Annotated in this window: 76 protein-coding genes and 6 pseudogenes; 44 read left to right on the forward strand and 38 right to left on the reverse strand. The window is 71.1% G+C overall.

What is annotated here, in order from left to right:
* Positions 1 to 2,766: DEAD/DEAH box helicase (locus tag OFY01_RS25165; RefSeq protein ID WP_266603560.1), on the forward strand; the 2,766-nt coding region annotated here is incomplete at its 5' end.
* On the forward strand, positions 2,763 to 4,082 hold the full coding sequence (locus tag OFY01_RS25170) for an SWIM zinc finger family protein (RefSeq protein WP_266603562.1): 1,320 nt from the start codon (positions 2,763 to 2,765) through the stop codon (positions 4,080 to 4,082). The genes OFY01_RS25165 and OFY01_RS25170, both read left to right, overlap by 4 nt.
* Before the next feature lie 54 nt (positions 4,083 to 4,136).
* On the opposite strand, the gene OFY01_RS25175 is transcribed toward OFY01_RS25170, so the two are convergent.
* From OFY01_RS25175 to OFY01_RS25185, 3 genes are read right to left on the reverse strand one after another with little or no spacing between them, the layout of a single operon-like run.
* Complete coding sequence (locus OFY01_RS25175; RefSeq protein ID WP_266603564.1) at positions 4,137 to 4,595, reverse strand: hypothetical protein; 459 nt, start codon at positions 4,593 to 4,595, stop codon at positions 4,137 to 4,139.
* A 3-nt stretch (positions 4,596 to 4,598) separates the two neighbouring features.
* Positions 4,599 to 5,225: a C39 family peptidase gene (locus tag OFY01_RS25180; protein WP_266603566.1), complete on the reverse strand. Its 627-nt coding sequence runs from the start codon at positions 5,223 to 5,225 to the stop codon at positions 4,599 to 4,601.
* Positions 5,226 to 5,243: 18 nt separating this feature from the next.
* Positions 5,244 to 6,452 (reverse strand): pyridoxal phosphate-dependent aminotransferase, encoded by a 1,209-nt coding sequence (locus OFY01_RS25185; RefSeq protein ID WP_266603568.1) that lies wholly within the window; start codon positions 6,450 to 6,452, stop codon positions 5,244 to 5,246.
* A 94-nt stretch (positions 6,453 to 6,546) separates the two neighbouring features.
* On the opposite strand from OFY01_RS25185, the gene OFY01_RS25190 reads away from it, so the two are divergent.
* Together OFY01_RS25190 and OFY01_RS25195 are read left to right on the forward strand one after the other, a co-directional pair.
* Positions 6,547 to 7,215 (forward strand): winged helix-turn-helix transcriptional regulator, encoded by a 669-nt coding sequence (locus OFY01_RS25190; protein WP_266603570.1) that lies wholly within the window; start codon positions 6,547 to 6,549, stop codon positions 7,213 to 7,215.
* A 4-nt stretch (positions 7,216 to 7,219) separates the two neighbouring features.
* A complete protein-coding gene (locus tag OFY01_RS25195) occupies positions 7,220 to 9,349 on the forward strand; it encodes a hypothetical protein (protein ID WP_266603572.1) in 2,130 nt (709 codons plus the stop codon).
* A gap of 24 nt (positions 9,350 to 9,373) precedes the next feature.
* Here OFY01_RS25195 and OFY01_RS25200 read toward each other — a convergent pair whose 3' ends face one another.
* Both OFY01_RS25200 and OFY01_RS25205 read right to left on the reverse strand, forming a co-directional pair.
* Positions 9,374 to 10,609 (reverse strand): FAD-dependent monooxygenase, encoded by a 1,236-nt coding sequence (locus tag OFY01_RS25200; RefSeq protein WP_266603574.1) that lies wholly within the window; start codon positions 10,607 to 10,609, stop codon positions 9,374 to 9,376.
* An 81-nt stretch (positions 10,610 to 10,690) separates the two neighbouring features.
* Entirely contained in the window at positions 10,691 to 12,286 is a 1,596-nt protein-coding gene (locus tag OFY01_RS25205; protein WP_266603576.1) for a translation initiation factor 2, read from the reverse strand.
* Positions 12,287 to 12,559: 273 nt separating this feature from the next.
* Between OFY01_RS25205 and OFY01_RS25210 the strand changes: the two genes are divergently transcribed.
* Positions 12,560 to 12,970, forward strand: a complete 411-nt coding sequence (locus tag OFY01_RS25210) for a hypothetical protein (protein ID WP_266603577.1) — start codon at positions 12,560 to 12,562, stop codon at positions 12,968 to 12,970.
* A gap of 75 nt (positions 12,971 to 13,045) precedes the next feature.
* Here OFY01_RS25210 and OFY01_RS25215 read toward each other — a convergent pair whose 3' ends face one another.
* From OFY01_RS25215 to OFY01_RS25225, 3 genes are all read right to left on the reverse strand, one after another.
* Positions 13,046 to 13,480: a DUF2267 domain-containing protein gene (locus OFY01_RS25215; protein WP_407700421.1), complete on the reverse strand. Its 435-nt coding sequence runs from the start codon at positions 13,478 to 13,480 to the stop codon at positions 13,046 to 13,048.
* Positions 13,481 to 13,561: 81 nt separating this feature from the next.
* The gene (locus tag OFY01_RS25220; protein ID WP_407700422.1) at positions 13,562 to 13,966 is read right to left on the reverse strand and encodes a DUF2267 domain-containing protein; all 405 of its coding nucleotides are present in this window, start codon (positions 13,964 to 13,966) and stop codon (positions 13,562 to 13,564) included.
* 100 nt (positions 13,967 to 14,066) lie between these two features.
* Positions 14,067 to 14,498 carry an Hsp20/alpha crystallin family protein gene (locus tag OFY01_RS25225; protein ID WP_266603581.1) on the reverse strand — a complete coding sequence of 144 codons (432 nt, stop codon included), beginning with the start codon at positions 14,496 to 14,498 and terminating at the stop codon, positions 14,067 to 14,069.
* 128 nt (positions 14,499 to 14,626) lie between these two features.
* On the opposite strand from OFY01_RS25225, the gene OFY01_RS25230 reads away from it, so the two are divergent.
* Positions 14,627 to 15,259: a type III effector protein gene (locus tag OFY01_RS25230; protein ID WP_266603583.1), complete on the forward strand. Its 633-nt coding sequence runs from the start codon at positions 14,627 to 14,629 to the stop codon at positions 15,257 to 15,259.
* Positions 15,260 to 15,465: 206 nt separating this feature from the next.
* Positions 15,466 to 16,398, forward strand: a complete 933-nt coding sequence (locus OFY01_RS25235; RefSeq protein WP_266603585.1) for a HipA family kinase — start codon at positions 15,466 to 15,468, stop codon at positions 16,396 to 16,398.
* A gap of 83 nt (positions 16,399 to 16,481) precedes the next feature.
* Here OFY01_RS25235 and aceB read toward each other — a convergent pair whose 3' ends face one another.
* Entirely contained in the window at positions 16,482 to 18,116 is a 1,635-nt protein-coding gene (gene aceB / locus OFY01_RS25240; protein ID WP_266603587.1) for a malate synthase A, read from the reverse strand.
* A 196-nt stretch (positions 18,117 to 18,312) separates the two neighbouring features.
* Positions 18,313 to 18,933, reverse strand: coding sequence for a nucleotidyltransferase family protein (locus tag OFY01_RS25245; RefSeq protein ID WP_266603589.1), 621 nt, complete (start codon positions 18,931 to 18,933; stop codon positions 18,313 to 18,315).
* A gap of 232 nt (positions 18,934 to 19,165) precedes the next feature.
* Between OFY01_RS25245 and OFY01_RS25250 the strand changes: the two genes are divergently transcribed.
* Positions 19,166 to 19,456, forward strand: a complete 291-nt coding sequence (locus tag OFY01_RS25250; protein ID WP_266603688.1) for a DUF5955 family protein — start codon at positions 19,166 to 19,168, stop codon at positions 19,454 to 19,456.
* A 190-nt stretch (positions 19,457 to 19,646) separates the two neighbouring features.
* Complete coding sequence (locus OFY01_RS25255) at positions 19,647 to 20,729, forward strand: ABC transporter permease (protein WP_266603591.1); 1,083 nt, start codon at positions 19,647 to 19,649, stop codon at positions 20,727 to 20,729.
* Between the two features lie 100 nt (positions 20,730 to 20,829).
* Here OFY01_RS25255 and OFY01_RS25260 read toward each other — a convergent pair whose 3' ends face one another.
* Positions 20,830 to 21,630: an IclR family transcriptional regulator gene (locus OFY01_RS25260; protein WP_266603593.1), complete on the reverse strand. Its 801-nt coding sequence runs from the start codon at positions 21,628 to 21,630 to the stop codon at positions 20,830 to 20,832.
* 321 nt (positions 21,631 to 21,951) lie between these two features.
* Here OFY01_RS25260 and allB point away from each other — a divergent pair, with 321 nt between their 5' ends.
* Together allB and alc are read left to right on the forward strand one after the other, a co-directional pair.
* Positions 21,952 to 23,292, forward strand: a complete 1,341-nt coding sequence (gene allB / locus OFY01_RS25265; RefSeq protein WP_266603690.1) for an allantoinase AllB — start codon at positions 21,952 to 21,954, stop codon at positions 23,290 to 23,292.
* Positions 23,293 to 23,294: 2 nt separating this feature from the next.
* The gene (gene alc / locus OFY01_RS25270) at positions 23,295 to 24,446 is read left to right on the forward strand and encodes an allantoicase (protein WP_266603595.1); all 1,152 of its coding nucleotides are present in this window, start codon (positions 23,295 to 23,297) and stop codon (positions 24,444 to 24,446) included.
* A gap of 80 nt (positions 24,447 to 24,526) precedes the next feature.
* Here the strand turns inward: alc and OFY01_RS25275 are convergent.
* A pseudogene (locus OFY01_RS25275) lies at positions 24,527 to 24,802 on the reverse strand (SDR family oxidoreductase); the annotation flags it as partial.
* A 40-nt stretch (positions 24,803 to 24,842) separates the two neighbouring features.
* Here OFY01_RS25275 and OFY01_RS25280 point away from each other — a divergent pair.
* From OFY01_RS25280 to OFY01_RS25290, 3 genes are all read left to right on the forward strand, one after another.
* Entirely contained in the window at positions 24,843 to 25,670 is an 828-nt protein-coding gene (locus OFY01_RS25280) for an AIM24 family protein (RefSeq protein WP_266603597.1), read from the forward strand.
* A gap of 139 nt (positions 25,671 to 25,809) precedes the next feature.
* Entirely contained in the window at positions 25,810 to 26,241 is a 432-nt protein-coding gene (locus tag OFY01_RS25285) for a ribonuclease (protein WP_266603599.1), read from the forward strand.
* A gap of 262 nt (positions 26,242 to 26,503) precedes the next feature.
* Positions 26,504 to 27,691 (forward strand): cytochrome P450 family protein, encoded by a 1,188-nt coding sequence (locus OFY01_RS25290; protein ID WP_266603601.1) that lies wholly within the window; start codon positions 26,504 to 26,506, stop codon positions 27,689 to 27,691.
* Between the two features lie 105 nt (positions 27,692 to 27,796).
* On the opposite strand, the gene OFY01_RS25295 is transcribed toward OFY01_RS25290, so the two are convergent.
* The 3 genes from OFY01_RS25295 to OFY01_RS25305 form a co-directional block, all read right to left on the reverse strand.
* On the reverse strand, positions 27,797 to 28,810 hold the full coding sequence (locus OFY01_RS25295; protein WP_266603603.1) for a Gfo/Idh/MocA family protein: 1,014 nt from the start codon (positions 28,808 to 28,810) through the stop codon (positions 27,797 to 27,799).
* A 76-nt stretch (positions 28,811 to 28,886) separates the two neighbouring features.
* Positions 28,887 to 30,842 (reverse strand): cellulase family glycosylhydrolase, encoded by a 1,956-nt coding sequence (locus OFY01_RS25300; protein WP_266603605.1) that lies wholly within the window; start codon positions 30,840 to 30,842, stop codon positions 28,887 to 28,889.
* Between the two features lie 177 nt (positions 30,843 to 31,019).
* Complete coding sequence (locus OFY01_RS25305; RefSeq protein WP_266603607.1) at positions 31,020 to 32,042, reverse strand: LacI family DNA-binding transcriptional regulator; 1,023 nt, start codon at positions 32,040 to 32,042, stop codon at positions 31,020 to 31,022.
* A 291-nt stretch (positions 32,043 to 32,333) separates the two neighbouring features.
* Here OFY01_RS25305 and OFY01_RS25310 point away from each other — a divergent pair, with 291 nt between their 5' ends.
* The 15 genes from OFY01_RS25310 to OFY01_RS25380 all read left to right on the forward strand — a co-directional run bounded on the left by OFY01_RS25310 (position 32,334) and on the right by OFY01_RS25380 (position 48,142).
* The gene (locus OFY01_RS25310; protein WP_266603609.1) at positions 32,334 to 34,082 is read left to right on the forward strand and encodes an ABC transporter substrate-binding protein; all 1,749 of its coding nucleotides are present in this window, start codon (positions 32,334 to 32,336) and stop codon (positions 34,080 to 34,082) included.
* 17 nt (positions 34,083 to 34,099) lie between these two features.
* The gene (locus OFY01_RS25315; protein WP_266603692.1) at positions 34,100 to 35,086 is read left to right on the forward strand and encodes an ABC transporter permease; all 987 of its coding nucleotides are present in this window, start codon (positions 34,100 to 34,102) and stop codon (positions 35,084 to 35,086) included.
* Positions 35,083 to 35,982 carry an ABC transporter permease gene (locus OFY01_RS25320; RefSeq protein ID WP_266603611.1) on the forward strand — a complete coding sequence of 300 codons (900 nt, stop codon included), beginning with the start codon at positions 35,083 to 35,085 and terminating at the stop codon, positions 35,980 to 35,982. Before OFY01_RS25315 ends, OFY01_RS25320 begins: the two co-directional genes overlap by 4 nt.
* Positions 35,979 to 37,019, forward strand: coding sequence for an ABC transporter ATP-binding protein (locus OFY01_RS25325; RefSeq protein ID WP_266603613.1), 1,041 nt, complete (start codon positions 35,979 to 35,981; stop codon positions 37,017 to 37,019). The genes OFY01_RS25320 and OFY01_RS25325 overlap by 4 nt, the downstream gene beginning before the upstream one ends.
* The gene (locus tag OFY01_RS25330; protein ID WP_266603615.1) at positions 37,016 to 38,038 is read left to right on the forward strand and encodes an ABC transporter ATP-binding protein; all 1,023 of its coding nucleotides are present in this window, start codon (positions 37,016 to 37,018) and stop codon (positions 38,036 to 38,038) included. Before OFY01_RS25325 ends, OFY01_RS25330 begins: the two co-directional genes overlap by 4 nt.
* Before the next feature lie 175 nt (positions 38,039 to 38,213).
* Positions 38,214 to 39,221: a sugar ABC transporter substrate-binding protein gene (locus OFY01_RS25335; RefSeq protein WP_266603617.1), complete on the forward strand. Its 1,008-nt coding sequence runs from the start codon at positions 38,214 to 38,216 to the stop codon at positions 39,219 to 39,221.
* A complete protein-coding gene (locus OFY01_RS25340) occupies positions 39,218 to 40,300 on the forward strand; it encodes an ABC transporter permease (RefSeq protein ID WP_266603619.1) in 1,083 nt (360 codons plus the stop codon). The genes OFY01_RS25335 and OFY01_RS25340 overlap by 4 nt, the downstream gene beginning before the upstream one ends.
* Complete coding sequence (locus OFY01_RS25345) at positions 40,297 to 41,127, forward strand: ATP-binding cassette domain-containing protein (RefSeq protein WP_266603621.1); 831 nt, start codon at positions 40,297 to 40,299, stop codon at positions 41,125 to 41,127. The genes OFY01_RS25340 and OFY01_RS25345 overlap by 4 nt, the downstream gene beginning before the upstream one ends.
* 204 nt (positions 41,128 to 41,331) lie before the next feature.
* Entirely contained in the window at positions 41,332 to 42,504 is a 1,173-nt protein-coding gene (locus tag OFY01_RS25350; protein WP_266603623.1) for an ROK family glucokinase, read from the forward strand.
* 29 nt (positions 42,505 to 42,533) lie between these two features.
* On the forward strand, positions 42,534 to 43,112 hold the full coding sequence (locus OFY01_RS25355; RefSeq protein ID WP_266603624.1) for a sugar kinase: 579 nt from the start codon (positions 42,534 to 42,536) through the stop codon (positions 43,110 to 43,112).
* A 124-nt stretch (positions 43,113 to 43,236) separates the two neighbouring features.
* On the forward strand, positions 43,237 to 43,416 hold the full coding sequence (locus tag OFY01_RS25360; RefSeq protein ID WP_266603626.1) for a hypothetical protein: 180 nt from the start codon (positions 43,237 to 43,239) through the stop codon (positions 43,414 to 43,416).
* 438 nt (positions 43,417 to 43,854) lie between these two features.
* On the forward strand, positions 43,855 to 45,924 hold the full coding sequence (locus OFY01_RS25365; RefSeq protein WP_266603628.1) for a putative Ig domain-containing protein: 2,070 nt from the start codon (positions 43,855 to 43,857) through the stop codon (positions 45,922 to 45,924).
* Positions 45,925 to 46,514: 590 nt separating this feature from the next.
* Entirely contained in the window at positions 46,515 to 46,808 is a 294-nt protein-coding gene (locus OFY01_RS25370; protein WP_266603630.1) for a DUF1330 domain-containing protein, read from the forward strand.
* A 201-nt stretch (positions 46,809 to 47,009) separates the two neighbouring features.
* Positions 47,010 to 47,834: a phytanoyl-CoA dioxygenase family protein gene (locus tag OFY01_RS25375; protein ID WP_266603632.1), complete on the forward strand. Its 825-nt coding sequence runs from the start codon at positions 47,010 to 47,012 to the stop codon at positions 47,832 to 47,834.
* Positions 47,831 to 48,142: a hypothetical protein gene (locus OFY01_RS25380; RefSeq protein WP_266603634.1), complete on the forward strand. Its 312-nt coding sequence runs from the start codon at positions 47,831 to 47,833 to the stop codon at positions 48,140 to 48,142. The genes OFY01_RS25375 and OFY01_RS25380 overlap by 4 nt, the downstream gene beginning before the upstream one ends.
* A 102-nt stretch (positions 48,143 to 48,244) precedes the next feature.
* On the opposite strand, the gene OFY01_RS25385 is transcribed toward OFY01_RS25380, so the two are convergent.
* Both OFY01_RS25385 and OFY01_RS25390 read right to left on the reverse strand, forming a co-directional pair.
* Positions 48,245 to 49,315, reverse strand: a complete 1,071-nt coding sequence (locus tag OFY01_RS25385) for a carbohydrate kinase family protein (protein WP_266603636.1) — start codon at positions 49,313 to 49,315, stop codon at positions 48,245 to 48,247.
* Positions 49,308 to 50,366, reverse strand: a complete 1,059-nt coding sequence (locus OFY01_RS25390; RefSeq protein ID WP_266603638.1) for a LacI family DNA-binding transcriptional regulator — start codon at positions 50,364 to 50,366, stop codon at positions 49,308 to 49,310. Before OFY01_RS25390 ends, OFY01_RS25385 begins: the two co-directional genes overlap by 8 nt.
* Before the next feature lie 149 nt (positions 50,367 to 50,515).
* On the opposite strand from OFY01_RS25390, the gene OFY01_RS25395 reads away from it, so the two are divergent.
* From OFY01_RS25395 to OFY01_RS25410, 4 genes are all read left to right on the forward strand, one after another.
* Positions 50,516 to 51,640, forward strand: a complete 1,125-nt coding sequence (locus tag OFY01_RS25395) for a substrate-binding domain-containing protein (RefSeq protein WP_266603640.1) — start codon at positions 50,516 to 50,518, stop codon at positions 51,638 to 51,640.
* A gap of 126 nt (positions 51,641 to 51,766) precedes the next feature.
* The gene (locus OFY01_RS25400) at positions 51,767 to 52,801 is read left to right on the forward strand and encodes an ABC transporter permease (RefSeq protein ID WP_266603642.1); all 1,035 of its coding nucleotides are present in this window, start codon (positions 51,767 to 51,769) and stop codon (positions 52,799 to 52,801) included.
* The gene (locus OFY01_RS25405; RefSeq protein ID WP_266603644.1) at positions 52,798 to 53,589 is read left to right on the forward strand and encodes an ATP-binding cassette domain-containing protein; all 792 of its coding nucleotides are present in this window, start codon (positions 52,798 to 52,800) and stop codon (positions 53,587 to 53,589) included. The genes OFY01_RS25400 and OFY01_RS25405 overlap by 4 nt, the downstream gene beginning before the upstream one ends.
* A gap of 145 nt (positions 53,590 to 53,734) precedes the next feature.
* The gene (locus OFY01_RS25410; protein ID WP_266603646.1) at positions 53,735 to 54,028 is read left to right on the forward strand and encodes a putative quinol monooxygenase; all 294 of its coding nucleotides are present in this window, start codon (positions 53,735 to 53,737) and stop codon (positions 54,026 to 54,028) included.
* A 131-nt stretch (positions 54,029 to 54,159) separates the two neighbouring features.
* On the opposite strand, the gene OFY01_RS25415 is transcribed toward OFY01_RS25410, so the two are convergent.
* The 3 genes from OFY01_RS25415 to OFY01_RS25425 form a co-directional block, all read right to left on the reverse strand.
* A complete protein-coding gene (locus OFY01_RS25415; RefSeq protein WP_266603648.1) occupies positions 54,160 to 54,498 on the reverse strand; it encodes a hypothetical protein in 339 nt (112 codons plus the stop codon).
* A gap of 188 nt (positions 54,499 to 54,686) precedes the next feature.
* A complete protein-coding gene (locus OFY01_RS25420) occupies positions 54,687 to 55,208 on the reverse strand; it encodes an HPP family protein (protein ID WP_266603649.1) in 522 nt (173 codons plus the stop codon).
* Between the two features lie 112 nt (positions 55,209 to 55,320).
* A complete protein-coding gene (locus tag OFY01_RS25425) occupies positions 55,321 to 56,784 on the reverse strand; it encodes an MFS transporter (protein WP_266603651.1) in 1,464 nt (487 codons plus the stop codon).
* Positions 56,785 to 57,158: 374 nt separating this feature from the next.
* Here OFY01_RS25425 and OFY01_RS25430 point away from each other — a divergent pair, with 374 nt between their 5' ends.
* Positions 57,159 to 58,961, forward strand: a complete 1,803-nt coding sequence (locus OFY01_RS25430) for a thiamine pyrophosphate-requiring protein (RefSeq protein ID WP_266603653.1) — start codon at positions 57,159 to 57,161, stop codon at positions 58,959 to 58,961.
* 106 nt (positions 58,962 to 59,067) lie between these two features.
* On the opposite strand, the gene OFY01_RS25435 is transcribed toward OFY01_RS25430, so the two are convergent.
* Together OFY01_RS25435 and OFY01_RS25440 are read right to left on the reverse strand one after the other, a co-directional pair.
* Positions 59,068 to 60,846, reverse strand: a complete 1,779-nt coding sequence (locus OFY01_RS25435) for a glycoside hydrolase family 15 protein (RefSeq protein WP_266603655.1) — start codon at positions 60,844 to 60,846, stop codon at positions 59,068 to 59,070.
* Positions 60,741 to 62,204, reverse strand: coding sequence for a sigma-70 family RNA polymerase sigma factor (locus tag OFY01_RS25440; RefSeq protein WP_266603657.1), 1,464 nt, complete (start codon positions 62,202 to 62,204; stop codon positions 60,741 to 60,743). The genes OFY01_RS25435 and OFY01_RS25440 overlap by 106 nt, the downstream gene beginning before the upstream one ends.
* Before the next feature lie 367 nt (positions 62,205 to 62,571).
* Here OFY01_RS25440 and OFY01_RS25445 point away from each other — a divergent pair, with 367 nt between their 5' ends.
* The 6 genes from OFY01_RS25445 (at position 62,572) to OFY01_RS25470 (ending at position 69,329) form a co-directional block, all read left to right on the forward strand.
* Positions 62,572 to 62,823 (forward strand): hypothetical protein, encoded by a 252-nt coding sequence (locus OFY01_RS25445; protein ID WP_266603659.1) that lies wholly within the window; start codon positions 62,572 to 62,574, stop codon positions 62,821 to 62,823.
* Complete coding sequence (locus OFY01_RS25450) at positions 62,820 to 63,974, forward strand: enolase C-terminal domain-like protein (RefSeq protein ID WP_266603661.1); 1,155 nt, start codon at positions 62,820 to 62,822, stop codon at positions 63,972 to 63,974. Before OFY01_RS25445 ends, OFY01_RS25450 begins: the two co-directional genes overlap by 4 nt.
* A gap of 28 nt (positions 63,975 to 64,002) precedes the next feature.
* Positions 64,003 to 67,161 (forward strand): FAD-binding and (Fe-S)-binding domain-containing protein, encoded by a 3,159-nt coding sequence (locus OFY01_RS25455; RefSeq protein WP_266603663.1) that lies wholly within the window; start codon positions 64,003 to 64,005, stop codon positions 67,159 to 67,161.
* A gap of 55 nt (positions 67,162 to 67,216) precedes the next feature.
* Positions 67,217 to 67,792: a hemerythrin domain-containing protein gene (locus tag OFY01_RS25460; RefSeq protein WP_266603665.1), complete on the forward strand. Its 576-nt coding sequence runs from the start codon at positions 67,217 to 67,219 to the stop codon at positions 67,790 to 67,792.
* A 206-nt stretch (positions 67,793 to 67,998) separates the two neighbouring features.
* Positions 67,999 to 68,583, forward strand: a complete 585-nt coding sequence (locus OFY01_RS25465) for a sigma-70 family RNA polymerase sigma factor (RefSeq protein ID WP_266603667.1) — start codon at positions 67,999 to 68,001, stop codon at positions 68,581 to 68,583.
* A complete protein-coding gene (locus tag OFY01_RS25470; RefSeq protein ID WP_266603669.1) occupies positions 68,580 to 69,329 on the forward strand; it encodes an anti-sigma factor in 750 nt (249 codons plus the stop codon). Before OFY01_RS25465 ends, OFY01_RS25470 begins: the two co-directional genes overlap by 4 nt.
* Positions 69,330 to 69,373: 44 nt before the next feature.
* Here OFY01_RS25470 and OFY01_RS25475 read toward each other — a convergent pair whose 3' ends face one another.
* The 7 genes from OFY01_RS25475 to OFY01_RS25505 form a co-directional block, all read right to left on the reverse strand.
* Complete coding sequence (locus OFY01_RS25475; protein ID WP_266603694.1) at positions 69,374 to 70,114, reverse strand: DUF1295 domain-containing protein; 741 nt, start codon at positions 70,112 to 70,114, stop codon at positions 69,374 to 69,376.
* Between the two features lie 65 nt (positions 70,115 to 70,179).
* On the reverse strand, positions 70,180 to 71,496 hold the full coding sequence (locus tag OFY01_RS25480) for an SAM-dependent methyltransferase (protein ID WP_266603671.1): 1,317 nt from the start codon (positions 71,494 to 71,496) through the stop codon (positions 70,180 to 70,182).
* The gene (locus OFY01_RS25485) at positions 71,493 to 72,779 is read right to left on the reverse strand and encodes a class I SAM-dependent methyltransferase (RefSeq protein WP_266603673.1); all 1,287 of its coding nucleotides are present in this window, start codon (positions 72,777 to 72,779) and stop codon (positions 71,493 to 71,495) included. Before OFY01_RS25485 ends, OFY01_RS25480 begins: the two co-directional genes overlap by 4 nt.
* Positions 72,776 to 73,534: a DUF1365 domain-containing protein gene (locus OFY01_RS25490; protein ID WP_266603675.1), complete on the reverse strand. Its 759-nt coding sequence runs from the start codon at positions 73,532 to 73,534 to the stop codon at positions 72,776 to 72,778. The genes OFY01_RS25485 and OFY01_RS25490 overlap by 4 nt, the downstream gene beginning before the upstream one ends.
* Positions 73,531 to 74,841, reverse strand: a complete 1,311-nt coding sequence (locus OFY01_RS25495; RefSeq protein ID WP_266603676.1) for an NAD(P)/FAD-dependent oxidoreductase — start codon at positions 74,839 to 74,841, stop codon at positions 73,531 to 73,533. The genes OFY01_RS25490 and OFY01_RS25495 overlap by 4 nt, the downstream gene beginning before the upstream one ends.
* Positions 74,842 to 74,988: 147 nt before the next feature.
* Positions 74,989 to 75,651, reverse strand: coding sequence for a fasciclin domain-containing protein (locus OFY01_RS25500; RefSeq protein WP_266603696.1), 663 nt, complete (start codon positions 75,649 to 75,651; stop codon positions 74,989 to 74,991).
* A 134-nt stretch (positions 75,652 to 75,785) separates the two neighbouring features.
* Positions 75,786 to 77,480, reverse strand: coding sequence for a sulfite oxidase (locus OFY01_RS25505; protein WP_407700423.1), 1,695 nt, complete (start codon positions 77,478 to 77,480; stop codon positions 75,786 to 75,788).
* Positions 77,481 to 78,536: 1,056 nt separating this feature from the next.
* Here OFY01_RS25505 and OFY01_RS25510 point away from each other — a divergent pair.
* Together OFY01_RS25510 and OFY01_RS25515 are read left to right on the forward strand one after the other, a co-directional pair.
* Positions 78,537 to 82,763 (forward strand): RICIN domain-containing protein, encoded by a 4,227-nt coding sequence (locus OFY01_RS25510; protein WP_266603678.1) that lies wholly within the window; start codon positions 78,537 to 78,539, stop codon positions 82,761 to 82,763.
* 99 nt (positions 82,764 to 82,862) lie between these two features.
* The gene (locus OFY01_RS25515) at positions 82,863 to 83,762 is read left to right on the forward strand and encodes a hypothetical protein (RefSeq protein ID WP_266603680.1); all 900 of its coding nucleotides are present in this window, start codon (positions 82,863 to 82,865) and stop codon (positions 83,760 to 83,762) included.
* 97 nt (positions 83,763 to 83,859) lie between these two features.
* Here the strand turns inward: OFY01_RS25515 and OFY01_RS25520 are convergent, their stop codons facing one another.
* The 8 genes and pseudogenes from OFY01_RS25520 to OFY01_RS25550 form a co-directional block, all read right to left on the reverse strand.
* Positions 83,860 to 84,165, reverse strand: a complete 306-nt coding sequence (locus tag OFY01_RS25520; RefSeq protein ID WP_266603681.1) for a hypothetical protein — start codon at positions 84,163 to 84,165, stop codon at positions 83,860 to 83,862.
* A 95-nt stretch (positions 84,166 to 84,260) separates the two neighbouring features.
* The gene (locus OFY01_RS25525) at positions 84,261 to 85,181 is read right to left on the reverse strand and encodes an IS3 family transposase (protein WP_266603682.1); all 921 of its coding nucleotides are present in this window, start codon (positions 85,179 to 85,181) and stop codon (positions 84,261 to 84,263) included.
* Positions 85,169 to 85,318 (reverse strand): hypothetical protein, encoded by a 150-nt coding sequence (locus tag OFY01_RS25530; protein WP_266603698.1) that lies wholly within the window; start codon positions 85,316 to 85,318, stop codon positions 85,169 to 85,171. The genes OFY01_RS25525 and OFY01_RS25530 overlap by 13 nt, the downstream gene beginning before the upstream one ends.
* A gap of 124 nt (positions 85,319 to 85,442) precedes the next feature.
* Positions 85,443 to 85,508, reverse strand: a pseudogene (locus OFY01_RS32455) (transposase); the annotation flags it as partial.
* A gap of 21 nt (positions 85,509 to 85,529) precedes the next feature.
* Positions 85,530 to 86,120 (reverse strand): annotated as a pseudogene (locus tag OFY01_RS25535) (IS3 family transposase); the annotation flags it as partial.
* A 44-nt stretch (positions 86,121 to 86,164) separates the two neighbouring features.
* The gene (locus OFY01_RS25540; protein WP_266603683.1) at positions 86,165 to 87,223 is read right to left on the reverse strand and encodes an IS110 family RNA-guided transposase; all 1,059 of its coding nucleotides are present in this window, start codon (positions 87,221 to 87,223) and stop codon (positions 86,165 to 86,167) included.
* Positions 87,224 to 87,432: 209 nt separating this feature from the next.
* Positions 87,433 to 87,753: pseudogene (locus OFY01_RS25545) on the reverse strand (transposase); the annotation flags it as partial.
* Positions 87,754 to 87,802: 49 nt separating this feature from the next.
* A pseudogene (locus tag OFY01_RS25550) lies at positions 87,803 to 88,954 on the reverse strand (IS256 family transposase); the annotation flags it as partial.
* Between the two features lie 83 nt (positions 88,955 to 89,037).
* Here OFY01_RS25550 and OFY01_RS25555 point away from each other — a divergent pair.
* A pseudogene (locus tag OFY01_RS25555) lies at positions 89,038 to 89,235 on the forward strand (hypothetical protein); the annotation flags it as partial.
* Here the strand turns inward: OFY01_RS25555 and OFY01_RS25560 are convergent.
* Positions 89,213 to 90,112, reverse strand: a complete 900-nt coding sequence (locus OFY01_RS25560; RefSeq protein ID WP_266603684.1) for a lipase family protein — start codon at positions 90,110 to 90,112, stop codon at positions 89,213 to 89,215. The pseudogene OFY01_RS25555 and the gene OFY01_RS25560 sit on opposite strands and share 23 nt — an antisense overlap.
* An 84-nt stretch (positions 90,113 to 90,196) precedes the next feature.
* On the opposite strand from OFY01_RS25560, the gene OFY01_RS25565 reads away from it, so the two are divergent.
* Complete coding sequence (locus tag OFY01_RS25565; RefSeq protein ID WP_266603685.1) at positions 90,197 to 94,543, forward strand: AAA family ATPase; 4,347 nt, start codon at positions 90,197 to 90,199, stop codon at positions 94,541 to 94,543.
* Positions 94,544 to 94,578 lie beyond the last annotated feature (35 nt).

The raw sequence follows: 94,578 nt of genomic DNA on the forward strand, positions 1-94,578 counted from the left end.
GTCGCCGACGCGCTCCCGCTGCTCGTGCGCGCCCGCCGCACACGCGGCACGCACCCCGCCGCGGCTGCCTGGGGCGGTGCCGCCGCCCACGCCCTGCACCTGGTCGCGCGCGGCCGGCTGTTGCCCGGACTCACCGCGTCCGACCACGACGCGTGGCGGGCGGGCCCGCTCGACGAGGACGACGTGGCACAGCTCAGGGGGATCGCCGCCGCGCTGCCCCCGGAGGGCTTCGCCACACCGGTTCCGGGCCGCAGGCCGCTGGCGCTGCCCGATCCGCAGGTCCTGGTGCGGGCCTTCGTCGACGCGGTGGCCGACGCGCTGCCCCGCACTCCGGCAGCCGCGCACGCGGCGGGCGCCCCGTTCGCCGCGGCCGCCGCCCAGCACATTCCGAGGGCCCGCCCCTGGGCAGTGGAGGCGGCGGCCGGGCTCGACGCGGGCGTTCAGGTCTCGCTCCGCCTCGACCTGTCGCACTACGCGCTGTTCGACACGGACGAGGCGCCGGAGGCGACAGCGGCGGCGGACGCCGCGGGGGACGGCGCGGACGGCCGGCCCGCCCCACGGCGGGCCGGGGCCGCCGTGGTCCAGGTGCACAGCCTCACCGACCCCACGCGCGTCGTCGACGCGGCCGGACTGTGGGCGGGGGAGGCCGACGGCGCCGAACACTTCGGACCGCGCGCCCGGATCGACGCCGTGCTCGCGGTGCGCCGCGCCGCCGCCGCGTGGCCACCGCTCGGCCGGCTCCTGGAGCAGGACGTGCCGGATGTGCTCGCGCTCTGCGAGGACGAGCTCACCGACCTCCTCGGGCCCGGCGCGGCCCGCCTCGCCGAGGTCGGGGTGCGCGTGCACTGGCCACGCGACCTGGCCCGCTCGCTCACCGCCACCGCGGTCGTACGCGCCCACGCCGCCCCCGGCTCGGCCACCGACGGCACCCCGTTCTTCGACAGCGACGAGCTGCTGAGGTTCGACTGGCAGGTCGCCCTCGACGGGGACCCGCTCACCGAGCGCGAGATGGACCGGCTCGCGGAGTCCCACCGCCCGGTCGTGCGGCTGCGCGACCAATGGGTGGTCGTGGACCCCGATGTCGTGCGCAAGGCCCGCAAGCGGGAGCTGGGGCTGCTGCAGCCGGTCGACGCGCTGGCCGTCGCGCTCACCGGCGAGGCCGAGGTGGACGGGGAGCGGGTGGCCGCCGTGCCCACCGGGCGCCTCGCCGAGGTGCGCGACCGGCTCACCCGGGGCATCGACACCGTCGAAGCGCCCCCCGGCCTGCGGGCGACCCTGCGTGACTACCAGCTGCGCGGCCTGGCCTGGCTCGACCTGATGACCTCGCTCGGCCTCGGCGGCTGCCTCGCCGACGACATGGGCCTCGGCAAGACGATCACCCTCATCGCCCTGCACCTGCGCCGTGACCATCCGAAACCCACGCTCGTCGTCTGCCCGGCCTCTCTGCTCGGCAACTGGCAGCGGGAGATCGAGAAGTTCGCTCCCGGCGTCCTCGTGCGACGCTTCCACGGCACGCAGCGCGACCTCGGCGGCTTCGGGGGCGGCTTCGTCCTCACCACGTACGGCACCCTGCGCAGCCGCGCCGCCGAACTCGCCGACCACGACTGGGGCATGGTCGTCGCCGACGAGGCACAGCACGTCAAGAACGCCAACTCGGCCACGGCGAAGGCCCTGCGCACGCTCGACGCGCCCGCGCGCGTGGCGCTCACCGGCACCCCGGTCGAGAACAACCTCTCCGAGCTGTGGGCCCTGCTCGACTGGACGACGCCCGGACTGCTCGGCCCGCTCAAGGCGTTCCGGGCCCGGCACGCGCGCGTGGTGGAGGGCGAGGTGCCCCTCCAGGGCAAGGGCGGCGTCGACCCGGAGGCCATCGAGCGGCTGTCCCGGCTCGTGCGCCCGTTCATCCTGCGCCGCAAGAAGTCCGACCCGGGCATCGTGCCCGAACTGCCACCCAAGACCGAGTCGGACCACCCGGCGCCCCTCACCCGCGAACAGGCGTCGCTGTACGAGGCCGTGGTCCGGGAGTCCATGGTTCAGATCGAGGAGGCGGAGGGCATCGGCCGCCGCGGGCTCGTCATGAAACTGCTCACCTCTCTCAAGCAGATCTGCAACCACCCGGCCCAGTACCTGAAGGAGGCCGAGACCACTCGCCCCCGCCTCGCCGGACGCTCCGGAAAGCTCGCGCTGCTGGACGAACTGCTGGACACGATCCTCGCCGAGTTCTACGAGGGAGCGGGAGCGGAGGGACTTCCTTGGAAGGGCGGTGGGCGAGGGGAGGGAGGATCGGGGGGATCGGTGCTGGTCTTCACCCAGTACGTCTCCATGGCCCGTCTGCTCGCCACCCACCTGGCCGCCCGCGCGGTCCCCACTCTTCTCCTTCACGGTGGTACCCCGGTCGCCGAGCGCGAGCGCATGGTGGAGCGGTTCCAGTCCGGAGAGGTGCCCGTCTTCCTGTTGTCCCTCAAGGCCGCGGGCACCGGGCTCAACCTCACACGCGCGGGACACGTCGTCCACTACGACCGCTGGTGGAACCCCGCGGTGGAGGAGCAGGCCACCGACCGCGCGTACCGGATCGGTCAGACCCAGCCGGTGCAGGTCCACCGCCTGGTCTCCGAGGGGACCGTCGAGGACCGGATCGCTGAACTCCTCGCCACCAAGAGGGCGTTGGCCGACGCCGTGCTCGGCTCCGGCGAGGCAGCCCTGAGCGAGCTCACCGACCGGGAGCTCGCCGATCTCGTGTCGCTGAGGAGGGGGTCGTCCTCATGACACCGCACCGTCCGAGGCGGCGGGCGCCGCACGTCCCGGGCCGAGCCCGCGCCCACGACCAGGCGCAGGCCCGGTACGCCGACACCCGCCGCACCTTCCCGCCGCTGCCGCCGCGTGAGACGTCCGGCGGCGCCCCCGCCCTGACCTGGTGGGGGAACGCATGGGTGGAGGCGCTGGAGGACACCGCGCTCGACCCGGCCCGCCTGGCGCGCGGCCGGGGCTATGCGGAGCGGGGGCACGTCGACGCGATCACCGTCACGCCCGGCCGGGCCGTCGCCTACGTGCACGGCTCACGCCCCCGCCCGTACCGGGCCGAGCTGCGTCTGCGCACGCTGTCCGACGACGCCTGGGAGCGGTTCGCGCAGACGGCCGCCGCCCGCGCCGACCACATGGCGTCGCTGCTCGACAAGGATGTGCCGCACGCGCTCGCCGCCGCCGTCGACCTGCTGCCCACCGTCGACGACCTGGTGCCCGAGTGCACCTGCCCCGACCGCGCCGAGCCGTGCAAACACGCGGCGGCGCTCTGCTACCAGGTGGCGCGCCTCGTCGACGAGGACCCGTTCGTCCTGTTCCTGCTGCGCGGGCGCGGCGAGCAGGAACTGCTCGCCGACCTGACGCGGCGCAACGCGACGCACACGGCGGCGGAACAGGCCACGGCCCACGCGCCCGCGCTCGACACGGTATCCGCGCGCGAGGCGCTGGCCGCCGATGCCCGCGCCGTCCGGCTGCCGCCGCTGCCCCCGGAGTTCCCGCCGCGCCCGGCCCCCGAGCGCCCGCCCTCCTACCCCGAGGCGCCGGACGCCCCGGACCCGCTCGCGCTGGACCTGCTGGCCACGCAGGCGGCGGCCCGCGCGCACACGCTGCTGACCACCGGCACGGACCCGCTGGCCGGTCTCACGCCGTGGCAGGACGCGGTGCGTCTGGCCGCCGCCCATCCGGGCTCGGGCCTCACGGCCGCCACACGCGCGCTGTACGCCTCGCTGGCCCGCGGCACCGGCCGCACCCCGGTCGACCTGGCGCGGGCGGTGGCGGCCTGGCGGCAGGGCGGGCTCCAGGGCCTGGCCGTCCTGGAGGAGGAGTGGGACCCGCCCGCCGGCCCCTTCGACCGTGCCCGCCCGGCCCTGATCGCCACGGGCCGCCCGGACTTCCGCCCGCACCGCAACCGCCTGACCGCGAGGTCGCTCCAACTCCGCCTGGGCCGCGACGGGTTGTGGTACGGCTACGAATCCGACGCCGACCGCGACGACTGGTGGCCCCGAGGCGACCCGGCGGCCGACCCGGTCACCGCGCTCGACTCCGTCCTGGGCGGCCCCTGACCCGGGCCGGCCGTTGCGGCCTCGGCCGGGCTGTCGCACGGTCGGCGCGCCGGCCTATTGGACGGTCGGCGCCGCCGCCTCGACGAAGGCGGCCAGGGCGTCCTTGGAGCGCTGGGCGCGGCGTTCGCGGTCCGCGGCGTCGGTGGCCTCGTGGAGACAGTTGGTCCACTCGAAGGCCCGTTCCGCCAGGCCGCGAAGGCGGGGATCGGCGCAGACCAGTTGCACGCGGACCAGCGCCTGCCGCGCGGCGATCCGCGCCTCGTAGGAGGCGAAGCGGGACGCCTCCGCCTCGGCCGAACCGGGGCTTTCCCGGGCGCGGAACCAACGGTCGTTCTGGCTGCGCCGGAAGTCGAAGAGCATGCCGCCGAACGCGCTGTACGCGGCGATGCGCTCCTGGCGCAGCTGCTCCGCGCGGGCCAGTTCGGCGGCCTGCACCGCGGCCCGCCCCTGGAACCAGTAGGTGACGACCGAGCCGAGCAGCGTGCCGAGGACGGCGATGAGCGTGGTGAGCACGTCTCACACACCCGGCGCCAGCGACATACCGCGCCCCGCGAAGAAGTCCGCGAACCGGCCCGTCGGCAGGTCCGCCGTGCGGGTCGCCGCGTCCGTTCCCGAGGGGTTGTGGAAGTGGAGCCCCGCCCCGTCCGGCGTCGACGTGCGCCCGGTGACGAGGACCAGATGCCCGCCGCGGCCCGGCGCGGGCTCCTCCGGCCGCCGGATCGAGCAGTGCACGGAAGCGACCACGAGGCGCCCCGCGTCGACCAGTTCGCCGATCTCCCGCACCGTCAGCTCCCGATGCACCGCGGCGTCGAGCCCGTACACCTCACGTACGTACTTCACTGCCGGGGCGTACACCATGCCGTGGATCTCACCCTCGGCGTCCACCGTGTAGGCGCCGAACCTCACTGCCTCGTCGCGGAGTTCGAACAGCGAAGGAGCCCGGTCGCCGAGCGCCATGCGCAGGCAGGTCGCCCCACACAGATGCCCGCACCAGCGGGCGTAGTCACCGAGGTTTGTCGCGCCCGACTCCCGCCACGCCGGATCGTGCGCCCGGTCGACCTCACCCGCGACGATCCCGGCGACCAGATCGGGTGAGGCGAACTGGGTGTGGCTCGGGTACGCACAGGCGGCGCAGGTGCCCACGTCCACTGGTCTCCCGTCTCACTGTCGATAGCCGCTCAGGAAGCGGCCGATGCGGCTGATCGCGGCGTCGAGATCGTCAGCGTACGGGAGGGTGAGGATACGGAAGTGGTCGGGGCGCGGCCAGTTGAAACCGGTGCCCTGCACCACCTGGATCTTCTCGCGCAGCAGCAGGTCGAGGACGAACTTCTCGTCGTCGACGAGCGGATGCACCTTCGGGTCGAGTCGCGGAAACGCGTACAGCGCGCCCTTGGGGCGTACACAGGACACGCCCGGGATCTCGTTGAGCTTCTCCCACGCTGTGTCGCGCTGCTCGCGCAGCCGCCCGCCGGGCGCGGTGAGTTCGCGGATCGACTGCCGTCCGCCGAGGGCCGCCTGGATGGCGTACTGGGCGGGCGCGTTGGGGCACAGCCGCATCGACGCCAGCATCGTCAGGCCCTCGAGATAGCTCCTCGCGTGCTGCCGAGGCCCGGTCACCACCATCCAGCCGGAACGGAAGCCCGCCACCCGGTACGTCTTCGACAGTCCGCAGAAGGTGAGGACGACGAGGTCGGGGGCGAGCGTGGCGGCGCAGTGGTGCACCGCGTCGTCGTAGAGGATCTGGTCGTAGATCTCGTCGGCGAACACCATCAGACCATGGCGGCGGGCGAGGCCGAGGATGCCCTCGACGATCTCCTTCGGGTAGACGGCGCCGGTCGGGTTGTTCGGGTTGATGATCACGACGGCCCTGGTCCGGTCGGTGATCTTCGACTCCATGTCGGCCAGGTCCGGGTACCAGTCGGCTTGTTCGTCGCAGAGGTAGTGCACGGCCTTGCCGCCCGCCAGTGTCGTGACCGCGGTCCACAGCGGGAAGTCCGGGGCGGGGATCAGCACCTCGTCCCCGTCCTCCAGCAGCGCCTGGACCGCCATCGAGACCAGCTCGGACACGCCGTTGCCGAGGAACACGTCGTCGACGCCGACCTCCAGGCCGAGCGCCTGGTAGCGCTGGGCGACGGCGCGGCGCGCGGAGAGGATGCCGCGCGAGTCCGTGTAGCCGTGCGCCCGCGGCAGCATCCGGATCATGTCCTGGACGATCTCCTCGGGCGCCTCGAAGCCGAAGAGCGCGGGGTTGCCCGTGTTGAGGCGCAGCACGCTGTGCCCGGCCTCCTCGAGCGCGTCGGCGTGCTCGATCACCGGGCCCCGGATCTCATAGCAGACGTCCTCGAGTTTGCTCGACTGCCGGAACTCCATGCGCGTGCCTCCCAGACGTACCCGCTGATTCATCCTGCTTGGTTTTACCAAGTGCGAGCTTGGAAAGTCCAACGACTTGAATAGACTGCGCGCCATGCCACGCCGAAGCTACGACCAGTTCTGTGCCGTCGCCCGCGCCCTCGACGCCGTGGGGGACCGCTGGACCCTCCTGATCGTGCGCGAGCTCCTCGCCGGCCCGCGCCGCTACACCGATCTGCACGCCGACCTGCCCGGCGTCAGCACGGACATGCTGGCCACCCGTCTCAAGGACATGGAACAGGGCGGTCTGGCCGAACGCCGCAGGCTCTCCATGCCCGCGTCGGCGTACGTCTACGAGCTGACGGCGCGCGGTCGCGGCCTGCTCCCGGTCCTCCAGGCGCTGGGCGAGTGGGGCGCCCCCGGCCTGGCCGAGCGTCGCCCCACCGACGCCGTCCGCGCGCACTGGCTGGCGTTGCCGCTGCTGCGCGACCTTGAACGGCTCGGCGAGCCCGGCATCGCCGAAGTGAGCGTGGACGAGGGCGTGTTCCACGTACGGGCGGCCGCCGCGGGCGGTGAACCGGTGTACGGGGACGGGCGGTACACGAACGGCGAGCCGGACGTGCGGCTGACCCTGGACGCCGAGGTGTGCCGTGAAGTCGCCCAGGGCGCCGTGAGTCTGACGGACGCCGCGCGGGCGGGCCGAGTGCGGGTCGAGGGCGCGGGCGCCCTGGCCAAGGGCCTGCTCGGAGCCGGTACCGGGCGGGCGGCCGGCCCCCTAGAGTGAGGGCGTGACCGAGGAACCGCACGGCGATGCGCACCACAACACCGTGAGCGGCCAGTCCCGGGTCGGCAGCCTCGTCCAGGCGGGCCGTATCGACACGGTCCATGTGCACGGGCCCGCGAGCGACGAACCGCCGCCACCACGCCAGTTACGCCCCGAAGTCCCCAACTTCGTGGACCGGAAAGGCGAACAGCAGCGGTTCGAGCGCTGCGTACGCGACCGGCGAGGCGACGGCGACCGGCCGCTCGTCGTCGTCCTGAGCGGGCTCAGCGGCGTCGGCAAGACCACTCTCGGTTTCCGGCTCGCCAGGCGGTTCGCCAAGGACGTGGACCGCGCCGGCGGCCGGTGCGGCGTCCTCTACGTGGACCTCGCCCCGCTACGCCGGGACGGCGTCGTCGAACCGTACGACGCCCTCGACGAGTTGCTGCGCTCCCTCGGCGTCGACCCGGAGTGGCTCGGCTCCACCGAGGAGGCCCGGCTACGGCAGTTCTGGCGGCACACCGCCGCCGCCCCGTTCGTCGTGGTCGCCGACAACGTCCGCTACGCCGGCGAGATCGAACCGCTCCTGCCCTCCTGCCCGGGCAGTGTCGTCATCGTGGCGAGCCACGGCCCGCTGTACGACCTGGAGGACGCCGACGCCGTCGAACTGCCGCTGGCCCCGCTGCCCCTGGAGCACGCGGTGGAGCTCCTGACGAAGGCCGTCGGTCGCGCGGGAGCGGCCCGCCTCGGCGAGGAACCCGAGGCGGTACGCGAACTCGCGGCGCTCTGCGAGGGGTTGCCCGCCGCACTGCGAGTGGTGGCTGCGCGGCTGCGCGGCGCCCGTCGCCGTCTTGTGGCGCACGTGGCCGAGGAGTTCAGGACACAGCTGCGCGAAGAGGGGGTGCCGCTCGTGGAGGCGGTGTGGACGGTGATGTACCTGGAGCTGTCCGAACCAGCCCGCCGTTGCTACGAGTTGCTGGGAACGGTGGGGTCTTCTCTGCCCTTGGAGGCCGTGGGCGCCGCGGTGGCACCCGGCGAAGCCGCCGCCGACGGCGCCACCGACGCGATCGTCGAGGAGCTGGAGGGCCTCGGACTCGTCGAGGTGCGGGACGGACGTCTGGTGATGCACGCGCTCGTCCGGGAGCACGCGGCACGCCGTGCCCGGGACGCCGACCGTGCCGCGGTGGCCCGCTCCGCCAGGGAGCGGCTGGTGCGGTGGTATCTGCGCCAGGCTCAGCGCGCCGACCTCGTGGCGGCCGGGAAGCGGCTCTCCGTGAGTACACCGGAACCCGCCGTCGCCGGCACCGCCGAGCCCGCTCTTTCTGAGGCCGCCACCGCGTACGGCTGGCTGGAGACGGAGCGGCACGCGCTGCGCCGCTGCCTGCGGATCGCCTACGACGACCGGCTCGACGCGCAGGCGTGGGCGCTGTGCGAGCCGCTGTGGACGCACCACCTGAACCACCCGCGGCACCGCGAGACGTCGGAGGCGTTCCGCATCGGCCTCGCGGCGGCCCGCCGTGCCGAGAATCTGGCGGCTCGCGTACGCATGGCCTGCCAACTGGCCCGTCTCCTGTGGGAACAGGGGGAGTACGACGAGGCCGAACGGGAACTGGACACGGCCGTGGCCGCCGCGGGCCTGCTGTCGGACACGGACGACGACCGCAAACTCGCCGCGTCCGCACTGGAGTTCCGGGGCCGCCTCAACGCCGAGCGGGGACGGTGGGCGGCGGCCCTTCCCGACTACGAAGCCGCACGCGCCGTGCACGAGCGGATCGAGAACCGCTACGGCGTCATGTTGCAGAACTACCAGTTGGGCAAGGCTCTGACCGCCCTCGGCCGGACCGCCCGGGCGCTCGACCTGCTGGAGACGGCCCACGCCCAGGCCCGCGACCTCGCCCGTGACCGGATGACGGGCCGCACGGCCCTCGCGCTCGGCCGGGTCCTGGAACTGCGTCGTCAAGAGAACGGCAGGGCGAGAGAGTTGTACGGCGTCGCACTCGCGTCGGCGCGGCGCAGGAATGCGCCCGCCGACCAGCTCGGCGCTCTCGACGCGCTGGCCCGGATCGCCGCCGAGGGGGGTGACGCGTCCGCGGCCGCGGAGTACCGGGAGGCAGCGGCACGCATCAGGACCCGCAGGGGAGAGACGGGGGAGGGCTGAAGGGGGGCGGGCCTGTGCAGGACCTCACCGGCGCAGCGTGCGACCGCCGAACACTCCCGCGCCGTCCGCCCGCCGCCACCAGTCGCTGATCGTGCGCTCGTCCATCGCGGCCCAGTCGGGTGTCTCCTGGACCAGCATGCGGCCGAGGCGGCGGCCCAGGTCGACCATGGCGCGGCCGGTGGGCGCCCGGTCGGCGTCGTAGGCGGCGAGGGCGTCGGGCAGGCGCTCCGCACCGGCGAGCGCCGATCGCAGGGCTGCCGCGTCCTGCAGCGCCTTCACCGCTCCCGCGCCGGTGTGCGGACGGGCGACCGTCGCGGCGTCCCCGACGAGCGCCATGCCCGGCGCCGTGTACCGGTCGGCCGTGAAGTCGTACAGCGGTTGCAAGAAGAGCTCTTCGGGCGTGGTGAGCAGGACGAGGTCACGCCAGTACGGCGGCAACAACTCCCGGGCGACCTGGGTGAGATGGCCGGTCAGCTCGGTAGGCAGCCGGCCTGGCGGCAGGCTCGTCGGCGTGTCGAGACGCTCGGTGGTGCCGGGCGGTGGGGCCGTGAAGACCACCCAGTTGATCCGCGGCGCGCCGCCGTCCGGGTCCGGGATGCGGTACGCGATGAGGTGCCCGCCGGGGAACAGGCCGTAGACCAGCTCGTCATCGGGCCACAGATCGGGGTCCGTGAGGCGGGTGGCGGGGAAGGCGCCGCGCCAGGCCGCGTAGCCGGTGTAGTGCGGCCGTACGTCGCCGCAGGCCGCCGCCCGCACGAGCGACCGGTACCCGTCCGCACCGATCACCAGGTCGTGACCGCTGCTGCCCGTCGCCGTGTGCACCTGCGCGCCGCCGCCCGGCCGGGCCGTCACCCGCGACACCTCGACCCCCGAGCGGAACGCGACATCACCGGGCACACGCCGCCTCAACTGACGCCACAGCGGGCCCCAGTTGTAGGTGCGGAACGGGAAGTTCGTCGTCCACACGCGTCGCCCGCGCGGATCCGTTCCGGGCCGGTCGTCGCGCACGTACCAGCCGCGCCGGGTCATCTGTATCCACGGCATGGCCGCGTCCGCGAACCCGGCCGCCTCCAGCTCCGCGTACCGGTCGTTGTGCATCGCGATCCCGGCGCCGCGCTCGCCCAGCGGCCCCGGCGCACGCTCGTACACCGTGACCCGCTCGGCCCCGGCCCGCCGTGCCGCCAGTGCGGCGGCGCACCCGGCGATGCTGCCGCCGACGACGGCCACGTCGATCCCGTTCCTGCCGCCGAGTCCGCGCATGCCGACCCGCCCCCCTGAGTGATGCGTCGGCGGGCTTCGCCGCCCGATGCTTCGGTCAACTGCTCCTGCGCAACGATCATTTCACGGAAGCGGGACCTCGCAGAGGCGTACGGTGCACACCGCGGGGCCCGCCCGGAAGGTGAAGGTGTCGCCGCGGCGGGCCGCCGGTAGCGCGTGCAGCGCGGAGACCGCCGTGGCCGGGTCCGGGACGCGGGCGGTGTCGTGCGGCGTGATCCGCAGCTCGGTCAGCCGGTCGGGCTCGGCGCGGCGGCGCACGAGACACAGGTACGGGGACGCCAGCGCGGCGGCCGTGCGGCACGAGGGGTAGCGGTCGAGGGCCTCGGCCGTCCAGCGGACCGCGTCGTCGGCCCGGCCGCGCCGGTACAGGACGGCGGCCCGCGCCGCGTAGCGCGTCTGCACCGCGTCCTCCTCGGCGGCGATGTGGTGCGCGGGCACGTCCGTGCGCACCGGCCGCCGCTCGACGCGGACGAGCCCCGCCCCGGGTGCTGCTCCCGCCGGATGCACTGTCACGGCATGCGCGGCAGGCGGTCGATGTTCGGGCGGCCGGGGAACCGGGAGCAGCCGGGGCACGGGCTCGTGGTGGGCGTACGGCTCCAGGCCGAGATGCGCATACAGGGCTGTGCGCAGCAGGGCGAGACTGTGACCTCGGGCCTCGTCGGCGAACGCGGCGCGGGCCGCCTCGCGCACCACGTCCGTCCGGTGGGCCGCCAGCAGCGCGTCGAGCAGTGCGCCCGGCCGGTCCGCGGCGCGCGGCAGACGGGGCACCGCGGCGAGCAGGCGGTCCATCGGCGTGCCAGGCAGCAGTTCGGGGCTCGGATCGTGCGCGGAGACGACGGCGCGGCCGAGCGCGGCGGCGTACAGGGCCGTCGAGCCGTGGTCGGTGACGACGGCGTCCGCGGCGACCGTGAGCGCCGCCCACTCCTCGTACGGCCGGGCGAGGAACACCTCCGGCGGCAGCCTCTGCGCCAGGTCGAACGTGCCGGCGGCGCTGTGTTCGTTGGGATGGACGATCGCCGCCACCTGGTAGTCGTCCAGTGGCAGTTCCGTCGCAAGCCGGTGGGGCAGGTCCGGGCGGCGGGCGAGCAGGGCGTCCCGGCCCCACGTGGAGGCGATCACGACGAGACGCCGCCCGCCCGTGCCGAGCGAGTCGCGGTAACGGCCGCGCAGCGTGCGGGAGTCGAGGATCCGGTCGAGCGTGGGGTCGCCGACCACCGTGGCGCGGTCGGCCGCGACCGGGCACTGCGCGGCGATCCGGGCCGCCTGGTCCGGGTGGGCCAGCGCGTGCAGTGCCGCCAGCGGCCGCCCGTCCGGGCGCAGCAGGTAGGCCGGATCGAGCCCCGAGGCCGAGTCGGCCGAACCCTCCCCGTGCAGCGACTTGTTGAACCCCGCACCGTGTGGAAGCAGCGCCAACGGTCCATGGAGCAGGTGCAGTTCACCCTTCGGACTGGCCGCGATCACCAGGTCGTACGACTCGGTGCGGGCGATGTCCCACGGCACGGTCCTGGCGTGTGCGCCGTCCAGCGCGGCGAGTGCGTCGATGCCGAACTCGGAGCCGGGGGCGAGGGTGAACAGACGGCGGACGCGCGGGTCGCCCTCGAAGACGGGAAGCGCGTCGAGGAGCCGGTGCAGCGCCGCCGCCGACCGTACGGCGAACAAGACCGTCCGCCCCGCCGAACCCGCTGCCCGCTGCCCGCTGCCCGCTGCCCGCTGCCCGCTGCCCGCTGCCCGCTGCGCCAGGGTTCATCCTAGTCTGCGACGGTACGTCCTGTAGGGCGTTTGCGCAGGTAGGTGCGGGTATCTCGGGGTCGGCCGACGGCATGCCGCGATGGTACCCAGGGGTCAAGGGACGCCGACGGCCACGGGCGGCCGGGCGCGCCCGCGCGACAGCTCGCGGCCTTTCGAGCGAGGATGGGAAGGAGGAGCCGAGCGATGGCACGGATGTTCGTTGACGGCGATGACGTGGTCGTGCACCTGTCGTGGTGGGAGAAGGCAGCCGCGCGCCGCGGCGATGTGCGCGTGCCGTTGTCCGCGGTGAACCGGGTGACCGTCGAACCCGACTGGTGGCGCGTTCTGCGCGGGGTTCCGCACCGTGGCCTCTGGATCCCCGGGGCGCGGTGCATCGGCACGCGCCGCCATCACGCCGGGAAGGACTTCGTGGCCATTCGGCCGAGCAGACCTGTCGTGTGCGTCGAGCTTCGGGCCTCTGCGCCTTTCCGCCTTCTCGCCGTCTCCGTCGCGAGGGAGGCCAGGGCCGCCGCGCGGTCGCTCGGCGCGAGCGCACCGGACATCGACACGTCCACGCCCTGGCGGCAGCCGCTTCCGGTACCCGAGGAGAACTGACCAGTCGATGTCCGTCCGTCCGTGCGGCCGGATCGGACCGGGCCACCGCTCGTCGGTGGCGGCGGCCCGGGCCTTCTACGCGGCGGGGGCGAGTTCGGCGCGACCGAACAACAGTGCGTAGCCGGAGGGGAGCTGCTGGAGGATGCGGGTCAGCAGTTCGGGGCCGGCGTAGGCCGCGACGGCGCAGAAGACGGATCCGGTGTCCCAGCGGGTCGTGGCCAGGGAGGCGCCGGTGCGGGCGGCGAGGTCCTTGACGAAGGCCCAGCCACGCAGCGGCTGGGTGTCCGGGATCTGGGCGGTGAGGATGCGTGCGGCTTCGAGGGGCAGGCGGGCGGCCAGGTCGACGCGTTCGTCGCCGGTGAGCTGGCGCCCCAGCCCCGCGAGGGCCTGGCGGACGGCTTCCTCGGCGCGCTCCCGGGTGGGGTAGGCGCCTTCGTAGCGGACCTTGTCCAGCATCTGCTCGTACTCCGCGGTGTACGGGTGCTGGAGCGGTGCGCTCTGGTCGGACATCACTGCGGTGGTTGCCTTTCTGTCACCAGGTCGTGGTGGCCGGTGGCCGGTGTCCGGTCACGGGCCACCGGGGGTGGGTGGTCAGGTGGGCTGGGGGCGGCCGAAGAGGAGGTCGTAGCCCGCGGGGAGCTGGAGCAGGATCTCCTTGAGGAGTTCGTCGCCGGCGGCGTCGGCCGCGGTGGACAGGACGGCGCTGACGTCCCAGGCCGCGGTCTGTTCGGTGGCCCCCTCGATCCAGGCCGCGGTCGCGCGCACGAACCGCTCCGGGGACAGCGGTTCGGCGCTCTGCAGCGGGTTGAGCAGGATCAGGGCGAAGCCTTCCGGCAGACGTGCCGCCAGCCGGGCACGTACCTGGCCGACCAGGTGTGCGCCCAGCAGGGCGAGCACCACGCGGGCCGCGCGTTCGGCTTCGTGCAGGGTGTCGTACTCGCCGCGTTCCTTCACCTGGTCGAGGAACGCGTCCCGTCGCACGGTCACGCCGACCATCACCCCTTCCTCGGTTCACGGGGCGCGGAGGACGGGCGAGCGGGAGATCGGAGATCGGACGCCCGTCCTCGGCCGCTGTTCGAGCCCTTGTCCGTCCGGCTCAGCCGGAGATCTCCTTGCGGTCGTCTCCGACGCCGATGGTGATCTTGCGGGGCTTGGCGCGCTCGGCGATGGGGATACGCAGGGTGAGCACGCCCGCGTCGTAGCCGGCCTGGATGTGCTCGGTGTCGAGGGTGTCGGCGAGCACGATCTGCCGGGAGAAGACGCCCAGGGGCCGCTCCGACAGTTCCATCTGCACGTCGTCGCTCTTGGCCACCGGCCGGCGCTCGGCCTTGACGGTCAGCATGTTCCGTTCGACGTCGATGTCGATCGCGTCCGCGCTCACGCCGGGGATGTCGAAGGCCACGACGTACACGTCGCCCTCGCGGTAGGCGTCCATGGGCATCGGGGACGGCCGGGACCAGGTGCCCGGGCCCATCAGCTGCTGAGCCAGCCGGTCGAGCTCACGGAAGGGGTCAGTGCGCATCAACATGGTGAAAACACCTCCAGTGGGTTCGGGCAGTTGCTGCCAATGCGCCTCACTGAAGCCGTTGTACCATGTCATCCATCAGATGACAAACGCGAGTGTCGTCCAATGGATGACATCCGAGGGAGGTGCCCATGACCCCGGCCGAACCGTCGGCCCGGCCCAGCGCCGACACGCGGAGCCCGGCGTCGTTCCTCGCCGCCGCGGCGGCCCTCCGAGCCATAGAGGACGCCCTGCACGCGGCCCGGCAGGAGGCCCCCGGCACTGCCGAGACGCACGACGTCGGTCCGGAGCAGGCCCTGGCCTCTCTTCTGCTGTTGCGGCAGGTGCGCGAGCAGCTCGCCGGATGGGAAACCGGCCTGATCGAGACGGCCCGGGACGCGGGTGCCAGCTGGGCCGAGCTCGCCCACCCTCTCGGCGTCGCCAGCCGCCAGGCCGCCGAACGCCGCTACCTGCGGGGTCGGCCCGGCCCCGCCGGAACCACCGGCGAGCAACGCGTCCAGGCCACCCGCGAGCACCGCGCCGCCGAACGCCACGCCGCCACCTGGGCCCGCCGCAACGCAGCCGACCTGCGCCGCATCGCCGGCCAGATCACCGCCCTCACCGACCTGCCCGCCGCCGCCCGCCTGCCGCTCAGTCAACTCCGGGCAGCCCTCGCCCACGACGACCCCGCCGACCTCATCCGCCCCCTCAACGCCACCCACCCCCACCTGACCGCCACCCACCCCGACCTCGCCGCACAGGTCAACGCCCTCACACCTCCCTGAACCCGCCGCCGCGCCGTCGCTCCGCGCCGTGGGCGTGAGACGCGACGGCGTCGGCACGGCGGCCCGGTCACTCCTCACCCGCGGTCACGCTCGGTCGCGACGCCCGATTCGTGCCGGAGACCGGAGGCAAAGGGCGTACGGTCAGTGACGGACGGCGGCCCTGTGAGGCCCGGCGCGCAACGCAAGGTATGTGATCTGTGGAGCCTTTGAAGACACTCAGAGAGGTCACCGCGACCAGGTATGTGCATCCGCTGCGCGCGGGCGGCTCCGTGCCCGGTGTCGTCGAGGCGGACGACCTGGGCACCTACGTCCTGAAGTTCACCGGCTCCGCGCAGGGCGTCAAGGCGCTGGTCGCCGAGATCGTCGTGGGGGAGCTGGCGCGGCGGCTCGGGCTGCGCTTTCCCGAGCTCGTCCTCGCCCGCTTCGACCCGGCGATCGCCACGGACGAGCCGCACCAGGAGGTCCAGGACCTGTTGCGCGCGAGTGCGGGGCTCAACCTGGGGATGGACTTCCTGCCGGGCGCGGTGGACTTCACCCCCGAGGTCGCCGAGACGTTCGCGCTCGACCCGCTGGAAGCGGGCCGCGTCGTCTGGCTCGACGCGCTCACCGTCAACGTCGACCGCACGGTGCACAGTTCGAACCTCATGGTCTGGCCGACCTTCGGCACGGCCCCGCCCAGGCTCTGGCTCATCGACCACGGCGCGGCGCTCGTCTTCCACCACCGGTGGGACGGCGCCCCTCCGGACAAGGGCCACGACAAGGCGTACGACTTCCGTCACCACGCGCTGGGCGGCTACGGCCCCGACACGCGCGCGGCCGACGCCGAGCTGGCGCCCAAGGTCACCGAGGACCTGCTGCGCGAGGTCCTGGACCTCGTTCCGGACGAGTGGCTCACGGATGAGCCGGGCTTCGCGACGCCGGGGGCCGTGCGGGCGGCGTACGTGAGGTATCTGCTGGCCAGGGCCGGTGCGTCGGCGGCGTGGCTGCCCACGGACTTTCCCTCGCGGGACGAGCTGGCCGCGGCGGACGCCCGGCGGGCCGCGGTCACCCGGCGGGGCCGTCCGGCGTGGCTCAAGCACGTGCCGGATCTGCACGGCAGGCCGGGGGCCGAGCAGGACTGGTCCGTGCACCTGGGGTGACACCTGGCAGGCGAAGGCCCCCCGGCGCTGTGCGGTGCCGAGGGGCCTTCTACGACGCGGACGTGCCGGACGTGCCGAACGTGTCAGCGGAGCTGCTCGTACGCGGGCAGGGTGAGGAAGTCCGCGTAGTCGGCGTCCAGGGAGACCTGGAGGAGCAGGTCGTGGGCCTGCTGCCACTTGCCGGCCGCGAAGGCATCCTCACCGATCTCGGCCTTGATGTTCGCCAGTTCCTCGGCGGCGACCTTGCGGGCGAGGTCGGCGGTGACCGTCTCGCCCGTGTGCTCGCCGGTCTCGAAGACGACACCGGCGTTGATCCACTGCCAGATCTGCGAGCGGGAGATCTCCGCCGTCGCCGCGTCCTCCATCAGGTTGAAGATCGCGACGGCGCCGAGACCGCGCAGCCACGCCTCGATGTAACGGATGCCGACCTGGACGGCGTTGACGAGACCCGCGTAGGTGGGCTTCGCGTCGAGCGAGTCGATGGCGATGAGGTCGCCGGGCGCCACGGAGACGTCCTCGCGCAGCCGGTCCTTCTGGTGGGGCTTGTCGCCGAGGACCTTGTCGAAGGACTCCATGGCGATCGGGACCAGGTCCGGGTGGGCGACCCAGGAGCCGTCGAAGCCGTCGCCCGCCTCGCGGTCCTTGTCGGCGCGGACCTTCTCGAAGGCGACCTTGTTGACCTCGGCGTCCCGGCGGGACGGGATGAAGGCCGCCATGCCGCCGATGGCGTGCGCGCCGCGCTTGTGGCAGGTGCGCACGAGCAGCTCCGTGTACGCGCGCATGAACGGCGCGGTCATCGTCACCAGGTTGCGGTCCGGCAGGACGAACTTGGCGCCGCCGTCACGGAAGTTCTTGACGATGGAGAAGAGGTAGTCCCAGCGCCCGGCGTTCAGCCCGCTCGCGTGGTCGCGCAGCTCGTAGAGGATCTCCTCCATCTCGTACGCGGCCGTGATCGTCTCGATGAGCACGGTGGCGCGGACGGTGCCCTGCGGGATGCCGACGTAGTCCTGGGCGAAGACGAAGATGTCGTTCCACAGGCGGGCCTCGAGGTGCGACTCGGTCTTCGGCAGGTAGAAGTACGGGCCCTTGCCGAGCTCGATGAGGCGCTTGGCGTTGTGGAAGAAGTAGAGGCCGAAGTCGACCAGGGCGCCGGGGACGGGCTTGCCGGCCTCGTCCACCAGATGGCGCTCGTCGAGGTGCCAGCCGCGCGGGCGCATGACGACCGTCGCCAGTTCGTCGGCCGGGCGCAGCGCGTACGACTTGCCGGTGCGCTCGTCGGTGAAGTCGATGGTGCGGGTGTACGCGGCGGTGAGGTTGAGCTGGCCGCCGATGACGTTCTCCCAGGTCGGCGCCGACGCGTCCTCGAAGTCGGCGAGCCAGACCTTCGCGCCGGAGTTCAGCGCGTTGATCGTCATCTTGCGGTCGGTGGGGCCGGTGATCTCGACGCGGCGGTCGTCGAGGGCGGCCGGGGCCTCGGCGACCTTCCAGGAGGCGTCCTCGCGGATCGCGGCGGTCTCGGGAAGGAAGTCGAGCGTGGAGGTGCGGGCGATCTCGGCGCGGCGCTCGCGGCGGCGGGCGAGGAGCTCGTCACGCCGGGGCGTGAACAGCCGGTGCAGCTCGGCCACGAAGGCGAGGGCCGCGTCGGTGAGGACCTCGTCCTGCCGTGGCAGGGACGGTGCGTCGACGATGGCCAGCGGGGACGGCGCTGGTGCGGACATGAGCTGTCACTTCCTTCAGCGAGCAGGCGCGGGCGGCACGGGGTGCCGGGTACGCCGAACGTACGTCTGCGGGTCCCTCACCAGGGACCGGCCCTTCTGAACAGTGGATAGTAGTTTCCTCATTGTGGAAGTTCAATGGTTTGTTGACGTCGAGATTCTCAGGATCGACAGAACGTGGCGCTCAGTGCCACCGCTCTTACTCAAGGTGGCCGAGATCGGCCGGGGTGTCGATGTCGTACGCCTGTGCCACGTCCCCGCACTCGACCAGTTCCACGGCCCCCGCGTGCTCCTTCAGATAGGCCCTGGCCCCCTGGTCACCTGCGGCGCTCGCCGCGATGCCCGCCCAGTGGGCGCGTCCGAACAGCACCGGATGGCCGCGCTCGCCGTCGTACGCGGCCGCCGCCAGCGAATCCGTCGAGTGAAACGCCTCACGTACCCGGCGCACGGCCGCCGGGCCGATCCCCGGCTGGTCCACGAGCAGCACGAGCGCGGCGGCCGAGCCGGTGCCGAGGAGCGAGCCGAGGCCCGCCCGCAGCGACGAGCCCATGCCCTGCCGCCACTGCGGGTTCTCGACCACCACGCATCCGTCGAGCGCGGCACGCGCGCGTACGTCGGCGGCCGCCGCCCCGACCACCACGTGCACCGGCCCGCAGCCGCCCTCCCGCAGCACCCGCACCCCGTGCTCCACCAGGGGCCGTCCCTGGTGAGGGAGCAGCGCCTTGGGGCGGCCCCCGAGCCGTCGCCCGCCGCCCGCGGCGAGCAACAGCCCCGCGACCGCACCGGCACCCGCAACCGCACCCGTCTCGTTCGTCGTCATGACCCCTGCATACCGCACCGCCCGCGCCGGTGCGCGCCGCGCCGGGCCCGCGTTCTCGGTTGCCTTGCGCAACGGACTGGCGCGGGCGGGTCATGTGGCGTTAACTGGTCGGCCACGTACCGGAGTTGGCCGCCCGAACAAGGTTCGGGGTGGGGTGGCGCCGGTGCGGAGACAGCGCACAACGACGTGCGAGGGGAGAGCTTCGTTGCGGATCGTGAAGCAGAGGCGGCGGGTGACGAGCGGCGATCAGGACCCTCGGGTGACGGCGCTGCGCGCCGCGGTGTCCAGGCTGCGCCGCGAACTCGCCGCTCACCCGGCCGAGTTCCCCGACCGTGCCGTCGCAGAGGACGAACTCGCGGCGCTCGACGCCATGGCGGTCGGCGGGTCGCCCGAGGCGGCGCGGCTGCGCCGCTCCCTGCTGCTGGTCGCGGGGGCGGTCGGCTCGGTCAGTGCCCTGGGCGAGGCGCTGGCCCAGGTGCGGGGCGCGGTGGAGCTGTTCGGCGGGCCGGCCGGACGCGGGTGAGGGCGCGTCGGTGCGGTGGAGCGGACGCCGAGGCAGCGGACGCCGACTGAGGCAGCGGACGCCGATGGGGGCGGGGACGGTCGGATGAGGCGGGGGTCGGCGCGGGCGTCGGCGGACAGGTGTCGCCGGTATCGGTGAACGCCGTTGTGGCGCGCCGCCCGCGTGGGCCCGGGGCCCCAGGGTGGACATCATGTTCGTCGCATGCAGAGATCTACGGTTCGCCAAGGGACGCTTCGCCCTGATGGGGGCCGTCATCGTACTGATCACGCTGCTGGTGGGCCTGCTGTCCGGGTTGACCGGGGGCCTCGCCCGGGACAACACGTCCGCGCTCACCGGGCTGCCCGCCGACCACATCGCGTTCGGGCGGCCCGCCGCGGGGCGGACGGTGTCGTTCACCGCCTCGACGGTGCGCGCGGCGCAGTGGCGGCGGCTGGCGGCGCGGCCCGGTGTGGTGCGCGCCGAACCGCTCGGCATCACGACGATCGAGGCGACCGCCGGGCGCGGTACCGCCGCGGTCTCCGTGTTCGGGGTGCGGCCGGACTCCGGCCTCGCCCCCGACGCGCCGGGGCCCGGCACCGTGGTGCTGTCCACGGGCGCGGCGGACGGCCTCGGGGCGCGCCCCGGCTCGCGGATCACGGCGGGCGGCCGCAACCTCACCGTGTCGGCGGTCTGCGGTGACGCGTCCTACAGCCACACGCCGGTCGTCTGGGCGGGCCTCGCCGACTGGCGGTCCCTGGCCCCGGCCGCGCACACCGGCGGCCACGGCGACCAGGCCACGGTGATCGCGCTGCGAACACGCCCCGGTGCGGACCTGACGGCGGCCGACGCAGCCGCGGGAACGCGTACGACAACGCTCGACGGCTCCTTGTCGGCCCTCGGCTCCTACCGGGCGGAGAACGGCTCCCTGCGGCTGATGCGCGCCTTCCTCTTCGTCATCTCGGCGCTGGTCGTCGGCGCGTTCTTCACCGTCTGGACGATCCAGCGCAGCGCGGACATCGCGGTCCTGAAGGCGCTCGGCTCCTCGACCGCGTATCTGCTGCGCGACGCGCTGGGACAGGCCGTGCTGCTGCTCGTGGCCGGGGCGGCCGTGGGAACCGGGCTCGCGGCCCTCGTCGGCAGGTTCGTGCCGAAGGACGTGCCGTTCGTCCTGGAGCCCGGTGCGGCGCTCGGCCCGGCTGCCGTGATGACCGTCCTCGCAGTGGCGGGCGCCGCGCTCTCCGTACGCCGCATCACGGCGGTGGACCCCTTGGCGGCCCTGGGGACCGCCCGGTGACCCCGCGCCGTGAGGACAGCGCCGCACACCGGCGACGCGGAGGACCGGCGCGGCCCGCGAGCCGCGCCGAGGGCCGCCGAAGGCGACCGCGACCGCACCGCTAGGACGCCGCCCCGGAGCTGGCGAGAGCCGCCGACAGCTCCCGCGCCACCTGCTGAAGCACGGGCACGATCTTGTCCGTCGCCGCCTCCGTGACCCGCCCGGCGGGGCCGGAGATGGAGATCGCCGCGGCGGTCGGCGAGTCCGGCACGGACACCGCGAGGCACCGCACTCCTATTTCCTGCTCGTTGTCGTCGACGGCGTACCCGGTGCGGCGTACCTCTTCGAGGGCGTCGAGGAACCCGTCCGGGGTGGTGATGGTCTTCTCCGTGGCCGCGGGCATCCCGGTGCGCGCGAGCAGCGACCGCACCTCGTCGGCGGGCGTGTGCGCGAGCAGCGCCTTGCCCACACCGGTCGAGTGCGGCAGCACACGCCGTCCGACCTCGGTGAACATCCGCATCGAGTGCTTGGACGGCACCTGAGCCACGTACACGATCTCGTCGCCGTCGAGCAGCGCCATGTTCGCCGTCTCGCCCGTCTCCTCGACCAGTCGCGCGAGATACGGGCGCGCCCACGTGCCGAGCAGCCGCGACGCCGACTCGCCGAGGCGGATCAGGCGCGGGCCGAGCGCATAGCGCCGGTTGGGCTGCTGGCGTACGTACCCGCAGGCGACCAGCGTGCGCATCAGCCGGTGGATGGTGGGCAGCGGCAGGCCGCTGCTGCCGGACAGCTCGCTCAGGCCGACCTCTCCACCGGCGTCGGCCATCCGCTCGAGCAGGTCGAAGGCGCGCTCGAGGGACTGCACACCGCCGGTGGGTGCGGGCTTGGCGGTCGCGGTCTCCGCAGAGCTTGCGCTGGACATCGACACGGCGCGGTTTCCTTTCGGGGCGCTGAATCACAGGGGCGGCCGACGGCCTCGTGTGGGGAGGCGGTGGGTGACGGGCGGGCGATGGTGCAGCCTACCCGGCGGTCTGCCGGCCAGTGCTCCCTTGACCTCCAAGTTCGTCGGTAGCTACGTTCTGCTCAACGGAATATTAATTCCACTTTGTGGAAACGTCCAGAGAGTGCCCGCGGCGCCCGCCGTGTGCCGTGGACCCTTGACGGACCGTGAACCAGGAGTGAAAACTCCTTCAACAGAACGTTGAAATTGGGAGGCCCCTTGAGGAGGACTGAGGTGGACGAGGTGTCCGACGCCGAACTGGTCCTGCGCTCGACCCGAGTCATCACCCCCGACGGTACGCGCCCGGCGTCGGTCGCCGTCGCCGCCGGGAAGATCGTCGGGGTGCTCGCGCACGACGCGGAGGTACCGGCCGGCGCCCGGCTGGAGGACTTCGGCGACGACGTGCTGCTGCCCGGCATCGTCGACACCCACGTGCACGTCAACGACCCGGGGCGCGCCGAGTGGGAGGGCTTTTGGACGGCCACCCGCGCCGCCGCGGCCGGCGGCATCACGACCCTCGTCGACATGCCGCTCAACTCCCTGCCGCCGACGACCACCGTCGACAACCTGCGTACGAAGAAGGACGTGGCCGCCGCCAAGGCCCACATCGACGTCGGCTTCTGGGGCGGCGCCCTGCCCGACAACGTCAAGGACCTGCGCCCCCTGCACGACGCCGGGGTCTTCGGCTTCAAGTGCTTCCTGTCGCCGTCCGGGGTCGACGAGTTCCCGCATCTGAACCACGACCAGCTCACCGCCTCCATGGCCGAGATCGCCGGGTTCGGCGGTCTGCTCATCGTGCACGCCGAGGACCCGCACGAGCTGGACGTCGCCCCGCACCACAGCGGGCCGAAGTACGACGACTACCTCGCCACCCGGCCGCGCGTCTCCGAGGACGCCGCGATCAAGGGGCTCATCGACACCGCCAAGCGGATCGGCGCCCGCATCCACATCCTGCACCTGTCGTCCTCCGACGCCCTTCCGCTGATCGCGGCCGCCAAGGCCGAGGGCGTCAAGGTCACCGTCGAGACCTGCCCGCACTACCTCACGCTCACCGCCGAGGAAGTCCCCGACGGGGCCAGCGAGTTCAAGTGCTGCCCGCCGATCCGCGAGGCCGCCAACCAGGACCTGCTCTGGCAGGCGCTCGCCGACGGCACCATCGACTGCGTCGTCACCGACCACTCGCCGTCCACCGCCGACCTGAAGACCGACGACTTCGCCACCGCGTGGGGCGGCATCTCCGGTCTCCAGCTGAGCCTGTCGGCGGTGTGGACCGCGGCCCGCGCCCGCGGGTACTCCCTCGAGGACGTGGTCCGCTGGATGTCGGAGCGCACGTCCGCGCTCGTCGGGCTCGACGACCGCAAGGGCGCCATCGCCGTCGGCCGCGACGCCGACTTCGCGGTGCTCGCGCCCGACGAGACCTTCACGGTCGACCCGGCCCACCTCCAGCACCGCAACCGCGTCACGGCCTACGCGGGCAAGACGCTGCACGGTGTCGTCAGGTCGACCTGGCTGCGCGGTCAGCGCATCGTCTCCGACGGTGAGTTCACCGCCCCCGCAGGCAAGCTGCTCGAAAGGAACAAGTGAACATGTCCGCGACCCCCGGCTCCGCCGGCACCCCCGAGATACCCGGCTTCACCGGTGACGCCAGCCCCTACGGCGGCGGCGACCCGTACGCGGACTACCGCACCGCCGACTTCCCGTTCACCCAGTACGCCGACCTCGCCGCCCGCCAGCTCGGCGCCGGTGTGATCGCCGCCAACGACGAGTTCTTCGCCCAGCGCGAGAACCTGCTCGTGCCCGAGCGCGCCGAGTTCGACCCGGAACACTTCGGCCACAAGGGCAAGGTCATGGACGGCTGGGAGACCCGCCGTCGCCGCGGTACCGGCCCCGAGCACCCGTGGCCCACCGCCGACGACCACGACTGGGCCCTCGTACGGCTCGGCGCCCCCGGCGTCGTACGCGGCATCGTCATCGACACCGCCCACTTCCGCGGCAACTACCCGCAGGCCGTGTCCGTCGAGGCGACCTCCGTGGCGGGCGCGCCCACGCCCGAGGAACTCCTCGCCGACGACGTGAAGTGGACGACCCTGGTGCCGCGCACCGCCATCGGCGGCCACGCGGCCAACGGCTTCGCGGTCGATGTCGAGCAGCGCTTCACCCACCTGCGCGTCAACCAGCACCCCGACGGCGGCATCGCCCGCCTGCGCGTTCACGGCGAGGTCGTGCCCGACCCCAAGTGGCTGGCCACGCTCGGCACGTTCGACGTCGTCGCCCTGGAGAACGGCGGCAGTGTCGAGGACGCCTCCAACCTCTTCTACTCGCCCGCCACCAACACCATCCAGCCGGGCCGCTCCCGCAAGATGGACGACGGCTGGGAGACCCGGCGCCGCCGCGACAACGGCAACGACTGGATCCGCTACCAGCTCGTCGCCCACTCCGAGATCCGCGCCCTGGAGATCGACACGGCGTACCTCAAGGGCAACAGCGCCGGCTGGGCGTCCGTCTCCGTCAAGGACGACTCCGAAGGCGGGTCCGGCGAGTGGGTCGAGGTGCTGCCGCGCACCCGCATGCAGCCCGACACCAACCACCGCTTCGTCCTCGACACCCCGGCGGTGGGCACCCACGCGCGCGTGGACATCTACCCCGACGGCGGCATCTCCCGCCTTCGCCTGTACGGCTCCCTGACCGGGCAGGGCGCCTCCCGTCTGGCCGCGCGCCACGCGGAGCTGGGCGAGTAGCCGGGGGCACACAGACATGCGGGGCGCACCGGCCTGGACAGCACTGGTGCGCCCCGCATCTTCCCGCGCCCGTCACGCCCTCACGCGGCGAACCCGCCGTCCACGACGAACTCGGCGCCGGTGACGTACGCGGCGTCCGGGCCCGCCAGATGGGCCACGGTCGCGGCGACCTCCTCCACCGTCCCGTACCGGCCGAGCGCCGTCATGGACGCCTGCCAGGACGCGGACGGCCCGTCCGACGGGTTCATGTCGGTGTCGGTCGGCCCGGGGTGGACGATGTTCGCGGTGATGCCGCGCCCGCCGAGTTCCCGGGCGAGTGCCTTGGTCAGCCCGGTCAGGGCCGCCTTGCTCATCGCGACGCGGAACCATTCGGCCCGCGCCGCGCGTTGTACCGCTGTGACCCTTCAGCAAGAGATCGTCGGCAATGCCATGCAGATGGCCGTGGTGAACCTCGCCCCCGGCCAGACCGTCTACTGCGAGGCCGGAAAGTTCCTGTTCAAGACGGCGAACGTGAGCATGGAGACGCGCCTGTCGGGCCCCTCCCAGGGCGGCCAGGCCCAGGGGCAGGGCCAGGGTGGTGGCGCGGGCGGCGGCATGGGCGGCATGCTGCGCCAGGCCATGGGCACGGCCATGCAGGTCGGCCAGCGCGCGCTCGCGGGCGAATCGCTCGCCTTCCAGTACTTCACGTCGCAGGGCGGCGAGGGCACGGTCGGCTTCGCGGGCGTGCTGCCGGGAGAGATGCGCGCCCTCGAACTCGACGGCACGCGCGCGTGGTTCGCCGAGAAGGACGCGTTCGTCGCCGCGGAGTCGAGCGTCGAGTTCGGCATCGCCTGGCAGGGCGGCAGGACCGGGCGGCGCGGCGGCGAGGGCTTCGTCCTGGAGAAGTTCACCGGCCGCGGCACCGTGATCATCGCGGGCTCGGGCAACTTCATCGACCTCAACCCGGCGGACTTCGGCGGTCGCATCGAGGTCGACACGGGCTGCATCGTCGCCTTCGAGGAAGGCATCCGGTACGGCGTCGAGCGCATCGGCGGCCTGAACCGGCAGGGCCTGATGAACGCGGTCTTCGGCGGCGAGGGGCTCTCGCTGGCGACACTGGAGGGCGACGGGCGCGTGATCCTTCAGTCCATGACCATCGAGGGCCTCGCCAACGCGCTGCGCAAGGCCCAGGGCGGCGACAAGGAAGGCATGACGGGCGGCCTTTTCTCCACGCACACCGGATAGCGCCGCCGTGGGCGCCGCGCGTGTCGGCCGCCCGGTGGCCGAAACACATCGGTGCCCACCGGGCGCCACGTGAACTCGTGGAGAACGAGCGGTAGTTGGTGTTGACGCGTACCCGTCTACGCGCGTCACACTTACGGGCATGAAGACACCCCCACGTTTTCTCAGTGTCGCGGCCCTCGCCGCAGCCCTCCTCGTCGGCGGCCCCACCGCGGTCGCCGCCCAGGCGGCCCCGGCTCCGGCCGCCTCCGCCCCCACGGTCTCCACCGCCACCCTCTCCGCCGATTCGGTCGGCAGCATCTGCTACTCCGACCTGCCGTCGCAGGCGTACGACACGCTGGACCTGATCGCCTCCGACGGCCCGTTCCCGTACTCCCAGGACGGCACGGTCTTCCAGAACCGTGAGGGCATCCTGCCGTCGGAGCCCACCGGCTACTACCACGAGTACACGGTCATCACGCCGGGCTCCCCGACCCGCGGCGCCCGCCGCATCGTCACCGGCGAGCGGAGCCAGGAGGACTACTACACCTCTGACCACTACGCGTCGTTCGACCTGATCGACTTCTCCTGCTGAACCCGGCTCTTCCCCAGGCCGGGGAAGTCGCCGGTCCTCGGACCTTCGGGCGCGGGGGAGGGGCTTCGCACCCGCGGTGTTGTCGTCGGTCGCCCCCTCCCCCGACCTCGAACGGGCTCCGCCCGGCCCGGCCGCCCGGGTCCCCGCTGACGGACGAGAGTGATCGTGCCTGTCACCGCACGCCCCGGAACTCAGGCACAGCACCGGTCGTTGGACAGGGTGAGGGGACGGACGAGCGTGGACGAGCCGGGGAGGGGCGAGCGTGACCGTCGATCTGGGGGAGTACGCGGGCGGTGACGACGAGTTCTTCGCGGATCCGTATCCCGTCTACGAGCGGCTCAGGGCCATCGGCCCGGTCCACCACGTGCGCGTGCCGGGCTCAGGGGGAGCCTACGAGGCATGGCTCGTCGTCGGGCACGAGGCGGCGCGGGCCGCGCTGACCGACTCGCGCCTGGTCAAGTCCCCGGCCGCACTCGGCTACGAGAACCTGGAATCATCACTGATCGGCCCCCACCTGCTGACGGCCGACGCACCCGAGCACGGCAGACTCCGCAAACTCGTCGCCCGCGAGTTCACCCCGCGTCGGATCGAGCGACTGCGCCCGCGTGTACAGAAGATCACCGACGAGCTGCTCGACGCGATGGTGCCGCGCGGCCGCGCCGACCTGATCGAGGCCCTGGCCTTCCCGCTGCCGTTCGTCGTCATCTGCGAGCTGCTCGGGGTGCCCGACATCGACCGGGTCATGTTCCGCCGCCTCTCGACCCAGGTCGTCGCGCCCACCGGCGGAGAGGAGGAGTACGCGGCCTTCGTCGAACTCGCCGGTTTTCTCACGGAACTGATCGCCGAGAAGAGCCGCTCCACGCCCGGCGACGACCTGCTGAGCGCGCTCATCCGGACCACCGCAGAGGACGGCGACCGCCTCTCACCCACCGAACTGCGCGGCATGGCCTTCCTGCTGCTCGTCGCGGGCCACGAGACGACGGTCAACCTGATCGGCAACGGCGTACGCGCGCTCCTGACCCACCCCGACCAGCTCGCCGCGCTGCGCGCCGACCCGAGTCTGCTCGACGGCGCGGTGGAGGAGATGCTCCGCTATGACGGCCCGGTGGAGAACTCGACGTACCGCTGGGCCGCGGAAGCGGTCGACATCGGCGGTACGACCGTCCCGGCGGGCGACGCCGTCCTTGTCGGCCTGGCCTCGGCGGGGCGCGACGGGCGGCGGCACGCGGCCCCCGACGACTTCGACATCCGCCGCGAGAGCCGCGGTCACCTGGCGTTCGGACACGGCCCCCACTTCTGCCTCGGTGCGCCGCTGGCCCGCCTGGAGGGCCGCACGGCCATCGCCGCCCTCCTGGAGCGCTGCCCGGACCTTGCCCTGGACGGCGAGCCGGACGCCTGGCTGCCCGGCCTCCTGATACGCGGCACGAGAAGGCTGCCCGTGCGCTGGTGAAGCCGTCACCGCCGCAGACGCGCGCGGGACCCCGCGACTGTGGCAAGATCCGTCCGGCTTCTCTCTCCGGTATCCGCGCCTCGGGCCCCGCGTGACGGTCTGAAGTCAGTCGTCCTCGCCGCCCGGGATCTCCGCGATCCGGACCACCCGGCGTTCCGCGCGTGACAGCTCGCACGCCTCCGCGATCCGCAGCGCCTTGAGCGCCTCCCAGCCGTCGCACGGGTTGGGGGCCGCGCCGCGGGCGACGTCCACGAAGGTCTTCAGCTCGGCCTCGTACGCGGGGGCGAAGCGCTCAAGGAAGCCGGGCCAGGGCTTGTCGGCGGCTCGTGGCCCCGCGGGCTCCGTGGAGGCGATCGGGGTGCGGTCGTCCAGGCCCACGACCACGGTGTCCCGGTCGCCGGAGAGCTCCATGCGGACGTCGTACCCGGCGCCGTTGCACCGCGTCGCCGTCGCCGTGGCCAGGGTGCCGTCGTCCAGGGTGAGGACCACCGCGGCCGTGTCCACGTCGCCCGCTTCCCGGAACATGGCGGGGCCCGTGTCCGACCCGGCCGCGTACACCTCCACGACCTCCCGCCCGGTCACCCACCGCAGCGCGTCGAAATCGTGCACCAGACAGTCCCGGTACAGGCCGCCCGACAGGGGCAGGTACGCCGCGGGCGGCGGCGCCGGGTCGGCGGTGACCGCGCGCACGGTGTGCAGCCGCCCGAGCCGTCCCTCCCGTACGGCCTGACGCGCCGCCGTGTACCCGGCGTCGAAGCGGCGCTGGAAGCCGAGCTGCAGCACCGTGCCCGCGGCCGCCACGTCGCGCAGCGCGGCCAGCGTGCCGGGCAGGTCGAGGGCGATCGGCTTCTCGCAGAACACCGGAAGCCCGGCCCGCGCCGCCCGCCCGATCAGCTCGGCGTGCGCGGCCGTCGCGGCGGTGATCACCAGCGCGTCCACGCCCCACTTGAAGACCTCGTCGACGCTCGGCGCCGCCGTCGCCCCGATGCGTGCGGCGAGCGCGGCGGCACGGACCGGATCGGCGTCGGTCACGACGAGCGACCCGGCCTCCCGGTATCGCGCCAGGACACCCGCGTGAAAAGTGCCGATACGGCCCGTTCCGATGAGTCCGATGCGCATGCACCCAACGTGCCGCCCCGCCCGTTTGCTGTCAATCAATTGTCCGGACAAACACCCGGTTGCCCCGGTCAGGGGCCTACGCCGCGTCGAGCCGCAGCACCACCACCCCGTACGGCGGCAGCGTCACCGCCCGCACCGGCGGCCCCGCCCCCTCACCGGCCCGTGCCGACAGCCGCCACCCCTCCGCCACGACGGGCTTCACCGGCAGCTCGGCCTCGCACTGGCTCACCAGCCACACCCACCGGTGCCCGTCCGCATGGTCGACGAGGTCGACCGCCACCCGTGGATCCGCCACGGTCACCGGCCTGCGCACCCCGGCCCGAACCGCCAGCGCGTCGTAGAGGTCGCAGGTGGCCTCCGGATTCACGCGAGGCGTCACCGCGGCCATGTGCTCCACCGGGTACGTGCACAGGATCAGGCGTCCGGCACCGACCGCCCGCTCAAGGAGCGCGGGACGCCCCCGGCCGTCCACGGCGACGACCTCCGTCCCGTCCTCGGGCTCGACCGGCAGGAAGCTCCGGCTGTCCGCCGTCCCCGCCGCCCGCAGGGTCAGCCGTGCCCTCGCGCCGAGGCTCCCGAAGTCCCGCCCGAACGTGAAGGTCACCTCGTCGTCCTCGACCGGGTTCACCAGGCCGTACGCCAGCCGGTGCCGCACACCGAAGAGCCGGTCGAGTCGCGCGTACCACGGTCCGCGCTGTTCGTCGTGCGCGCCCGCCGAGTACGACACGTACACCGTCGCCCCGCCCCGCGCGATCTCCTCCAGGCGGTACCAGGTGGGCGAGAGCAACTGCTTGGCCGACGGCACCAGATAGAGGCGGTAGCCCTCCGCCGGTTCCCCGTCGCTCTCCCGCAGCAACGTCGCCGGCGCGTCCGCGAGCCGTGCCGCCACCCACGCCTGCCGCCCCGTCTCCTGGACGTACGAGCGGTCCTCGGCCCGCGTGAACGGGTAGGGCGTGTCCAGGTACGAGGAGACGACGAGCGCCGTGTCCGTGGCGGACCGCGCGCACCGCTCCCACTCCACTTCCCTCAGCACCCGCCCGAAGTCGCGGAGCTCGCGCAGCTGGGGCTTGGGGCGGCCCGCGCTGTCGGTCAGCCCGAAGTACATCTCGAAGGCGTGGTGCCGGTACGGCCGCTGGTCGCGCAGCACCGGGGTGTCGTAGTCGCTGTTGTTCCAGGCGATCCACCCCGTCGCCCCGGCGAGCAGGCTGTTGTGCAGCGCCTGGCGGTAGTACGCCGCCGCGTTCTCGTCCGAGGCGAACGCCGACGTCAGGCCGAACTCCTCCAGTACGACGGGCCGTTCGAAGGTCGACGTCAGCTCGCACACCCAGGCCGCCGCGTAGTGCTGGCGCACCGGATCGTCCTCCATGCGGTACACGTGCGGGCCCAGCCAGTCGCACAGGCGGGCCGTGTCCCGCACCGAGAAGCCGTTGTCGTGACCGGAGTTCTCGATGCCCCACGCGCCGTCGCCGAGCGACACCGGCTGGGTGCCGCCCCCCGCGCGTACCGCGTCGACCATCAACTGCGCCCAGGAGGCGACCGTTTCGCGGTCCGTCTCCTCGGCCCCGTAGATCGGCATCTCGTTGGAGACCAGCCATCCCGACACCGCCGGGTGGTCCGTGAATCGGCGTGTCATCTCCCGTACGAACCACGCCTGCCGCGCCACCAGCCACACGTCGCCGTACAGGTCCCGTCCGGCACGCCAGGCCGGATCCCAGTTCTCGCCGGACATGTGGCCCACGAGGAACGTCGGAACGGTCGTCATGCCGAGCGCCCGGTGCCGGTCGAGGAAGTCCGCGTAGTGGCCGCACAACTCCTCGTCGATCCGCTCCGGTTCGGGGTGGAAGTCGGGCCAGTAGAAGAACGAGCGGGTCACGTTCAGGCCGTGATCGCGCAGGACCCGCAGCTCCTCGCTCACGAGCTGCGGGTCATAACTGCGCCACATCAGCGGGCCGCCTGAACGGGACCAGAAGTTGGCCCCGAGCCAGGTGACCGGGCGGCCGTCGGCGGAAATCCGGGCAGCGGAACGCGGCATCGGCGAAATCTCCCTGAGAATGGGTGAAAACGAGCGCATGGACGGGCGCACGGACGGGCGCGGCCCGGTGCGGACGGGCGTGCCGCGCACTGGTCAGGTGCTGGTGCGTCGAGTGAACCGCTTTACCGGTTCAGCGTCAATGACGCACGCCCCGAGGGCATGACTTCATAAACCGGTTTATGAGACCGGCGCCCCGGACGTGCTGCCGCGCACCGTCAACCGCGGCCCCGGATCCTGCAGGTCGCCGACCTCGCGCCCGCCCGCGGCCTCCCGCAGCCGACGCGCGGCATGCGCCCCGTACGCGGCGATGTCCCGGCTCAGCGCCGTCAGCGGCGGATGCACCAGTTCGCACAGCGCCGAGTCGTCCCAGGCCACCAGCGACAGGTCGTCCGGCACCCGCACGCCGAGCGCCTGCGCCGTCGTCAGGCCCGACACCGCCATCACGTCGTTGTCGTACAGGATCGCCGTGGGCCGCCGCCCCGGGCCCGCGGCCAGCAGTTCGCGGGTCGCCGCCGCGCCCCGCTCGCCGCTGTAGTCGGCCTCCACGATCCGGCCTTCGAGGCCCGACTCCCGCACGCACGCCGCGAAGGCGTCCGTGCGGGTGATGGTGTGCCGCAGCACCGCGGGCCCGCTGACCCGGGCGATCCGCCGGTGCCCGAGTTCCGCCAGGTACCGCACCACGGTGCGCACCGCCGCGCCGTCGTCGCTCCACACGGCGGGCAGGCGGCCCGTGCCGACCGGCGCGCCGATCACCACGCCCGGCATCCCGAGCTCCTCCAGGACCGGCACCCGCGCGTCGTCCGCCTTGAGGTCCACCAGGAACACCCCGTCGACGCGGCGCCGCGCCCACCACGACCGGTACAGCGCGACCTCCGCCGCCTGGTCCTCGGCCATCGTGAAGACCAACGGTGTGGCGTCCGTGATGAGTTCGGCCTGGATGCCGGAGACCAGCTGCATGAAGAACGGCTCAAGGCCGAGCGTGCGCGCGGGCCGGTCGATGACCAGGCCGAACGCCCCCGCCCTGCCGTCCGACAGGGCCCGCGCCGCACTGTTGGGCTGCCAGCCGAGCTCCTCGGCGATCGCCAGGATGCGTCGCCGCGTCGGTGCCGAGACGCCCGGCCGGTCGTTGAGCGCGAAGGACACGGCGGCCTTGGTCACGCCGGCCCGGCGCGCGATGTCCGCCATCGTGGGTCGCTTCACTCGGATTCCCTTCTCTTCCGGACGTCCCGGATGTGACCCGCTGGTGCACGGGATGTGGCCTGCGCCTTCGACGGTATTCGATGAACACACCTACTAATCCGGTTCAGTTGAATTCGCGCGAGAGCGCCGCAAGCGCATTGACAGCCACTTTCGCACGCGTCTACTTTCACGGCGCCGACGGTGCGCGGACCACCGTACGGCGAACACACCGTGACCGGACGACCTGAGCACGCGAGCAATCCCAGCACCAGCGTCAGCACCAGCCGAGCCGGACGAAGCGAGGGACCCGCGATGTCTTCCTCCACACCGCCACCGCCACCGCAGCAAGCGCACCCCACCCGCCGCACCGTTCTCGCCTCCGCCGCGGGCCTCGTCCTCGCGGGACCGCTCGCCGCGGCCTGCGGCGGTGCCGACAGCGGCGCCCCGGAGCCCGGAGGCACCCTCGTCGTCAACGCCACACAGGGCCAACTGGTGCGCAACTTCAACCCGTTCGCCCCGCAGCCCCTGCACCCCACCCACGGACTCCTCTACGAGCCGCTGTTCCACTTCAACGCGGCCAAGGCGGGCGAGGTCCACCACTGGCTCGGCACCGGCTACACGTGGGCCGACGGCGGCAGGAAGCTCACGGTCGCCCTGCGCCGGGGCGTGAAGTGGAGCGACGGCAAGCCGTTCACCGCCGAGGACGCCGCGTACACGTTCCAGATCGCCAAGGACAACAAGGAGCTGAACCAGTACGCCTACCCGCTCGACACGATCACGGCACCCGACGACCACACCCTCGTGCTGACCTTCACCGAGTCCGCGTACACCAAGGAGTACTTCCTGCTCGGCAAGTCCAAGATGCTGCCCAAGCACATCTGGGCGAAGATCCCGGACGCGAAGAAGAAGACCGAGACCAACCCGGACCCGGTCGCCACCGGGCCGTGGAAGGTCAAGTTCGTCAAGGGCACCACCATGGAGCTGACCGCCCGCGACGACTACTACGTGCCGGGGCTGCCGCACTTCAAAACGATCCGGTACGTCTCCTTCAGCGGGAACAACGCGTTCCTCGCCCAGGTCGCCAAGGGCCGGATCGACTGGGCGGGCGGCTTCATCCCCGACATCAAGAAGAACTACCTCGACAAGGACCCCGGGTTCGCCCTGGTCGACGTTCCGATGTCGGTGGCGTTCCTGGTGCCGTGCGCCGCCCGCGGTGTCACCGCCGACGTGAACGTCCGCAAGGCGATCAGCGCCGCGCTCGACCGCGCGTTCATGAGCAAGTCCGTCTACGGCGGATACGCCCCGCCCACCAACCCGATGGCCCTGCTGCTGCCCAACTTCCACAACGTGCTCGACCCGACCCTCAAGGACGCCACGTTCGAGACGGGCCGAGCGGCCGTCGCCAAGCATCTGCGGGCCGCCGGATACACGAGAAGCTCAGGCGGCTGGACCAAGGACGGCAGGAAGCTGAGCCTCTCCCTGACCCTGGTGTCCGGCTGGACCGACTACGTCAGCGTCGGGCAGATGGTCGAGCAGCAGCTGAAGAAGGCGGGCATCGGCCTGGAGATCAAGGCCGTCTCCGTCGCCCAGTTCACCGACGCCCAGGCCACCGGGCGCTTCGAACTCCTCCTGAGCAACTACGGGTACACGCCCGACCCGCGCGCGTACTACGACCAGCTCCTCAACAGCGCCATCGCCCCGGCCATCGGCAAGAGCACCAACGTCGGCAACTACGGCCGCTACCACAACCCGACCGTCGACAAGGCCCTCGCCGCGATCGCCGCCACCACCGACCTGGCGCGACAGAAGCCGCACTACGCCACGATCCAGCGGGAGTTCATCCGCGACATGCCGCTGATCCCGCTGTTCGAGCAGCAGAACGAGATCGAGTTCAACGGCAACCACGTCACCGGCTACCCCACCCGGCAGAACCTGTACGCGGGCCCCGCGATCTGGCTCGACCCGGACGGCGGCTGGGTCGCCGCACGGATCAGACCCGCGAAGCCGGCCGCACCCGCGAAGCCGGCCAAGTCCGCCCCGTCCGCCAAGCCCGCCGAGTAGGGGAGCGGTCCGTGCGTGTGAGACATCTGCTGCGCAAACTCGGCTTCTACGCGGTCGCCGCCTGGATCGCGGTCACCCTCAACTTCGTCCTGCCCCGGCTCATCCCCGGCGACCCGGTCCAGTTGATGATGTCCCGCATGGCGGCGTCCGGACCGGTCACCGAGGGGCAGGAGAAGGCCATGGCCGCCATGCTGGGCCTGGGCCACGGAAACCTCCTCCAGCAGTACGGCGACTACCTGTCCTCCCTGGCCCGCCTCGACTTCGGCCTGTCCACCACCTACTACCCGGCCAAGGTGAGCGACGTCGTCGCGCACGCCGTGCCCTGGACGATCGTCCTGGTCGGCCTCGCCACCCTGCTGAGCGTCGCCCTCGGCATCACGCTCGGCACCCTGGCGGGCTGGCGGCGCGGTGGGCGACTGGACGCGCTGGTCCCGTCCGCGACGTTCCTCGCCGCCGTCCCCTACTTCTGGGCCGCGCTGATCCTGCTCTACCTCTGCACCCAGGTGTGGGCCCTCGCCCCGTCCAGCGGCGGCTACGACGAGACGTACACCATCGGCCTCAACACCCGCTTCGTCGTCTCGGCCGTCCAGCACGGAGTACTCCCCGCCATCACCATCGTCGTCGCGTCGGTCGGCGGCTGGATGCTCGGCATGCGCAACATGATGGTGTCGACGCTCGCCGAGGACTACGTCATCGCCGCCGAGGCCAAGGGCCTGCGGCCGCGCACCGTCATGGTCCGCTACGCGGCCCGCAACGCCGTGCTGCCGTCGGTCGCCGGGTTCGCCATCACGCTCGGCTTCATCGTCTCCGGCTCCCTCGTCATGGAGATCGTCTTCTCCTACCCCGGCATGGGCTACACGCTGCTGCAAGCCGTCACCAACAACGACTACCCCCTCATGCAGGCCATCTTCCTGATGATCACCTTCGCGGTACTCGTGGCGAACTTCCTCGTCGACCTCCTCTACTCCTTCGTCGACCCGCGCACCCGGGAGGCCACCTCATGACGGCGACGGCCACCGCACTCGCCGCGCCGCCCGACGACACGGCGGCCGCGCGCGGCGGCAGGCTGCGCGCCGCGCTGCGGTCGGGGCGGCTGCGCGCCGGGCTCGGCATCGTCGCCGTCCTCGCCCTCACCGCGGCGCTCGGCCCGCTGTTCCTGGGCGATCCGGACGCCGTCAGCCAGGACCTGAGCCAGGCACCGTCCGCCGCCCACTGGCTGGGCACCACGCAGACCGGTCAGGACGTGTTCACCCAGTTCGTGGTGGCGGCACGCGGCACCCTGCTGATCGGCGCGACGTCCGCGCTGATCGCCACCGCCGTGTCGGCCGTCGTCGGGATCGGCGGCGGCTTCCTGGGCGGCCTCACGGACGAGGCACTGTCCCTGCTGAGCAACATCTTCCTCGTCATCCCCGGGCTTCCGCTCGTCATCGTCGTGGCGGCCTACGTCGGCGCGGGCACCGGCGCCACGATCCTCGTCATCGCCCTCACCACCTGGGCGGCGTCGGCCCGCGTGCTGCGCGCCCAGACGCTCTCCCTGCGGACCAGGGACTACGTGCTCGCCGCCCGCCTGTACGGGGAGTCGCGCCGCCGGATCGTCCTCGTGGAGATCCTGCCCAACGAACTCGCCATCATCGTCTCGCAGTTCATCTTCGCCGTGATCTTCGCGGTGCTCACCCAGGCCGCCCTGGCGTTCCTCGGCCTGGACGACCCGTCGAACCTCACCTGGGGCACGATGCTCTACTTCGCGCAGAACGCCGATGCCCTGACGGGCGGAGCCTGGTGGTGGTTCATCCCGCCCGGCCTCGCCATCGCCGTGCTCGGCGCCGCGCTCTCCCTGATCAGCTTCGGCCTCGACGAGGTCCTCGACCCCCGCCTGCGCGCGAGGAGGCGCCGACCATGACCGACGACATCCTGCTGGCCGCGCACCACGTCGACGTCGTCTACGACACGGGCGAGGGCACACCCACCCACGCCGTCCGGGACGTCGCTGTGGAGCTGCGCCGAGGCGAACTCCTCGGCATCGCGGGCGAGTCGGGCTGCGGAAAGTCCACCCTCGCGTACGCGCTGACGCGGCTGCTGCAACCGCCGGCGCGGCTGGCCGCCGGGACCGTCACCCTCGACGGCCAGGACCTGTACGCGCTGGACCGCGAAGCGCTGCGGGCGGTGCGCTGGACACGCCTGTCGATGGTGTTCCAGAGCGCCATGAACGCGCTCAACCCTGTCACGACGGTCGGCCGCCAGTTCGACGACATCTTCCGGGCGCACCGGCCCGCCATGACGGCGACCGAGCGCCGCGCCAAGGCGGGCGAACTGCTCGACATGGTCGGCATCGACCCGTCCCGCCTGCGCTCCCACCCGCACGAGCTGTCCGGCGGCATGCGCCAGCGCGTCGTCATCGCGATGGCGCTCGCCCTCGACCCCGACGTCGTCGTCATGGACGAACCGACGACCGCCCTCGACGTCGTCGTACAGCGCGAAATCCTCGACGAGATCGAAGAGTTGAGGGAGCGCCTCGGCTTCGCGGTCATCTTCATCACCCACGACCTGAACCTGCTGCTGGAGATCAGCGACCGGCTCGCCGTGATGTACGCGGGCCGGATCGTCGAGTACGCGGACACGGCACGGATCGCCGAGGGCGGCGCCCTGCACCCCTACACACGGGGTCTGCTGCGCTCCTTCCCCGCACTCACCGGGGACCGCCGCGACCTGCGCGGCATCCCGGGCCAGCCCCCGGACCTGCGGCTGGCGACGCCGGGCTGCGCCTTCGCGGACCGCTGCGAGGCGGTCGTGGAGCGCTGCCGTGCGCAGCGGCCGGAGCTGGAACGGGTGGGGGAGGGGCTGTCGTGGGCGGCGTGCCATGTGGCCCGCCATCATCCATCGGACCGCCAGGCCGTACCCACCGAGTCGGCCGGCCAGACACGAGGAGGCCCGGCATGACCACCGGCACGACCACCCCCGCCGCACTCGAAGTCGACCACCTCACGGTCGACTTCAAACGCCGAGGCGCCCCGTCGCTGCGCGCCGTCGACGACGTCACCTTCACCTTGCACCCCGGCCACACCCTGGCCCTGGTCGGCGAGAGCGGCAGCGGCAAGTCGACCGTCGTGCGCGCGCTGTCCCGCCTGGTCGCGCCGAGCGCGGGACACGTCAGGCTGGCCGGCGCCGACCGCACCCGCGACGCCGCCTACCGCCGGGCCGTGCAGATGGTCTTCCAGGACCCCTTCGCCTCCCTCAACCCCGCCCACACCGTCGGCCACCATCTGCGCCGCCCCCTCCTGGCCGGCGGCCGGGCGACCCGCTCCGACGTCGACGCGCGCGCCGCCCGGCTGCTGGACGCGGTCAACCTCACCCCGGCCGCCGACATCGCCCGCGCACGCCCCCACGAACTGTCCGGCGGGCAGCGCCAGCGCGTGGCCATCGCGAGGGCACTGGCGCCGGAACCGGCGGTCCTGCTGGCCGACGAGCCCGTCTCCATGCTCGACGTCTCCATCCGCCTGGAGATCCTCGGCCTGCTCGACCGGCTCAAGCGGGAACGCCGTCTCGCCCTCCTCTACGTCACCCACGATCTGGCCACCGCCCGGCACTTCGCGGCCGACGTGATGGTCATGTACCGGGGCCAGATCGTCGAGCGGGGCCCGAGCGACGACGTCATCCTGCGCCCCCGGCACCCGTACACCCAGCTCCTGGCCTCCGCGGCCCCCGGCGCCGCGGGCTCCCGCGAGCGGGCGCGCGAGGCGCGGGCGGCCCGGCTCGCCGCCCGGCGAGCCCGGCCCGCGCAGCCGCGGGAGACCTCACGGCACGCCCCGCCCGACGAGGGCTGCCGCTTCCGGCCCCGCTGCCCGCTGGCCACGGACCGCTGCGCCCGGCGTCCGCCCGTGGTGCCGCTCGGACCGACGGGGCACGAGGCGCGGTGCTGGCTGCACGTCGACGCGGCGCGGCAGGGGCCGGCGGCCTGAGAGCGCCGGAGAAGGACGCCGCGCGCGGCACCCGGTGAACGCGTGTGGCATCCCCGTGACCCATACTTGTGCGTTTGGGACCGCAAAGCGGTCCTCCCGGACCGGTGGACGGTCCCCGGGACCGGCCCCGCCGGACCCGGCGTACGACACAGCAGACCAAGAAGGGCACGGCCTCGTGGCACGGTTTCGGACCTGGGTGAGCATCGCGGTGGCGGGGGCGCTCGGCCTCACGCTGGCGGGGTGCAGCAGCACCGGCGGCAAGCGGGCTGAGGACGCCAGGAAGGCGGCCCGGTCCGCGAGCGGCGAGGCCGCGGTGAACACGCCGCGCTGGACCGTCGCGATGATCACCCACTCGGGTGATGGCGACACCTTCTGGGACATCGTCCAGAGCGGCGCCAAGCAGGCGGCCGTCAAGGACAACATCAACTTCCTGTACTCCCACAGCGACCAGGCCAACCAGCAGGCGCAGCTCGTGGACGCGGCCGTCGACAAGAAGGTCGACGGGATCATCGTCACGCTGGCCAAGCCGGACGCCATGAAGGCGGCCGTGGCCCGCGCCGAGAAGGCCGGCATCCCCGTCATCACCGTGAACTCGGGCTCGGAGGAGTCCAGGAAGTTCGGCGCGCTCACCCACATCGGCCAGGACGAGACGGTCGCGGGCGAGGCCGTCGGCGAGGAGCTGACCAAGCGCGGCAGGAAGAAGGCCCTGTGCGTCCTGCACGAGCAGGGCAACGTCGGCCACGAGCAGCGCTGCGCGGGCGCGAGGTCGAAGTTCGACGGGACGATGGAGAACCTGTACGTGCAGGGCACGAACATGCCCGACGTGCAGTCCGCCATCGAGGCCAAGCTCCAGTCCGACAAGTCCATCGACGCCGTGGTGACGCTGGGCGCCCCCTTCGCCGCCACCGCCGTGAAGGCGAAGAAGGACGCCGGCAGCAAGGCCGAGATCGACACGTTCGACCTGAACGAGCAGGTGGCCACCGGCCTTGAGGGCGGGGACCTCGGCTTCGCGGTCGATCAGCAGCCCTACCTTCAGGGCTACGAGGCCGTCGACCTGCTGTGGCTGTACAAGTACAACGCCGACATGCTGGGCGGCGGCAAGCCGGTCCTCACCGGCCCGCAGATCGTCACCAAGGACCAGGCGGCCAAGCTGGAGCAGTACACGAGGCGAGGGACGCGATGACCGCGACGGTTCCCGAGAGGCAGCCGGACAAGCAGCCCGGCGGGCGGCCCAGGCAGGCCGCCGCCGACGAGCGGCTGCTGAGCGCGTCCGTCTGGAAGAAGCTGCTCGGCCGCCCCGAGCTCGGTTCGGTCGTCGGCGCCATCGCCGTGTTCGCGTTCTTCGCGATCTTCGCGGACAGTTTCGTCAACGCATCCAGCCTCGCCACCGTCCTGTACGCGTCGTCGACCATCGGCATCATGGCCGTACCGATCGCGCTGCTGATGATCGGCGGAGAGTTCGACCTGTCGGCCGGTGTCCTGGTCACGTCGTCGGCGCTGATCTCGTCGATGTTCAGCTACCAGATGACGGCGAACACCTGGGTCGGCGCGGGCGTCTCGCTCCTGGTCACCGTCGCCATCAGCGCCTTCAACGGCTTCATGCTCACCCGCACCAGGCTCCCCAGCTTCATCATCACGCTCGGCACGTTCCTGATGCTGACCGGCCTGAACCTCGGCTTCACCAAGCTGATCAGCGGCACGGTGTCGACCAAGTCGATCTCCGACATGCAGGGCTTCGACTCGGCCAGGGTCGTCTTCGCGTCGACCCTCACGATCGGTGGCGTCGACTTCAAGATCACCATCTTGTGGTGGCTGGTCCTGGTCCTGATCGCCACCTGGATCCTGCTGCGCACCCGCCTCGGCAACTGGATCTTCGCGGTCGGCGGCGACGTCGACGCCGCCCGCGCGGTCGGCGTCCCGGTCGACAAGACCAAGATCGGCCTCTACACGGGCGTCGGTTTCGGTGCCTGGGTCTCGGGCCAGCACCTGCTCTTCTCGTACGACGTCGTGCAGTCGGGCGAGGGTGTCGGCAACGAGCTGATCTACATCATCGCGGCCGTCATCGGCGGCTGCCTCATCACCGGCGGCTACGGCTCCGCGGTCGGCGCGGCGATCGGCGCGCTGATCTTCGGCATGGCCAACAAGGGCATCGTCTTCGCCGAGTGGAACCCGGACTGGTACAAGTTCTTCCTCGGGGCGATGCTGCTCCTGGCCGCCCTGCTCAACGCGTGGGTGCGCAAGCGCGCGGAGGCGACGACATGACCGACGACCACACCCCTCTCGTCGAGCTGGACGGTGTCAGCAAGTACTACGGGAACATCCGCGCCCTCGAGGACGTCTCGCTCCTCGTCAACGCCGGGGAGATCACGTGTGTGCTCGGCGACAACGGCGCGGGCAAGTCGACCCTCATCAAGATCATCGCGGGCCTGCACCAGCACGACGCGGGCACGTTCCGGATCGAGGGCGAACAGACGAGACTCGCCAGTCCGCGCGAAGCCCTCGAGCGGGGCATCGCCACGGTCTTCCAGGACTTGGCCGTCGTCCCGCTGATGCCGGTGTGGCGCAACTTCTTCCTCGGCTCCGAGCCGACGAAGGGCGCGGGGCCGTTCAAGCGGTTGGACGTCGAGCTCATGCGCCGCACGACCCGTGAGGAGCTGCTCCGCATGGGTATCGACCTGCGCGACGTCGACCAACCCATCGGCACGCTCTCCGGCGGCGAGCGCCAGTCCGTGGCCATCGCCCGAGCCGTCTACTTCGGTGCGAAGGTCCTCGTCCTGGACGAGCCGACCGCGGCGCTCGGGGTGAAGCAGTCCGGCGTGGTCCTCAAGTACGTGGCGGCCGCGCGCGACGCGGGGCTCGGCGTGGTCCTGATCACGCACAATCCGCACCACGCCTACCTCGTCGGCAACCGGTTCGTGCTGCTCAAGCGCGGTGGCATGGTCGGCAGCCACACGCGCGAGGAGATCAGCCTCGACGAGCTGACCCGCCAGATGGCGGGCGGCAGTGAGCTGGACGACCTCCGTCATGAACTGGAGCGAGCCCCGGCCCCCACGCACCTGGGCGGGCACCCGCGGGGCGCGACCGAGTAGCCCGCCGCGGTCCGTGCGGCGGCTGCGGGTGGTCCGCGGCTGGTCGCGCGGTTCCGCGCGCCCCTGGGAGCGCGGGGCGCCGGCAACCACGACGCACCGGCACCGCGCACACGACCGCACCACCCCACCCGCGGCGCGGCCACGCCGCGCCACCCCGCAAACCCGGCATGCGGCGCGACCACCGAGTGAGGCAGAATCGCCGCAATGAGCACCTACCGTGACCTCGCGCACCGCGGCAGCGCTCGGGCCACCGTCCTGCGGACGGTCGGCACCCGGGAACGCCGCTCGCACCTGACCGCGCCCCGCGTGCCGACGGTCGGCATCGACATCGGCGGCACCAAGGTGATGGCGGGCGTCGTCGACGCGGACGGCGCCATCCTGGAGACGCTGCGCACGGAGACCCCGGACAAGTCGAAGAGCCCGAAGGTCGTCGAGGACACCATCGTGGAACTCGTGCTCGACCTCTCCGACCGGCACGACGTGCACGCGGTCGGTATCGGCGCGGCCGGCTGGGTCGACGCGGACCGCAACCGCGTCCTGTTCGCCCCGCACCTGTCCTGGCGCGACGAGCCGCTGCGCGACCGCCTCTCCGGCCGCCTCGCGGTCCCGGTCATGGTGGACAACGACGCCAACACCGCCGCCTGGGCCGAGTGGCGGTTCGGCGCGGGCCGCGGCGAGGACCACCTCGTCATGATCACCCTCGGTACCGGCATCGGCGGCGCCATCCTGGAGGACGGGCAGGTCAAGCGGGGCAAGTACGGGGTCGCGGGCGAGTTCGGGCATATGCAGGTCGTGCCGGGCGGCCACCGCTGCCCGTGCGGCAACCGAGGCTGCTGGGAGCAGTACAGCTCAGGAAACGCGCTGGTCAGGGAGGCCCGCGAGCTCGCCGCCGCGGACTCTCCGGTCGCGTACAACATCATCGACCGGGTGCACGGCAACATCCAGGACATCACGGGGCCGCTCATCACCGAGCTGGCCCGTGAGGGTGACGCCATGTGCGTCGAGCTGCTCCAGGACATCGGCCAGTGGCTCGGCGTCGGTATCGCCAACCTCGCCGCGGCTCTCGACCCGTCCTGCTTCGTCATCGGCGGCGGGGTCAGCGCAGCGGACGACCTGCTGATCGGCCCGGCCAGGGACGCGTTCAAGCGCCACCTCACCGGCCGCGGCTACCGCCCGGAGGCCCGTATCACCCGTGCCGAGCTGGGCCCGGAGGCCGGAATGGTCGGCGCCGCGGACCTGGCGCGTCTGGTCGCCCGCCGCTTCCGCCGCGCCAAGCGCCGCCGCGTGGAGCGCCATGAGCGGTACGAGCGCTACGCGGCCCAGGCGCGCGGCCTCAGCCGAACCGGCTCGACCGGCGGCGCGGCGGACCGCGACTGAGGCCGATGGAAGTGACAGGACGTACCACCATGACCGTGCCCAGCCAGCCGTTGCCCGCCGCGGGCGAGCAGCCGCCACAGCCGCCGTCGCGCCGCCACGTGATCCGCCGCCGCGCCCTCACACTCCTGACGATCGTGCTGCTCGTCGGCATTCCGGCCGGATATCTCGTCATCTCGGCCAACCAGAGCCGGGACAGCGGCAAGGACAAGGAGGCGAAGTACTCGGCGACCGGCCTCACCGTCGGCTGGCCGTCCAGGGTGCAGCGCCGCCTGTACGAGGTCCCGATTCCGGGCGGGACCCGGAACGTCGCGTACTACGAGACCAACAATTACAAGGTCAGCCGCCTGTACGCGCAGTTCCTCACGAGCAACGCGGGCCTTGAGAAGTATCTGGGCGCGATCGGCAGCAGCACCTTGGACCTCAAGCGCGACGACATCGCGATCGGGGAGCGGGACCGCCAGGTGGCCGGATGGGACTTCACGGGGCCGGGCCCCTGGTACGGCCTCACGCACCGTCAGAAGGACCCCGCACCCACCCAGACGATCGTCGTCAACCGCTCCAACCCGGACCATCCGATGATCTACGTGGTCTCGATCACGCACCCCTGACGCCCTGACGCCCTGACGCCCTGACGCTCTGACGCCAGGTGATGGCCGTGACGCCCGACGCGCCGACCGTCCGCCGCACGCCCGTGAACCCCTCCCGGGTGCCCCCTTCGCTTCGGCGTTCGCCGTGCCGTCCGCCGGGTTGCCGCCGCTGACCGCCGAGGTCCGGGCCCGAGCGACGTTCGAGGGCGCGGCCGCCGCCGTGCGGTGGTTCCTGGTGGCGCGATGGCGCGCCGGACTCACCCTGCGGCTCGGGCGTCCGCGGGCCTCACGCTCCACGTACTGGGCCGACCCGTCGCCCACTTGAGCGCCGAGAAGGTCACGCTGGAGGCGAGCCTCGCCCCCGCTCGTCGCGCGCGACACCGTGTCCCTGGACGGGGAGCGGCTCGTCCGGTCCACATACGTCGACTTCGTCCGCCCCGCGGCCCCGCGCCGTGTGGCCGCCGCCGTGCCCGCGCCCACCGCACCGTCCCGTCGCTGCCCGGACGGGCGGTCCGGGACGCCGTCACGGCAGGGCCTCGCGGCTTCTAATGAAGTGGCCAACCCCATCCTATGGAGGGGCAAAGAATTCGCCGGGGTACTGCCGGTCACACCTGCCGTCGCACTAGGTTCCTCTCACCTTTCATGTCGCGTTCTTCGGCATGTAGGTATGTCATGCTCATGACTGTGCTGACGGATCGTCAAGCACGTCACGGGCCTGCCCATCCAGTGCGAAACCCCACGTCAACCGGAGGCAGTACCCCCCATGCATGAGTCACGTTCGAGCGGGCACAGACGAAGCCTGCGAAGACTGGTCGGCATAGCGTTCCCCGCCCTCGCGCTCACGGTCGCCGGCCTCGTCGCCGCACCGACCGCAGGAGCCCAGACCCCGGCCGCCGCGCCGCACTCCACGAAGGCCGCGCACAACAGCCGAGCGCTGACAGCTCCTTCGCGGCAGACCTACCACTCGACCGGCAAGGCCGGTCAGAAGGTCCACACGAAGCACCTGTGCTCCACGGCCGAGCCGGGCCACGCGTCCTGCTTCGCCCAGCGCCGCACCGACATCGAGCAGCGGCTCGCCTCGGCGGTCGCCGCCGCGGCCCCCTCCGGTCTCTCCCCGGCCAACCTGCACAGCGCCTACAACCTGCCCACGACGGGCGGCTCGGGCATGACGGTCGCCATCGTCGACGCGTACAACGACCCCAACGCCGAGTCAGACCTGGGTACTTACCGCGCCCAGTACGGCCTGTCGTCGTGCACCAAGGCCAACGGCTGCTTCAAGCAGGTCAGCCAGACCGGCTCCACCACCTCGCTGCCGACCAACGACAGCGGCTGGGCCGGCGAGGAGATGCTCGACGTCGACATGGTCAGCGCGGTCTGCCCGAACTGCAACATCATCCTCGTCGAGGCGAACTCCGCCAGCATGGCCGACCTCGGCGCCGCCGAGAACGAAGCCGTCGCGCTCGGCGCCAAGTTCATCTCCAACAGCTGGGGCGGCGGCGAGTCCTCCTCGCAGACCAGCCAGGACGCGCAGTACTTCGACCACCCGGGCGTCGCGATCACCGTCTCCGCCGGTGACTCCGCCTACGGTGCCGAGTACCCCGCGACCTCCCAGTACGTGACCGCCGTCGGCGGCACCGCCCTCACCACCTCCTCCAACTCCCGTGGCTGGAGCGAGTCGGTGTGGCACACCAGCTCCACCGAGGGCACCGGCTCCGGCTGCTCCTCCTACGACCCCAAGCCGAGCTGGCAGACCGACAGCGGCTGCTCCAGGCGCATGGAGGCCGACGTCTCCGCCGTCGCCGACCCGGCCACCGGCGTCGCGGTCTACGACACCTACGGCGGCTCCGGCTGGGCGGTCTACGGCGGCACCAGCGCCTCCTCGCCGATCGTCGCCGGCGTCTACGCCCTCGCGGGCACCCCGGGCTCGAACGACTACCCGGCGAAGTACCCGTACCAGCACACCGGCAACCTGAACGACGTGACGAGCGGCAGCAACGGCTCCTGCTCCACCGCGTACTTCTGCAACGCCGAGACCGGCTACGACGGCCCGACCGGCTGGGGCACGCCGAACGGCACCGCCGCCTTCACCTCCGGTGGCAGCACCGGCGGGAACACGGTGACCGTCACCAACCCGGGCAGCCAGTCGACCACCACGGGCAGCTCGGTCAGCCTGCAGATCAAGGCGAGCGACAGCGCGGGCGCCGCCCTGACCTACAGCGCCTCCGGCCTGCCGGCCGGCCTGTCCATCAACAGCTCCACCGGACTGATCTCCGGCACGGCGTCCACCGCGGGCACCTACCAGGTGACCGTCACCGCGAAGGACTCCACCGGCGCCACGGGCTCGACGTCCTTCACCTGGACCGTCGGTACCAGCGGCGGGTGCAGCTCGTCGCAGCTGCTGGCCAACTCCGGCTTCGAGTCGGGCAACACCGGCTGGAACGCCACCAGCGGTGTCATCACCAACTCCAGCGGTGAGTCCCCGCGCAGCGGCTCGTACTACGCGTGGCTCGACGGCTACGGCTCCTCGCACACCGACACGCTCTCCCAGTCGGTGACGATCCCCGCGGGCTGCACGGCCACGCTCGGGTTCTACCTGCACATCGACACCTCGGAGACCACCAGCAGCGTCGCGTACGACAAGCTGACGGTCACCGCCGGTTCGAAGACCCTGGCGAGCTACTCGAACCTCGACGCCGCCTCCGGTTACGTGCACAAGACCTTCGACCTGTCCTCGCTGGCGGGCCAGACGGTCACCCTGAAGTTCAACGGCGTGGAGGACTCCTCCCTCCAGACCAGCTTCGTCGTGGACGACACGTCCCTGACGACCAGCTGACCCGCCCCGCACCGATCGCCCGGTCTCTCCCTGCGGGGGAGGCCGGGCGATCGGCCGTTGACGGGAGCGGCCGACCTCATGGCTACCGTCGGCACGCTGCTCCCGTTGCGCCGACGCTCGCCACTTCGGCAACGCCCACCACGTCGGCAACGCCGACCGTCTCGGCAACTCCACCACCACACAGTGGAGTTCAGTAGCGTAGAAGGATGAGAACACATGGGGGAGGCTCGCCGGTGTCGTGAGCCTGGCCGGCGTGACCCTGGTGCTGGGTGGCTGCGGCAAGATCAGAGCCGGCGACACCGGTGTGGGAGCACTCGGGATGCCTGAGGGCGCGTTTCTCGACGAACCCGAACTGGCACCGGGACACACTTCGGCCGGTCCAGTGCTTCCCTGGCGGGTGTTCGACGGCGCCCGGCGCCCCCGGAAGAGCAGCCCCTCTGGCTGCCGTGGGGGCGCTGAAACCGGCGTCCGTCAGTCAGCCCCCATCACCTGCCCGCTCTCGACGCCGAGGAAGCCTCGCCCCCACCCGCCGACGCTCGTCCGAGACCAACCCGTAAGCCGGATACACACGTCCCGACACTGGAGGTTCCATGCCCAAGGGCTACTGGGTCAGCGCCTACCGCACCGTTTCAGACCCTGAGAAGCTGGCCGCCTACAACAAGCTGGCCGGCCCGGCCGTCAAGGCCGGGGGCGGTCGGGTCCTCACCCGCGGCCTTCGAGTCGTGGCGCACGACGCCGGAATCGCCGAGCGCACCGTCCTCGTCGAGTTCGACAGCTTCCAGCAGGCCGTCGCGGCGCACGAGAGCGCGGCCTACCAGGAGGTGCTGGCCGCCCTCTCCGACGGCGTCGAGCGCGACTTCCGCATCGTCGAAGGCATCGACTGACCGAGGCCCAGCCGCTTCCTCACCGAAGCTCGCTCCCCCGCCGCGTTCGGCTACGGCCTGTTCAGCCTGCCGCGGCCCGGCACGCTGTCCGTTCCCGCTGCCGCCGTCGTGAGAGCCTGTGCCGCCTCGCGGTGAAAATCGACCAGTGGACGGTGAGCCTGGCCCACGCGGTTCTCGGCGGGCGCTCCTAGCGTGTTGCGCATGAAGACAAAGGACATGGGCGAGGTGCTGCTCACCTCGGCACAGATGGCCCGCTTCGTGGCCCGCGGCTCGCTGCGCCTCGACGCGGTGGTCCCGCCCGAGATGAACGCCGAGGCGCTGCACGTGCTCGCCGAGGGAGTGCCGCCGGTGCCGTACGGCACTGCGGTCTCACGGGCCTTCCCGCAGGGGACGTTCGTCCACCGCTTGCTCGAACTCCCCCAGGTGGCAGGCGCGTTGCGCAGCCTGGTGGGTCCGGAGCCGAACGTGGACCACCATGCCGTGCACCTTCGCGAGCCGCACGGGGGTGAGGCCCAGCCGCTGCACGCCGACGCCGTCATCGACGTACGGCCCGATGCCTTCGACGTCCAGCTCATGTACTACCCGCACCAGGTGACCCTGGAGATGGGCGGCACGCTCAGCGTGCCCGGCAGCCATCTGCGGCGCACCAACGAGTCCGACACCGGCCGCTACCAGAACCTGCGCGGCCAGGACCGCCTGGTCTGCCCGGCGGGCACCGTGGTGTTCCTGCACCACGGGCTCTGGCACGGAGGCCGCCGCAACGACAGCGACACCCTGCGGTACATGTTCAAGATCCGCTTCAACCCGGTGGTCCGGCAGCGGCTCCTGTGGGACACGGCGGACCTGGACGATCCGCAGGTCCTTCGCGAACTCGACGCGCATTTCCCTTGGTACGAGCAGGCGACCGGCCGCCTGGAGCGGTATCAGCGCATCCTGCTGTGGCGCGAACTCACCGGCGACGCCACCTTCGACCTCGACCACTGGGTGACCAGGGTCGCCAACCGCCCTCAGGAGGACGCCGCATGACCGTGCCCGCGACCCCGCCCGCCGCGGCCCCGCGACAGCAGGTGCTGGTGCTGTACCTGTCCACCTCCGCCCTTGACGCCCCGGTCGTCGGCTGGTCGAGGTACGACGGGACCGGCCGCACCACCCCGACCGCGGGAGACAGCGACGAACCGCCGTACGAGACGGGCGTCGAGGCCCTCCTCGACGGTTGGCGCCTGTTCCAGGCGGCCCAGTTGATCCCGCCGTATCCGGGGCACGAGTACGACGTGTCCTTCCTCAAGCACGAGTTCCTCTTCGAGCGGATCGTCAGCTCGGTCGCAGGGGAGTGAGGCGAAAGTGAAGTGAGCCGTGGGCGTGCGGTGCGGACCGGCCGCGTGACCGCACGTCTTGGCCCTGGGCCCTGGGCCCTGGGCCATCGGGCCTCGGTGCGGTCAGGTCCGGGCCGCCTGCTTCGGCTCCTGCTCCGGCTCCTGTTCACGCTCGACAGCGCCACCGGTGAGGGCGAAGTCCGCCACCGTCAGGGGCGCGTCCGCGAGCCGGCCGGGTCGCGGCAGGGCGGTGGGCGGGTCGGCGCCCATGCGCTCGCACGTGAGGGCGGAGACGAGGACCGCGTCGTCCACCGCGGCCGCGAGCACCGCCGCCGGAGCGTCGGCAAGAGCCCGCGCGGTGTGCCGCCCGCGACGGAGCAGAGCGCTGAGGAGCCCGCTGGTGAACGCGTCGCCCGCACCCACCGTGTCCACCACCGTGACGGTCCTGCCGGGCCGGCTCACACGCCCCGCGCCGGTGTGGAACGCGTGCGCGCCGTCGGGGCCGTCGGTGATCACGACGAGGAGCGGGCCGAGTTCCAGCCAGCGGGTGGCGACCTCCTCGATCGGCGTGCCGGGGTAGAGCCACTCGACGTCCTCGCGGCTGGCCTTGACGATGTGAGCCACGCCGACGCTGCGTTCGACCGCGTACCGTCCGCGTTCCGGGTCGCCCAGCAGAGCGGGCCGGACGTTGGGGTCGTAGCTGATCAACGCTGTGCCGCGGGCGCCCAGCCGCTCGGCGGCGCGGTGGATGTGCTCGCTGCCCGGCCGTGTCCAGGACGCGACGGAGCCGAAGTGCAGGACGGCGGTGTCGTCAGGGACGCGGGCGGTCTCGGTCCCGGTCCACTGCCAGTCCGAGGTGCCGTCCTGGTAGAAGTCGTAACTGGCCCTTCCCTGAGCGTCCATGGAGACGACGGCCAGGGTGGTCGGTTCGGTGGCCCGCGGGGAACAGGCCAGGTCGACGCGCTCGGCGGCGGCGTGATCGCGCAGCAGGCGGCCGAAGGCGTTGTCGGCCAGTCGCGCCATGAGCCGGGTGCGGTGGTCCAGCCGGGCCAGGCCGACGGCGACGTTGAACGGGCTGCCGCCGGGACGCGCGCGGTAGTCACCGGGCGCATCGAGCTGGACCAGGTCGATGAGGGCTTCGCCGATCACGGTCACGGCGGGCCGCTGCTTCGGTGCGGGCGTCGGTTCAGTCATGGCGGGGGCCTTTGGCCGGGATCTCGCCGGAGCCCCGCTCGATCAGCCGGGTCGGCACGGTGATGGTCCGGGCGGGCGACTCGTCGCCGTCCAACCGGCGAAAGAGCATCTCGGCGGCCGTCTTGCCCACCTGCTCGATGTCCTGGGCGATGACGGAGACGCCCGGGTTGAGGATGTCGGCCAGGGGGAAGTCGTCGAAGCCGACCTGGGCGACGGTGTCCTGCAGACCCAGGGCGCGCAGGGCCCGCAGGGCGCCGATGGTCACGAGGTTCTGACTGGTGAACAGCGCCGTCGGCGGATCCGGCAGTGACATGACCTGCTCGGTCGCGGCGATGGCGGCCTCCTCGCTCGACCCGACGTGGCGGATGATCCGGTCATCGCACTCGACGTGCGCCACTTCGAGGGCGTGCCGGTAGCCGTCGAAGCGCTGCGCGGCGGTGGGGATGGACGCCCGGTCGCCGAGATAGGCGATGCGGCGGTGGCCGGCTCCGAGCAGGTGGTTGACGGCGGTGACGGCGCCCTGCCGGTTGTCGGAGACGACGGCGTCAGCGTCGAGCAGGCCGGCCTCACGGTCGACGAACACCATGCGCGTGCCGGAACGCTGCTCACTGATCAGATAGCTCTGGTCGCGTCCGGCCGGGACGATCACCAGGCCGTCGACCCGCCGGTCGATGAGAGCTTGGGCCAACTCCCGTTCGCGGGCCGGGTTCTCGTCGAGGCTGCCGACGAGCACCAGTACGCCGCGTTCTCGCGCCACGTTCTCCACGGTGCGGGTCAGGGCGGCCGAGAACGGGTTCGCCGCGTCCTCGACGAGCATGCCGATGGTGGCGGTCCGGCCGTCTCCGCGGCGCAGGCTGCTGGCGGTCAGGTTGGGCCGGTAGCCCAGTTTGTCGGCCGCCTCGCGGACCCGGGCGACGATGGCCGGATCGACGGTGGGGACCCCGTTGAACACGCGCGAGACGGTCTTGATGGCTACGCCGGCCAGCGCCGCGACCTCACGCATGGTGGGGCGGCTGCGGGTGGACCGGAGCCCGGCCTCGCCCTGAGTCATCGTTGTCTCCAACCGGTTCGGCGTTACCTACTCGTTGCCCGCGCATTTCTATCAGCGCCTTGACGGGCTCGTCCATACGGGCCCAGTATCTCGCCGAGTCAACGTTGTCTCAACGTTGGCCAAGGGACGGCTCCGAAAGGGATCAAGCCATGAACATCTCCTCCAGCCGGGTGTCGAGCCTGCGCAGCCGGTGCACCCGGGCGGCAGCGATCGGAGTCACGGTGTGCCTCGGCGCCACGCTGGCAGCCTGCGGTTCCTCCGGTTCGGACTCCTCCTCGTCCGCCTCGGGCGGCGGCAAGGTGGGTGTGTCGCTGATCCTGAAGACGCTCACCAACCCGTACTTCGTGAGCATGAAGAAGGACGCCAAGGCCCAGGCCGCCAAGGACAACGTGAGCCTCACGGTGGCGGCGGGCACCACCGACGGCGACACCCAGACCCAGATCACGGCCATCGACAACGCCATATCCCGCGGCGACAAGGGCATCCTCATCACCACCAACGGCGACGCCGTGAACGCCGCCCTCAACCGCGCCAAGCAGGCCGGCCTCTTCGTGATCGCCCTGGACACCGCACCCAACCCGCCGAGCGTCGCCGACATCACGTACGCCACCGACAACGAGCAGGCCGGCAAGCTCGACGGCCGGTACGCGGCCGCCGCCCTCAACGGCAAGCCCGCGGTCATCGCGATGCTCGACCTGTTCAACAACCAGGTCGTCTCCGTAGACGTCAACCGCGACCACGGCTTCCTGGAAGGCATGGGCATCGACCCCGGCAGCAAGACCCAGAACGGCAAGGAAGCCAAGTCCGGCAAGTACACCGGCGGCAAGGGCGGCACCTACACCATCGCCTGCCATCAGCCCACTCAGGGCGCCATCGACGGCGGACGCACCGCCATGGAGAACTGCCTGTCCTCCAACCCCGACATCAACGTCGTCTACGCGATCAACGAGCCCGCCGGTGAAGGCGCGTACAACGCCCTGAAGGCGGCCGGCAAGGAGAAGAACGTCGCGATCTACGCGATCGACGGCAGCTGCTCAGGACTGAAGAACGTCACCAGCGGTGAGTTCGCCGCCGACGCCGTGCAGTACCCGGGCAAGATGGCGGCCCTGGGTGTCAGCTCCATCGCCAAGCTCGCCCGCGGCGGCAGCAAGCCCAGCGTCACCAACGGCAAGTCCTTCTACGACACCGGCACCGCCCTGGCCGCCGCCAAGCCCCTCGGCGGCATCACCGTCCAGTCACCGTCGCAGGCCGCCTCCGCCTGCTGGGGCAGCTGACCCGGCGGCGCACTCGCACCACAGAGCCGACAAGTGCCCGTACCGAGGCCCCCACGACGACCCACCAAGGTCCGCACGACGGCCCGTGCGAAGGCCCGTACGAGGGAAAGAACCGGAAGGACCCCTGTGACCACCCACGTGGACAGCGAAGCCACACCGGCCCCGGTGGAGGAACTCCTCAACCGGCCCGCCACCCCGACCCAGCGCATCCACTCCGTACTGCACCGCCAGCCGGCCCTCAGCCCGGCGATCGTCCTGGCCCTCGCCGCGATCGTCTTCTCCCTGGTCAACGACCGCTTCTACGCGCTGCAGAACCTGTCGCTCGTCGCCCAGCAGACGGCCGTCATCGGCTCGCTCGCCGCAGGCCAGACCGTCATCATCCTCACCGCGGGCATCGACCTGTCCATCGGCGCGGTCATGGTGCTCGCCTCGCTCCTGATGTCGAAGCTCGTCGCCGACAGCCACGTGCCCGGCGTGGCGGCGCTGCTCGCCGGGGCGGTCGTCGCCATCGCCGCGCAGGCGGTCAACGGGCTGCTGGTCACCAGGATCAAGCTGCCGCCCTTCATCGTCACCCTCGGCACCCTCAGCATTTTCACCGCGGTCACCCTCATCTACGCCAAGGGCCAGACCATCTCCCTGCGTCCCGGCAACGTTCTCATGTGGAGCGGCGAGACGGTCTCCCTCGGGCAACTGAACCTGACCAACGGCGTCCTGCTGATGATCGCCCTGTACGCGGTGCTCGGCTACGCGCTGCGCTACACCGCCTGGGGCCGGCACCTGTACGCCGTCGGCGACGACATCGAGGCCGCCCGCCTGGCCGGTATCTCCGTCAACCGGGTGCTGATGAGCGCCTACCTGGTGGGCGGTTTCGCCATCGCCGTCGGCGCCTGGATCCTGGTCGGCAGGGTCGGCGGCGGCGACCCCAACAGCGGCCTCAACGCCAACCTTCAGTCCATCACCGCCGTCGTCATCGGCGGCACGAGCCTGTTCGGCGGGCGTGGCGTGGTGATCGGCTCGCTGATCGGCGCGCTCATCGTCCAGGTCTTCGTCAACGGCCTCGCGCTGGCCGGGATCGACCCCAACTACCAAGTCCTCGCAGTCGGCATCCTGGTGATCGCGGCTGTCTCCGTCGACCAGTGGATCCGGAGTGTGAAGTCGTGACGACCGCCACCGCCACCACCGCGCCCGTCCTCCGAGCCAAGGGCCTGGTCAAGGTCTTCGGCAAGGTCGTCGGCCTCAACGACGTCGACCTGACCCTCTACCCCGGCGAGGTCCTCGCCGTCATCGGCGACAACGGCGCCGGCAAGTCCACGCTGATCAAGTGCCTGTCCGGTGCCCTCGTCCCCGACCAGGGCAGCATCCTCGTCGACGGCGATGAGGTCAGCTTCAAGCGGCCTCAGGACGCCAGGGACGCCGGCATCGAGACCGTGTACCAGACCCTCGCCGTCGCCCCCGCGCTGGACATCGCCAGCAACCTCTTCCTCGCCCGCGAGATCCGCCGCAAGGGCGTACTCGGCTCGGTGTTCCGCATGCTCGACACCGGTGAGATGAAGAGGCAGGCGTCCGATCACATCAAGCGACTGGGCATCAGCACCCTGCAGAACATCAACCAGGCCGTCGAGACCCTCTCCGGGGGGCAGCGCCAGTCGGTCGCGGTGGCCCGGGCAGGGGCGTTCGGCGGCCGGGTGGTGATCCTCGACGAGCCGACGGCCGCCCTCGGCGTCCGCGAGACCGGCCAGGTCCTCAAACTCGTCCGCGACCTGCGCGACCAGGGCCTCGGCGTCATCCTCATCAGCCACAACATGCCCAACGTCTTCGACGTCGCCGACCGTATCCACATCCAGCGCCTCGGCGGCTGCGCGGGGGTCGTCACCCCGCAGTCCCACACCATGGAGGACGCGGTCGCCATCATGACCGGAGCCAAGAAGCTCGTCCCGGAAGCCGGCTGACGGCAGAGGGCGGAGGCGGCGGGCGGCCTCGGCGACGCGGGGCAGCCGACGACGGTTCGACGACCGCTGCGCCCCTCTCCCGGCCCTTGCCCCTCCGCGACCGCCGAGACGACGAGACCTCCCCACCGAGCGAGGACACGACATCGTGAAGAAGACCCTGTTCGCCGAGTTCACCGCCCGCGAGGGGGCACGGGACGAAGTCGCGCGCCTGCTGCGGGACTATGCCCGGAAGGTGCGCGAGGAAGAAGGCAACCTCGCCTTTGACGTCTACACCAGGGCCGGTGACCCCCGCGCCTTCTGGATCTTCGAGGTGTACCAGGACGAGGACTCCTTCACCAGGCACCTGGAGGCCCCCTACGGCGGTCCCTTCAACGCTGCCCTCGCCCCGCTGATCGAGGAGGACGCGTCGGTGCTGACCTTCCTCGATCAGTTGACGTGACTTTGCTGACGACGAGATCGCCATCCGAAGGGTGAACTCGGCGGTTCCCGGCGAGAGTCGGCCTGGTTCGACCGAGCGGTCACGGTCTTCCGGGCATCGGCGTGACCACCTCCTGTGCGTCCGGTCTGGCGTCAGCCCGCGCGGGGCCTGCGGTTGGTGCGCCGCGTGCTCACCGCGAAGCCTGACGCGATCAGCATGTCCGCGACGGCCGGGGTGCGCCAGCGGCCGCTCTTCAGGGCCAGGCCCGCCATGCCGGCGGCGTGCAGGGCATCCGGCACGGCGGCCCAGGCGGCCGGGACGGCGCCGCAGGCGTCGACGGCTCCCTGGAGCACGTGCCGGATGCCCAGCACACGCACCACGGCGCGACCTGTCGGCGTCGACGGCGTCCGGGGCAGGAACCCCAGGACGTCGCTCGGGATCGCGGTGAGCAGGGCTCCCCAGACGATGCGGACGACGGAGGTGGATCGCATGGTCGGATCTTCCGGTCGGGAGGTTGGTGGATCCACCGAGCCGCTGGACACGGCCTCGGAGGTGATCGTGTCGGATCCGTACGTGCGCGTCCTGCCGTTCGGACGTCGCGCGCCTGCGTACGTCCGGAGTACACCGCCGGGGGAGCCCTGAAACAGACGAGTCGGCGAGGCCCCCACCCCATGACCCGTCAGCCGCCGCCCTTGTCGGAACGGCTCGGGAAAGCGGCGGTGAGCACCGGGGCCACCGCGATGACCAGAGCGAGGCCCGTGAGCATGCCGTACAGCGCAGGCCCGGGACGTGCCAGGCCCGAGGTGATCAGCAACGCGGTGGCCGCGGCCGGAGGGTGGTGTGCGTCGACCAAGTGCAGGAAAAAGAGGGTCAACCCGACGGCGACGGCCTGGGCACCGAGTTGGCGGGCGGACTCGTGGCGCAAGGACGAGGTCGACGCATGGGTCCACAGGCCGAAGGCGGCCAGACAGGCGAGGCCGACGACCACCGCACAGCCGTGGCCCAGCACGGCGCCGCGCAGACGCGCGGGCAGGGTGTCGGGGTGCGCCAGAAGCAGGTAGGCGGTCGGACCGACCGTGGTGGTCAGCAGCACCCAGTCGATGAGCAGGCCCAACGCTCCCACCGCGGCCAGCAGCGGGGCGGCCAGCAGGAACAGGCGCGCACCGGCGACAGCCCGGGCCCGCAGTGGCTCTCTCGCCACGTGATTCTCCTTCCTTGAGTGAGGCTCGTCGGACGAGTCCCGAGCAGTTCGATGTGGATCGATGTGGATCGATGCGGATCGAGGTGGATCGAGGTCAAGGACGGTCCGGCGTTCACGGCTCTCGGGCCGGCCCCTCACGCCGGTCTGCAGGGGAGGCGCGGCTGGACGCGCGCGCCGTCGCGACGTCACGGGGATACGTGCGCAGCGCCACCAGCGTGAGCAGCCCCGCGGCCGCCAGAGGCACCAGACACACGAGGAACGCCGCCTCCAGACCGCCGGTCCTCCCGAGCCCGCCGAAGACCTGGGAGGCGAGCAAGCCGAACAGCAGCGGGGAGCTTGACTCCACACCGGCCCGTACGAGGGTGCGTGCCGCCTCCGACCTGCCCCACAGCCCCGGCGGGACGACGTCGAGACGGGCGGCGTCGAGCGGAGGGTTCGGAACCGCCAGCAGACCTGCCCCGACCGTGAGGAAGGGAAGGGCGAGCAGCGGGGAGGACACCAGGAGACCCGGCACGAAGACGGGCCCCACCACGAGCAGCGCCACCGCGGGTACCAGGATCCGTCCGCCCGCGTGGCCGCGGCGCAGCGCCAGGTCCGGCAGGCGGGAACCCGCCATGAGGCCCGCCAGCACGCCGACGCCGATCAGAGTGACGAATGCGCTGGCTGTCGACTTGCTCAGCCCGTAGCGGTGGGTGATGTAGAACAAGCCGAAGGAGCGGACACCCGCGAAGAAGAAGTAACCGAGTGCGGAGGCGGTGATCACCAGGACGACGGTCCGGATGCCCAGCACATACCGAAACGCCCGCCAGGCCGGCATGCGCCGTAGGTCCTCGTGGAGTACACGGTCCGGCCGAGGCTCGCTCCGGGAGGCGTCCACAACCTCCTGGACGGAGGGCTGGTGCTCGTCCGCGGCGGGTTCCTCCGCGTTTTCCCCGGTACCGGTCGACCGCGCCACCCCTTGCCCGCCGGACGCCGGCAGGCCGGGGCCGCCCCGGGGCGGTTCGGGCAGCCGGTTCAGCAGCCACACCAGGAGGATTCCGGGCAGGGCCAGCCAGGCGAAGGACACACGCCAGGACAGGAGCTGAGACAGATTGGCCGACACCACGTAGCCGATCCCTGTTCCGAACAGTTCACCGGCAAGGATGTAGCCGTACAGGTGGGCCCGTTCCCGCGCGGGAAAGAAGTCGCCCACCAGGGAGGCCACGGTCGGTCCCGCCGTGGCGGTGACGACGCCGAGGGCGGCCCGGGAGGCGAGCAGGAACCCGTAGGTGGTGGCGGCGGACGCGGCGATCATCGCCGCGCTCCACAGGATCATGCTGAAGGCGAGCAACCGGGTCCGGGTGACCCGGTCGGTGAGGACGCCCGCCGGCAGCGTGGCGGCGGCACCGGCCAGGGAGGTGACCGACACGAGCAGGCCGATCCGGGTGTGTCCGATGCCGAAGAGCTGTTCCAGGCTGCCCGCGTTCACCGAGACCGTCGCTTTGTCGGCGCCGTCCAGGGCGATCACCAGGGAGAGCAGCAGGACCACCCGGAGCCTGTCGCGCCCGCCGACCGCGCGCTCGGCACGACGGGTCACCGCGGCGGCGGCGCGGGCGAACGGCCGCTTCGCCGCGTCGAGCGGCGCACGTCCGGCGGCATGCTGGTTCCCGCGCAGCGCGCGTCACCTCCTCGGTGCGGCGGACGTGGACCGTACGGACGGCGGTCTCGCCGGACGTGCGCCCGGCGTCGGCGGCCGTGGCAAGGTTCAGGCGCCACCGGCCGTTTCCACCCTGAGGGCACCGGCGCGCGCCTGCAACGGCCACCCGCGGCGGCGTCTCAGGGGCCGTCGACCCCCGAACCGTCCCGTTGGCCGACATGCGGCCACGCGAGCACCGTCCTGTTTGCGCGCTGCGCGCCGGGGCTACCCAAGAGCGGTCCATCGGCAGTCACCTCATGTTCCGGGAGAAGACCATGACTCAAGTCGCCGACTACGTGTTGCAGCGCCTGTCCGAGTGGGGTGTGGGGCGGGTGTACGGCTATCCGGGTGACGGCATCAACGGGATGCTGGGCGCCTTCGACCGCGCGCAGGGCAGTCCGGAGTTCATTCAGGTACGGCACGAGGAGATGGCCGCCTTCATGGCGTGCGCTCACGCCAAGTTCACCGGCGAGGTGGGCTGCTGCACGGCGACGTCGGGTCCGGGAGCGGTGCACCTGCTCAACGGGCTCTACGACGCGAAGCTGGATCACCAGCCGGTGGTGGCGGTGGTGGGTCAGCAGAAACGGCTCTGTCTCGGCGCGCACTACCAGCAGGAAATCCCGCTGGACCGGCTGTTCGCCGACGTCTCGGAGTTCTGCCAGATGATCGTGCATCCGGGGCAGGCACGGCACGTGATCGACCGGGCGTTCAAGACGGCGCTGACCACGCGCGGTGTGGCCACGATCGTCATTCCGGAGGACGTGCAGGAGGAAGAGGCCCAGCCGTCGCCGCCGAAGTCGCACGGGTCGGTGTTCTCCAGCGTCGGGTGGAGCCGCCCCCGGGTGCTGCCCGACCCGGACGAGCTGCGCAAGGCCGCCGACGTCCTCAACGAGGGTGAGAAGGTCGCCGTCCTCGTCGGGCAGGGAGCGGCCGAGGCGGCGGCGGAGGTGGTGGAAGTCGCCGAGCTGCTGGGCGCGGGGGTGGCCAAGGCGCTGCTCGGGCGGGAGGTGCTGCCCGACGACCTGCCGTTCGTCACCGGCCCCATCGGCCTGCTGGGCAGCAAGGCCAGCGACAAGATGATGCGGGACTGCGACACCCTGTTCATGATCGGCAGTAGTTTCCCGTACTCGGAGTGGCTGCCCGACGAGGGGCAGGCCCGAGGTGTGGAGATCGACATCGACGGGCGCATGATCGGCATCCGCTACCCGATGGACGCCCACCTCGTCGGGGACTCCAAGGAGACCCTGCGCGCACTGCTCCCCCTGCTGCGCCGCAAGGAGGACCGCTCGTGGCGCCAGAAGATCGAGCAGGACGTCGTCGAGTGGAACGACGTGTGCGAGCGATGGGCCGGCCAGCATTTCGGCAAGACCATCAACCCTCAGGCGGTGGCCTCGGAGCTGTCGTCGAGGCTGCCGGACCAGTCCATCCTCACGGCCGACTCGGGGTCCGGCACGAACTGGTGGGCGCGCAACCTGAAGCTTCGCGACGGCATGCGCGCGTCGTTGTCGGGGACGCTGGCGACGATGGGCCCGGGCACCCCGTACGCGATCGCGGCGCGGTTCGCCTATCCGGACCGGCCGGTGATCGCCTTCGTCGGGGACGGCGCGTTCCAGATGAACGGCATGAACGAGATGATCACGGTCAAGCGGTATCTGGACCGGCTGTCCGGACCGGCGCCGTTCGTCTTCTGCGTCTTCAACAACGAGGACCTCAACCAGGTCACCTGGGAACAGCGCGCCATGTCCGGCGACCCCAAGTACCCGGGTTCCCAGGCCATCCCCGACGTTCCCTACGCCGCCTACGCGGAGATGCTCGGGCTGAAGGGCATCGTGTGCTCCCACCCGAAGAAGATCGGCGCCGCCTGGGAGGAGGCACTGGCCAGTGACCGGCCGGTCGTACTGGAGTTCAAGGTCGACAACGAGATCGCGCCGATTCCGCCGCACATCATGAAGACGCAGGGAAAGAAGGCCGCCAAGGCTGCCCTGCACGACCCGGAGAAGGCCGGCATCGCGGCGAAGGGCATGCGGCAGAAGCTCACCGAGTACGCCGAGCACCTGCCCGGCCGGGGTCAGAAGTGACGGGCACACGGGCCCGCCACGGAGCGGGGCGAGCGCGGCGGGGCGGACGCCCGGCGCGCTCCCGGCGCCCGCGGGGCGACTGCGCACGGCGCGTGCGCCGACCGTCTCAGAACGGCAGGGCGGAAGCGTCGTCGAGTCGGACCGCGCATTCCAGCAGGGCGGCGTGGACGAATGCCTGGGGCAGGTTGCCGCGCAGCTGGTGCTGACGGACGTCGTACTCCTCGGCCAACAACCCGGGCGGCCCGCACGCCGCCCGCGTCCGCTCGAACCAGCGAAGCGCCCGGCCCCGGTCTCCGAGCCGGTCGGTGGCCAGCGCCATCATGAACCCGCACAGCAGGAAGGCGCCCTCGGCCTCGCCGAGGGCGGCGCCGGAGTGCTCGAAGCGGTAGACGTACCTGTCGTCGGTCAGCCCGTTCTCGATGAAGGCCCGGGTGATCGCGGCGCTCGGACCGTCGACGGAGGGCAGGCCGCGGGCGATCGGGACCAGGAGGGCCGCCTCGGCCCCGTCGTTGGCGGCGGCCCGGCGCCACCGGCCGTCGGAGCGCAGACAACGCCGCCGGGTCTCGCTGAGCACGGCGTCGGCGATCTCCGTGTACCGGCGGGCGCCGGTACGGGGCACGACCTGCGCGGCGCGGCGCAGGCCGCCCACGACGCTCAGCCGTGAGTGGGTCCACCACCGGTCCTCCAGTTCCCACAGTCCCGCGTCGAGCCGTCGCCAGTTGCGCCGCACCGCGTCCGCGGCGACGTGCATCGCCCGTTCCGCGTCCGGGGTGAGCCGGTCGTGGTGGGCGGCGGCCGCGAAGAGCTGGAGCGCCTCGCCGAAGGTGTCGAGCTGGAACTGGGTGGCCGCCTCGTTGCCGATCCGGTCGCTGCCGCCGGGATAGCCGGACAGCGCAAGCGGGCGCTGCTCCGGGACGGTGCCGCCGTTGACGGTGTAGGCGGGCCGGACGTGTTCACCGTCCTCCAGGATGCGTTCCGCGGTGAACCGGACGGCGCTGTCGAGCAGGTCGTGGGGGCCGTGCGCGGCGATGGCGAGGCCGGCGTAGCACTGGTCACGCAGCCAGGTGAACCGGTAGTCGTAGCTGCGTCCGGTGTTCGCCCGCTCGGGCAGAGACGTGGTGGCGGCGACCATACCGCCCGCGGCGCTGGTGAGGCCGCGCAGGACCGCGTAGGCGTGCCGTGCGTCGCGTGGCGCGGCAAGCGCCGAACAGTCCGGGACGGCGTGTGCCCATTCCCGCTCCGTCGCGTCCCACAGTTCACAGGGATCGAGCCGGTCGGCGGCATGCCCTCGGGCGAGTTCCAGCACGAGATCGTGCTCTTCTCCCCGGCGCAGCCGGATTTCGCCACTGAGACCGGTCTCCGGCCGCCAGACCGCGTGGCGCGCGCCGAGCAGGCGCAGTCGCAGACCCGGCGCCTGCGCCGTCCACACGTCCCCCTCCAGACGGGGGTCGCGCATGCGGTGCGCGCCGAACCCGGGGCGCGGGTCGAGACTCATCCGGAACCGACCCTCACCCTGCTGGACGCGCATCCGCCGCAACAGCAGCAGGCGGTCGGCGGACGAGGGCATCGCGAGCGCGTCCCGGCACTCGATCACGGAATCGGCGCTCACCCACCGGTTCACCCGGATGAGGGTGCCGTCCTCGTAGTAACCGCCCCAGACGTGCCAGTCGTCCGCCGGCTCCACCGCGAAGTGTCCCGGACCCCCGATCAGGGAGGAGAACACGGCGTCGCTGTGCCAGCGTGGAGCACACAGCCACACGATCCGCCCCTGCGGGTCCATCACGGCGCCACGCTCGCCGTCGGCCAGGACCGCGTACTCCCGCAGGGCCCACGGAGGGCATGCGCCGTCGCGAGCCGCCTTCGGCATCTCGGGTGTGTCCTCCATGGCACTCCGGCTTTCCTGGTCGCGGGTGAGGACACCACCCTTGACCGGACGCCGCACCTTCGCATCCGCATCAGCAGTGCGGGCGGGGTCTGCCCGTCGTGCGGGCGATCTCGGAGCTCGTGGGTCAGGGCGGCACGTGAACGGTCGTGCCACGTCCGACGGGCGGCGGGGAACGCCGGCGGGGGACGGGGAAGTACGGTCGAGTCTCCCCTCTGCCGTGGCGAGGCAGCGCGACGAGCGCCACGCCGACCGCCCCGGTCGGCCGGACGACACGACGGCTGCCCGTCTCGGAAACGGTCAGGGATCCGGCCGCCCGGCGCCCGGCTTCCCGCGCGGCGGGAGCGCCGCGCCTTCGCGCTCGGCCGGGCGGCGCGGAGGGCGCCCGCGCGGCGCGGCAGTGAGAACCGGTGGCATCGAAGGACGTCGCCCGTGCTCGCGCGTTCGCATGGTGCCGACGCGGCGGGCAGACGCACCCGGTCGGCCCCCGAGGAGCAGGGCGTCGGACCGGTGGACCGTAGCGGCCGCGTTCGCCGCGGGCACATGCGGGCCGGCCGGTCCTCGGCCGGCACAGGTTCGCTCGCCAGGGCCACTCGGAGTCGTTGGAGGCAGCGCGTCAGGATACGCGAGACCTGCATCTGCGAGACGCCGACGACATCGGCGATCTGCTGCTGAGTCCGTTCACGGTAGAACCGCAGGTACAAAACGTGCCGGTCCTGTTCCGGCAGCTGCTTGACGGCGCTGGTCAGGGCGACGGAGTCGACGACGCGGCTCAGCTCCCGGTCCTCGGCACCGAGCCGGGAGATGATGGCGCAGTCCTCGCCGTCCGTGGCCTGCGCGTCCAGATACCGCGGGTTGCACTCCCGGACGGCTCGCAGCGTGGCGGTGACACGGCCGGGTTCCAGGCCGGTGTTCTCGGAGATCTGCGCGGGGCTGGGGGACCGGCCGCCGTCGCGCTGCTGAAGCTCCGCCACGGCCTGGAAGATCAGGGCGCGCGCCTCCTGAACGGGCCGGGGCAGACGCACGGGGGTGGTGTGGTCCCTGATGTGCCGCTTGATCTCGCCGACGATCGTGGGCAGCGCGTAGGAGAGAAACGCGTGCCCGAGCGTCGGGTCGTATCCGTCGACGGCTTTGACGAGCCCGAGGGACGCGACCTGGACCAGGTCGTCGTAGTCCTCGCTCTGAGCACGGAACCGGCGCGCCACACGGCGTGCCAGCGGTACGAGAAGACTGATGGTCCGCTCCCGGGCGGCGGTGCGCCCCTGGCCCGGGGGGCGCGCCGCGAGATCGCGCATCAGCGCGTCGATGCGCTCCGAGGACAACTCGGCTGTCGGGGAACCGTCGTACCGTTGAGAAGGCATGGCCTCGGGTGTTGTCGGCGAAACGGTGGGCGGGACGGCACGCCCCGCGCCTCGGGGAAGGTTCTCGGCCTGCGCACCGTCGAGGACGGTACGGGCCCGGGGGCGCTCCTGGCGCGCGGCGACCGAGAACCTTGTCGGCCGTACGCATCGTCCGCCCGTACACGGTCTGTCCGTCCGTACACGGTCACCTCGACTGATGCCACTCTCGCGGCCGTCCTGAAACCCGCTGGGCCCCCGTCCACTCCTATGGCGGCGTCCCGCCTCCCGATCACGGACGTGTGGGCACGTACGAAAGGGGCCGTTTAGGCACCCCCGTCACGGGTCACCCCGTGGGGAAGAAAGTGACGCGTGCGGGAGGGAGTACGTCATGACGCAGGTGCCCGACCACGTGCGGCAGTACCTGCCCGAGCGGGGTGCGCGACGCACGCGCGCGTGTCCGGGCGGGGTCATCGGCGGGGCCTGGCACCCCAAGCTCCGCTCCGGGACGAGTCCGTCGCGGTCCGGGACGCCGACGCCGACGCCGACACCGTTCCGCGGCGGCACCCCCGCCGTACCGGGGTCCGAGGTGCGGCACCAGCTCACCGCGGTGGCCGGGCACCTGCCGGGACGGCACTCATGACCGGCCGCGCGACCGCCGGCGCGGCGGGACCGGACGAGTGCCGTATCGACGCGGTCGATGTGCATGCTTTCGAGGTGCCCACCGACGGTCCCGACGGCAAGGAGGAGGACGGGACGCTCGAGTGGGGCTCCACGACCATGATCGTGGTCCGCGTGCACGCCGACGGCCGCAGCGGCCTCGGGTACACCTACGGAGACGTGTCGGTCGCCTCGTTCGTGATGTCCAAGCTCGCGCCGCTGCTGCACGGGCAGGACGTCACCGCGCCGCCGGCCCTGTGGCGCCGTATGGGCGCGCACATCCGCAACGCCGGCCGCCCCGGCGTCGGAGCCATGGCTGTCTCCGCGGTCGACGTGGCGCTGTGGGATCTCAAGGCGCGGGTGCTGGACCTTCCGCTGGTCCGCCTCCTGCCCGCCTACCACGACCGGGTGCCGGTGTACGGCAGCGGCGGCTTCACGAACTACTCCCTCGACCGGCTCACCGAGCAAGTCGCCGGATGGGTCGCCCAGGACATCCCCCTAGTGAAGATCAAGACCTCGCGCCAGCCCGAACGGGATCCGCGGCGGCTGACGGCCGTCCGCGAAGCGGTCGGCGACGGGACGGAGATCTTCACCGATGCCAACGGCGCCCTCACCCGCAAGGACGCCCTGTACTGGGCGCGCAGATTCCACGACGAGTGGGACGTGCGGTGGTTCGAAGAGCCCGTCAGCTCGGGCGACCTGGAAGGGCTGCGCATGCTCCGCGCCCGGGCCCCCGAACGCCTGGAGATCGCCGCGGGTGAGTACGCCTTCACCCCCCGGGACTTCGTCAACCTGGTGGAGCCCCCCGCCGTGGACTGCCTCCAGGCCGACGTCACCCGCTGCGGCGGCATCACCGGCGTGCTGGAGGTGGCCGGCCTGTCAGCGGTTCGGCACCTCGACCTGTCCGCCCACTGCGCCCCGGCCGTCTCCGCGCACGTCTTCTGCGCCGTGCGCCGACTGCGGCACCTGGAGTACTTCCACGACCACGTGCGCGTGGAGCGCCTGCTGCTCGACGGCACCCTGTCCCCCGAGGGCGGAGCCTTGCGGCCCGACCCCGGCCGCCCGGGGCTCGGCCTGGAGGTCAGGTGGGCCGACGCCGAGCCTCACCGCGTGTACGGAACGCGACCAGCCTGACCAGACCGCACAGGAGAGCTGAGACCCGATGGCGAAGCCAACACGGCGCACGACGCGCGACATCCCCGCCAAGACCCGGCCGGAGATCGCGGGGCCCCCGCGGGCCCGCGAGACCCTCGACGTCGGCAGACTGGAGCGGGCGCTGCGCAAGGCCGTCGACGGCGAAGTCCGCTTCGACACCGGCTCGCTGGGACTGTACGCCCAGGACGCGTCCAACTTCCGGCAGGTGCCCATCGGGGTGGTCGTCCCCCGCACGCTGGACGACGTCGTGGCCGTGCACAAGATCTGCCACCGCTTCGGCGCCCCTGTCCTCAGCCGCGGCGGCGGAACGAGCCTGTCCGGCGAAACGGTCAACGAAGCCGTGGTGATCGACCACTCGAAGTACCTCACCGGCATCCGGGACGTCGATCCCGACCGCCGCCTGGTCACGTGCGAAACCGGCGTCATCAACGAGGAACTCAACCGCCACACCGGCCGCCACAACCTGGTCTTCGGCCCCGACCCTTCCTCCCACTCCCGGTGCGTGATCGGGGGGAACATCGGCAACAACTCCTGCGGCATCCACTCCGTGCAGTCCCAGCTGTACGGGCCCGGCCCGCGCACCAGCGACAACGTCCACGCCCTGGAGATCGTCACCTACGACGGCGAACGGTTCTGGGTCGGCGTGGACGAGGAGAAGGACCTCGACCGCATCATCGCCGAGGGGGGCCGCAAGGGCGAGATCTACGCCGCGCTGCGCGACCTGCGTGACACGTACGCCGACGCGATCCGGGCGGGTTTCCGCTCGGAAAAAGAGGTGCCGCGCCGGGTGTCCGGCTACAACCTCGACGAACTCCTGCCCGAACGCGGCTTCAACGTCGCCCGCGCCCTGGTCGGCACCGAGAGCACCTGCGCCACCGTTCTGCGGGCCCGGCTCATGCTCACCCCCGCCATGCTCCAGCGCACCACCGTGGTGGTCGAGTACGACGACCTCGCCGACGCCGCCGAGCACTGCACGGAGCTCATCGAGCGGTGGAAGCCGATCGGCCTCGAAGCGCTCGACGACCAGCTCATCCGCAACCAGCAGCTGAGCAACATGAACGCCGAGGACATCCAGGAACTTCCGCGGGTGAACGGCGGAGGTGCCTGGCTCGTCGTCCAGTTCGGCGCCGACAGCACCGAGGAGTCCCTCTCCCGGGCACAAGGCTTCGTCCATTGGCTCACCGACGACAAGGGTTACGCACGCGACCGCATCCGCATCGCCAAGAGCAAGCAGGAGGGCGGCACCAGCGAACACCTGTGGGCGATCCGGGAGAGCGGCCTCGGATCGACCGCGTTCCCGCCCGGCGGCAAGGACCACTGGCCCGGCTGGGAGGACTCGGCCGTCCCGCCCGACCGGATCGGCGAGTACGTGCGCAAGCTGCGCCAGGTCATGGACAAGCACGGCATCACGGGCGCCATGTACGGCCACTTCGGCCAGGGCTGCATCCACTGCCGGCTCAGCTTCGACCTGCGCACCGCCGACGGCCTCGCCACCTATCGGGCCTTCATGGAGGAAGCCGCCGACCTGTGCGTCTCCATGGGCGGTTCGGTCTCCGGGGAGCACGGTGACGGACAGCAGCGCGGCGAACTCCTGGAACGGCAGTACGGACCGGAACTCGTCCGGGCCATGCGGGAGTTCAAGGCGATCTGGGACCCGCAGTGGAAGATGAGCCCGGGCAAGGTCGTCGACGCCTACCGCATGGACGAGAACCTCAAGCTGGGCACCGACTACAACCCGCCCCGCGTCCCGCTCAAGTTCGCCTACGAGGAGGACGGCGGCGACTTCGCGCACGCCACGCTGAGGTGCGTCGGCGTCGGCAAGTGCCGGGTGCCGCGCGCCGAGACGACGATGTGCCCCAGCTATCAGGTGACCCGCGAGGAGAAGCACACCACGCGCGGCCGGGCCAGGCTCCTGTACGAGATGCTCAAGGGCGATGTGATCACCGACGGCTGGCAGTCCAAGGAGGTCTACGACGCTCTCGACCTCTGCCTGGCCTGCAAGGGCTGCACCAACGACTGCCCCGTCAGCGTCGACATGCCCACGTACAAGGCGGAGTTCCTCCACCACCACTTCAAGTCGCCCGGACGCCGACGCCCACGCCACGCCTACGCCTTCGGCTTCATCGACCAGGCCGCCCGGATCGCCTCCCGCGCCCCGGAACTCGCCAACCTCGCCACGCACACACCGGGCCTGGCCCGCCTCGCCAAACTGGTCGCGGGCATCGACCGCCACCGTCCGCTGCCCCGCTTCGCGCCCATGACGCTCCAGGAGTGGTTCGCCCGGCGCGGCGGCACGGCCAACCCCTCCGGCCGGCCCGTCGTCCTCTTCCCCGACACCTTCAACAACTACTTCCACACCGGCGTCGGCGTGGCGTGCGTCGAGGCGATCGAGGCCGCGGGCTGGCGGGTGATCATGCCCGAGCAGCACGTCTGCTGCGGGCGGCCCCTGTACGACTACGGGTTCCTGGACGCCGCCGAACGCTACCTCCACCGCGTGCTGGACGTCCTCCGGCCGCATCTGCGCGCCGGCACACCCGTCGTGGGCATGGAACCGAGCTGCCTCGCCGTCTTCAAGGACGAACTGCGCAAGCTGCTGCCCCACGACGACGACGCGAAACGGCTGACGCGCAACGCCTACCACTTCCCGGAGTTCTTCCAGACCTTCGGCATCCGACCCCCTCGCCTCGACGGCACCGCTCTGCTGTGGGGTCACTGCCACCAACGCGCCACCGGCGGTACGGACCCCGAACAGCAACTGCTGGAGAAGATGGGGCTGGAGGTACAGAACCTGCAGGGGGGCTGCTGCGGGCTCGCCGGCTCGTGGGGTTTCGAATCCGGCAAGTACGGGATCTCCCTGGACTGCGGCGAACAGGCCCTGCTGCCCGCGGTCCGTGACGCCGACGAAGACCGCGTGGTGGTGGCCGACGGGTTCTCCTGCAAGACACAGATCAAGGACGCCGGCACCGGCCGCAAGGCCCTGCACATCGCCGAGCTGATGAAGATCGCCCGGGAGAAGGGCGCCGACCGCCGACTGCCCGCGCTTCCCGAGCGCGACGCCGACACGCCTCCGGCGCCGCCGCTCGGCCGACGCGCGCTTCGCGTCTCCACATACGCCGCCCTGGCCGCGGCGGCCACCGCGCTCGGCGTCCGCGCGTTGCGGCGCTGAGTCGACCGGCCGACCGGCCGGCGCAAGGTGATACCGACGAGGAACGGAGAGCATCATGGCTGAGGGACTCAGCGACCGGGACAAGGCCGCACGACTGCCCGACGGCGACGTGGTGGCGATCCTGCTGGAACAGCACGCCCGGATCAAGGAACTCTTCGCCACGGTGAAGGGAGCCGGGGGCGACGCCAAGAAGGAAGCGTTCGACGAGCTGCGGGCCCTGCTCGCGGTCCACGAGACCGCCGAGGAGATGATCGTACGGCCGGTCGCCAAGGACACCGCCGGCAAGGACGAAGCCGACGCCCGCAACGAGGAAGAGTCACAGGCCAACAAGGTTCTCGCCGAGCTGGAGAAGCTGGACGTCACCAGCCCCGAGTTCGATGCCCAACTCGCCGAGTTCGAGCGGTCCGTCGTCGAGCACGCCGAGCAGGAGGAGCAGGAGGAGTTTCCGGCCGTGCGGGCCGGCTGCACCGAGGAGCAGCTGCAGAAGATGGGCAGGCGCCTGCAATCGGCCGAGAAGATGGCACCGACGCACCCGCACCCCGCGGCGGCCGGGTCCCCCGCGGCGCAGTGGATGACAGGGCCGTTCGTCTCCATGGTCGACCGTGCCAAGGACGCCCTCAGCAGGACCTGAACCTTCCCTGACGCCGACTGCCCCACCCGCCCGGCCCGCGGTCTGTCCGACCCGGCCCGCGCGTCGTGGGGCAGCGGGCTCTTCTTGGTCGGGCGCAGGCGCCGGAAGGCCGTCTGCGTCGCGCGTAGGGTGACCAATCCCCACCTCGCGCGGCGTCGGATTACCCAGGGCTGTTCCGCCCCTGCCGCCTCCATGGGAGAGCCATTGTGAATGAACCCGTATACATCGGCAGCGATCCCGCCGCCAAACCTGACCTTCAACAGCTGGTCCACGAGGTGGCCCTGGGCGATCAGGAGGCGTTCGCCTCGCTCTACGACGCCGTGGCCGGCTCCGTTCTCGGGGTCGCCCGAGCTGTCCTGCGTGATCAGGCGCAGTCGGAAGAGGTGGCACAGGAGGTGCTGACGGAGGTGTGGCGAACCGCCCCGCGCTACCGGCCCGAGCGAGGCACGGCCATCAACTGGATCCTCACCCTCGCCCACCGACGAGCCGTGGACCGGGTCCGCTCCGTGGAGGCCGCGGCGGCCCGTGACACCAAGGCCGCGCTGCTGGAGCACCACCCCGCCTACGACGAGGTGACCGAGCAGGTCGAGACCCGGCTGGAGCGGGAGCAGGTGAGGCGCTGCCTGCGCACTCTGACCGAGTTGCAGCGTCAGTCGGTCACTCTTGCCTACTACCGCGGCCTGACCTACCGGGAGGTCGCCGAAGTGCTGTCGCTGCCGCTCGGCACCGTCAAGACCCGGTTGCGGGACGGGCTCATCCGACTCCGCGACTGCCTGGGGGTGACCGCATGACCACGACCGATCTGCACGCTCTGACCGGTGTCTACGCCGTGCACGCGCTGCACGGCGATGAACGTGCCGCGTTCGAGCGTCACCTGGCCGAGTGCGACACCTGCCGCCAGGAGGTGGCCGAGTTCACAGCCACGACCGGCCGGCTGGCCCTCGCCGCCACGGTGACCACGCGCCCCGCCATGCGGGAGCAGGTCCTGGAGCGCATCACCACCGTGCGGCAGGTTCCGCCCGGTGCCGCGCCGCTGGAGCGAGTACGCCGCGGCACCCGGCGAGGACGGGGCCTGGCCCGGTGGGCGCTGGCCGTCAGTGTGGCCGCCGCGGCCTCCTTCGGCGGCGCCGCCGTGTGGCAGTACGAGCGCGCTCAGAGCGCGCGGCACGAGGCCGCACAGGCGCAGCGGCACGCCGAGGACCTGGCGGGCGTGCTGGCCGCGCCCGACGCCACGTCGCGTTCGGTGAAGATGGCGGGCGGCGCGGGAACGCTTGTGGTCTCCGCCGACCGTGACCAAGCCGTGTTCGTGGCCTCGGGGATGACCGCGCCTCCGCGGGGCAAGGTGTACCAGCTGTGGTTCGCCGACGGCGGGAAAATGCGTTCGGCCGGTCTGCTCGACCCTGACCGCGGCAGCCAGGCGGTCCTCATGCAGGGCGCGGTCGACGGGGCCTCGGGCGTCGGCATCACGGTGGAGCCGGCCGGGGGATCGAAGCAGCCGACCTCGGCGCCCCTCGCCCTGCTCGGCATGCCGACGTGAGGCCACGCGTGGGGAGCCGGCCGACGGGCGGGCTCCCCACGCGGCTATCCGCGTCGGCGCGGCGGCCGGGGAAAGAAGCCGCTGGTGCGGGCGGCGTACGCGTCCCAGCCGCTACGCCCGGCCATGTGCCTCTCCAGCAGCCGTTTGCCACTTCCGTTGATCAGCAGCGTGCTCATCACCAGCGGCGAGACGACGCACAGGAGCGCCGCCTGCCATCCGCCGTCGCAGGCGACGAGGAAGAGCCCCCACCACACCAGGAAGTCCCCGAAGTAGTTGGGGTGCCGGGTCAGCCGCCACAGCCCCTGGTCCATGACGCGGCCCCGATTGGCCGCGTCCGCCTTGAAGCGGGCGAGCTGGGCATCGCCCACGGCCTCGAAGAAGAGCCCGACGCACCAGACGGCCGTGCCGACGAAGGCCAGGACGGACAGCGGCCGGGACGTGTACTGGGCTGCCTGGACCGGCAGGGACACCAGCCACACCAGAGCCCCCTGCAACAGGTAGATCATCCGCAGGGCGTACAGGTTCCGGTCGCCCCGCGCGCGGGACAGCATCGCCTCGTAGCGCGGGTCCTCGCCGTGGCCGCCGCCCCGGCGCGCGATGTGGAACGCGAGTCGCGACCCCCACCCGACCGTCAAGGCCGTGACCAGCAGCCGCCTGCCGGGATCGCCCTGCCCCGCCGAGACACCGAAGGTGACCAGGGCCACCGCGGCAAAGGCCGGCCCCCAGGCGATGTCGACGACACGGTGCACGCCCAGGCGGAGGGCGATGGCGAATGTGCCGAGCATGACGATCACAGCGGTCACCGCCGCCCATCCGAGGTTGGCGGCCAACCCACCCCAGGTCACCGCGTTCACCGGCCGTCCAGATGCCGGTACCAGCCCTGTGCTTCCACCCCGGTCAGGCCGCTGTCGCCCGTCGCGCTCGGACGTACGGCGAGGAACTGGTCCACCCCCATGCGCCGCTCCTCGAAGGCCAGGGCGCCGCCGACCAGGTACAGCCGCCACACACGGGCCACCTCCTCGCCGACCAGCCGGACGAACTGCGGCCACCGTTCCTCCAACGTGCGGTGCCAGGCGCCGATGGTGCGCACGTAGTGCTCGCGCAGCGACTCCACCGACCGGACGTCCAGACCGGCGGCCTCCAGCAGGCAGACCGTCTCTCCCATCGGGCGCATGTGCATGTCCGGCGCGATGTACGCCTCGATGAACGCGCCGCCGCCCGGTGCGCGGGTGCCCCGGGACATCTGCTGGACCAGCACCCGCCCGTGCGGGCGGACCAGCCGGTGCAGGGCGGCGGCGAAGGCGGGATATGCGTCGTCCCCGACGTGTTCCCCCATCTCGATGGTCGCGACGGCGTCGTAGGCCGAGCCGGTGATGTCCCGGTAGTCCTGGCACACCACCTCCACCCGGTGCTCAAGCCGTCGCTCGCGCACCTGTTCCCGCACGTGAGCGGCCTGCTCCCGGGACAGTGTGACGGCGGTGACCCGCGCCTCGTGCACCTCGGCCGCGTACAGGGCGAGCGCCCCCCAGCCGCAGCCGACGTCCAGCAGGCGCGCACCGGGCACCAGGCCGAGCTTGCGGCAGACGAGTTCCAGTTTGGCGCGCTGCGCCTCGGCCGGGCTCACCTCGGGCTCGGCTCCGGTCCAGTAGCCGCAGGAGTAGGCCATGGTGTCGTCGAGCAGGAGGCGGTAGAAGGCGTTGGACAGGTCGTAGTGGTGACTGACGGCCGCGCGGTCGCGGGCCTTGCTGTGCGGGCGGCCCCGCAGCCTGGCCTGGGCCGCCGGTGCGGGCGGGCGCGGCCCGAGACCACCGAGCCGTGTGGCCTCGGTGACGGCGCGGGCCCAGTCCGCCGGGGAGAGCCGCGGCGCGCGAAGGCCCCGTTCCCTCGCGGCGGCCCACAGGGCACGCAACCCCTGGGCCAGGTCGCCCTCCACGTCGAGCTCGCCCGTGATGTACGCCTGGGCGAGGCCGAGTTCGCCGGGCTGCCACAGCAGCCGACGCAGCGCGCGCCTTGAGCGCACGACGACCACGGGGGCGTCGGCGGGACCGGCCTCGCTGCCGTCCCAGGCGCGCAGCCGCACCGGCAGGGGGCCGTCGAGCGCCGCCTCGGCGAGGGCGGCGAGCCGCCGCGCGGCACCGGCGCGGACTGGGGTGCGGGCGATCGTCATCGGACCGGGTTCTCCTTGGTGAGCAGGTACTGCTGGACGTCGAGGTACCCCGAACGGAACCCCGCCTCGGAGTACGCCAGGTAGAAGGTCCACAACCGGCGGAAGATCTCGTCGAAGCCCAGGGCGGCGACATCGTCGGCGCGGTCCGCGAACCGCTCGCGCCACAGGCGCAGTGTCTCGGCGTAGTGATCGCCGAAACCGTGACGGGCGGTGATCGCGAGTCCCGTGTGGGTGCGAACCGTCTCTTCGACGGCCGTCGTGGAGGGGATCAGCCCGCCGGGAAAGACGTACTTCTGGATCCAGGTGTGGGTGTCGCGGGCGGCCAGCATCCGCTCGTGGGGCATGGTGATGGCCTGGAGGGCGGCCCGGCCGCCCGGTGCGAGGCGCTGGTCGAGAGTCTGGAAGTAGACCGGCCAGAACTCGGCGCCGACGGCTTCGATCATCTCCACGCTGACGACGGCGTCGTAGGTACCGCGGGCTTCGCGGTAGTCGCACAGCTCGATCGAGACGCGGTCGGCGTGACCGGCCTCGCCGACGCGGTCCAGAGCCAGCGCGCGCTGTTCCCGGGAGAGGGTGAGCGAGGTGACCTGCGCGCCGCGGGCGGCGGCCCGCAGCGCGAGTTCGCCCCAGCCGGTGCCGATCTCCAGCAGGCGGGTGCCCTCGCGGACGCCGGCCAGGTCGAGCAGACGGTCGATCTTGCGCCGCTGGGCCTGGGCCAGCAGTGACCAGTCGGCGGGGAAACTGCGGAAGACGGCCGACGAGTAGCTGAGTGTCTCGTCGAGGAACAGCGCGAACAGGTCGTTGGACAGGTCGTAGTGACGGCTGATGTTGGTGCGCGAACCATCCGGCGTGTTGCGCTGAGTGTCGGGCTGTCGCTGCGCCCACAGCCCTCGCAGCCGCTGCAATCGGGGCGGGACGAGGTCGGCCGCGTGCGCGGCCAGCACGGTGAGCGCGCCGACCAGATCCGGTGCGTCCCACTCGCCGGCCATGTACGACTCGCCGAACCCGATGAGCCCACGGGTGCCGACGCGGGCATGGAACGCCTTCGGGTCGCGTACTTCTATCAGCGGGCCGCCCAGGCCCGACACGGCACCTCCGGCGAACCGCACACGCAAAGGCAGGCGGCGCAGCGCGCGTTCCAGTACGGACGCGGTGACGGCTCTCACCGGCCAGGACGCCCTCGGTACGGCGACCACGTCGGGCCAGCGGCCGGTGTCGGCGGGTGAGGTTGCGTGGCGGCCGGAACGGTGACGGTCGGCGGGACGGGGCTGGACGTGGGTCATGATGCTCTCTTCGGGGTGCGGCGGCCCGGGCGCGGCTGCACCGGCAGACCCCGCAGAATCAGGCGGATACCGTGGAAGCGGATGGCGGCCGACACCCTCAGGGTCGACCAGGGACGGAGCAGGGCCAGGCGCAGCAGTGCCGGGGCCGTCGCTTCACAGCGCCTGCCGTGAACAGCCGCTGTGAAGGGCGGGCATCCGGGCCGCCGCAGTCGTACGGACATACGCAACCGCTCATCGGGCGGCGGGATGCGCATCTCGTAGTGGCCGTCCACCGGGTTGAAGGGCGACACGTAGAAATCCTTGGCGGCCGTGGCGTTGCCCGTCGTGTCGGGGTGCAGCAGGTAGGCGTGGCGCTCGCCGTAGGTGTTGTGGACCTCCGCCACCGCACAGCGCAGGTCCCCGTCGGGGCCGTAACACCAGTACACGGTGAGCGGGTTGAAGACGTGACCGAGGGTCCGGGCGTGGCCGAGCATCAGCACCCGGCCGCCGTGCAGATCGACGCCGTGCTCGGCCAGGAACGCGTCGAGCGCGGCCCGGATCGACGGGGCCCGCCCCGTGAAGTGGTCGCGCGCACGGAACCGGGCGAGCGGCCGCAGCGGACGCGACAGTACGGGCAACCGGTCGACGTCGACCAGCCACACGTAGGTGCGGTGCCGCAGGGCGTAGCGCCGTGGCGCCCGGCGTAGGTGGGTGATCGTGCACGGATACAGTGCCGGCGTCCCCGGCGGTGCCGGCTTGTGGTCGGACGCGGTCACCACGTCACTCCCAGAGCGGCCGCGGCCGCCACGCCGCTGCGGCAGCCGTCCTCGTGGAAGCCCCAGCCGTGGTAGGCCCCCGCGAACGCGGTCACGGCCGTGTTCAGCGTGGGGAGCCGGCGCTGCGCGGCGACCGACTCGGACGTGAAGACGGGATGTTCGTAGGTCATACGGGCGAGCACCAGGTCGGGGTCGACACGGTCCTGGCCGCCCAGGGTGACGACATAGGTCTGGGGGGCGTTCAGGCGTTGCAGCCGGTTCATGTCGTAGCTCACCCGCACTCGGTCGGCGCCGACCCGGCAGCCGGGCATGAGGTAGTTCCAGGAGGCGCGGGCCCCGCTCGCCCGTGGGAGCAGGCTGGTGTCGGTGTGCAGCAGGGTGGCGTTGCGCGAGTAGCGGTGGGCGCCCAGGATCTCCTTCTCGTCCGGGGTCGCGTCGGCGAGGAGACGCAGCGCCTGGTCGGGATGGGTGGCGACGACGACGTGGTCGTAGAAGGCGGTGGTCCCGTCGTCGGCGGTCACGTCCACGCCGTCGGCGCGTCGGAGCACGGAGCGTACGGGGGTGCCCGCGCGCACCGCGTGAAGACCGGCCGCGATCCGCTCGACGTACGTTCCCGAGCCGCCGGTGACGGTCCGCCACACCGGCGACCCGCTCACCGAGAGCATGCCGTGGTGGGCGAGGAACCGGAAGAGATGGGCGGCCGGATACCGCAGGGCCGTCTGCCCGTCACAGGACCACACCGCGGACACCATCGGCGTCATGAAGTGGGCGAGGAAGTAGGACGAGAATCCGGCGCGGTCCAGGAACGCGCCGAGCGACAGCGTGTCGTCGGCCCCGGTCTCCAGGAGGTGGCGGGCGGCGCGGTGGAAGCGGGGCACCTCCGCCAGCATGCGCAGGTACGGCGGGCGCAGGGCGTTGCGGGGTTGGGCGAGCAGCCCGCGAAGACCGCGGGCACCGGCGTATTCCAGTCCGCAGCCCTCGCACCGGACCGACATGCTCATCTCCGACTCCTGTGTGGCGACGCCCAGTTCGCGCAAGAGACGCAGGAGGTTCGGGTAGGTGCGGCGGTTGTGGACGATGAAACCGGAGTCGACGCGGTGGGTGCGTCCGTCGGACGAGGTCAGTTCGTGGGTGTGGGCGTGGCCGCCGAGCCGGTCGTCGGCCTCGTACAGCGTCACGGCATGGGCTTTGCCCAGGATGTGCGCGGCGGTCAGTCCCGCCACTCCGCTGCCGATGACGGCCGTACGGCGCAGGCCCCGCACACCGGCGGCCCGCCCGCCCGGCGTCGCGTCGGACGGTCTGTCCATGATGGTGTCTCCCTCCCCGGACGGGTGAACGGCGAGCTCGGAGGGCTGGTCCGCGGGCCCTGAACCACACGGACCAGCCCTCCGACGAGGGGCACCCGCCAAGCCCTGTGTCTCGGGCGGGGCGCGCGTCCCTGACTCGCGGTGCGGTCAGCTCTTGGGCATCAGGACGGTGTCGATGATGTAGACGTTGGCGTTGGAGGTCTTGACGTTGCCGCAGACGACCTTCGCGGAGTCGTTGACGGTGTACGACTCGCCCGAGCCGGAGGTCGTGACCTTCGACTTCTCCAGCGTGTCGAAGGAGCCGTTCTGGAGGTCCTTCGGCGCGAGCTTCTGGCCCACGACGTGGTAGGTCAGGATCTTCGTCAGCATCGCCTTGTCGTTCAGGACCTTGTCCAGGGTCGCCTTCGGGATCTTCTTGAAGGCGTCGTTGGTCGGCGCGAACACGGTGATGTTCTGCGCGTTGTTGAGGGTGTCGACCAAGCCGGCCTTCTTCACCGCCGAGACCAGCGTGGACAACGCCGGGTTGTTGGATGCGGCTGTGGCGACCGGGTCCTTCGCCATGCCGTCGAAGGAGCCGGCGCCGTTCTTGGGCACGGCGGAACAGGCCGGGCCGAACGGCTGGTCCATGGTGCTCGCGGCCGCTGTCGAGCTGCCCGTGCCGTCGCCGCTCTTCGTGGCCGGGGCCGACGCCTTCGCCGAGGAGTCGGCCTTGCCGGAGTCACTGCTGCCGTTCGAACAGGCGGTCAGCGCCAGAGGGAGTACGGCGGCCGCGGCGAAGAGACCGGCGGTACGGCGGATACGGGTGTTCATCATGTTCTCCTGTGGGAAGGCGCGGCACGGTGCGGCCGCGCTTGTGGTGTCGTGATGCGGTGGTTCGGGAAGAGCACGGGGCTCTTGCGGTGGGACGGGTGATCACAAGACGCGGTGTTCGCTCGACGGGGTGATCACTCGACGGTCACGACGACGGAGTGCTGTCCGCTGGCGCCGTCGGGGATGGTGCGAGTGCGCTTGTCGGTCTGCACCGCGCCGGTGCGGTCGGTGGCGCGGACGGTGAGGGTGTGGCCGCCCTTGGTGGCCCGCCAGGGCAGCGACCACTGACGCCAGGTGTCGCGGGTGTCCTCGGCGGCCAAGTCGGCTTCCTGCCAGGGGCCGTCGTCGATGCGGACCTCGACCTTGTCGACACCCCGGTGCTGGGCCCAGGCGACCCCCGCCACCATCACCGTGCCGGACTTGGGCCGGGCGAACGGCTTGGGGGTGTCGATCCGCGACTCGGTCTTGACCGGGGCCCGTCGGGCCCAGCCGCGCTTCACCCAGTACGGGTCATAGGAATCGAACGTGGTGAGCTCGATGTCATCGATCCACTTGCACGCGGAGACGAATCCGTACAGGCCCGGGACCACCATCCTGACCGGGAAGCCGTGTTCGAAGGGCAGCGGCCGACCGTTCATGCCGAAGGCCAGCATGGCGTCGCGGCCGTCCATGACGTCCTCGACCGGAGTGCCGATCGTCATGCCGTCCACCGACCGGGACACCAGCTGATCCGCGGGGCCTCCACGGGACGGAGGCGCGACCCCGCACTCGGCGAGCAGGTCGGCCAGCCGTACACCGATCCAGCGGGCGTTGCCCACGTACGGGCCGCCGACTTCGTTGGAGACACACGTCAGGGTGATGTCCCGCTCGATCAACTCCCTGCGCAGCAGGTCGTCGAAGGAGTAGGTGGCCGGGCGGCGTACCCCCTTTCCGTGGATCCGCAGCCGCCAGGTGGTGGCGTCCACCTTGGGCACCACCAAGGCGGTGTCCACGCGGTAGAAGTCCGAGTCGGGGGTGACGAAGGGGCTGATTCCTGGGACACGGAGTCGGGCCCTCTTGGGGATCGGTCGCGCCGGTGAAGTGGGGGAGGGCAACACGAGCTTGTCACGGGAGGCGATCGCGCCCCGGCCGCGCGAGGCGTCCAGGGATCGGCCCACCGCGCCCACCACGGCGGAGGCCGCCGCCGCTGATGCGGCCGTGAGGACGAATCCCCGCCGGTCCCAGCCTGTGGATACCGGCCGGCCCTGGCCCGCTTGCCCGGTCGCGGACCCGGGCGTCGACACCGGCGACGGCCTCACCGTGGTCAGGCGGCCCACCAGCACGTACAGAAGCACCGCCCCGGCAACGGCCCCCACAACGGATGGGAGTGTGTCCGCGAAGCCGGTCGAGTCAGGTCGGCCCACGGCGGCCGCCGCGCCGACGGCCCCGAAGAGAAGGACCCCGGCGGCTCCGATCCGCCGGAACCGCACCGCCAGCACGCCCAGGGCCACGGCCAGCACCGTCAACGCGGCGAGGATGCCGAGTTGCAGTACGAGCTTGTCGTCGGTGCCGAAGTGGCGGATCGCCCAGTCCTTGACCGCGGCGGGCGTCGCGTCGATGGACGCGGCGCCCACGGCGATGACCGGACTGGACTGCGGACGCACCGCCGCGGCCACCAGTTCGGCCACCGCCAGCGCGGCGAAGCCGGACAGCAGCCCGCTGAGCGCGCCCAGCGCCACACGGAGCCGGCCCGGCCGTTCTCGCTGATCCTTCTCTTCGTTCCTCACGGGGGGAATCCGGTTCTGCCCGCCGGGCGGATTGGTCCCGGACCTGATCAGGTGAAAACGCATCCCGACCCCATCCACCCGGCATTCAGCCACGTATTACCTGGTTGGGTTGACGCCCACCCCGGTCGGGCACGTGAGGTGAGGCGCCTGCCGGACGACGCTGTGGGACGGGCGTTCACCGGGTTCACCGGCGGCGCATGTTCCCTGAACGGAGGCAGGCCGACGCACAAGGCTCCCCGGCGAGCGGGCGGTTCGACCGGAGGACCACGCGGAGGGCGGCGTACGGGCGCGCCCTGCGCAAGGCGGTGCCGGGAGCGCCGTCCCGGTGACCCGTCGAAGTCGTCCGTCGCCTCAAGCGCTACGCGGCCCGGCAGGTCTTCCACCTGGTCAAACGGATGAAGCCGGGCCCCCGCTCATAGGGGCCGCGGTGACAGATGAGAGGGTCGGGCGGGTGAGTGAGACATCACCGAACACCCTGCAATACCGCTTCGACGGGCCAGAAGACGCTCCCGTCCTGGTCCTGGGGCCCTCACTGGGTACCACATGGCACAGGTAGGCGGAACCGTCTTCTGGCGTCCATGTGGTCCAGGTCGGGCGCGTTGTGCCTGGTCAGGTCCTTGTGGTGCAACTGCGTCGACCCTGTTGGTGACACGCCTGTGACTGCTGTGACAGATGTGGACCCCTGCTGGCTCGTTCCGGCGGGGGTCTCTGTGTTCCTGTCACCGCATCGTTACCGTGTGTTTATTTTGTGACTGTTGCGTGTAAGTGATCTCTACTGATCTGATGATGCGCAGTCAATTTCGCTGACCGGGGGAACGTGTCCGACCATGGAGCCCGGCACTGACCAGCCGTTCCCCATGGCCTTCGAGGGCTGCCCTCCGGCGGGAGGGGATCCCTTTGTCTTTGAGACCAGGCATTGCCATACCAAGACCAGGTAGAACCGGGTCTACCGCGCGTCTGCTCGTTCTCCTGCTGGCTGTCGCCGTTCTGGCGGCGCTCGCGATTCGGCCAGGTGCGGCCCGCGACGTCGTGGGACGCGGTGGAACGGAGGCGGTCGCTGATTCCTACGACGGCTTCGATGCGGATGCCGCCGAGCAGTACCGCAGGGACCAGTGCCTGATGAACGAGGCGGTCCGTATGGGCGGTGAGTCCATGTACACCACCGCCCAGGATGCACTGGACAAGTCGGCGCAGGACTTGCACCCGCTGGCTGACCGGGAGTACTGGAAGGACACCCCGCTCAGCCGCGCTTTCGGCAAGGACAAGGCGGCCGCTGACGCGGAACTCACGCGTCTGGGTGGTCTGACCGGCGTGTGGCAGAAGCCGCTGAACGGGCTCAATACGCCGGCCGGGTTCACGGACGCTGGTTTCCACTGGGTGCCCGGCGGTTCGGGCGGTGGCGAGAACTTCTTCGACCAGACCGGCATCACTAAGTGGATCAGTGAGCGGTACTGGACCGACGAGGGCGGCTTCTACGCCGATCCGTCGGTCAAGGCGGATGCAGCGACGGTCAAGAAGTTCACCGATCTCGGCAACAGCCTGTACGGAGAGGGTTCGGCCGCCTCCTCCGCCGAACAGCAGGCGTGGGCGAACTACACCACCTTCAACGCTCCGGTCTGGGACGACGACGCCCGGATCTTCTTCGCCTCTGGTGGCTTCCCGCGCACCGCGCCGAAGGAGGGCACTGCGGAGTTCCGGATCGCGGTGGAGGACCTGAAGCGTCGTTTCGCCTCGTGTAACTGGCACAACCCCGTGGACCCGAACCGTGTGCTCGGCAAGGAGGTTGCCGCAGCGACCGCCGAGTGGCAGCAGGAGATCGCCTCGCAGGCCACGCAGCGCAATCAGGTCTTCGACGCCAACAAGAAGGCCACGGCGGCGTTGCAGGCCGGCGCGAAGGCGTTGGGTGACCTGCTGGGCGAGTCCTGGGTCGCCGACCGCGCGACGCGTTGGGAGGACTACTGGTCGGCGGGCGGCCCTGGTTGGATCGGAGACAAGCCGCTCACGGTCGCCTTCCATGCCGCCGGTGGTAAGTGCCTGGATGTCGAGGGCGGAAAGACCGGCAATGGCACCCCCGTGCAGATCTACACCTGCAACGGGAGTGGAGCGCAGCAGTGGACGGTCTACGGAGACGACAGTGGCCTCCACCTGGAGAACACCAAGTCCCAGCGGTGTCTTGACATCCAGCATGACAACGCGGTCGACGGGACGAAGATCCAGATCTGGGACTGCAACAGCAGCCCGGCTCAGACCTGGGACTTCCGCACCAACACCACTACGGCCCTGAAGAACGCCGGCACCAGCATGTGCCTGGACCTGCACAAGTACACCAACGGCTACAACGCGTGGCTGTGGGGTTGCAACGGGTCGGGTCCCCAGCAGTTCGACATCAAGCCGTCCGGTCATGACGGCGACGTTCCGCCCTCGTCCCAGTTCCACCAGGCGGCCCAGGCCGTCAGTGACGCGAAGGCGCAGGCGAAGACGCAGCTGGGCATCCTCAAGATGCAGGCTACGACGGCCGCGGACGCTGCGGCCGCCTCGGACACCGCGGAGAAGACTGCCTACGGCATCGCGGACCGCAACGGCGCCCCGCGAGGCCGAGGGCTGCTGGTCGGTGAGCAGAAGGCGCAGGTCACCCAGGGGGCCGCGGCGGCACTTCAGGCCATGGTGAAGGCCGGTGAGACCGCTGAGGCGGCCACCCGGGCCTCCGCCGGGGACAGCCGGACCATCGCGCAGCGGGCGCTGGCGCAGGCCGCGCAGGTCAAGGCCGAGTTCCGGAAGAAGGCGGCCGAGAAGGCCGAGGCGCAGGCCAAGGCGGCCGCCGACGCGGCGAAGACACACCGCGACAATGCCAAGGCGGACGCGGCCGCCGCCAAGTCCAAGCTCGGCGACGCGGTGAAGGCCGAGGCCGATGCCAAGAGCGCCGCCGCCACCGCGCACGCCAAGCGCCTTCATGCCGAGGCCGAAGAGGCCACCGCGAAGGCCCAGAAGGAGACCGCCAAGCAGAAGGAAGCCGAAGCCGCCCAGCACAAGTCTGCTGCCGACGGCTACGCGACCAAGGCCAAGACCGCCGACGCTGCGGCCAAGAAGTCCGAGGCCACGGCACAGTCCAAGCGGACCGAGGCCGAGACAGCGTCCAAGAAGGCCAAGGACCTGCGCGACGACGCGTGGAACGCCGAGCAGAAGGCCGACGCCGACCGGGCCAAGGCCGACGCGAAGGACGCCTACGCATCCTCCCTGGACGCCGGAGACGCTGCCGACGCCGCACGTGCAGCAGCCAACTCGGCAGACAAGCAAGCCACCGCTTCCGAAGCGGCGGCGAAGTCGGCACGCAGCGAAGCGGACGCCGCCACCAAGGCAGCGGCCGATGCCGACGCGGCAGCCACCAAGGCGGAGGCAGCGGCCAAACGAGCCCGCTCCGACGCCGACGCCGCTGATGCCGCCAAGCTGAAGGCCGACGCCGACGTGAAGACCGCCACCAGCGCGGCCGCCGACGCGATCCAGGCGTCCCAAGACGCGGCAGGCGAGGCAAAACAGGCGGTCAAGGACGCTGACGAGGCCGAATCTCAGGCCAAGTCCGCCAAGACGGACGCGGACACGGCGAAGACCGAAGCGGGCAAGGCCCGCACGGCGTCGGCCAAGGCCGCCGGGTACGCCTACATCACCGCGCAAGCAGCTGTCGACGCGAGTACGGCAGCCCAGCAGGTCGCCAAGCCCGCAAACGACGCCATCCAGATCGGCTCCCCCTACATCCAGACCGACAGCGCGGCCGGACTCGTCGTCCTGACCGGGCAGGCGTCCAAGACCATCGCCCAACAGCAGCAGGCCGTCGCCGAGGCCCACGCCACCAGCGCGGCCGACGCGGCATCCGCCGCCCAGAGGCTCGCCGACCAGGCGGACGCGGACACCAAGGCCACATACCAGCACGCCGCGAACGCCGCCGGATACGCGGCCGACGCACGCGCCTACGCCAAACAAGCACTCGACTACGCCGCCGACGCGGCAACCTCCGCAGCCGCGGCAACCGCATCAGTGGCCCGCACCGTCACCTACGACAAGCAGGCAGCCGACGAGGCCAAGGCCGCAGACACCGCGGCAACCGGCGCCGAAGGCTACGCCAAGCAGGCGCGGGACGCCGCCGACCAGGCGGAACTCGACGCCCAAGCCGCCCGCGACGCGGCATCCGCAGCAGAACAGGCGGCCAAGGACGCACGAGCTGCCGCCGACCGCGCCGACCAGGCGGCGGCCGATGCGGAGCAGTACGCCAAGGATGCTCAGAAGTACGCGGAAGATGCCCAGGCAGCCGCAGAGTCCGCTGAGCGTCAGCAGGCCAACAAGCAGGTTTCCACAGGCGCCGGCACAGGGGTCGGCGGCGTGTTCTTCGTCGTGGACAAGATAGAGCCGATCGGGGACCCGCAGCCTGAGAACGACTGTGTCATCGAGCCGGGGTTCAGCGGCTGCACGGTGAAGTTCACCCTGCACTTCAATGCCACAGTCAGCTTCTACCTGTGCGTCAATCCGAACGTGCCGGCCACTGCGGCAGGTTGTCCCAAGACGGACACCGTGTACCTGGACACTAAGCCCTTCAAGAACCTCAAACGCGAGATCACCCGCTACTTCAGCAAGCTGGAGATCATCGAGGGCATCAGCAAGGTCATCGCCAAGGTCGCCTGGGGCATCCTCACCCACGACATCGTGGACTGTTGGCACGGCAGTGCCAGCGGCTGCGCATGGGCGGCAGCCACGTTCATCCCCGGCAAGAAGATCGAGGACGCGGTAAAGGCGGCCAGAGCTTTCCAGGAGGCGCTGAGCACCGGTGTCAGTGTCGAGGAAGCGATGGACCGCCTCAAGGTGGCGGATGCGGCGACCATGGCTGCGCTGGAAGCCGGCATGGCGGAGCATCTCGCAGCCGTCGAAGGGGTCAAGGTTGCCCGCAGCACGCTTGAAGCCCGACTGGTCGAGTACATGCGCAGGTTCTCGCTCGGCGTCGACCCGGCGAAGGGGATGAAGTTCAACTCGGGTGAGATGCAGTCTGCGATACGAGTGGAGACCGAGCGCGGTGTTACTCTCGAGCGGGATCCGAGCGGAGACCTGGAGTGGTACGACCAGAAGGGCCGAGGTTACGACGCGGTCGGCAATTCGCCCTCAAAGTACCTGAAGGTCCCGCAGCTCATGAATGCGATCAAGGGTCATCTGCTGAAAACGGAGAAGAGTGGCAGATTCGTCTCGTTCGTGCCGGTAGACGTCTTCACGTACACGGCTGAACAGATCAGCGAGATCAAGACAGCAGTCAAGGGACTGCCCCAAGCTGATCAGGCTCGCATATTCTACGTAGGCGACCACACCTGACCGGTCGAAGGCTTGGTGCGGCAGGCGTCCGCCATGGCGCCTGCCGCACCAAGCCGCTCCATCCGATCCTCTCGCTCTCTGTCACCCTGAAGGGTTTCCATGTCCAAGATCGTGTCACTGCCGGGTTGGGGAGTCGCGGAAGACCTCAACTGGTTCGCGACCAGCGGTCTTTTCGATGATGTCGTCACCTTTATTCTTGCGCGGGTCCCCGACAAAAACGCAGCGCAGTGGCTGACCGAGGACGCCCTCTCCGGATATCTATTTCTGGGTGACCTTCAGGAACCGGCCCTGTCCAACGTCCTTTTGGCCTTGCGTGACCAGTTTCCAGGGTATGTCGATTCGGTGATCTATCCGGCTGACGTGACGTTTACGATGGATTACCCGGAGATCTTCGTGGCGCGCGCCAAGTCCCTCGCTCGCATGGCGGGCCTGAGCATCGCCCTGCGAGCGAACGCGGAACACGGGACGGAACCGAAGGCAGCCGCGCATGGGGTCACACACTTGACTGCCCGGGCCGAACAGCATGGAGAGCCGCTGAGGGGGCGCGTTCTGTTCACTGATTCTGGGCACATCGAGTTCCTCTGTGAAGCGGGCGACCGAGCTGAAAAGATGACGCGGGCCGGCGCTGACGGATCCACGAGTGTGCGGATCGGCGACCTGCAGCTCGAGGTGGGCATCACGACAGAGCAGTTGCTCTACGTCCGAGGCACTGCTGCTTGGGGCGAGTGGCAGACTGGACAGTTCACCCCGCCGGATCTGGTCCCGGGCAGAGTGTTCCTTACGCCCGATGAACCCTTTGCCCCTGGCGTTCCCGTCGAGTTCGACGGGGGAGAGAGATGGCGGACCGAATTCGATCCCGTGTCCGGCTGGGTGCGAGCCGTCGCGCCGAACCGTCGGCCTGGGGCCGTGACCCTGATCGCGACTGACACGGGCGTGGGCGTGGCCGACGGCCGGCTGGTCTCTGTGTGGCTGAGGAATCGGGCGAGGCGCGAGTCCTGACTCACGTGGGTTGGTCGACCTTTCAGTCGACAATCGGCATAATACTCCAGCTGTAGATCGTGATCTTGCAGACCAGGCCACGTTCACGCTGGCTGTCTCAGGCGGACTGATCAGTGGAGGGGCTGCCGTAGAAGCGGCCCTGTTCGCACAGGGCGTCGATCTCGGCGTTGTCTGCCTCGCTCAGCTGCGCATCCAGCGCGACGCTGATGACGTGGCAGGCGTGGGCCAACCGCCGGGCGACATCCGAGTCATCGATGAACGTGCCGACGGTGTGCTCGTCGGCGCTTCCGTCTGCCTGACGAGATCCGAGTCGATCAAGGGAGACCACGAACTCGTTCAAATCCTGCAGGACGGCAACGACCTCGTTGACAGGCAGGCGGATCTCTCGGGACGACATGTTCATCGGCCGATTCAACTCCAGAGCCGGCGCTCAGGCCAGAACCCGGCATCTTGCCGGTCGGGGCGGGTATGTCAATCCCCTCGAATCGTGGAGACGATCTATGCGGCCAGTCCCTCGGTCAGAGTGGCTCGGTAGTCACGTTCGTAGTCGATCGGGCTCTTGAACCCGCACACGCTGTGTAGCCGCCTAGCGTTGTAGAAGTCCGTGATCCAGGCGGCGATCCTGATCCGGGCCTCGGCGCGGGTGCGGAAGGTGTGCCGGTGGACGTACTCGACCTTGAGGACGCTGTTGAACGCCTCGCTCACGGCGTTGTCGAAACAAGATCCAACTCGGCCCATGGACTGCACGATGCCGAGCCGGCGGCAGGCCCGCTTGAAGCGCCGGGAGGTGTACTCGCTGCCCCTGTCCGTGTGCATGATCACGCCGCGGACGTCACCGCCGCGGGTGGCCGCGGCCATGTTGAGCGAGGCCACCACGAGTTCCGCGTCGTGCCGGTCGGCCATCGCGTAGCCGAGCAGGCGACGGGAGAACAGATCGATGACGGTGGCCAGGTAGAGCTTGCCCTCGCCCGTGTCGATCTCCGTCATATCGCCCGCCCAGACGAGGTCCGGCTCCTCGGCGGTGAAGTCCCGGCGCACGAAGTCCGGGGCCGCGGGCCGCTTGCCCGGCTTCGTCAGCGACCGGCGACGACGGATCTCGCGTCCGGCCAGACCCAGTTCGGCCATCAACTTCGCGACCGTGTTCACCGAGACCCGCCAGCCGCGCCGGATCAGCTCGATGAACACCTTCGGCGAGCCGTAGGTGCCCCCGGACCGGTGGAAGACCTCCTCGATCTCCTCCGCCAGGCGCTGCCGGCGCTCCTCCCGGGCGGTCGGTGCGCGGTCGCGCCATTTGTAGAACCACGACTCGGACACGCCCAAAGCCCGGCACGCGACGCGGTGCGGAATCTTCTGCTCGGCCTTGCAGCTGCTGATCACCCCGACCGCCACGGCCGGGTCCGCGTCAGCTACTTCACCCACAAGGCCACGAATCGCTTGCACACATCACGCTCCATCTCCAGCTCACGGATGCGCTTGTCCTTCTCCCGCGCCTCGGCCCGCAGCCGCTCCAGCTCCGCCCGCTCGCCCTCCCGCAACCGGCCACCCGAGCCCGCCACCGCCGATTGGACAGGCGTGTCTGACGACGGCGAGCCGTTGCGCTTGGCCCGCGACACCCAGCTGTGCAGCGTCCCCCGGATGCACGCCGAGCTCCTCGGCCACCTCCGGGATCGGCTTCCCCGTCTCCGTCACGATCCGTACCGCCCCCTCGCGGAACTCCGCGTTATAGATGCGCTTCCTGGATCCCACGACCCTGAACTATCCCTCCGGTCACGGTCTCCACGTTACGAGGGGAGGCTCACGCTGCCAGATCCCCATCTCCAGGGCGTCCAGCACGAAGACCGTCTCCTTCACGGTGGCTGCGGACCAGCCGACGATCCGGCGGGAGAAGGTGTCCACGACGAAAGCGACGTAGACGACGCCGGCCCAGGTCTTCACATGGGTGAAGTCCGCGACCCAGCATCGGTTCGGGGCGCCGGCGACGAAGTCGCGGTCCAGCAGGTCCGGGGCACGGTCGGTCTGCCCGCCGGGAAGCGTGGTGATCACGCGTCTGCCGCGGACCGCCCCGGTGATGCCGAGCTCGCGCATTAGGCGCTCGACGGTGCAGCGGGCCACGGCCTGGCCCTGCCGATTCAGCTCCCGCCAGATCTTCCTCGCCCCGTAGACCCGGTAGTTGGTGTCGTAGACGTGCTGGATCAGTTCCTTCAGCTCACTGTCTCGCACGGTCCTGGCGGACGGCGCGGCCTGGCGTTTGTGGTGGGCGTAGTAGGTGGAGGGGGCGATCTTGCAGTCGTGCATCGTCAGCAGGCGGCAGATCGGTTCGACGCCGCCGAAGCGGCCCTTGTGCTCGTCGATGAACGCTACGAGCGTGTGTGTGGCCGGTCGAGCTCGGCGATGCTCCTATGTCAAGCCGCAAGAAGAACCGGCAGGTCAGGCGGGGTCGCAGTCGGCTGAGCAGCGCTCTCGTCGGCGAGCAGAGCCCGGAAGACGCGGTCGGAGATGCGCCGCAGCAGGCGCACCGCCTCCTTGGGGGTCTTTCCGCGGGCCAGCTGCTTGGCGAAGTAGTCGGCCCCTTCGCCGCCGCGTCGGACCTGCGTGACCGCGATCATGTGAAGGGCGTGGTTGATGGACCGGTTCCCGCCTCGGTTGAGGCGGACTCGGACCTTGTTCGAGGACCAGACCGGTATGGGGGCGGTTCCGGTGAAGTGCGCGAACGCATCCTTGGACTTGAACCGAGCGGCGCCGGCCGTCTCACCGATGATGACGGCCGCGCTGATCACGCCGCACCCAGGGATGGCCAGCAGCGAGGGCGCCAACGTCTCCACCAGCTTGCGCAGCCGCGCCTCCAGGGCGTTGATCTGCTCGGTCAGCCGACGGCACTCGCCGACCAGGTCGCGTGCGATCTCGACAACGACGCCCTCGTGGTCGCCGAGCGCCGCGAGTACCGCGTCGAACACGCACAACCGTCGTAAGCCGCGGGAGGGGACGGGGAGTTCAGGGTCGATCTCGTGCAGGAACCAGCGCAGCTTGTTCGCCGCAGCGGTGCGGTTTCGCACGAGACGGCGACGGTGGTCGACGACCAGTTTCACGTCACGCGCGGGTCCAGCGAGGCTGGCGCGGGGCAGGTCGGGCTCGCGTAGCGCCACCCGCGCCACCGCTTCGGCGTCGATCGGGTCGGACTTGCCCCGTTCGCGAGCTGAGCGGCGTGCTCCGGCCATGAGCCGCGTGTGTACCCGAACCACGGCATGGCCGGCGAGCAGCAGATCTGCCTCGAACCGGCGAGTCAGGTGGCGGCAGTCCTCGATGGCCAGGAGGACCTGCCCGAACTGGGCGATCCACTTGATCGCCTGCGCGTGACCGGCCGGGGTGGCGGCGACCGTGACCTCGCCCGCCCTGCGCCCCAGCGGGTCGACCGCGACCAGCGTGTGCGTCTTCTTGTGACCGTCGATGCCGACGACGTGCACGGAAACCTCCGCAGCATGATGGAGAGTCGATGGACGTCTCCACCGCGGGGGCACGCCTCAATCGGGCTCGCGCGGCACGCTCCTATCAGGCCACTCCGTGGCGGAGACCTGGGCCGGCGGGGCGGCACATCGCCGACAAGCCACCGTTGCCGGGGCAGCAAAGAAACGAGCCAGCCCCGCCGGTGCCTGCCACTGTGTCACTACCCGTGGGCCCGTGTCCCAGACTTTGGCATTGACGCGAAGAAAGACGCCGCCGCCTTCAAGATCTCGTTGGCACGCTTCAGCTCGGCGTTCTCCTTCTTCAACCGCTTCAGCTCGGCCGATTCCTCGGTGGTCACGCCAGGACGCACGCCTGCGTCGACCTGGTCCTGCCGCACCCACTTCCGGAGCGTCTCGGTCGTGCCGATGCCCAGTTTCTGGGCTACCGCTTTCATCGCGGCCCACTCGGTGTCGTACTCCGGCCGCACTTCGGCGACCATCCGCACCGCACGACGGCGCAGCTCAAACGGGTACTGGGAAGGACGTGCCATAACTCGATCCTTTCAAACGATCGAGTCCCTACCGAACCCGGAACGGTTCAGCCGCGGCCTCGTTGGGGAAGTGGCCACGAGCCCGGACGGCCTTGCGGATGCGGGCGTTGACGGACTCGATCGCGTTCGTCGAGCAGATCACCTTGCGGATCTCGACGTCGAAGGAGAGGAAGGGGACGAATTCGGCCCAGGCGTTCTCCCAGAGCCGGATGACCGCCGGGTACTTCTTGCCCCAGGCTTCCTGGAACTCGCCGAACCGCTCGGACGCGGCGGCCTCGTTCGGGGCCGTGTAGACGGGCTTGAGCGCCTTGGCGATCTTGCCCCAGTCCTGGCGGGCCGCGTGCCGGAAGCTGTTGCGCAGCAGGTGAACGACACAGGTCTGGACAGTCGTCCGGGGCCAGACGGCTTCCACCGCCTCGGGCAGGCCCTTCAGCCCGTCGCAGACCAGCATGAGGACGTCGTCGACGCCCCGGTTCTTCAGATCTGTGAACACGCTCAGCCAGTACTTCGCGCCCTCGCCGCCGTCACCGGCCCATATCCCCAGGATGTCGCGGTGGCCCTCGGCGGTCACGGCCATGACGACGTAGATCGGACGGTTCGCGACCTGCCCGTCCCTGATCTTGACGTTGATCGCGTCCACGAGCAGCACCGGATAGACGGAGTCCAGCGGGCGGTTGGACCATTCCGCCATCCCGTCCATCACCTTGTCGGTGATCGTGGTGATGGACGCCTTGGACACGCTCGCACCGTAGACCTCGGCCAGGTGGGCGGAGATCTCGCCGTGTGTCAGGCCCTTCGCGGACAGCGACAGCACCATCTCGTCCACGCCGGACAGGCGCCGCTGCCGCTTCTTGACGATCTGCGGCTCGAACGAACCCGCCACATCCCGAGGCACCTTGACCTCGACCGGGCCGACATCGGTCAGCACTGTCTTCGCCCGCGTCCCGTTGCGGCTGTTGCCACTGTTCCGGCCCTCGGCATCGTGCTTCTCGTATCCGAGGTGATCGGTGATCTCGCCCTCCAGGGCGGACTCCAGGACCCGCTTGGTCAACTGCTGGAGCAGCCCGCCCTCCCCGGTCAGCTGCAGACCCCCACTGCGGGCCCGGTCCACGAGCATCGCGACCAACTGCTCATCACTCGCCGGCACGGCCTCCACTGTCGGCTCGCTGCCCGGTATCTGCTCGATGGTGGTGTCGCTCATCTGGCGTCTCCTTGATCATCGGATCCGCCGATCATTGAACACTCCCCGGGAGTTACACCACTCACCGTACAGACCCGTTCTCAAGGGCGAAGGGCTACGACCTGGTTCGCCGCGGGGAGTTCCCATGCCGTGTGCTGCGCATCGGCCGCAGCACACGCGTCGTCACCGCGTCCTTGCTCCGCGTCCTCGACAGTGGCGAGCCGGAGTACAGCAGTGCCACGCCTGACGCCCCATCGGCCACAGCTGTCACGGACGCCTCTATGAAGTGGCGGTCCGCGTAGCGACTGTGTCGGCGAGGGGGGCCTGGGACAGGTATCGGACGGCGTCGTGGGGGGCAGCGATGCCGTTGCTGACGCGGGTGTCGAGGAGTGATCCGGACGTCACAACGTGCGCGAGGCCCGCTCCTCCGGTTACAGGGTCTCCGTCGGCGTGGAAATTATGCCAATGGAGCGGCTCCGGCACGCTCAGGTGGGCGTCGCCCGGAAGGCCGCGGCGTATGGTGAGCCAGCCCAGCGGGGAGCCGCAGGTGATCAGGGTGTGGATGTCGGGGGCCTGCAGTTCCCGGCGTTGAAGCAAGTCGTACGCGATGACGCTGCCGAGCGAGTGAGCGATGAGGGCGCGCGCTCCGGAGCGTTCGATCTCGGCCCGGATCACCTTGCGGATCTGCTGACCGAGTTCTTCGTCGTGCAGGTAGCGGTATGCCTGCCGGACCAGGACCAGAACCTTTGCCCCGGCCCCCCGTCCATGGCGGGCGTCCGCCGCCGCGAGGCGACGGGATACCGCATTGGGGATGTAAGGCAGAGGAGCGCCGAGAGTGCCCTGGTGGGAGCGTGCCTCGGGAAGCGGACCCGGTGCGTAGGCCGTGAGGGCCTGGATGACGAAGTCCTCCTCGTCCGCGCCCATCGGTTCGTCCGCGTCAAGCAGTTCCACGTCGCCAGGCCCCAGATGCCTGTCGCCGCCGACGGCGGCGGGGCGGTAAAGACCTGTGTAGTGGGGCACCGTCACGCTGGGGATGACGGTGTGGGGGCCGTACTTCCGAGTCAGACCCCGCTTGAGTGCGTTGCCCCAGTCGTACGCGAGGCGGATCTCGTTGGTCCTTCCCTGGCCGATGCCGTGAACACCGACGATGTGCGCGCCTGCCTCGGTGGTCGCGTTCATGCTGCTGCCCCCCTGTCCGCCCCATCGGCGCGCAGATCGTATCGTGTGGGCCTGGGGAGGATTTAGAGATCCAGTGAGGTGCTCGTGCAGGGGGACCAGCAGCCGGTGACGGCTGGGCGGCGGCTTGTGGTCGTAAGCGTCGACGACTACAAGAAAGGCAACGCGGAGTTCACCCAGGCTATCAGGGCTCAGGTATCCGTCGTCACCGATTGGCTCGCCTCACCCGTCCTGGCCGAAGAGCACCGGTTCACGGTCTCTCGTGCCGACGATCTGCACTCAGTGCAGGATCTGAAGCGGTTTCTGGCCGAGCAGGACCTCGTGGAGACCCCTGCGGATGAGGCTCTCGTCGTCTACGTGACTGGCCATGGCATGAGCACTGGCGCCCGCAACCACTACCTCATGTTTGCGTACACCAAGGAAGACGCCCTGGAAAGGACGGCGTTTCCCACCCGGGAGATCGTGTCCGCTGCTCTGCACAGCCCGGCCGAGCATGTGCTGGTCCTCGTGGACTCCTGCTTCGCCGGGGCCTTGCGCGAGGATGTCGCCTCGATCGTGTCTGAGATGAGCCCCGAACGACGGGCCACGCGTACGGTGGCCGTGGTGGCGAGCGCCGACCTCCACGAGCAGCCAGCCACAGGAGAGTTCAGCGAGGTGATCTCGCGGGTGCTGGCCCGACTCGGCGACGAGTCGCTCGGCATCGTCGGCTCCCACCTCTCCTTCGAGCAGTGGGGCAAGCTCCTGGACCAGGCCAGTGCGCAGGATCCTCAGCGCATGGAACCGCAGTGGCTGTGGCCCCACCGTCAACGGGACGTGCCGAGTGCCTGCCTCCCCAACCCCCGCTACCGGCCGGCCGAGCCACTGGTATCCGCCCCGCGGGTCCAGGTATCGCTTTCGCGCCACACCCTCGCGTACTGGACCTCGCGGGCCTCGGGCAGGACCAGCGACCAGGATCCGGGCTGGTACTTCAGCGGCCGGGCTACGCTGATGCGCAGTTTGGTCTCCTTCACCCGCTCCGGAACCGGTGTGTTGGTCGTCACGGGAACCGCAGGTTCTGGCAAGTCCGCGCTGCTGGCTCGGCTCGTGACGTTGAGTGATCCAGACTTCCTCGCGGATCCGGACCTCGCCTCCATGGCGCAAGCTCTCCCGCAGGACGTGCGCCCAGCCGAAGGTGCTGTGGACATCGCGCTTCTGGCCCGCGCCAAAACCTCGATGACTCTCCTCCAGGACCTGTTTGCCGCTTGCCGTCTCCCTCTTCCCGATGACGACGCACCACTGCTGCCTGTCCTCCTGCAACACCTCGATGAACGCGCACGCGTCACCGTCGTGCTCGATGGACTGGACGAGGCCGCCGACCCGGCCGCGTGCATCGCCGACGTGGTCCTCCCCCTGGCGCGGAGCCACCGCGTGCGCCTGCTGCTCGGCATACGGAGCTCCATCGGGTTCGACGGCTACGCCACCGACCTCGATGAGGACGCCGACCAGTTGCTCGCGACGCTGCTCAGCGCACTCCAGGAGGACACTCTGCAGGATGTCCCCCACGATGTGCTCCGCACCGACCAGTCAGAGGCACACACGGACATCAGCGCCTACGTGACCTCGCTCCTCCTGAGCGGCACGAGCCCCTACCGCGACCGGGTCAACACCGCGGAAGCCACAGCGCGCATTGTGGCGGAGGGAGTGTGGCCGTCCTTCCTCGACGCCCGCCTGGCCGCAGCCCAGCTGCGCGCCGCCCCGACCGTCCAGGACCTCAACGAGGATGCGTGGCTGGAGCGGCTCGAGGACGGTACGACGGGGTTGCTGCGCGAGGACCTGCAACATGTCGCGCGGGATACGGGGACGCCGGCGCGCCTGTTGCTAACGGTGCTGCGGGCCACGGCTTTCGCCCCCGGTGCCGGTCTGCCCTGGGCAGAGGTATGGCCCGCCGTCGTGCGGGCCATACTCGCGGAGGACGGTCGCGGCGAAGACGCCGAGGACCTGGACCTGGACGAAGCCGTTCGAACGTTCCGTTCAAGCCGCCTCGTCGGGTACCTGACGGAGGGCCAGGAAGATGGCCGCACTGTCTACCGGCCTGTGCACCAGCGGGTTGCGGAGAAGCTGCTCACCGAGCCGGACCAGCTGCTCGACATCGAGGTCGTGGGCGGCGTACGGCCGCTGCCCACGACGCGCCGGGTACACCGGGCCATCGCCGAGGCTCTGGGGGAACTTGCCGAACGCGACCGACCACACGCCCCCCACCCGTACGTCCTGCGTCACCTGGCTGCCCACGCCGACGCCGCCGGTGTACTGGACGACCAGCACCTGTCCGCAGGAATGCTGGCCCGGGAAACCTCCGGGGAACTGCGCAGCCGACTCCAACTCCCACTGCCTGTCTATGATCTGACCCGGCGCAACGTGACCGCAGCCGCGCTGGTCGAGCCGTACGTGGACGAGACCACCGACACCGCCTCACGGCTGGACAGCATCGTCTTCCTGAGGGAGGCACTGGGCGGGCAACCCCCCGAAGAAGGCACGCTCCCCCTCGGCCACCCGGCCCGAGTACCCGAACCACCAGTGCTCACTCCGGCCTGGTCGGACTGGATACCCGCGGCGAACGTGCTTGCTCAGGCAGTCGGCCGGGTGACGGCTCTGCATGGTTTCGGTCTTCCCGATGGGCGTGCGCTCGTGGCGTCGGCGAGCTATGACGGGGTCCGGGTCTGGGACGGCGGGACGGGAAGGTCTGTCTCCAGCATCAGCGGAGTACGCACGAGTGGCCTCGCCCCCCTCGCCGGAAGCAGCGGCCGGGTTTTCCTGATCTCCACCGACCACCACGGCGCGAGAGTCTGGGACCCGCTGTCAGGCCGCCCCGTGGCCCGCGAAGACGGCCTGCGCGGCGGCGAGGTGAGAGTGCTCTGCCAAGGAGAAGACCGCTGGCTCGTCGCGTTCCTCAGCGAGGAATGCCTGCAGCTGTGGCGGCCGGGCGAGTACGGTCGGCCCGAGCTGGTCCCCTACCCGGTGCCGCTTCACCGCCCCGACAACTCGGTCGTGCTGCATGGCCGGGACGGCATGGTGCGGATCGCCTACGGCGGGCGGCGGGCCGGCGTTCACCTGTGGGACCCCGTCAACAGCCCTACCGAACCGGAGTTCCTGGACCTGGGCGGCTCCTTCAAGGGCCATGTGATGGCCGCCGTGCGCGGACCGCAAGGCTACGACCTGCTGGTGACCTCTCACGGCGTCAAGCACGGCCTCTACGTGTGGGACCCCGAAACCGGCGAGAAGGTCGACCGGATCCCCTGGGCGGCCAGTCGGCTGGCCTCGGTGACAGGCCCGCAGGGACACCCTGTGCTCGCCGTCGTACGCAGACGGACCCTGAGCGTGCTGGACTTCGCGGGAGCGTCCCGGCCACTGCTGGCAGAATTTCCGGTATCGGAGGTGGACGCGATCGCCGGAGTCGGCGGACGTACCCGTCCATGGGCCGTGGCCACCGCCGGCAAGGAGGGGATCCGGCTGACCGTCCCGGGACAAGAAAGCCCCCCGCCGTCTGCCGCCCGATCTGTCGCGCGAGGGCGGACGACACCCAAGGCGCGCGCAGGACGCCCCGTCATAGTTGTCCACCCACCGGCACGCCCGGGGAGCCTCTGTCACGTGGAAGACGGCCGCCTTTACGGACACGGCCTGCTGGCGGTGGCCGCGAACAGCCGGATCACCTTCTTCGATGCGAAGAGCGGCAGATTCTATAAGGAGCACCCGTTCCCAGGCATTCGCGGCGTACGACAGATTCCCTCACCCACCGAACCGATCCTCGCCGTGGCCAGCTCCGAGGCTATGACCCTGTGGGACATGGAGCGGCAACAGGCCCTGAGGCGCATCCCGACCGGGGAGGCGGTCTGGTGCACGACAGCATTCGTCGACGGCGTGCAGCCCGGCGTGATCACGGCCGCGAGGAGCGGCGTCTGGCTGCACGACAGCACCAAATCCCACGATCTCCCCCTGCCCGATGGCAACTCCCCGGACGACATCACCTGCATGACCGCACTGCCTGACGGCCGACTGGCCGCGGCCGTGCGAGGGAGGCTGTTGCTGTGGGATCTGAAGACCCGGTGCCTTGTCGGCCGGGAAGAGTTCAACGATCCATCCTGGATCCGCGCACTGTGCGTCATCCCCACGCCGAGGCAGGGCTTCTACCTGGCCGCGGCCTCCTACGACGGACTCTGGCTCTGGCCAGGGAACAAGCAGAGCCGCTTGTTCGGGCTGCCACAGAGGATCACGATTCCAGGTGATTCCGTGACGGCACTTGCTCCTCTGTACCTCAAGTCCCGCGAGGTCATGCTTGCCTCCGCGGGCGGGACGGGGGTGCGCCTATGGGATCTTCCATCGGGCAAGGCGGTCCACTCTCTGATCACGGCGGCCCCCGCGGAAGATTTCAAGTCCAGTGAGACGGTTGTGACGCTATGAGGTTTGTGGTGCGGGTTCCCTGCGCTTGGCCGGGT

It is taken from the genome of Streptomyces beihaiensis (genome assembly GCF_026274175.1).
Taxonomy (GTDB): Bacteria; Actinomycetota; Actinomycetes; order Streptomycetales; family Streptomycetaceae; genus Streptomyces; species Streptomyces beihaiensis.

Coding starts and splice junctions, on each gene's coding strand:
- OFY01_RS25170 (WP_266603562.1), top strand. CDS start 2,763: ATGACACCGCACCGTCCGAGGCGGCGGGCGCCGCACGTCCCGGGCCGA.
- OFY01_RS25185 (WP_266603568.1), bottom strand. CDS start 6,452: ATGGAGTTCCGGCAGTCGAGCAAACTCGAGGACGTCTGCTATGAGATC.
- OFY01_RS25190 (WP_266603570.1), top strand. CDS start 6,547: ATGCCACGCCGAAGCTACGACCAGTTCTGTGCCGTCGCCCGCGCCCTC.
- OFY01_RS25200 (WP_266603574.1), bottom strand. CDS start 10,609: ATGCGCGGACTCGGCGGCAGGAACGGGATCGACGTGGCCGTCGTCGGC.
- OFY01_RS25210 (WP_266603577.1), top strand. CDS start 12,560: ATGGCACGGATGTTCGTTGACGGCGATGACGTGGTCGTGCACCTGTCG.
- OFY01_RS25215 (WP_407700421.1), bottom strand. CDS start 13,480: ATGTCCGACCAGAGCGCACCGCTCCAGCACCCGTACACCGCGGAGTAC.
- OFY01_RS25220 (WP_407700422.1), bottom strand. CDS start 13,966: ATGGTCGGCGTGACCGTGCGACGGGACGCGTTCCTCGACCAGGTGAAG.
- OFY01_RS25225 (WP_266603581.1), bottom strand. CDS start 14,498: ATGTTGATGCGCACTGACCCCTTCCGTGAGCTCGACCGGCTGGCTCAG.
- OFY01_RS25230 (WP_266603583.1), top strand. CDS start 14,627: ATGACCCCGGCCGAACCGTCGGCCCGGCCCAGCGCCGACACGCGGAGC.
- aceB (WP_266603587.1), bottom strand. CDS start 18,116: ATGTCCGCACCAGCGCCGTCCCCGCTGGCCATCGTCGACGCACCGTCC.
- OFY01_RS25245 (WP_266603589.1), bottom strand. CDS start 18,933: ATGACGACGAACGAGACGGGTGCGGTTGCGGGTGCCGGTGCGGTCGCG.
- OFY01_RS25255 (WP_266603591.1), top strand. CDS start 19,647: ATGTTCGTCGCATGCAGAGATCTACGGTTCGCCAAGGGACGCTTCGCC.
- OFY01_RS25260 (WP_266603593.1), bottom strand. CDS start 21,630: ATGTCCAGCGCAAGCTCTGCGGAGACCGCGACCGCCAAGCCCGCACCC.
- alc (WP_266603595.1), top strand. CDS start 23,295: ATGTCCGCGACCCCCGGCTCCGCCGGCACCCCCGAGATACCCGGCTTC.
- OFY01_RS25285 (WP_266603599.1), top strand. CDS start 25,810: ATGAAGACACCCCCACGTTTTCTCAGTGTCGCGGCCCTCGCCGCAGCC.
- OFY01_RS25295 (WP_266603603.1), bottom strand. CDS start 28,810: ATGCGCATCGGACTCATCGGAACGGGCCGTATCGGCACTTTTCACGCG.
- OFY01_RS25300 (WP_266603605.1), bottom strand. CDS start 30,842: ATGCCGCGTTCCGCTGCCCGGATTTCCGCCGACGGCCGCCCGGTCACC.
- OFY01_RS25310 (WP_266603609.1), top strand. CDS start 32,334: ATGTCTTCCTCCACACCGCCACCGCCACCGCAGCAAGCGCACCCCACC.
- OFY01_RS25320 (WP_266603611.1), top strand. CDS start 35,083: ATGACGGCGACGGCCACCGCACTCGCCGCGCCGCCCGACGACACGGCG.
- OFY01_RS25325 (WP_266603613.1), top strand. CDS start 35,979: ATGACCGACGACATCCTGCTGGCCGCGCACCACGTCGACGTCGTCTAC.
- OFY01_RS25330 (WP_266603615.1), top strand. CDS start 37,016: ATGACCACCGGCACGACCACCCCCGCCGCACTCGAAGTCGACCACCTC.
- OFY01_RS25340 (WP_266603619.1), top strand. CDS start 39,218: ATGACCGCGACGGTTCCCGAGAGGCAGCCGGACAAGCAGCCCGGCGGG.
- OFY01_RS25345 (WP_266603621.1), top strand. CDS start 40,297: ATGACCGACGACCACACCCCTCTCGTCGAGCTGGACGGTGTCAGCAAG.
- OFY01_RS25350 (WP_266603623.1), top strand. CDS start 41,332: ATGAGCACCTACCGTGACCTCGCGCACCGCGGCAGCGCTCGGGCCACC.
- OFY01_RS25355 (WP_266603624.1), top strand. CDS start 42,534: ATGACCGTGCCCAGCCAGCCGTTGCCCGCCGCGGGCGAGCAGCCGCCA.
- OFY01_RS25365 (WP_266603628.1), top strand. CDS start 43,855: ATGCATGAGTCACGTTCGAGCGGGCACAGACGAAGCCTGCGAAGACTG.
- OFY01_RS25370 (WP_266603630.1), top strand. CDS start 46,515: ATGCCCAAGGGCTACTGGGTCAGCGCCTACCGCACCGTTTCAGACCCT.
- OFY01_RS25375 (WP_266603632.1), top strand. CDS start 47,010: ATGAAGACAAAGGACATGGGCGAGGTGCTGCTCACCTCGGCACAGATG.
- OFY01_RS25380 (WP_266603634.1), top strand. CDS start 47,831: ATGACCGTGCCCGCGACCCCGCCCGCCGCGGCCCCGCGACAGCAGGTG.
- OFY01_RS25385 (WP_266603636.1), bottom strand. CDS start 49,315: ATGACTGAACCGACGCCCGCACCGAAGCAGCGGCCCGCCGTGACCGTG.
- OFY01_RS25390 (WP_266603638.1), bottom strand. CDS start 50,366: ATGACTCAGGGCGAGGCCGGGCTCCGGTCCACCCGCAGCCGCCCCACC.
- OFY01_RS25395 (WP_266603640.1), top strand. CDS start 50,516: ATGAACATCTCCTCCAGCCGGGTGTCGAGCCTGCGCAGCCGGTGCACC.
- OFY01_RS25415 (WP_266603648.1), bottom strand. CDS start 54,498: ATGCGATCCACCTCCGTCGTCCGCATCGTCTGGGGAGCCCTGCTCACC.
- OFY01_RS25430 (WP_266603653.1), top strand. CDS start 57,159: ATGACTCAAGTCGCCGACTACGTGTTGCAGCGCCTGTCCGAGTGGGGT.
- OFY01_RS25435 (WP_266603655.1), bottom strand. CDS start 60,846: ATGGAGGACACACCCGAGATGCCGAAGGCGGCTCGCGACGGCGCATGC.
- OFY01_RS25440 (WP_266603657.1), bottom strand. CDS start 62,204: ATGCCTTCTCAACGGTACGACGGTTCCCCGACAGCCGAGTTGTCCTCG.
- OFY01_RS25445 (WP_266603659.1), top strand. CDS start 62,572: ATGACGCAGGTGCCCGACCACGTGCGGCAGTACCTGCCCGAGCGGGGT.
- OFY01_RS25450 (WP_266603661.1), top strand. CDS start 62,820: ATGACCGGCCGCGCGACCGCCGGCGCGGCGGGACCGGACGAGTGCCGT.
- OFY01_RS25455 (WP_266603663.1), top strand. CDS start 64,003: ATGGCGAAGCCAACACGGCGCACGACGCGCGACATCCCCGCCAAGACC.
- OFY01_RS25460 (WP_266603665.1), top strand. CDS start 67,217: ATGGCTGAGGGACTCAGCGACCGGGACAAGGCCGCACGACTGCCCGAC.
- OFY01_RS25470 (WP_266603669.1), top strand. CDS start 68,580: ATGACCACGACCGATCTGCACGCTCTGACCGGTGTCTACGCCGTGCAC.
- OFY01_RS25475 (WP_266603694.1), bottom strand. CDS start 70,114: ATGCTCGGCACATTCGCCATCGCCCTCCGCCTGGGCGTGCACCGTGTC.
- OFY01_RS25480 (WP_266603671.1), bottom strand. CDS start 71,496: ATGACGATCGCCCGCACCCCAGTCCGCGCCGGTGCCGCGCGGCGGCTC.
- OFY01_RS25485 (WP_266603673.1), bottom strand. CDS start 72,779: ATGACCCACGTCCAGCCCCGTCCCGCCGACCGTCACCGTTCCGGCCGC.
- OFY01_RS25495 (WP_266603676.1), bottom strand. CDS start 74,841: ATGGACAGACCGTCCGACGCGACGCCGGGCGGGCGGGCCGCCGGTGTG.
- OFY01_RS25500 (WP_266603696.1), bottom strand. CDS start 75,651: ATGAACACCCGTATCCGCCGTACCGCCGGTCTCTTCGCCGCGGCCGCC.
- OFY01_RS25505 (WP_407700423.1), bottom strand. CDS start 77,480: ATGCGTTTTCACCTGATCAGGTCCGGGACCAATCCGCCCGGCGGGCAG.
- OFY01_RS25510 (WP_266603678.1), top strand. CDS start 78,537: ATGAACGAGGCGGTCCGTATGGGCGGTGAGTCCATGTACACCACCGCC.
- OFY01_RS25515 (WP_266603680.1), top strand. CDS start 82,863: ATGTCCAAGATCGTGTCACTGCCGGGTTGGGGAGTCGCGGAAGACCTC.
- OFY01_RS25520 (WP_266603681.1), bottom strand. CDS start 84,165: ATGAACATGTCGTCCCGAGAGATCCGCCTGCCTGTCAACGAGGTCGTT.
- OFY01_RS25560 (WP_266603684.1), bottom strand. CDS start 90,112: ATGAACGCGACCACCGAGGCAGGCGCGCACATCGTCGGTGTTCACGGC.